The organism is Sphaerotilus hippei (assembly GCF_003201595.1).
In the GTDB taxonomy this organism is placed as follows: Bacteria; Pseudomonadota; Gammaproteobacteria; order Burkholderiales; family Burkholderiaceae_C; genus Sphaerotilus; species Sphaerotilus hippei.
On sequence record NZ_QJJS01000003.1, the window covers coordinates 1 to 104,978 of the forward strand.

Below are 104,978 nucleotides of genomic sequence, written 5' to 3' on the forward strand. Positions count from 1 at the left end.
AGCGCAGTTTCGGCTGGCTGTCGCGGTTTCGTCGGCTCAGCCGCGATTTCGAGCGCTTGCCTCAGGTGCTGGCCAGTTTGCATTTCGTGGTCTTCGCCATCCTCATGCTCCCCAAGGCCGCAGCGGTGCTGGCTTCGGGGGGAAGTTCATAACACGCTCTAGAGGCTTGTGGGGCCGGCGTGGGTGATGTCGGTGCATGGCAGCGATGTCCGCCGCGCATGGCCGGGCCTCAGGTCGGCGTCTGCTCCGGGCACCAGGGCTCCCGCAGGCGGGCGTCGAGCCGGTCGATCAGGATGGCCCAGTCCGCGTCCCGCGCGAGCTCGCTGCGCAGGAAGGCGCGCTGGGTGTCGCTCCAGAAGGGCGCCTCCTCGAGCAGGATGCTCTCGTCGAGCGGCGAATGCGCGGCCAGGAAGGACTCGATCGAGCGGCTGTCGTCGTCCAGGCCCAGCTGGGCGAACAGCTCGACCACGGTGTGTTGGGGTGTGTTCATCATGATGAACATGGTGCGCGCGCCGCCGCGGGCGGGCTGTCGGTGCGCGCCGGCATCGCCTGTCGGTCCTGTCCTACCCGGGGCGGGCTCAGTCGCCGTGCGCGCCCGTGTCCACGTCGGGGGCATCGCCGATGGCCTGCCGGGTCAGCGCGGCCTCCTCGAGCACCCAGCGCGTGAAGGCCTCGACCTCGGGCCGCCGTGATCCGCCGGCCAGCGGCACCAGCCAGTAGCACCAGGTCGACCAGCGTCGCCCGGCCGCACCGAAGGGCTCGATCAGGTCGCCCCGTTCGAGCACGTCGTGCACCATCGCCAGCCTGGCCAGCGCCACCCCCTGGCCGGCGATGGCCGCCTGGGTCTGCTGGTGGGTGTAGTTCATCGTGATGCGCCGCCGCGGGGTCAGCTGCTCCAGCCCCAGCGGGGCCAGCCAGGCGGTCCAGGCCTGGGCCGCCGCGGCCACGCTGCCGTCGTCCATCTCGACCAGCGTGTGGCCGCTCAGGTCGCCGGGCTGCTGCAGCGGCGGGGCGTCGCCGCGGGCGATGGCCTCGGCCAGCCGCACGCCGATCACCGGCGTGAGCAGGTCGCCGAACAGGCGCACCGCGCCGGGGGGCGCATGTTCCGGACGGCAGCCGCGCAGCGCGAGGTCGAGTTCCTCGTCGTCGACCTCGATCAGCCGGTCGGTGGCCGACAGCCGGATGTCGGCCCCGGGGTGGTCACGCTCGAAGTCGGGCAGGCGCGGCATCAGCCACAGCGTCGCGAAGGACGGGAAGGTGGTCACGCTCACCGAGGCCCGGCTGCGGCTCAGCCGGATCTGGCGCACCGCGCTGTCGATCTTGCCCAGCGAGGGCTCGACCGCCCGCAGCAGCGAGCGCCCGGCCTGCGTGAGCTCGACCTTGCGGGTGCCGCGCTGGAACAGCGCCGCGCCGAGTTCCTCCTCGAGCGCCTTGATCTGGCGGCTGACGGCGGGCTGGGTGAGGTGCATCTCCTCGGCCGCGGCGCTGAAGCTCAGCAGGCGCGCGACCGCCTCGAAGCTGCGCAGGACATCCAGGGAGAGCGGGCGCTGTCTCAGCATATTCATGACGAGCGATTATGAATGAGCGCCGCCGATCTCATTGGATCCGTTCGGCGATCCGCTGCAAGATCAAGCCATCGATCCCAGGATCGGCAACAGGAGATTCATGATGGAAATGCATCTGACGAGCGCCCGGGGCTGGCGCGTGGAACACGACGGCGAACTGCGGATCCTGGGGGCCTGTGCCTGGGTGACCCGGGCCGGCGATGCCGAGGACCACGTGATGGCCCCGGGAGCGGTGCTGCCGGTGCGGCGCGGCCAGTGGCTGACGCTCGAGCCGTGGCGGCCGGGCCAGGTGGTGCGGGCGCGGCTGCTGCCGCGCGGCACCCGCCCTCAGTGGCTGCGGCGTGCCGGCCGGGCGGTCCTGGCCGCGGTGGCCGGAGGCCTGGCGACGGGCCTGCTGGTCCTGGCCCGCAGGGCGGCTTCCATCGCCCGGCGCGCCCAGGGGCCCATCTGCACCGGTGAGTCCATGGCCTCGTCGGGCGCGCTGAAGTAGCTCATCACCGCCTGCCGGCCGCCGGCACGGGTGTACTCGAAGGGGCTGCAGCCGGCCTGCACGAACAGCTCCCGCGTGATCGGGTCGGCCTTCAGGAACAGCCGGTCCGACACGATCAGCGCGACGAACAGCTCGTCCGCATAAAGGCCCCAGCCGCCGAACATGCGGCGCGCCCGCACGCTGCCCAGCGGGGCGAGCAGCTCCTGGCACCAGGCGACGAAGTCCTTGGACATGCGGTTTCTCCTTGCCTCGGGCCCGCCAGTGTAGGCCGGCCGGTGGCGCTGCCCGGCGCGCGGAAAAAAGGCCGGCCCCGATCCGGGGCCGGCCTGTGCAGAGGGCGTGAGCCGGGCTCAGCGCGCGTTCGGCGCCGCCTCGTGCGCGGCCGAGGGCAGGGACTGGCCGACGGCGGCCAGGGCCTGCTCGAGCGACTGTTCCTGGCCCTCGGGCATCGGCACGCCGCCGATCAGCGCGTCATCGAGCTTCTCGGTGTCGAGCTGGCCGCACCACTTGGCCACCACCAGCGTGGCCACGCCGTTGCCGATCAGGTTGGTCAGCGCACGCGCCTCGCTCATGAAACGGTCGATGCCCAGGATCAGCGCCAGGCCGGCCACCGGCACGCCACCGACGGCCGACAGCGTGGCCGCCAGCACGATGAAGCCCGAGCCGGTCACGCCGGCCGCGCCCTTGGAGGTCAGCAGCAGCACGGCCAGCAGCGTCAGCTGCTGGGTCAGCGTCATCGGGGTGTCGGTGGCCTGGGCGATGAAGACCGCGGCCATCGTCAGGTAGATCGAGGTGCCGTCCAGGTTGAACGAATAACCCGTCGGGATCACCAGGCCCACCACCGACTTCTCGGCGCCGGCGTGTTCCATCTTGCGCATCATGCGCGGCAGCACCGACTCGCTCGACGAGGTGCCCAGCACGATCAGCAGCTCTTCCTTGATGAACTTGATGAAGCGGATGATCGAGAAGCCGTGCACCCGGGCGATGCCGCCCAGCACCACCAGGATGAAGATCAGGCAGGTGCCGTAGAACGCACCCATCAGCTGGGCCAGCTGCATCAGCGTGCCCACGCCGTACTTGCCGATGGTGAAGGCCATCGCGCCGAAGGCGCCGATCGGGGCGACCTTCATGATCGCGCCGACGATGGCGAACAGCACGTGCGACAGCTTGTCGATGAAGGTGAAGACCATGTTGTGCTTGCCGCCGAACTTCTGCAGCGCGAAGCCGAACATGACCGAGAACAGCAGCACCTGCAGGATGTCACCCTTGGCGAAGGCGTCCACCACGCTGCTGGGGATGACGGCGAGCAGGAAGTCGACCGTGCCCTTCATCTTGCCCGGCTCGACGTAGGCGGCGATGCCCTTGGTGTCGAGCGCGGAGACGTCCACGTGCATGCCCGCACCCGGCTGCAGCAGGTTGACCACCAGCAGGCCGATCAGCAGCGCCACGGTCGAGACCACCTCGAAGTACAGCAGCGCCAGGCCGCCGGTCTTGCCGACCTTCTTCATGTTCTCCATGCCGGCGATGCCCAGCACGACGGTGCAGAAGATGATCGGCGCGATGATCATCTTGATCAGCTTGATGAAGCCGTCGCCCAGCGGCTTCATCTGCGTGCCCAGCTCGGGCATGAAGTGGCCCAGGCCGATGCCGATGGCGATGGCCACCAGCACCTGCACGTACAGGGACTTGTAGATCGGCTGGGAGGTGGAGCGCCCAGTGCTCTGGGCTGTGATGGAGGCGGTCATGGATACAGGGTTTTCATTGACAGGGTTTACACCAGTCTATGAGCCGATCCACGACTTGCACTTGTGGGCTCTACGTAGCGGAATTCACGGACAGCCCGGCCAGATCCACCCCATCCCGGGCCAGCAGCCGCTCCAGCGCGGGCAGCAGCGGCCCCAGCCGCTCCTCGAGCGTCTCGCGCACCGTGTCGACCATGACCTGGGTGCTGCGCTCGATCTCCACGTTCAGCGCCGCCCCGGCGGCCTGGGCGCCGAAGGTGGTCTGGCGCAGCGTCTCGGGGATCAGCCAGACCTCGAACCAGCCGGCGCGGCGGTCGGCCTCGGCCACCGTCAGGCTGGCGCCGTTGATCGCGATGTAGCCCTTGGCGAACACGTAGCGCATCCAGGGCGCAGGCACGCCGATGCGCAGCACGTGGTTGTTCTCCGGCTGGCGCACCTCGAGCACGGTGGCCTGGAAGTCGACATGGCCCGACAGCGGGTGGCCGCCGATCTCGACCCCGTCGCGCGCGGCGCGCTCGACGTTGAGGCGGCTGCCGACCTGCAGCGCGCCCAGCGTGGTCAGGTTCAGGCTCTGCTGCATCACGTCGAACAGCGCCCGCTGCGGGCCGTCGTGCGCGGTGACGGTCAGGCACACGCCGTCGCAGGCGACGCTTGCGCCGATCTCCTGGCCGTCGATGAAACCGGGCGGGAACTCGAGCGTGAAGCTGCGCAGACCGGGCCGGTCGGTGAGGGCCACGACGGTGGCGACGGCTTGGACGATGCCTGTGAACATGGTGCGGAACGGAGCAAGGGGGAGGGCCGACGGCCGCACCGGCCTGGAGCCGGTGGTGGACGCGGGAAGGTGCCGGCGAGCTTAGCAGCGCCGCGCCGGCCGCGTCTGCGCTGGGTCAGGCGCGGTGGCGCGGCGATGTCCGGGGGCGCGAGGCCGGTGAAGGACGCTGGTGCAGGACGCCGGTGCGTGGCTCAGGGGAATGGCGCAGGGGAGGGCTCGGGGGCCCGGGCGGCTGTGCGAAGCTGTCGGGATGGCTGAACCTTTCAAGTTGCTGATCAACGAGGCCGTGGTCACGGCGCTGGCCCACCACCTGCAGCGGGTGGCTGGTACCGGCGCCTTCGATGCGGCCGCCTTCCGTCACCGGGCGCTCGACGGGCTGGACACGCTCGAGCTCAAGGCACGCGCGGGCCATGTCGCCTCGGCACTCGAGGCGCATCTGCCGGCCGACTTCGACCGGGCCGCCGGCTGGCTGGAGGCGACGCTGGGTGAGGTCATCCCGCCCGATCTGCAGGTGCTGCCCCCGCGTGACCTGGCGCAGGGCATGGGCGGCTGGGGCCTGTGGCCGATGACCGAGTTCGTCGCGCGGCGCGGGCTGGCCGATCCGGAGCGGGCCCTGCAGGCGCTGCATGCGATGACCCGGCGTTTCACCGCCGAGTGGGCGGTGCGGCCTTTCCTGCTCGAGCACCCGGCGCTGACCCTGGCCACCTTCGAGCGCTGGTGCCGCGACCCGAGCGCCCATGTGCGCCGGCTGGTCAGCGAGGGCAGCCGGCCGCGCCTGCCGTGGGGCGTGCAGCTCAGGCCGCTGATCGCCGATCCGGCGCCGACGCTGTCCCTGCTGGCGGCGCTGCAGGATGATCCGAGCGCCTATGTGCGGCGCTCGGTGGCCAATCACCTCAACGACATCGCCAAGGACCATCCCGAGGTGGTCGTGCAGTGGCTGGAGCGCCATCTGGAGTCGGCCTGCGATGATCGGCGCGTGCTGCTGCGCCACGCCAGCCGCACGCTGATCAAGCAGGGCCACGCCCGGGCGCTGGCCTGCTGGGGGCTGGGCCGGGCGTTCGAGGGGCGGGTGGCCTTCGCCGTGTCGCCCGCGCGCATCGTGCTGGGCGAGGCGGTGGGGCTCGAGTTGCAGCTGCAGTCGCTGGCCCGCCAGCCCCAGGCGCTGGAGGTCGACTACGTGGTCCACCACGTCGGGGCGGGCGGCCGGGCTCGGCCCAAGGTGTTCAAGGGCTGGAAGCTGACGCTCGCCCCCGGCGAGGCGCGCACGCTGAGCCGCCGCCACGTGATGCGTCCGGTGACGACCCGGCGCTACTACCCCGGCGAGCACCGGGTCGAGCTGCAGGTCAACGGCCAGCGCTGCGGCGAGGCGGCCTTCGAGCTGTGCTGCGGCCCGGGCTGAGTCCGACGGGCCTCAGAGCCGGTCGGCCCAGGCCTGGGCATCGAAGCCCACGCTGAAGCGGCCGTCCGGCCAGGCCACCACCGGGCGCTTGATGACGCTGGCCTGCTCCAGCATCAGCGCCCGGGCGCTGGCGGCGTCGACGATGCCCGCCTTCACGCCGTCGTCGAGCCGGCGCCAGGTCGTGCCCTGGCGGTTGAGCAGTCGCTCCCAGCCCAGGGCCTCGATCCAGCGGTCCAGCGCCTCGGCCGGCACGCCCTGCTTGCGCAAGTCGTGGAACCGGCTGGGCACGCCCTGGGCGTCCAGCCAGGCGCGGGCTTTCCTGACGGTGTCGCAGTTGGGGATGCCGTGCACGGTGGTGGTGTTCATCGGGGATGCGTTCTGGAGTGGGAAGGCTGGTGCCGGCTCACGGTCGGCTCACTGCCGGGCGGTGCGCACATTGGCCGGCACCATCTCCGGGTGGCTGCTGCGCCAGGGGTTGATGTCGAGCCCGCCGCGGCGGGTGTAGCGCGCGTAGACCATCAGCCGCACCGGGTGGCAGCGCGCCATGATGTCGGTGTAGATGCGCTCCACGCACTGCTCGTGGAACTCGTTGTGGTTGCGAAAGCTCACCAGGTAGCGCAGCAGGCCGGCGTGGTCGATCGGCGCGCCGCTGTAGCGGATCTGCACGCTGCCCCAGTCGGGCTGGCCGGTGACCAGGCAGTTGCTCTTGAGCAGGCGCGAGTGCAGCGTCTCCTCGGTGTCGGCCTGGCTGGTGTCCACGCCGAGCAGGCCGGGGTCCGGCTCGTACTGGTCGCAGTCGAGGTCGAGCCGGTCCAGGCTGGTGCCCTCGAGCTCGATCACCCGCTGGGCCTCGAACTGCTCGGGCAGCACCAGCCGCACGCCCACCCGCAGTCCGCAGGCCGCGCTCAGGTCGGCCACCAGCCGGTCGCGCACCACGTCGGCCGACTCGAAGCGGCTCATGTTGAAGCTGTTGAGGTAGAGCTTGAAGGACTTGCTCTCGATGATGGCCGGGGACTCGCAGGGCACGGTGATCGTGGCCAGCGCGATCTGCGGCTTGCCGCGCGGGTTCAGCCAGGACAGCTCGTAGGCCGTCCACAGATCGCAGCCGAGGAAGGGCAGCGTGCCGCCCAGGCCGAGCTCTGCCCGCTTGGTGTCCCGGGTGATGGGGAACAGCAGGCTCGGGTCGTACTGGTCGCGGTAGGCGGCCACCTGGCCCAGCGGCGAGGCGCTGGCGTCTTCGGCCGGCGCCGCTTGGGCGGGAGCAACGGGGGCCACGCGGGCTGGGGTCGTGTCGGGAGAGGTCGTCATGCGGTGGTTTCCGGGTCGGCCGTGATCCTAACGCCAGTGCCGACGCCCGTGCCGGGCGGGCCGGCCTGCAGCCCCTGTTCCAGCAGCCAGCGCACGAGGATGTACTCGTCGCCGTGGGTGACGATCACCCGGCCGGCGCCGCTGGCCCGGATGGCTGCCTGCAGCCCGGGCCAGTCGGCGTGGTTGCTCAGCACGAAACCCCGCGACGTGCCCGCCCGCTGGCGGGCACCCCGCACCCGGGTCCAGCCGCTGGCGAAGGCGGTGTCGATCTCGGGCGCCGCGGCGCGCCAGCGGCTGCCGTCGGCCGTCGGCGGGGCGATGATCAAGGCGCCGCGCCGGTCCGGGCCGCCCAGCAGGTCGTCGATCGACCGGGTGGGCGGCAGCACGACGCCGTGGTGGCGGTAGACCCGGTTGATCGCCTCGACGGCCGGGTGCACGCCGATCGGGCCGATCGACGCATCGATCCCGCCCAGCAGTTGCTGGGCCTTGCCCAGGCTGTAGGCCTGCAGCAGGCTGGTGCGGCCTTCGGCGGCGTTCAGGCGCCACCAGTGGTTGATCTGCTCGAACACCCGGGCGGCGGCGGGCCAGCGGTAGATCGGCAGCGCGAAGGTGGATTCGGTGATGAAGCAGTCGCAGCGCACCGGCTCGAAGGGCGCGCAGCTGGCGTTGTCGGCGTGGTGCTGCCGGTGGTGCTCGGCCGAGCCCGGCCGGGTGTCACCGCGCAGGTAGTAGTCGCCCGAGGCCACCCAGACCCGGCCCGCATGCGCCAGCCGCACCTGGGCCGAGCCGAGCACGTGGCCGGCCGGGTGCAGGCTGACCCGCACGCCATGGTGCTCGACCGACTCGCCCGGGCCCAGCGCCTGCACCGTCACCGGTCCCAGCCGCTCGCGCAGCAGATCGGCGGTGGCCGCGGTCGCGAGGTAGTGGCGGTGGCCGCCGCGGGCGTGGTCGGCATGGGCGTGGGTGATCACGGCCCGCTCCACCCGGCGCAGCGGATCGATGTGGAAATCGCCCGCCGGGCAGTAGAGGCCTTCGGGTCGGCGCACCACCAGATCGTCCTGCATGCGCCGATGCTAGCCAGTGCGGCGGCGCTCGTGTCGAAGCGGGCCTTTTTGCACGTCGACTTCACCGCGACGCCCCAGGGGAGAGCAGGGCGCGCCCTATACTGAGGCCCTGTGGATCGTGTGCGCGGCAAGCGTCAAAGGTGTGAGCATGGGTAGCAAGTTGAAGGTCGCGGGCTGGCTGGCCCTCGGAGCGGTCGCCGGCGCGTTGACGACGATGCAGCTGCAGGCCACCGCACGCAGCTCCATGTCGCCGCTGCCGATCGAGGAGATGCAGCAGATGGCCGCGGTGTTCGACCTGGTCAAGCGCTCCTACGTCGAGCCGGTCGACGAGAAGAAGCTCATCCGTGACGCGATCGGCGGCATGGTGTCCGGGCTGGATCCGCACTCGGTCTACTTCGAGGGCCAGGCCTACAAGGAATTCCGCGAAGGCATCAGCGGCAAGTTCACCGGCGTGGGCATCCAGATCGAGATGGAGGACGGCCTGGTCAAGGTGGTCTCGCCGATCGAGGGCTCGCCGGCCTTCCGTGCCGGCATCGCCTCGGGTGACCTGATCACGCGCATCGATGACGCGGCGGTCAAGGGCCTGACGATGGACCAGGCCGTCAAGCGCATGCGCGGCCCCAGCGGCACCAAGGTCATGCTGACCGTGTTCCGCAAGAGCGAGAACCGCAGCTTCCCGGTCTCCATCCTGCGCGAGGAGATCAAGAACAAGAGCGTGCGCTCCAAGGTGGTCGAGCCCGGTTATGCCTGGATCCGCATCAACCAGTTCCAGGAGCCGACGCTGCGCGACTTCTCCGAGCAGCTCAAGGACATCTTCAAGCAGGAGCCCGGCCTGAAGGGGCTGGTGCTCGATCTGCGCACCGATCCGGGCGGCCTGCTCGACACCGCCGTCGGCGTGTCGGCCGCCTTCCTGCCGCGTGACGTCGTCGTGGTCAGCACCAACGGCCAGGTGGCCGAGGCGCGCAGCACGCTGAAGGCCTCGCCGACCTACTACTCGCGTGACGGCAGCGACCTGCTGGCGGGCCTGCCGGCGCTGGTCAAGTCGGTGCCGGTGGTGGTGCTGGTCAACGAGAGTTCGGCCTCGGCCAGCGAGATCGTCGCCGGCGCGCTGAAGGACCACAAGCGCGCGGTCATCATGGGCTCGCAGACCTTCGGCAAGGGCTCGGTGCAGAGCGAGATCAACCGCCTGCCGCTGCCCAACACCTCGCTGAAGATCACGACGGCACGTTATTACACGCCGTCGGGCCAGTCCATCCAGGCCAAGGGCATCGTGCCCGACGTGCTGGTCGACGAGACCGCCGAAGGCAGCCCGTTCGCCGCACTGCGCATGCGCGAGGCCGACCTCGATCGCCACCTCACCGCCTCCGGCGAGGCCGACAAGAAGGATGCCGCCCGCGAGAAGGCGCGCGAGGAGGCCCTGCGCAAGCTGGAAGAGGCCAACGCGAAGAACAAGGATGCCAAGCCGCCGCGCCTGCCCGAGTTCGGTTCGCCCGAGGACTTCCAGCTGCAGCAGGCGCTCAACCGCTTGAAGGGCAAGCCGGTCCTGGTCTCCAAGACCCAGACCGAGCGCAAGGTCGACGAACCCAAGGCCAACTGATCTTGTCCGGCGGGATGACCGACGGGCAGCTGCTGCGCTACAGCCGCCACATCCTGCTCGACGCGGTGGGCATCGAAGGCCAGGATCGGCTGCTCGCCGCGCACGCGCTGGTGATCGGTGCCGGCGGGCTGGGCTCTCCGGCGCTGCTCTACCTGGCCAGCGCCGGGGTCGGCCACCTCACGGTGGTGGACCACGACACCGTCGACCTGACCAATCTGCAGCGCCAGATCGTGCACCAGGAAGACCGGGTCGGCGAGCTCAAGGCCGTCTCGGCGGCGCGCACGCTGCAGGCGCTGAACTCGGAGATCCGCATCGACGTGGTCAGCGAGCGGGCCGACGCGTCGCTGCTCGACCGCCTGGTGCAGGCCGCCGACATCGTGCTCGACTGCAGCGACAACTACCCGACCCGCCAGGCGGTGAACGCCGCCTGCGTGCGCTGGCGCCGTCCGCTGGTCTCGGCGGCGGCCATCGGCCTGGATGGCCAGATCTCGGTGTGGGACACGCGCGAGCCGGACCAGCCCTGTTATGCCTGCGTCTTCCCGCCCGCCGATGCGGTCGACGAGGTGCGCTGCGCGACGATGGGGGTGCTGGCGCCGCTGGTGGGCATGATGGGCAGCCTGCAGGCGCTGGAGGCCATCAAGCTGCTGGCACGCACCGGCTCCAGCCTGGCCGGGCGCCTGCTGATGGTCAGCGGCCTGACGCTGGACTTCGACCAGATCCGCGTGGCGCGGGACCCCGCCTGTCCCGTCTGCGGCGCACGACACACGAACGACGCCCGCCCGTCACCCTGACGGTTCAGCGGCCATGATCCGGCGGTATGCTGGATGCCATGGACAAACCCTCTGAACTCGTCGCTCGCAATTTCCCCACTGCCGAGGAAGAAGCCCTGGCGCTGACGCCTCCGTCGCGTTACGGGGGTCCCGAAAGTGCCTACCGCCTGGCCTTCACCGACGAAGCCTTCCTGCTTCGCGAGGAGCTGCGGCCGGTGCGCATGCAGCTCGAGCTGCTCAAGCCCGAGATGGTGCAGCGCGAGCTGCACATCGAGTCCACCATCGTCATCTTCGGCAGTGCGCGCATCCTGTCCGAGGAGCAGGCCCGTGCCGCGCTGCTGGCCGCGGGCGATGATGCCGTCGCGCTCAAGCGTGCGCAGTCCCAGCTGGCGATGAGCCGCTACTACGAGGAGGCGCGCCGCTTCTCGTCGCTGGTCACGCAGCGCTCGCCGGGGCTGGAGTACCCGATCCACGTGGTCACCGGCGGCGGCCCGGGCATCATGGAGGCGGGCAACCGCGGGGCCCACGAGGTGGGGGGGCGCAGCATCGGCCTGAACATCGTGCTGCCCCACGAGCAGGAGCCCAACCCCTACATCACGCCGGAGCTGTGTTTCCAGTTCCACTACTTCGCGCTGCGCAAGATGCACTTCCTGATGCGTGCCATCGCGCTGGTGTGCTTCCCGGGCGGCTTCGGCACGCTCGACGAGCTCTTCGAGGTGCTGACCCTGGTGCAGACCAAGAAGGTGCGCCACCGTCCGGTGCTGCTGTTCGGGCGTGCCTTCTGGGAGAAGCTGGTCAACTTCGACCACCTGGTCGAGTCCGGCATGATCGGCGCGCAGGACATGGAGCTGATCCACTTCGTCGAGTCGGCCGAGGAGGCCTGGGACGTGATCGTGCGCCTGTACGGACTGATGCCCACCGACAGCGGCATGGGCGAGCTGTCGGTCGATGTCTGAGGCACTGGAGGTCCATGCCATGAGCCTGTCCCGCCCCCTCAGCCTGATCGGCGTGCCCACCGACATCGGCGCCAGCGTGCGGGGGGCTTCGATGGGCCCCGAGGCGCTGCGCGTGGCGCAGTTGCAGGCCCGCCTCGAGGCCCATGGCCTGACGGTGCATGACCTCGGCAACCTGCCCGGGCCGGCCAATCCATGGCTGCCCCCGCGTGACGGCTACCGCCACCTCGACGAGGTGGTGCAGTGGAACCGCTCGGTGCATGACGCCGTGTTCGAGGCGTTGCAGCGGGGCCATCTGCCGGTCATGCTGGGCGGCGACCACTGCCTGGCGATCGGCTCGATCAGTGCGGTGGCGCGCCATTGCCGCGAGCAGGGCAAGCGCCTGCGGGTGCTGTGGCTGGATGCGCATGCCGACTTCAACACCAGCGCCATCACCCCCAGCGGCAACGTGCACGGCATGCCGGTGGCCTGCCTGTGCGGCCACGGCCCGGCCGGGCTGACGACCCTCGGGGGTGTCGTGCCGGCCATCTCGCCCAAGGTCGTGCGCCAGATCGGCATCCGCAGCGTCGACCCCGGCGAGAAGCGCTTCGTGCACGAGCAGGACCTCGAGGTCTTCGACATGCGCTACATCGACGAGAGCGGCATGCGCCACACGATGGAGCTGGCGCTGGCCACGCTCGACGAGAACACCCACCTGCACGTGAGCTTCGACGTCGACTTCCTCGACCCCGACATCGCCCCGGGCGTGGGCACGACGGTGCCCGGCGGGCCGACCTACCGCGAAGCGCAGCTCTGCATGGAGATGATCGCCGACACGGGGCGGCTGGCCTCGCTCGACGTGGTCGAGCTCAACCCGGCGCTGGACCTGCGCAACCGCACCGCGGAGCTGGCGGTCGACCTGATCGAGAGCCTGTTCGGCAAGAGCACGCTGATGCGCAAGTGAGCAGGCTGCAAGGGTTCCGGTCGATCTGATTTACAATTAGAAACAACATGGAATACCCTCCTTGCGCCGGATGGCATGAGCCCTGACCGTCTTCCCGTGAACGTCACCTGGAGTGAGCTGCCGGCTCCTGCCGAACTGGAGCGTCGCTGGCGGGGGCTGGAGTGCAAGGCCGACGCCAGCTTCTTCATCACCTGGGCATGGATCGGCCTGTGGCTGGAGCGACTGCCCGAGGGCGTCCGGCCACGCCTGTTGCAGGCCTGCCTCGGCGATCGGGTGGTCGGCCTGGCGGTGGTCGTCAGGGGCCCGGTGCGCCGCCGTGCCGGACTGCCGATCTGCGAGACCTGGCATCTGCACGCCACCGGCCAGCCATCGCTGGATTCGCTGACGATCGAGCACAACGATTTCCTGATCGATCGCGACGGTGGCGACGAGGTGCGTGGCGCGATGCTGGCTCACTGGGTGAGCCAAGCGGGTGCCTCTGCCGAATTTTCCCTGCCCGGCGTGTCGCCCGCGGTCTGGCACGGCGAGCTGCACCGGTTCGCCGCACGGGGCCTGTGCCGCGAAGATCATCTGCGCCCGTCCTACACGACCGACCTGCGTGTGCTCCGGGATCAGGGGCTCGATGCACTGTCGCTGCCCAGCAACCGCACGCGCACCCAGATCCGGCGCAGCATCAAGGAGTACGCGACGCTCGGCGATGTCACGCTCGACGAGCCGGCCAGCCTGGAGCAGGCGCTGCAGTGGCTGGACGCGCTGGCCGAACTGCACCAGTCCCACTGGACCTCGCGGGGGCAGCCGGGCGCGTTCTCGAATCCGTTCTTCCTCGGCTTCCACCGCGAGATGATGCGCCGCTGCTGGGCCGACGGCACGGCCGAGGTGCTGCGGGTGCGTGCCGGCCCGCATGCGCTGTCCTACCTCTACAGCTTCGTGCACCGGGGTCGGGTGCTGCATTACCAGGCGGGTCTAGAGTACGGTCTCATCGGCAAGCTGGCCAAGCCGGGGCTGGTCTCGCACGTGATCGCCTCGCGCCACCACATCGCCAAGGGACGCGACATCTACGACTACATGGTGGGTGACTCGCGCTACAAGGATGTGCTGTGCAACCGGCCGGAGCAGCTGCAGTGGACCTGCCTGCGCACCCGGTCCTGGCGCCTGCGGGCCGAAAGCACCTTGCGGCGCTGGCGTGACGCCTGCCGCCGCCGCGTGGCGCCCGTCGCGGCAGCCGCAGAGCCGGCCGACGAATCCTGAGCGCCCGCCGGATCAGGCGATGCCGCGACGCTTGCGGCCGAGCCGCATCGCCTGGACCAGCCAGGTCGGGGTCAGCACCTTGAACAGGATGCGCAGCACCGCCTCCGACATGTGGCCATGCCGGATCACGCAGCGGGCCAGCAGCTTGAGCGCCTCGGTGCGCTCGGTCTGGGCGCGTGCATCGGCCGACCACAGGCAGTAGTCGGCCAGTTCCCGGCTGAAGCGGTGGTGCTCACGCATGTAGAACGCCGGATTGCGGTGGCAGATGCGTTCGGCCACATGCAGGATGTCGGCCATCGAGCGGGCCCGGTGGCGCGCCGACGACATCTGCTGAGGCGACAGGCGGTAGTTCAGCAGCGGCCATTCGATGTAGCCGAACTGGCCCACCCGCGAGGCGCGGCTGAGCCAGTCCCAGTCGCACATGGTGCGCGCCTGCTCGTCGAAGTTGCCGGCCAGGCGCAGCAGGCTGCGACGGAACATCACGGTCGGTGGATGGACGAAGTTGCCGTGGGCCAGTGCCTCGAAGACATCCCCGCGGCAGGTCGCCAGCGTCGTCGGCCAGGTCGTTCCGGCCGGCGGGGCCTCACCCCAGTCGGGCTGCATGCTCTCGTGGCAGGGGTAGAGGCTGCGCACGCCCCGGGGGGACTGGCCGATCGTGCTGTAGTAGGCCGCGGCATGCGACGGGCTGACCGGTCCGCTGGCATTGAAGGCGCTGAAGTCGCTGGAGCACAGCACCACGTCCTGGTGCTCGTGCAGGTACTGCACCTGCACGGCCAGGCGGTGCGGGTGACAGAGGTCGTCGGCATCCATCAGCGCGATGAATTCGCCCCGGGCGGCCTCGATGCCGGTCTTGCGCGCGCCCGCCAGGCCGTGGTTGGGCTGGTGGATGGCGCGCACGCGGTCACCGTAACGGGCCAGCACCTCGGCGGTGTCGTCGGTCGAGCCATCGTCGACGACGATGATCTCGGTCGCGGGCCAGGATTGCAGCAGCAGCGCGTCGAGCGTCTCGGCGAGGGTCGAGGCGGCATTGAAGGCCGGAATGACGACGCTGACCAGGGAAGAGGCGTTGGAGCTCATGGATGGCAGGCGATCAGGTGGCACACGCGGCGCCGCGGAAACGACCCATACGCCACATGCGGGCGACGGTGCGGATGGCATCGGGCTCGTTCACGACAAAACGGGGCAGCTGGTGGCGGTCCGACTGCGAGGTGGCCACGCCCACGGCCGTCGACACCGCCACCTCGTAGCCTGCCGACGCCACCAGGGCCGCATGATGGCGGGTGTAGTCCTGGTCAGGCTTGCCGTTCGGATAGGCGAAGGTGCACGGGCGCTGATCGGTGATCGTGGTCAGCTCGTCCCGGTTGGTGATGATCTCGTGCGCGGCATCCTCGGGGTCGAGCGAGGCCAGGATGGGGTGATTGACGGTGTGGCCACCGATGTCGACTCCTTGCCGAGCCAGCGACCGCACCTGTTCCCGCGTCATCATCACCGTGTCCGGCAGTGCGCCGTCGGCCATGTGGATCAACTGGTCGCACAGCGTGTCGCGGCGTGCCGTCGACAGGTATTTCAGCGCATGGGTCAGCTTGCGGATCAGCACGCGCCGGCTGGCGAGGTCCGACAGCTCGAACGGACCGATGCCGAAGGCCGACAGCTCGTGGCGGCCGGTGGGCAGGCGCCGCACCGCCTCGATGACCGTGTCGTTGAACATCCGGCCACGATCGAGGAAGCCGGTGGCGACGAAGATCGAGGCGGGCATGCCGGCGCGGCGCAGCATCGGCCAGGCGATGTCGTGGTTGTCCCGGTAGCCGTCGTCGAAGGTGATGCAGGCCGCGGCCCGTGGCAGCGTGCCGTCGCGCAGCCGGATCGCCGCTTCATGCAGCGGCAGCACGGTGAAATGGTCGCCCAGTGCCTTCAGCTGCATGGCCAGCTGGCGTGCGTCAGGCACCTGGGGCTGCAACGGATCGGGCTGCTCCAGGATCCGGTGGTACATCAGGATGGGCAGTGCGCACTCGGCCTGACGGTACTGGGTGTTGACAAGCCAACTGAGCAAGGGACGAGCAACGCTGTACATGAAGGGGGGCATCAAGTCGGCTCGCAGCCTTGACGGAGGGTCCGGAGACGCAGCGGCGTCAGTGGATGTGGCGATGATGTCCCGGACATGGATGATCGATCGTACGATAGATCAAGACAGGATACTTTTCGTTGCAGGAACTCCAGGCACAAAAAAAGCGGCCGAAGCCGCTTTTTTCATGGATCGCACCACAGCCGCCAAGCGGCCGGGATCGGGTCGATCAGCGTGCGCGCTCGGGGCGCGGACGGCCACCGGCCGACGGGTGGGCGCTGCGCGGGCGGTCGCCGAAGGCCGGACGCGAAGGGGCGCCGAAGCCGCCGGGCTGGTGGCCCGGACGGGGGCCGCGGTGGCCTTCCGGACGGAAGCCGGCAGGTGCGTCACCACGCGAATCGCGGCGATCGCCTTCGTAGCCACGCGGACCGCCACGGCCGCCAGGAGCCGCACGGCGACCCGGATGGCCCATGTCACGGCGCGGGCCGCTGCGCATGCTCATGTCGGGAGCGGGACGCTCCGGCTCCAGGCCTTCCAGCACCGTGACCGGGATGGCTTGCGTCGTGAACTGCTGGATGCGGCGGATCATCGACACGTCGCGGCGCTCGGCCAGCGTGACGGCCTTGCCCGAGCGACCGGCACGGCCGGTGCGGCCGATGCGGTGCACGTAGTCCTCGGCCTTCATCGGCAGGCCGAAGTTGATCACGTGGCTGATCGTCGGCACGTCGATGCCGCGGGCGGCCACGTCGGTGGCGACCAGGATGCGCAGCTCGCCGCGGCGCAGGGCCATCAGCGTGCGGGTGCGGCGGCCTTGCGGCATGCCGCCGTGCAGCGGGGCCACGGCATGGCCGAGGTCGTACAGGTGGGCGGCCAGTTCGTCGGCGTCACGCTGCGTGCTGGTGAAGACCACCGCCTGCTGCATGTCACGTTCGGTCAGCAGGCGCTCCAGCAGGGCGGCCTTGTGATCCAGGCTGTCGGCCCACAGCAGCTGCTGCTCGATGTTGTCGTGCGTGTCGGTGTGGCTGGTGATCTCGATGCGCAGCGCGTCGTCGCGCAGGATCTGGTCGGCCAGTCGGCCGACCTGGCCGGCGAAGGTGGCGCTGACCATCACGGTCTGGCGCGATTCGGGCAGCGCGGCGGCGATGCGCTCGATGTCCTCGATGAAGCCCATGTCCAGCATGCGGTCGGCTTCGTCGAGGATCAGCATCTCGACCTGGCTCAGGTTGGCCTTGCCGCTCTCGAGGTGATCGATCAGGCGACCCGGGGTGGCGATCAGCATGTCGAGCTGGCCACGCAGGGCCTGCAGCTGGGCGCCGTAGGGCACGCCACCCACGACGGTCGCGACCTTCAGGCCGGTGACGTGGTTGCCGTAGGTCGAGGCGGCCTTGGAGACCTGCAGCGCCAGTTCACGGGTCGGTGCCAGCACGAGGATGCGCGGGCCGCTGACCGCGCCCTTGGGGCGGCGCTTGGTGGGGTCCTGGCGGGCGGCCAGCACACGTTGCAGGGCCGGCAGCACGAAGGCCGCCGTCTTGCCGCTGCCCGTGTTCGAGCAGACGCGCAGGTCCTGGCCTTCGAGGGCCGGGGGAATGGTCTGGGCCTGGACTTCCGTGGGGTTCTCGTAACCGGAGTCGGTCAGGGATTTCAGGAGGACTTCGTGCAGGCCGAGGGTTTCAAACGTCATGGTGTATGTGCTCTGTTGGCCGTCGTCGCGACGATCGGCCGGGTGGAGTGCCCCGTCGCCGAATGGCAACGAGAACAAGGCGGGCAAGCCACCACAGCGCGTCATCCGTCACGCGCAATGTCGGCAAGAAGGCGTCCATGCGCCTGGGGAATCAGCCCACCGGGGTCGAACAGCATCGCCGCCGACCGCGCCTGCATGCCCACCCCGGCAGGAGAACTGCCAGGCGCTGGAGGATGAGGGAAAACGGGAAGGCCAGAGGGGATGTACGGAACTATGCGGCGAACCGTAGCTCAGCGCAGCCGCCAATTATAGGGTATTTCCGTGTGGACGGTCCAGCACGATCTGGGTTTCCGCATCAGAGTCCGTTCCTTCACGAAAAAAAGGCCACCCAGGGGGATGGGTGGCCGTGCGGCGTCCGTCGCCAGCGTGGCGACGGGGTGGCGCTGGAGGATCTTCAGGCCTGCGTGACCCGGTGGATCTGGGTCGAGGCCGGGGCCGGCCAGCCGGCTTCCTTGCCGACCCGGGCGATCGCCTCGTTGGTGTCGAAATAGACCTGCCAGTAGTGGTCGGTGTGGGTGTAGGGGCGCACCGAGATCACCGGGCCTTCGAGCTTGAAGTCCAGCAGGTTGACTTCCGGGGCCGGGCTGGTCGCCACGTTCGGGATCTGGGCGATGGCCGCCTTCAGTCGCACGATCGCGTCGAGCGGGTCGACGCTGCCGGCCAGCTGGGCCGTGCGTTCGACGCGGCGCACCGGCATGTGCGAGTAGTTCTGGATCGTGTCGCCGAACACCTTGCCGTTGCCCACCAGCGTGTAGACGTTGTCGGGCGTCAGCAGCGTGGTGGCGAACAGGCCGAGTTCGGTCACCGTGCCGGTGATGCCGCCGACGCTGACGAAGTCACCGACCTTGAACGGCCGCAGCACCAGCATGAAGGCGCCTGCCGCGAAGTTGCCGAGCATGCCGCTCCAGGCCGCGCCGATCGCCACGCCCGCGCCGGCCAGCATGGCGGCGAACGAGGTGGTCTGGATGCCGAAGTAACCCAGGATGCCCAGCACCAGCGTGATGTTGAGCGCGATGGCGACGATCGAGCCCAGGTACTTCGTCAGGGTCGGGTCGACCTGGTTGCGGTTCATGGCCGCCTGCATCAGCGTGACGACCTTGCCGATCAGCCAGCGGCCGACGATCCAGAAGATGATCGCGGCCCCGACCTTGATGAGCAGTTCGATGGCCGTGGTGCTCAGAAACGTGTTGATGGTCTGCATGTCCATGGACAGATTCCTCCTGTAAATGTGTGATCCCCCGGATGGGCATTAGAACGCAAAAACATGAAAAATCGCACACTCCAAGGGGTCTTTGCGGGCGTGTGGCCGTGTACACAATTTCCGATCCGGGCTCCGGATGTCAATACAGTGTGTGATTTGCCGAATCGGGAGTGATGATGTCCGCCCGCTGCGCCGATACTCGTGCATTGGTATGAACTTGCTGTGTCCATGACCGCTGAACTTCCTGCGCTGCTGACTGCGCTGCTCCTGTCTTTGCTTGTCCTGGTGGGCGTCGCGTCGGCCGCGGTGCTGACGGCGCGGCTCTCGCTGGCTGGGCGACGCCACGGCCTGTTCGAGTGGATGACCGCCAGCGTGCTGGCGGTGGGCAGCCTGGCCTGCCTCGTCGCGCTGACCCGCCTGACCTCGACCGATCAGCAGGTGCTGGTCGGGCTGGCCGGGCATGGGCTGTTTGCCGGTGCGACGGCGGTCTGGTCCATGGGCCTGCATCGCAGCGCCCGGGGCGTGGGCTGGGCCGGCGCCGAGTGGTGGCTGGTCGCAGCCGTGCTGCTGGCCCTGCCGGTGCTGACGCTGGGCCCCGTCGACGCCGGGGTGCGCGCCTTGCTGCTGGCGGCCTGTGATGTGGTGCTGCTGATCCCGGGCCTGTGGGTGCTGTGGCGCCCGGTCGAGAATGCCGCGCAGGCGCTCGGCTCCGCCCGCCTGCTGCTGCCGCTGATCATGCTGATGCGGCTGGCCCCTGCCGCCCTGGCGCTGCAGACCGTCGTGCCCCTGTCCTCCGGCTGGCCGGGTCCGGTCGATCCCGTGGTCGCGGCCCTGACGCTGGTGGCGCTGGTCACGGCCATGGGCTGGTCGCTGCTGCTGGCGCGCCTCGACCTGGCGACCCGCCGCATCAAGGACACCGCCAGCCACGACTCGCTCACCGGCTGCCTCAACCGCAGCACGGCCGACGCGCTGCTCGAGCATCAGCTGCTGCTGGCTCGCCGCAGCCGCGAGTCGGTGGCGCTGGTGCTGATCGACATCGACGGGTTTTCGGTCGTCAACCGCCGCCATGGCCGCCGTGTCGGCGATCTGGTGCTGCAGACCTTTGCCGAGGTGGTGCGCAGCCGCCTGCGTTCCTCCGACGTGTTCTGCCGCCTGGGCGGGGAGGAGTTCGCGATGGTGCTGCCCGCCACCGACGCGCCGGGTGCTCGCCGCCTGGCCGAGGACGTGCGTGCGGCGGTGCTGGCCATGGAGGTGATCACGCCCGGGGCGACCGTGCAGATCAGCATCTCCGCCGGCCTGGCGATCGCCGCGCCGGACGCCTCCACCTCGCTCGAGCGCCTCTACGAGCGGGCGGAAGACGCCCTGCGCCGGGCCAAGCAGTACGGCAGCAACCGGGTCGAGCAGGCGTCGGTGGAGATGGTGCTCGTCAGCGGCTGAGGCCGCGGGCGCAGGGCGCTCAGGCCGCGTCGCCGGAGGTTTCCCGGCTCACCACGATGCGCTGGCCGAGGGCCTCGACGACCTGGCCCGGCCGGATCTTGCACGAGCGGCGCTGCTCGACGAGCCCGTCCACCCGCACGCCGCCGTCCTGGATCAGCACCTTGGCCGCTCCGCCGCTGTGCACGACGCTGGTGGCCTTCAGCAGCGCATCGAGGGCCAGGAAATCGGTGTGCAGGGCGAAGGTGGTGGTGGTCACGGGTTCAGGCTCTCGAGCAACGGGCGCGCAGTGTGCCACGCCGGTCGGCCCTGTGCGCCGGCTTCCGTGCCGGCTGCGCCCAGGTTCAGTCCTCGGACTCCATCAGGGCGGTGTCGGCCCACAGGCTCTCCTGCGCCTGCGGTTCGGGCGGCAGGGGGTCGGCCAGCGTGCCGACCGTGCGACCGCTGTCGGTGGCGATCACCTCGCCGTGCAGCACCACGCCCTGGGCGATGCTGACCACCGGTGCGCTGATCCGCACGGGCTGGTCCGGGGTGCCCAGCGTGCAGCCCGGGCCGATGTGGATGGCGCTGCCGGCGTGCATCGATCCGCCGATCCGGCTGCCCGCGGCCAGCTGCAGCGTGCGGCCGCAGTGCAGGTCACCGAGCACCAGGGCGCCGGCCGCGATCTGCAGGTCCCCGTCGGCCCGCACGGCGCCCAGGCAGCGGCTGCCGGCGCCGATGCCCAGGTCGCCCCGGACCTCGAGTTCACCCTGCCAGGCGTGCAGCGGCGGGATGTCCAGCGAACCCGCGACCAGCAGCCGCTGCCCGGCCTGCGACGCCTGCCAGGGGGCGGCGGGCAGGTCCAGCCACCAGGGGCCGACCAGCGTGCCCAGGCGCCGGACCTCGGGGTCCGCCGCCTGCAGGCCATCGGCGGGGGCGGGCGGGCGACCGGGCAGCGCACGCGGGGGCATCCGCCGGGATCCCGACCAGACCTCGCCCAGCACGACGGCACCCGGATCGATGTCCACCCGGGGGGCCCGCACCGTGATCGGCGGGTCACCGCGACCGATCACGCAGCCTTCGGCGATGTGCACCGCCGTCTCCGAGATCAGGTGACCCGACACCCGGCACCCCGGCGCCAGGAAGATCTCGCCGGCGGCCAGCACGTTGCCGTGCACGACCGTGCCGGCCTTCAGCGTCAGCTCGCCCCGCGCGCGCAGGTGGCCATGCACCTCGCTGCCCTCGCCGAGCGACAGGTCCGCGCGGCCGAACAGGCTGCCCTGCCAGGACCGCAGCGGCGCGAAGCGGGCCGATCGCCAGGCGTCGCCGCGCCGGGCCACCGGGTCCCAGCTGACGCCTTCCTGCTCGTCGGGCGCCACCACCGCGCCGGCCAGTGCCGTGCCGGCCGGCCACCAGTCGCCGGTGAAACGCAGCACCGGGGCGCTGAGGTGGTGGAACTCCACCCCCGCGGCCACGAGCATGGCGTGGTCGGCGCTGACCGTGCCCCACAGCCGTGCGCCCCCTTCGATGTCGACCTGCCCGGCATGTCCCCAGGTGTGCAGGTGGCAGCGCCGTGCCAGGTGCAGGCGCGAGCCGGCCATCAGCGCGTGGTAGAGCCCGCCCGGCGCGGTCACGATCTGTCCGTGGGCGAGCACCTCGCCGTTGAAGCGCATCGCGTGGGGCAGGTGGCAGTCTCCCTGCACCCGCCACAGGCGCCGGGTCAGGCCCGAACGGCGTTCGGCCTCCCGCAGGGGCCAGGGCTGGTGCAGCGTCTCCGCCGTGAGGTCGACCACCGCCTGGCCGCCCAGGTGACGCTCGCCACGCTGCAGCGCCTGATCCAGGGTGTCGCGGAAGTGACGCGCCCGCGGCGCCGGCTCCTGCGGGACCGGCGTGGTGCCGGCGGGTGTCGACGGCGCGACCGGCCACGCCGCCCGGGCCGGGCCGGGCGGCACGCCGCCCCGACGGGCCTGGCGCAGCAGCACGCTCAGGATCAGCAGCCCCGCCAGGCACAGGGCCAGCGTGGTGAGCTCGGGGTTCACGCCCGGGTCGCCGGGCGGGCCGGGTGCGGTCGATTCATGGAGGGGTCCCTGCGGCGAAAAGAAACAAGTTGTTTCAAGTCTATAGCAGATGTCCCAATTGCGAGCAGATCGTGAATTGCTGCACGACTTGATCGGTTCGGGTGCGCGGGCACGAGAGCCGGGTGGCCTGTCGCGCGGGGTGGCGAGCGGTGATGGCGCGGGCTCATCAAACCGACATCCTGTTGTGTCAGGCTGGTGACTTCTTCAAGGAGTCCGTTATCCATGAGTGACGACATGCACGCCCGGGTCGACGAGGCGCTGATGCGCCGCCTGCGCGAGGAGGCCATCGACAGCTACGACGAGGAGCTCGAGCAGGAGGTCGACGACCTGATCGCCGACGGCGACGCCGCCCGCACGCCCCAGGCGCGCGAAGACCGCAAGATGTATTTCCGTGAGCTGTTCCGCCTGCAGGGCGAACTGGTCAAGCTGCAGGACTGGGTGCAGCACACCCGCCATCGGGTGGTGGTGATCTTCGAGGGGCGGGATGCGGCGGGCAAGGGGGGGGCCATCAAGCGCATCACCCAGCGGCTCAATCCGCGGGTCTGCCGGGTGGCGGCGCTGCCCGCGCCCAACGACCGCGAGCGCACGCAGTGGTATTTCCAGCGTTATGTCGCCCACCTGCCGGCGGCTGGCGAGATGGTGCTGTTCGATCGCAGCTGGTACAACCGCGCCGGGGTCGAGCGGGTCATGGGCTTCTGCGACGACGAGGAGTACGAGGAGTTCTTCCGCTCGGTGCCCGAGTTCGAGAAGATGCTCGTGCGCAGCGGCATCCAGCTGGTCAAGTACTGGTTCTCGATCACCGACGAGGAGCAGAGCGTGCGCTTTCTCAGCCGGGTCCACGATCCGCTCAAGCAGTGGAAGCTCAGCCCGATGGACCTCGAGAGCCGCCGCCGCTGGGAGGACTACACCAGCGCCAAGGAGGTGATGTTCGACCGCACCCACATCCCCGAGGCGCCGTGGTGGGTGGTGCAGGCGGTCGACAAGAAGCGGGCGCGCCTGAACTGCATCCACCACCTGCTCAGCCAGATGCCCTATGTCGAGGTCGAGCACCCGCCGGTGATCCTGCCGCCGCGGGTCCGCCACGACGACTACATGCGCAACCCGGTGGCCCCGGAGCTGTTCGTGCCCGAGATCTACTGAACCTCGGACCCGCCGACGCGGGGATGCTGTCGGCCCGCTCAGCGGGCCGACAGCGAGATGTCGCCATACCAGGTGTTGACCGGCTCGCCCAGGTCGTCGCTGTCGGTCAGCACCCCCACGCTGGTGACGCGGCCCGGGTGTTCGCCGAACGCGCGCCGGTAGTCGGCCTCGAGGTCGCGCTCATAGTGCAGCCATTCGCCGCAGCGCCCCGGGCCGCTCTCGACCACCAGGTAGCGGATGCGCTGCGTGCGGGCGTAGGACACCAGCGCCTCGCTCGGCTGGTGGCGGTCCCACACGTACATCAGCGTGGCGTAGGGCAGGATCTGGCCGGTGAACAGCTCCACCTGCTCGTAGAAGATCTGGTCGCGCAGGCTCAGCCGCTGCAGGTCGCCGTCGAAGGCGACGACGATGCGGGCGGGGCAGTCGTCGAGGTCTCCGTCGCCGACGTCGGCCCGGGCGGGCACATGGTCGGTGCACCAGCTGAAGCGCAGCTGCGTGCGTTCCCGCGTGTCGAGGTCGACCGGGCAGCGCAGGCCGGTGGCACCGCGGTCGGCCTGCGCGCGCAGGACCGTGCGCCCGTGCACATGGGCGGTGCCGTAGTCGGTCCAGGGCTTGTCGCGGCGCAGGCGGTAGGGCATCCAGCCCGCCGGCAGGCCACCATCGGCCACCGATGCCGAGAAGGGGGCGATGTCGTGGCCGGGCCGTCGGGGCGAGGCACCGAGCAGGCGGCTGTGTCCGACGTCGGGGGTGGCGGGCGGGGTGGCCGAGGTGGAGGGTGGCGTGCCCCGGCTGGCGCAGCCCGGCAGGGCGGTGGCTGCGGCGCCGGCCAGCAGGCCGAGGCAGTGTCGACGGGTGAGGGGCTGATCGTTCATGGCAGCGGCAAGTTAGCGCCGGCCCGTGACAGGGCGGCGACGCTCGGGTACGGCCCTTGCACTTGTCACCTGCCGTTCACGGCGGACTCACGGCGTGCGACTACGATGCGCCGCAGTCCGGGCGGAGCCGATCCCCGGCCCGTCCTTGCCTTCGCCTCCTCCTCTTCCTGAAAAGCCCGCATGCCCAAGTCGTCGTCTCTGCACCTTTCCCTTCCGCTGATCTGGGATCACGCCCCCGGCTTCCGCCTGAGCGGCCCGGCCTCGTTCCGGCTCGACGGTGACCACCTGCACCTGCAGGCGCAGGTCGCCAGCGCGGTGGGCCTGCGTCAGGGCGGTGGCCCGCTGATCCTGCAGCTGTGGGCGCTGGACGAGGCGACGCCGGCCGTGGTCAAGGTGGCGGAACTGGTGGACGGGCAGCTGATGGTGGATGCGACCGGCGGCCTCGAGCTGTCGGGCTGGACCGTCGCCCATCCACCGGCCGGTCCGGCCGTCTGGCGCCTGGTGCTGGTCCTGTGCACGCCGGCCTCCGGCGGGTCGGGCCTCACAGGCCTGGATGCGCTGGCCTTCGAGGCCCCGTACCCGTGGATCCAGCCCCGGTTGGCCGGCGCCGTCGCATGGCGGTCCCGGTCGGGTGGTGAGCCTGGCGAGGGGACCCTCCACGTCGAGGCCATCGACAACCCGCGTGACGCCGGCTCCGTCAGCGGCGACCTGGCGCTCGAGCTGTGGCGCCTGAGCGGGGCGTTCGACGGCGGCGCGTTCACCGGCATGTGCCTGTCCACCTGGCCGCTGGGCACGCTGGACGGGGCGGGCCGCATCGTCCCCGCGCCGCTGGACGTGACCCTGAGCGAGCAGCCCGGCCGGCCGTGCCTGATGCTGCGGGAGTGGACCCCGCTGGGCTGGCTGGCGCGTGACTACCGATGGCTCGACGACGCGCTGTGGTCCGTCCAGGTCCCCGCCGAAGAGGCGCTCGTCGAGCCTGCACCGTCGGAACCGGAACCGGAACCGGAACCGGAACCGGAACCGGAACCCGCACCCGCACCCGCACCCGCACCAGCACCAGCACCAGCACCCGCACCCGCACCCGCACCCGCACCAGCACCAGCACCAGCACCAGCACCAGCACCAGCACCAGCGGCGGCCGCGGCGGTGCCGGCATCGCCTGCAGAGGTCCGGGTCAGCGTCAACCGCGGCAGCGTCGAGCAGCTCAGTGCCGTCAAGGGGCTGGGGGCAGCGGTGGCCCGGGCGATCGTCGCCGGGCGGCCCCATGCGCAGCTGGACGATCTGCTGGCCGTGCGTGGCATCGGGCCGAAGCTGCTGGAGCGCTTTCGTCCGTTCCTGACGCTCTGACACGCGGATTCCGCTAGGCTAGCGGGTTGCGCCGTTGCCGGCCTGCTCCGCCGGGGCGGGCGCACGGCGCCCATCCAGCAAGGGAGCCAGGCGGGTGCTGCGGTTTTTTGAACGACTGGTCGATCCTTATCCGGCACGCCTGCCGGATCCCCCGCCGGCGGGGCTGGCCGCTTTCCTGTGGTCCTGCTCCGACGGGGTGAGGCCGTTCGTGCTGATCATGACGATCTGCACGGCCCTGACCGGTGCCTTCGAGGCGGTGCTGTTCGGCGTGCTGGGCAACATCGTCGACTGGCTGGGCGAGACCCCGCGTGACCAGCTCTGGGAGCGCCGGCGCTGGGAGCTGCTGGGGCTGGTGGCGCTGCTGCTCTTCAGCCCGGTGGTGGTGGCGCTGCAGACCCTGCTCAAGCACCAGACGCTGGCCGGCAATTTCCCGATGCGCCTGCGCTGGAACTTCCACCGCCTGATGCTCGACCAGAGCATGAGCTTCTACCAGGACGAGTTTGCCGGCCGGGTGGCCGCCAAGGTGATGCAGACCGCGCTGGCCGTGCGCGACGCGGTGCTGATCCTCACCGACATCCTGGTGTTCGTGATGATCTACTTCGTCACGATGACCCTGGTGGCCGGGCGCCTGGACCGCTGGCTGCTGCTGCCCTTCCTGGGCTGGTTCGTCTGTTACCTGGGCGTGCTGTGCTTCTTCGTGCCGCGCCTGGGCAAGGTGTCGAAGGCGCAGGCCGACGCCCGTTCTCTGATGTCGGGGCGCATCACCGACGCCTACACCAACATCGCCACCGTCAAGCTGTTCTCGCATGCGCAGCGCGAGGCCTCCTATGCCCGCTCGGCGATGCAGGAGTTCATGCAGACCGTGCACGGGCAGATGCGCCTGGTCAGCGGCTTCGAGGTCGCCAACCACCTGCTCAACATGCTGCTGGTGCTGGCCACGGGCGGGGCCACGCTGCTGCTGTGGAGCCGCGGCGAGGTCGGCATCGGCGCGGTCGCCGCCTCGACCGCGATGGCCCTGCGCCTGAACGGCATCTCGCACTGGGTGATGTGGGAGATGGCGATGCTCTTCGAGCACGTGGGCACGGTGCAGGACGGCATCGGCACGCTGTCGCGGCCGCACACGGTGGTCGACGCGCCCCAGGCGCGGCCGCTGCAGGTGGGCCGGGGCGAGATCCGCTTCGAGAACGTCACCTTCGGCTACGGCGGCGAGCGCGCCGTCATCGACCGGCTCGACCTGCACATCCGCCCCGGCGAGAAGATCGGCCTGGTGGGGCGCTCCGGTGCGGGCAAGTCCACCATCGTCAACCTGCTGCTGCGTTTCCACGACGTCGCGTCGGGCCGGGTGCTGATCGACGGCCAGGACGTCTCCCTCGTCACCCAGGACAGCCTGCGCTCGCAGGTGGGCATGGTCACGCAGGACACCTCGCTGCTGCACCGCTCGGTGCGCGACAACATCCTCTACGGTCGCCCCGACGCCGGCGACCAGCAGATGGAGTCCGCCGCCCGGCGGGCCGAGGCACATGACTTCATCCAGGGGCTGAGCGATCCGGGCGGGCGCACCGGCTACGACGCCCATGTCGGCGAGCGTGGCGTCAAGCTGTCGGGCGGGCAGCGCCAGCGGGTGGCGATCGCCCGGGTGATGCTCAAGGATGCGCCGATCCTGCTGCTCGACGAGGCCACCAGCGCGCTCGACAGCGAGGTCGAGGCGGCCATCCAGTCCAGCCTCGACCGCCTGATGGAGGGCAAGACCGTGGTGGCCATCGCCCACCGGCTGTCGACCATCGCCGCGATGGACCGGCTGGTCGTGCTCGACCGGGGCCGCATCGTCGAGGAGGGCGACCACGCCAGCCTGCTGGCCCGCGGCGGGCTCTACGCGCGCCTGTGGGCGCACCAGAGCGGCGGTTTCCTGGTGGAAGACGCCGACGGTTCGTGAGACACGTCCGTTTTGCGGTCCGGCATCGGATCTGAGGCGTCCGCCCGGCCGCGCTTTGCCGTGAAGCTGCGATCCGGGCATTAAACTCGTTTCTTTTCGAGTGATCGTCGACCCATGCCAGCCATCACTGCGGGGAATGCCCCCGGGATCTTCGAGCTCAAGAGTGCCACCTGGTCCCTGCTGGCGGTGCACTTGCGGACCGCGGACCCCGCTGCGCTGGAGCTGGAGCTGGAGCGGCGGTTTTCGCAGACGCCCGATCTGTTCTCGCACGAGGCCGTGCTGCTCGATCTGTCAGCGCTGACGGAGCCCGAGCAGACCATCGACTGGGCGCGATGCCTGGAGTTGCTGCGGCGCTACAAGATGCTGCCGGTGGCCGCCCGCAGCGGCACGCCCGCCCAGATGGACGCCGCGGCCCTGGCCGGCCTGGCGCTGTGCAGCGAGGAGGTGAGCGTCAGTGCCCGCGCGAGCGTGGAGCCCGCGGGCGACACCGGGGTGCTGGAGGTGATCCGCGAGGTGGCGGTCGCCGGCGACATGCTGGTGGTCGACAAGCCCCTGCGCTCGGGTCAACAGGTCTATGCCCGGGGTGGTGATCTGGTGGTTCTGGCGCAGGTCAACCACGGTGCCGAGGTGATTGCCGACGGCAGCGTGCACGTGTATGCGCCCTTGCGGGGCAAGGCGATCGCCGGAGCCCGGGGCAATATTTCGGCACGCATCTTTTCCACCTGCATGGAACCCGAGCTGATATCGATTGCGGGCATCTACCGGACCACCGAGAATCCTCTGCCTGCTGATGTGCTGGGAAGTCCTGCACAGATTCGTCTGGACGGTGAAAAGCTGGTCGTGGAACGCCTGAAACTCTGATACACAGGCAGCTGAAAGGATTTTTGAAGATGGCAAAGATCGTCGTGGTGACTTCCGGCAAGGGTGGGGTGGGCAAGACCACCACGAGTGCCAGCTTCGCGTCGGGGCTGGCCCTGCGCGGCCACAAGACCGTCGTGATCGATTTTGACGTGGGTCTGCGCAATCTCGACCTCATCATGGGTTGCGAGCGCCGGGTGGTCTATGACCTGATCAACGTGATCCAGAACGAGGTCAACCTCAATCAAGCCTTGATCAAGGACAAGCTCTGCGAGCACCTGCACGTGCTGGCCGCGTCCCAGACCCGCGACAAGGAGGCCCTGAACAAGGAAGGGGTCGGCCGGGTCTTCGATGAACTCAAGGCGATGGGATTCGAATACATCGTCTGTGATTCGCCCGCGGGTATCGAGACCGGTGCGCTGATGGCCATGCATTTTGCCGACGAGGCGCTGGTGGTGACCAATCCCGAGGTGTCGTCGGTGCGGGACTCCGACCGCATCCTCGGCATGCTCAGCTCCAAGACGCGTCGTGCGATCGAGGGCGCCGAGCCGGTCAAGGAGCACCTGCTGATCACCCGCTACAACGCCAACCGCGTCGAAGGCGGGCACATGCTTTCGCTCGAGGACATCCACGAGATCCTGCGCATCCCGTTGATCGGGGTCATCCCGGAGTCCGACGTCGTGCTGCAGGCGTCCAACCAGGGCTCGCCGGTGATCCACAGCCAGGGCACCGACGTGTCCGAGGCCTACAAGGACCTGGTCGCGCGTTTTCTCGGAGAAGAGCGTCCCATGCGTTTCATCGAAGTGGTCAAGCCGGGCTTTTTCAAGCGGCTGTTCGGCGGGAGGTGAACGATGGGTTTCCTGTCTTTCCTGGTCGGAGAAAAACAGACCTCCGCCCGTGTCGCCAAGGAGCGGCTGCAGATCATCCTCGCCCACGAGCGGGGTTCGGATTCGCGCGGTCCGGAATATCTTCCGGCCCTGCAGCGCGAATTGCTGGCGGTGATCTCGAAATACGTCTCGATCAACCCGAACGATATCCGGGTGCACCTCGAGCGTCAGGAGAACCTCGAGGTGCTGGAGGTCAAGATCGAGTTGCCCGAGGCGCCTCGCTGAGGCGCCCGGCCGGCGCGGTGCTCAGACCGCGCGTTCGTTGAGCGTGAAGCTGGCGCCATCGTGCTGCGCCAGCGCCGAGACCAGGAAGGGCAGCTCCTTCCTCAGCGTCTGGGCCAGCGTGTAGGGCGCGTTGATCACGAACATGCCGCTGCCGGCCAGCCCGAAGCCTTGTGCATCGACCTGCTGAACGCTCAGCCGTGCATGCACCCAGCTGCCCGGGGCCAGCGTCTCCAGGCGCTTGCAGAACTGGGCGGCCTCGTGGCGGCTGACCTGCGGATACCAGATCATGATGACCGCCTGCGAGAAACGGCTCAGCGCGTCCTTCACCGCGGCGACGGTCTTGGCGTAGTCGGTGATCAGCTCGTAGGACGGATCCATCAGGATGGCCGCGCGCCGCGACGGCGGCGGCAGCTGGCTGCGCAGCGAGGCAAAACCGTCGGCCTTGAACACCATGGTGCCGCGCGAGCCGCTCCAGTTGCCGTCCAGCAGCCGGTGGTCGGTCGGGTGCAGCTCGTAGAGCCGGTGCTCGTCGTGCGGGCGCAGCAGCATGCGCGAGAGCTGCGGCGAGCCCGGGTAGTGGGTCAGCGTGGTCGCGCCCGGCGCCTGGCACTTGCGCACCAGCTGCAGGTAGTCGGAGGTGGCGGGCGGCAGGTCGCGCCGGCCCCAGAGCCGGGCGATGCCCTGCTCGTACTCGCCGGTCTTCTGCGCTTCCGGTGCGGTCAGGATGTAGGAGCCGGCGCCCGCATGGGTGTCGATCAGCCGGTAAGGCTTGTCCTTGGCCGCCATGTGGCGCAGCACCTGCACCAGCACCAGATGCTTGAGGACATCGGCATGGTTGCCGGCGTGGAAGGCGTGTCGATAAGCCAGCATGGGGACTCTCTGTGCACGGGACGGCAGGCGTCCGGCGCGCGTTGGGAAAGGGCGCCAATGTAATGCAAAGTGCGGCCCGGGCGTTCAGAGCACCCGGCCGATCAGCACCACCAGGTAGACCAGGCTGCCCAGGCCCAGGTTGACGAGCACCAGGCGGCGGATGCGCGCGAGCTCGTCGGCCGCCCGGGGCCAGTCGCCGCGATCGACGGCGGCACGCAGCAGCGGGAACATCACCAACCGCAGGCGCACGAAGATGGCGATCATCAGGCCGGCGATCGCCAGCATCGTGTCGAGGCCCCAGTGCAGCTGGGCCCCCTGGCCCCGCAGGTGCAGCAGCGCCAGCCCGCTGAAGACCAGCGCCGCGATGGCCACGGTCACGCCGCGGAAGAAGCGCTCGAGCGCGCCCGCCATGAAGGGCAGGCGCAGCGGGGGCGCCAGCGTGCGGGCGGCGGCAGGGCGCACGACCGTGTGCATGACCGCCATGCCGCCGACCCAGTAGGTGGCGGCCAGCAGGTGGATGCTCAGGGCGATCGCGTGGGAAACAAGCATGGGGGTCGTGCCGAGTCGGTGAAGCCGGCAGTGTCGCAGCAAGGGCGGTGCCGGTGCGGTCGATGGTGCCCGGGGTCGATGCCGTCGCCACAGATGCGGGTGGAATGCCGTGCGTTTCAGGGCAAGGGCGGCCGGGCATCGGCGCACAGTGCAGCCATGGATGTCTCGCCGTGCAGGAGGTTCCACACCATGCCATCGCTGTCGACTTGCGCTGTCGCGCAGGCTTACCAGATCCGCTTCCAGTCCCTGTTCCACACCGGCCGGGCCGTCAGCTTCCCGTGTGACGGGCAGGGGCGGGTGCTGCTGGAGGCGCTGTCGGAGCGGGCCCGCCAGAACTACGAACGGGCCTGCGCCGGCATCGGCTCCGAGTACACGATGCCCACCGTGGTTCCGGGCGACCTGCACTGAGCCCGCCAGGCGCCGCCAGCCCGGCAGGTGCCCCCAGGAAGTGCCGGTCATGGTCGGTGAGCGACAATACCCGGTTGTGCGTTTGAACGGGCGCCGCCTGCACCATGACAGTTTCCCAGCTTTGCGCGCCGGTCGCGAGCCCAGCCACCAAGACCCTGACCAGCTACCGGCCCTTCTGGGCCAAGCGTTTCGGGGTGGCCCCCTTCCTGCCGATGAGCCGCGCCGAGATGGACCGCCTCGGCTGGGACAGCTGCGACATCATCGTGGTCACGGGGGATGCCTACGTCGACCATCCGAGCTTCGGCATGGCGGTGATCGGCCGCACGCTGGAGGCCCAGGGCTTCCGGGTCGGCATCATCGCCCAGCCCGACTGGAACTCGCCCGACGCCTTCCGGGCGCTCGGCAAGCCCAACCTGTTCTTCGGCGTCGCCGCCGGGAACATGGATTCGATGATCAACCGCTACACCGCGGACCGCAAGATCCGCAGCGACGACGCCTACACGCCCGGCAACGTCGGCGGCAAGCGGCCCGACCGCGCCACGCTGGTCTACACCCAGCGCTGCCGCGAGGCCTACAAGGACGTGCCGGTGGTGATCGGCGGCATCGAGGCCTCGCTGCGCCGCATCGCCCACTACGACTACTGGCAGGACAAGGTGCGCCGCTCGGTGCTGATCGACAGCAAGGCCGACCTGCTGATCTACGGCAATGCCGAACGCGCGATCATCGAGGTCGCCCACCGCCTGGCGCAGAAGAAGCCGATCGAGAGCATCACCGACGTGCGTGGCACGGCCTTCATGCGCCACCCGGACGATCCGGCACTGGCCGGCTGGTTCGAGGTCGACTCCACCGAGGTCGACCGCCCCGGCACGGTCGATGCGCTGATCAGTCCCTACCAGACCATCGACGAGACCGCCGCCGAGCAGGGCGGCGCCTGTGCCGTGGCGGCCGACGCCGAGCCCCAGGGCGGCGTGGCCGACGACGGCAGCAAGCCGATCATGATCGTGCGCCAGCGCCTGGAGAAGACCGGCAGCCGCGCGCTCGCCACGCCGCGTGACCACACGGTGGTGCGCCTGCCGGCCTACGAGCAGGTCCGGAGCGATCCGGTGCTCTACGCCCATGCCAACCGGGTGCTGCACCTGGAGACCAATCCGGGCAACGCCCGCGCGCTGGTGCAGCGCCACGGCGAAGGCCACACCGCGCGTGACGTCTGGATCAACCCGCCGCCCATCCCGCTGGCCATGGCGGAGATGGACCATGTGTTCGATCTGCCCTACGCCCGTGCGCCGCATCCGGCGTATGCCGACGAGAGCGGCGGCCATGACGGCGCCACCAAGATCCCGGCCTGGGAGATGATCCGCTTCTCGGTCAACATCATGCGTGGCTGCTTCGGCGGCTGCACCTTCTGCTCGATCACCGAGCACGAGGGCCGCATCATCCAGAGCCGCTCCGAGGATTCGGTGATCCGCGAGATCGAGGAGATCCGTGACAAGGTCAAGGGCTTCACCGGCGTGGTCAGCGACCTGGGCGGCCCGACCGCCAACATGTACCGCATCGGTTGCAAGAGCCCGCAGATCGAGGCGGCGTGCCGCAAGCCGAGCTGCGTCTACCCGGACGTTTGCTCCAACCTGAACACCGACCACGGCCCGCTGATCCGGATGTACCGGCGCGCCCGGGCCCTCAAGGGCGTCAAGAAGATCCTGATCGGCTCGGGCCTGCGCTACGACCTGGCCATCAAGTCGCCGGAGTACATCCGCGAGCTGGTGACCCACCACGTCGGCGGCTACCTGAAGATCGCGCCCGAGCACACCGAAGGCGGGCCGCTGTCGAAGATGATGAAGCCCGGCATCGGCACCTACGACCGCTTCAAGCAGCTGTTCGAGAAGTTCAGCGAGGAAGCCGGCAAGAAGCAGTACCTGATCCCGTACTTCATCGCCGCCCATCCGGGCACCAGCGACGAGGACATGATGAACCTCGCGCTCTGGCTCAAGCGCAACGGTTTCCGGGCCGACCAGGTCCAGACCTTCTACCCCAGCCCGATGGCCACGGCCACGGCCATGTACCACTCCGGGCGCAATCCGCTCAAGGGCATCTCGCGGGATCCCGCCCGCGGCGAGACCGTCGACATCGTGCGGGGCGAGCGCCGCCGCCGCCTGCATAAGGCCTTCCTGCGCTACCACGACGCCAACAACTGGCCGCTGCTGCGCGAGGCGCTGCAGGCGATGGGCCGGGCCGACCTGATCGGCAACGGCAAGCACCACCTGATCCCGACCTACCAGCCGATGACCGACGGCAGCTACAGCAGTGCGCGCCGCAAGAACTCGACGCCGACGCCCGGGCGCATCCTGACGCAGCACACCGGCCTGCCGCCACGCGTCACCGGATCACCGGCCCGACCGGCCGTCAAGCCGAAGGCCGCCTCACCGGTGCGAGCCCCCTCGCCGGTGCCCAAGGCCCGCAAGCCGCGCTGATCGAAGCATGGTCCTCCGCATGAAATGCGGAGACAATCGCCACCCCTCGTGATTTTCTTTCCCCGCTTTCATGTCCGCACATCAGGTTCGTCCCGCCACCCTTCGTGATGCCAAGGCCATCGCCGAGATCCATGTCGCCGCTTCGCGTGCAGCCCTGCAAGGCATCCTGCCGGACGATCACCTGAACAGCCTGTCGGTCGAGAAGCGCCAGGCCTTCTGGCGCGAGGCCATCGACCTGTGCGAGCCGCAGGTGTGGGTGGCCAGCGCCAACGGCCAGATCCTGGGTTTCGTCGGCTACGACCGCTCGCGCGACGAGCGCACGCCGCCGACCACCGGCGAGCTCTGGGCCATCTACGCCGCGCCGGCCCACTGGTCGACCGGCGTCGGCCTGGCGCTGTGGGATGCCGCCCGCGACGGCCTGATCGAGGAGGGCTGCACCAAGGCCACGCTGTGGCTGCCGCTGCGCAACGAGCGTGCGCTGCGTTTCCATGAGCTGGCCGGTTTCAAGCGCGAGATGAAGTCGGCCCGCACCACCGTGGTGGGTGGCACGAAGATCGAGGAGATCCGCCTCCAGCGCAGCCTGGTCTGACACACGACCGCCACTGAACGACGAAGGGCGCCCCGCGGGGCGCCCTTCGTTCTTGTGCCGGGAGCCGTCCACCGGAGCGGCTGAGGCGCCCCGGAGTCGACCCGCGAGCGCTCAGTGCACCGGCGTCGTCGGCTGGATGCCGGCGATCAGCCACTGGCTGGCGCCGTTCGGCTGCACCAGGTGCCAGATCTCGTCGAAGGCCTCGGCCGGCTGGCCGACCACCTCGCGGATCATGCCGTGGTAGCGCACGCTGACCACCAGGCGCTCGGCTTCCTGGTCGAAGTTCAGGATCGCGGCCTGCACATGCTCGACGTCGGTCTGCTGGGGCAGGCCGTTGCGGTCCTGCAGGTCCATGCGGATCGAGGCGAACAGCTCGGGCGTCGTGAAGGTGCGCAGGTCGTTCAGGTCGGCGCTGTCGTTGGCGGCCTGCATGCGGATGAAGATCATGCGGGCGATGCGCTCGAAGCCTTCGACATCAAAGCCGGCCGGCACCGAGGCTGGGCGCGCGGCGGTGGCGGTGCCCGGCCGGGCAAAGCTGTCCGCTGCCGACATGAAGCCTGACGGCGTGCCGCTGGTGGCGTTCTGGCGAGCCATCACGTTCGGCTCGGTGGCCGGCGACGGCCAGGCCACCCGCGCACCACCGGCTGCTCCGGTCGATGCGCCGGCAGCAGCGCCTGCGAACGCGGGGCTGGCCCCGCCGGCCGCGGCCGACTTGCCCTTGCCGAAACGCCGCATCAGGAAGCCGATGGCCAGCACGGCCACGCCGGCCAGCAGCACCATCATCAGGATGTTGGCGAAGGCCTCGCCCAGGCCCAGATGGCTCATCAGCGCGGCCAGACCCAGGCCCGCGGCCAGGCCGGCGATCGGGCCGAGCCAGGAGCGTTTGCCGGCGGCGGCGGCCGTGCCGGCGCCCGCTGCGGCGGCCCCGGCGTTCTGCACCGGCGCCTGCTGGCCCGGGGTGGCGCCGAAGGACTTGCCCGGGGCGGCGTCGGGCTGCTGGGCCGGCATCTGGCGCTGCATGCCGGCCGGCCGGCCGCTGCCCAGGCGCTTGGCCATCACGTCGGCCGGCACGCTGGCGGTGAACACCGCTGCCATCAGGACCGCCAACCACATTCGCTTCATGTCTCTTTCCTTTTTCAAGTCCATGCAAGGATCTGCATTTCCAGGGCGGATGCCCGGGCCCTGTCCAGGCGCATCATCGGGATGCGCCGGCTCCAGGGTCGACGCATCATGCATCGCTTGCCAATGACATGAGGTCGAGATGGGAAAGAACAAGGGTGATCGGTCCGGCGAGACCCGCATGCCTCGCCGCATCTACGAAGCGCAGCTGGAGGTCCTGCAGCTGGAGCTGAACCGCCTGGTCCGCTGGGTCCAGCACCGGGGTCAGCGCGTGGTGGTGCTGTTCGAGGGCCGTGATACCGCGGGCAAGGGCGGGGTGATCAACACGATCGCGCAGACGCTGAACCCGCGCCAGTGCCAGATCGTCGCGCTGCCCCGGCCGACCGAGGCCGAGACCACCCAGTGGTATTTCCAGCGTCATGTCGCTCATCTGCCGGCCGCCGGCCACCTGGCCCTGTTCGACCGCAGCTGGTACAACCGGGCCGGTGTGGAGCATGTCATGGGCTATTGCACCCCGCGCCAGTACGAACGTTTCCTCGAGCAGGCACCGCAGTTCGAGCGCATGCTGGTCGACGACGGCATCCTGCTGTTCAAGTACTGGCTGACGGTCGACCAGCAGGAGCAGGAGCGCCGCATCGCCGAGCGGCGCGACGATCCGCTCAAGCGCTGGAAGCTCTCGCCGATCGACCTGAAGGCGCGCGAGCGCTACCACGACTACGGCCGGGCCCGCGACACGATGCTCGCCTGCACCCACACCGACTGGGCCCCGTGGACGCTGGTCGACTTCAACGACCAGCGGCTGGGCCGGCTGACGCTGATCCGCCACCTGCTCGACCGCATGCCTGACTGCGAGGTTCCGGCGCCGCCGCTCGAGCTGCCCCCGCTGGGGCATCCGCCCGAGGTCGAGCGCTTCGACGGACCCGTGGCGCCGATCCCGCCGCTGGCCTGGTCCGGCGATTGAGCCGCGCGCGCGGCGCCTGTCAGAACGGCGCGGCCAGCAAGGGGCCCCGGGCCCGCTCGGCCAGCCGCTCCAGGCCACGCCACAGCGGCGCCCGCGCGAGGCTGCGCTCGGGTGCCCACAAGGCGGTGCATTCCAGCACCGGCCGGCTGCCCCTCAGGCGCTTGAAGTGGCCGGTGCCCGAGCTGTAGTTGAACAGGCCGCCGTGCTGCCGGGCCGCTTCGAACAGGTGCACGCACAGCTGGCGGTACAGCCCCAGGTCACGCGGCTGGGCCAGGTCGTGGCCCACCATCGGCACCGTCATCACGCCGTGGCGGGTGTGCACGGCGGCGAAGGCGAGCAGCCGATCGTCGTCGGCGGCGTGCAGCCCCAGCCATGCCAGCTGGCCGTGGGCGTCGGCGGTGTCCAGCCACTGGCGGGTGTACTGGGGATTGAGCGGGTTGTGCCGCTCGAGGTAGACCTGCCGGTACAGCTCGAGCACGGTGTCGTGCCGGCCGTCGGGCAGACGCGATGTCCAGCGCGCGGCCAGACCCTTGCGGCGGATCAGCCGCAGGTCTTCGCGGTGTGCGCTGTGCGCCTGCCACGGCGCCTGCCCGCCGTCGTAGTGGTGCATCACCCGGGCGGGCCAGAGCACGCCCCCGGTGTCCCGCACGGCCTGAGCCAGATCGGGCTGGCGGTCGGGTTCGATGTTGCGCAGGGCCAGCACCGAGCCCGGCCAGCGCCCGCGGGCGGTGTCGATGACCGCGGGCAGCGCCGCCGCGAGATCAGGCGCATGCAGCGTGGTGGACCAGCCGGTCCCGCCGAGCACGATCGCCTCGGGCAGGCGCCAGCGCCGCGCGAGCCATCCGGCCAGGTCCAGACCCCGCGCGGCCCAGCGGCGCCGGGCTTCGGGCACGTGATGCAGCTCGTCCCCGGGGTAGACGCACCAGCCGACGTACGGGCTCTGCACATAGGTGGTCCGCGCCAGTGCCTTCGCCGCCTCGGCATCACCGGGCGGGCGCTGCGGCGGCACATAGGCCAGCAGCTCCCCGGTGCGGTCCAGCAGTTCCCAGTGGCCGGGCAGGTTGTGCATCCATCGTGGCCCCGGCGCGCCGCACAGCGCCGCGCGCCAGGCCCGGTCCTGCCCGCCGGTGAGCCCCGGCAGGTCCGGGGCGCCGGCTGCGGTCGAGCCGGGCGCCGTCAGCGCCGCCGCCATGCGTGGAAGCCGCCGTAGATGCCCGACCGATCCCGGGCCAGCCAGGCCCGGCCGCCTTCGGGGTCGCCCACCCAGCGCTCGCCCACCCACGCGGGCAGGCCCGGTGCGGGCAGGTCCTGCCCGGCGGTGCGGAAGATGACGCGGGCCCGGGCCGATGCGGTGCGGTCGATCTCGCGCCACAGGCCGTCGAGCTCGCGGGCGCTCATCCAGTCCTGGGCGTCGAGCAGCACGTAGGCGTCGAAGTGCTGGTCCGGGCGCTGCGACAGCACCTGCCGGAAGTTGCCCAGCTCGGTGTGCACCCGCGCGATCTGCTGCTTCAGCGTGTCCCAGTGGGCCGATTGCAGGTAGAGCGGCCAGCCGCGGGTGTCCGTGCTGCGGTAGGCGCGCCCGTAGGCCTGCTGGGCCCAGGGGTTGAGCTGCCAGTCGACGAGGGTGGCGATGCGGCGGGCACGCTCGCACAGCACGGCCGCCATGCGGCCCGGATCCTGGTCGCACAGCGCCAGGTACTGGCGCGGCGGGATGCCCAGGCTGTAGAGCAGCGTGCGGCTGCGGCACAGCGCCACCACCCAGGGGCGGGCGAACAGCGGCGCGACGGTGCGGTCGAACCACTGCGCCTGTTCCTCGACGCCACGGCAGTCGAACAGCCCCGTCAGGTCGATGCCCTGCAGCCGGCACAGGCGGTGCAGCAGGCCGATGAAACGCCCCAGCACGCCTTCGCGGTAGAACCCGCGGCTGAACATCTCGATGCGGGCGTGGCCCAGGCGGGTCCGGTCCCAGTAGTCGCGGGTCGTGTCGTCGAGCGCCGGGCGCAGGTGGCGCTGGTAGATCTGCAGCAGCTCCAGGCCCTGGGCCTCGCCGAAGAAGCGGTGGAAGTCGTCGAAGCGGTCCAGCGCCTTGACCCCGGCGATCTTCAGCCGGGTCAGCGCGATGTGGTGCGGGTTGATGTCCAGCGCCAGCACCGCCGCCGGGCGGGCGCTGAGGTAGTTCAGCACGTTGCAGCCGGCCGAGGCGATGGTGACGATGCGCGACTGCGCATCCAGCCCCAGCGCCTCGATGTCCTGCTGCGGGTCCTCCCAGATCTGGGTGTAGACCAGCCGGTCGAACCAGCGGGCGAAGAAGCGGTCGGCCAGGCTGGCCTGGTGGCCCTCGTGGTCATGCACGGTGTGGGCGATCAGTCCGGTGCCGGTGCGGCTCAGGACGCTGCTGTTGATGTCGTCGGACGGGGGCGCCACGGTCTCTCCTCGGGTGCAAACGCCCGTCCAGCTTATGAAGCCGGCGTCACAGTGCCATGACACGACGGCGTCGTTTGCGTGACCGGGGTGATCCGGCACTGGCCTTGTGTTCCACTTCGGCCTGCCCTTTCCAACCCACAGGAGTTCTCCGATGGCCGCAGCCAGCCTGCTTGCCCTGCTCGACGACATCACCACGGTGCTGGACGACGTGGCCGCGATGACCAAGGTCGCCGCCCGCAAGACCGCCGGGGTGCTCGGAGATGACCTGGCGCTCAATGCCCAGCAGGTCACCGGCGTGAGCGCCGAGCGTGAGTTGCCGGTGGTCTGGGCCGTCGCCAAGGGCTCGCTGCGCAACAAGGTGGTCCTGGTGCCGGCGGCGCTGGCCATCAGCCTGCTGCTGCCGGCGGCCATCACGGTGCTGCTGATGCTCGGGGGCGCCTTCCTGTGCTTCGAGGGCGTCGAGAAGCTGGCCCACCGCTACGTTCCGGACGATCCGGCCGCGGACGCGTCCCATGCCCGGGCGCTGCATCAGGCGGTGGCCGACCCGCAGGTCGATCTGCTCGCGCTGGAGCGCGAGAAGATCCAGGGCGCGATCCGCACCGATTTCATCCTGTCGGCCGAGATCATCACGATCACGCTGGGCACCGTGTCCGGGGTGGCCTGGCCGACCCAGCTGGCGGTGCTGGCCGGCGTGGCGCTGGTGATGACGGTGGGGGTCTATGGCCTGGTGGCCGGCATCGTCAAGCTCGATGACGCCGGGCTGGCGCTGGGCCGGGCGACCGGGGACGGGGGCTGGAGCCGGTTCCAGCGTGGCCTGGGCCGGCTGCTGCTGCGTTCGGCGCCGGTGCTCATGCGCGGGCTGGCGGTCGCGGGAACGGTGGCGATGTTCCTGGTCGGCGGCGGCATCCTGGCGCACGGATGGCCCTGGCTGCACCATCAGGTGCTCGGCCTGCAGGAGACGATGGCGGGGCTGCCGGCGCTCGGCGGCATGCTGGCACCACTGGTGCCGGTGGCGGCCGACCTGCTGACCGGTGTGGTCGCGGGCACGCTGGTGCTGCTGGCGGTTCGACTGGCGGGGCGCTGGCGCCGCGCTTGAGCGATCAGGCGATCAGGTGACCGAGCGCCTGGGGCCCGTAGACCCTCAGGCCGATCAGGTGCCGGCGCTCCTTGTGCAGGGCCTGGACGTCGGCGGGAGGCGAACGGCACCAGACCACGAAGGCGCAATACTCGACATGCTGGAGTCCACGCTGGGATTCCAGCAGGACCGCCTCCCCCGGGGTCAGGGCCTGATCGAGCATCACGCTGATGCCGCGAGCCGACACGTCGCGCACCGCATGCACCGGGTACTGTCGTTCCCGGTTCTTCACGTAGAGCGCGTTCCTGGGCGGTGCATCGATCGCGCGGCGCTGTTCATCGCGCAGTTCCACCAGACAGGCGGGTCCGTTTTGAGCAGCATAAGCCATGGCCACATCCTCATGAGATTGCCATTTCGAGCATAGACTTGATACGTCCGGGTTCCCCTGTTTCCTTGACGTTTGACGATCCGGATCTTCCCTTGTATGACTGTTCTGCTGGCGCCCATGGAAGGGCTGATGGATGCGACCCTGCGCGAGGTGCTGACCCGCATCGGCGGTGTCGATCGCTGCGTCTCCGAATTCATCCGGGTGAGCGACAGCCTGCTGCCCGACCGGGTGTTCCTGCGCCTGGTGCCCGAGCTGCTGCAGCGAGGCTGCACCGCCACCGGCGTGCCGGTGCGCCCGCAGCTGCTGGGCAGCGACCCGGTCTGCCTGGCCGAGAACGCGGCTCGCCTGGCGGCGCTGTCGCCGGCGGGCATCGACCTGAATTTCGGCTGTCCGGCCAAGGTGGTCAACCGCCACGGTGGCGGGGCGGCGCTGCTGGCCGAGCCTGAGCTGCTGCACCGAATCGTGTCGGCCGTGCGTCGGGCGGTGCCGGCCGATCTGCCGGTATCGGCCAAGATGCGCCTCGGGCTCGAGGACGATCACCTGGCGGTCGACTGCGCCCGGGCCCTGGTCGACGGCGGTGCGGCCGAGCTGGTCGTGCATGCCCGCACCAAGGCCCAGGGTTATCGCCCGCCGGCCTACTGGGATCGCATCCGCCCGCTGCGCGAGGCCGTGCGGGTGCCCATCGTGGCCAATGGCGAGATCTGGACCGTGGCCGATGCCGTGCGCTGCCGGGCCGAGAGTGGCTGCGAGGACCTGATGCTGGGCCGCGGCGCGGTGGCCGATCCGGGCCTGCCGCTGGCGCTGGCGCTGCACGACGCCGACCAGCCCGGGGCGTCTGCGCTGGACTGGGCCGCGCTGCAGCCGCTGCTGCGGCTCTTCTGGCAGCTCGTCGGCGAGCGCATGGAGCACCGGCACCGGGCGGGCCGCCTCAAGCAGTGGCTCTACCTGCTGCGGCGGCGCCACCCCGAGGCGCAGGACGCCTATGACCGGATACGCACCGTCACCGATCTGACCGAGATCGGCCGGCTGATGTTCGAGTCACCGGCCGCGCCGCTCGCCTGCTGAAGCCCGCGGCGCGGTGTGCCCGGGCGACGTTCAGCGCCCGGACGGCCAGCGCAGCGCGCCGGTGGCCATGCCGGTGCCCATCAGCACGACGGCTCCGCCGACGAGCATGTCGGCGGTCACCGGCTCGCCCAGCAGCATCGCCCCCCAGACCGTGGCGAACAGCGGCACCAGGAAGGTGACGGTGACCGTGCGTGCGGCGCCGATGCGCCCGATCAGCCGGAAATACAGCTGGTAGGCCAGCGCCGTGCAGCCCACGCCCAGCGCGATGGCGCAGAGCCACTGCAGCGAGCTGAGCGGGCCCTCGGGCCAGAACCACCAGGCCAGCGGCGCCAGCGCCAGCGCGGCCACCAGCTGCGAGCCGGCGGCATTGGCCAGCGCGGTCACCCCGCCCAGGCAGCGCCGCGTGTGGTTGGCCGAAAACCCGTAGCTCAGCGCGGCCGACAGGCTGGCCAGCAGCGCCCAGCCGGTGCCCCCGGGCTTGAAGTCGGCCTTGTCGGCCGCCAGCAGGCTGACGCCGGCCAGGCCGATCGCCAGACCGGTCGCCCGCCAGCGCCCCAGCGGTTCACGCAGCCACAGCGTGGCGATCAGGGCGGCGAAGATCGGCGTGGTCGCGTTGAGGATGGCGGCCAGCCCGGCCGTGACCGACAGCGTTGCCCAGGCGATCAGCATGAAGGGGATGGCCGAGTTGAACAGCCCCATCACCACCATCGCGCCGGCGTGGCGGCGCAGGTCCGCCAGGCCGCCCCGCATCGCCAGCAGCGGCACCAGGCAGAGCGCGGCGATGGCCACGCGCAGCCACATCAGCGGGGCGACCCCGAAGGCGGGCACGGCATAACGCATGAACAGGAAGGACGCGCCCCACAGCGCGGCCAGCAGCAGCAGATCGACCAGGTCCCGGGTCTTCACGAGGCGGCCTCCACCGACGCGGCGTCGAACGGTCGCCGGATGCCCTGTTCGAAGTCGAGCAGCCAGGCCTTGCGTGCCAGTCCGCCGGCGTAACCCGTCAGCGCGCCGCTGGCGGCCACGAGGCGGTGGCAGGGCACCAGCAGCGACAGCGGGTTGCGGCCGGTGGCCGCACCGACCGCGCGGGACGCCGATGGCCGTCCGACCTGGGCCGCGGCGGCGCCGTAACCCAGCGTCCGGCCATGGCCGACCTGGCGGATCGTCTGCCACACGGCCTGCTGGAACGGCGTGCCCCGGGGGGCCAGCGGCAGGTCGAAGTCGTGGCGCCGCCCGCCGAACCAGTCGTCCAGCTGCGCGCGCGCGCTCACCAGCAGGGGGTGGTCCTCGTCATGGATCCAGTCCGGCGACGGGCCACCGAAGTGTTTCTGGCCGGCGAACCACGCACCGCACAGGCCGGCGGTCGTGGCGGCGAGCACCATCGGCCCCAGCGGCGTGCCGGCGTGGCCCCAGTGCGGGATGGACCGGGCGACGGGCGCGGAGGTGATGGAGGAAGAGGAGGGCGGGGTGCGGGGCATGTCCAGGGTCCGGATCGATCCGCGAGCGGTCGGTCGCAGGGGGCGGCAAGGGGGACGCTGTCATGCCGACACGATCGGTGCCGGCGGATTCAGCGTGAAGAGGGGGGCGGCAGGGGCTCGTCCCGGGACAGCACGCAGCGCTGCGCCTCGCAGTGCACGGCCGGCTCGGGCCGCACCTGGCAGATCGACACCCGGCCCAGGCGGTGGTCCTCGTCCCGCACGGCCCGGGCGTGGCGGGCGGCCAGCGACTTCAGCCGGGCCGCGTGGCTGGCCTCGGTCGACCAGGCTCGCCAGTCCTGCGGGCCGCCGCAGGCGAGGCCGCCGATCGGCAGCGTGCGACAGGCCGCGTCGCGGCTGCAGCGGGCATCGCCGATCTCGGTCTCGATGGCCTGCAGCCACTGCGCCGGGGTGCCGGCGCTGCCATGGGCGCCGACGCCCAGCAGGGCCAGCGCCAGGCCGGCGATGCCGGCCCGTGCCCGTGTCGTGGCGGGGCTGCCGTGGGTCAGGGCGCGCTTCATGGCGGGGTGGTGGTGCCGCTGTCGGTGGCGGCAGGCGGGGCTTCGTCGCCCGGGTCGGTCCGCACCGCCTCGACCGACAGGTGCAGCAGCACCTCGTCGGCGACCAGGCCGGCGGCCAGCGTCATGCCGAAGGCCGAGCGGGACAGCCGGGCCTCCAGGTCGCCACCGCAGACTTCGCGTCGAAACAGCAGGTTGAAGCCGCAGTGCCAGCGTCGGGTGGTCAGCGTCAGCGGCTGGCTGCGGCCGCGCAGCGTGATCTCGCCGCGGATCTCCACCGGACGCTCGCCCTCGAAGCGGGCCTGCCGGGCGACGAACCAGGCTTGGGGATGGTTCTGCACGTCGAGCAGCGTGCTGCCGCGCAGCATGCGGTCGAGCGCGGGCACGCCGGTGCTGACCGACGCCACGTCGACGCTGATGCCGACCTCCAGGGCCTGCTGCCGGGCGTCGAAGCGAGCCGTGCCGTCGAGCCGGTCGAAACGGCCCCGCAGCGTGGAGGTGCCCATGTGCAGCACCTCCCAGTGGATGGCGGTGTGAGCGGGGTCGAGCCGGTAGGCCGTCGGCGCCTGGGCGTGCGCCGACGGGCCACCGCCCGCCAGGGCGGCGGCGAGCAGCGCCCACGCGGCACGCCCGGCGAGGGCCGCAGGGCGTGGCCGCGCCGTGCCGGTCATGCTGCCGCCACGCCGGCCGGGGGCCTACTTGGCCCAGCCATCCTTGAGGCCGGTGATCTTGTTGAACACCGGCCGGCCCGGCACATGGTCGAGGCGGTCGGCGACGAAGTAGCCGAAACGCTCGAACTGGAACTTCGCGTCCGGCTCGGCCTGGGCGAGCGAGGGCTCGACGTAGGCGGTGATCGTGCGCATGCTCGCCGGGTTCAGGCTGGCCTTGAAGTCCTTGCCGCCCGCGTCCGGCTGCGCGTCGGTGAACAGGCGGTCGTAGAGGCGCACCTCCGCCGCCACGCCGTCCGCCACGCTGACCCAGGTGATCGCGGCCTTGACCTTGACGCTGTCCGCACCCGGCGTGCCGCTCTTGGTGTCGGGCACGACCCGGGCCAGCACCTCGGCGACCCGGCCGTCCGCGTCACGGGTGCAGCCGGTGCACTCGATCACGTAGCCGCCCTTCAGGCGCACCTTGTTGCCGGGGAAGAGGCGCTTGTAGCCCTTGGGCGGCACTTCCTCGAAGTCCTCGCGCTCGATCCAGACCTCGCGGCCGATGACGAACTGGCGGGCGGGCGGGGCCGGCCGGTCCTCGGGCGGGTGGGGCAGCGCCGGCAGCGAGCAGGGCTCCAGGTGGCCGTCGCCCATGACCTCGTCCCAGTTGGTCAGCACCAGCCGGACCGGGTCGAGCACGGCCATGCCGCGGTGGGCCTTGTGCTCGAGGTCGTCGCGCAGCGCGATGTCCAGCGTCGAGTAGTCGATCCAGCTGTCGGCCTTGGTCACGCCGATGCGCTCGGCGAAGAGCTGGATGCTCTCGGGCGTGTAGCCGCGACGGCGCAGGCCGACGATGGTGGGCATGCGCGGGTCGTCCCAGCCGCCGACGTGGCCTTCGTTGACCAGTTGCGCGAGCTTGCGCTTGCTGGTGATCACGTAGGTCAGGTTCAGGCGGGCGAACTCGTACTGGCGCGGCGGCGGGGCCTGGAGCAGGCCGGCCTCGGTCAGGCGCTCCAGCAGCCAGTCGTAGAACGGGCGCTGGTCCTCGAACTCGAGCGTGCAGATCGAGTGGGTGATCTGCTCCAGCGCGTCCTCGATCGGGTGCGCGAAGGTGTACATCGGGTAGATGCACCAGGTGTCGCCCGTGTTGTGGTGGGTGGCGCGGCGGATGCGGTAGATGGCCGGGTCGCGCAGGTTGATGTTGGGCGCGGCCATGTCGATCTTCGCGCGCAGCACCATCGAGCCGTCCGGATGCTTGCCGTCGCGCATCTCGCGAAAACGCGCCAGGTTGTCGTCGGGCGTGCGGGCGCGGAACGGGCTGTCGGTGCCGGGGGTGGAGAAGTCACCCCTGTTGGCACGCATCTGCTCGGGCGTCTGCTCGTCGACGTAGGCGTGGCCGTGCGTGATCAGCGCCTCGGCCGCGCGGTACATGAAGTCGAAGTAGTTGCTGGCGTGGTAGAGGTGGCTCTCGGCCTTTCCACCGAACGACGAGTCCCAGCCGAAGCCCAGCCACTGCACCGCATCGAGGATGGAGTCGACGTACTCCTTTTCTTCCTTTTCAGGATTGGTGTCGTCGAAACGCATGTGGCAGACGCCGCCGTAGTCGCGCGCCAGCCCGAAGTTCAGGCAGATGCTCTTGGCGTGGCCGACGTGCAGATAACCGTTGGGCTCGGGCGGAAAACGGGTGCGGATGCGCGCCGGGTCGGGCTCGCCGGCCTCGTGGTGGGCGGCGTCGCCGGGGGTGCCGGCCCAGCGGCGGCTCGCGTAGGTGCCTTGATCGAGGTCGCGCTCGATGATGGCCCGCAGGAAGTTGCTGACCTTGTGCTCGGCGGGCGCCGAGGGCTTGTTGTTGTCGCTCATGGCGAAGAATTGTAGCCAGCGGGCTTTCCCGAGCGGGCCGGCGTGATGCGTGCGCGCCGCCGATCAATCCGCACGGAGGTCTGGGTGGTGTCGGCCGGGTTCGTGGATCGTGAACAATTCGACACCTCCTGATACTGGCGCTACGCTGTGGGCCCGATTCGCTGCGTCTTGCGCCCGGGCGCAGGGGATCCCTGGATCATTTGCTGTTACATGTCGCGGCGATCATGGGGCGGGCCTCACCCGGTGCCGGTGGTACGCGTCATCCCCTTGAAGCCGTGCAGGATTGGACAGACCCAAGGGCTAATCCGGAGCGGCCTAGTACATCCGTGTCGTTACGAAGATGCAAAATACGTATGCATCAAGCGGACAGGGGAGTCGACATGCGCAGTTCTGGCGGTTCGTTCACGTCACCGGGCCAGGGGCTGGGTGGCATCGAGTTCATCAAGGGACCAGGGTCCGGCTGGAAGGGCGGTGCCATGACGCAGAGCGACAGTTTTCGTGTTTCCGGCTTTCCGGCAGCTGGTCCCGCGACGCTGAGTCCGGAGGGCGCACGGCTGATGCAGAGCATCCCGATCTCGGTGCGCCCGCTGATCACGGCCAAGCGCCATGCCCACATCATCAACCGCATGGCCCTGCTGTGGCAGGACCCGAAGGCGCTGCGGGCGTATTTCGACGAGCTGATGGTCAGTTCCCGGCCCGGTCGCCGGGGGTTCGCCATCGAGGTGCTCGACGAGCTGCTCGGGCTGCAGAACGCGCTGCAGGAGCGCCAGCGCATCTGAGCGCCGCGCCGCCCGCCAGGCTTCAGCGGTGCGGCCGGTGGCACGAACGGTCGCGGCCGCCCGTGCCCTGCGGGTGTCGTCAGGCCATCTTCACGGCCGTGCCGCTGACGGCCACCATCATCATCCCGTTGGTCTCGCCGAGCACCTCGTAGTCGAAGTCGATGCCGACGATGCCGTCGGCACCCAGCTCGCGGGCGGCGGCCATCATGTCCTCCAGCGCCGCGTCGCGTGCTCCCGACAGGGCCCGCTCGTAGCCGCCGGCCCGGCCGCCGACGACGTCACGCACCGACGAGAACAGGTCGCGGAAGATGTTCGCGCCGATGATCGCCTCGCCGTTGACCACGCCGAGGAACTTCTCGACCCGTGCGCCTTCGCCATTCGGCACGACCGTGGCCAGAAAGAATCCGTCGTCCTTCTTCGAGAACCATCCCATGTCCAGCTCCTGTTCCTGTTCCTGTTGATCCGGGGTGTGCGGGGGCCGACGATAACGCGCCGGCGGTGCTCAGACCCAGCCCTGGCGCCATTTCGACGGATCACGCAGCTCGCGCCAGTCGATCCGCCGGCTCGCCTTCGAGTGCACCGCCTCGATCTCGACCTGCTCGAGCGCCTGGCCTGGCAGCTCGGGCACGATCACCTTCGACACCAGGAAGTGTTTCTGGCGGGCGACCGGTGCCACCGCGGTCCATTTGGTCAGCAGCAGCTTCTTGGGGTGCAGCGGGTTCATGGGCGCCAGCTTAGCGGGCACGAACCGGACGGCTCGGCGTGGGGGCATGGCGGCATCGGCCCGGGCGCATCAGCCGCTCAGCAGCTTGTGCACCAGCTCGGCCGTGGTCGCTGCCTCGTACTTGCGCATCAGGCGGGCCCGGTAGACGTCGACGGTGCGCGGGCTGATCTGCAGGCGCTTGCCGACCTGCTTGCTGGTCAGGCCCTCGATGAGCAGGGCGGCGATCTCGCGCTCGCGCGGGGTCAGCTCGGCCTTGACCTGGCGGTGGGCCGACAGGTCCTCGAAGGCCCAGATGCCCGAGGCGTGCGGATGGGCCGGGTCCAGCGCCCGGCCCGAGACGTGGCACCAGAACAGCTCGCCACCGCCCACACGCTTCATGACACGTTCGTCGGCGTAGCGGCCGTGGCCGTCCAGGCTGGCGACGATGCGCTCGCCGGTGCGGCGGAACTCGTCGGTGCTGGGGTAGAGCACCTCGAAGCTCTGGCCGATGAGCTGGTCGCGGCTGGCACGGAAGACCGCCAGCACCTGCTGGTTGCAGTCGATGATGGTGCGTTGGCGCGACAGCACCAGGCCGATGGGGGCCAGGTCGAAGGCGGTGCGGTAGTGGGCCGGATCCGGCGCCGAGGCGGGATCGGTCAGCGGCTGGGCGGGGATGGCGTCGGGGGCGGGCATGGCGATCGCTGGGCTCTGCTTCGGTTCGTGGACCCGGGAGGGTGGCGGCCTCGAGGGGTCGGCCTTAGTCAATTTTACGTAGCTCCTACGTAAGGCATTACGTAGTACGCTTGCCCGACTTGATCTGGAGGCAAGCATGAACAAGGTTTATCCCAGCGCCGCCGCGGCACTGGACGGCATCGTCAAGGACGGCCAGCTGATGGCCGTCGGTGGTTTTGGCCTGTGCGGCATCCCCGAGGCGCTGATCGACGCGCTGCAGGCCAGCGGCGTGAAGGACCTGACGGTCATCTCCAACAATGCGGGGGTCGACGGCTTCGGCCTGGGCAAGCTGCTGCAGACGCGGCAGATCCGCAAGATGATCTCCAGCTACGTGGGCGAGAACAAGGAGTTCGAGCGCCAGTACCTGTCGGGCGAGCTGGAGCTGGAGTTCACCCCGCAGGGCACGCTGGCCGAGAAGCTGCGTGCCGGTGGCGCCGGCATCCCCGCCTTCTTCACCCGCACCGGCGTGGGCACGATCGTGGCCGAGGGCAAGGAGCTGCGCGAGTTCGACGGCCACACCTACGTGATGGAGCGTGCGCTGACCCCCGAGGTCTCGCTGGTGAAGGCCTGGATGGCCGACCGCAGCGGCAACCTGGTGTTCCGCCGCACGGCCCGCAACTTCAACCCCAATGTGGCGATGGCCGGCAAGCTCACCGTGGTCGAGGTCGAGAAGATCGTCGAGACCGGCGAGATCGATCCGGACCAGGTGCACCTGGCGGGCATCTTCGTGCACCGCATCGTGCTCAACGAGACGCCGGAAAAGCGCATCGAACAACGCACCGTGCGTGCAAAGGCCTGAGGAGAACACCACCATGGCATGGACCCGCGATGAAATGGCCGCCCGCGCAGCCAAGGAACTGTCCGACGGCTTCTACGTGAACCTGGGCATCGGCCTGCCCACGCTGGTGGCCAACCACGTGCCCGAGGGCATGGAGGTCTGGCTGCAGAGCGAGAACGGCCTGCTGGGCATCGGCCCCTTCCCGACCGAGGATGCGGTCGACGCCGACCTGATCAACGCCGGCAAGCAGACCGTGACCACGCTGCCGGGCTCGTCGATCTTCTCCAGCGCCGACAGCTTCGGCATGATCCGCGGCGGCAAGATCAACCTGGCCATCCTGGGCGCGATGCAGGTCAGCGAGAAGGGCGACCTGGCCAACTGGATGATCCCGGGCAAGATGGTCAAGGGCATGGGCGGCGCGATGGACCTGGTCGCCGGCGTGCGCAGCGTCGTCGTGCTGATGGAGCATGTGGCGACCAAGAAGGACGGCACGGTCGACCTGAAGATCCTGCCCGAGTGCACCCTGCCGCTGACCGGCCTGGGTGTGGTCGACCGCATCATCACCGACCTGGCGGTGCTCGACGTGACCCCGCACGGGCTCAAGCTGGTCGAGCTGGCCCCGGGCGTGAGCCGCGAGGAAGTGCAGGCCAAGACCGGTGTGCCGCTGCAGTGAAGTGAGCCGGCGCCGGTGGCGCGCGTGAAGAAGTCTCGAACAGGGCCTGCGGGCCCTGTCTCTTTTCTGGCGCTTGTGTGGCGAGATGTTTCGCACCGGCGCCGCCGCACGAGGCAGCCCGCCTCAGGCTCGCACGAGCCTCGGAACACCGCTTACTTTTGCCCACTTTACGGGCTCGAAGTCGCTTCCGGAATCGACACAATGCGGATACCGAACAATGTGTACTTGTACAGATTCAAGTGCCGTTCTCCTGGCGCAGCCGTATCCGCATGTCCAAGACTCCACCCCGGAAACTCGCTTTCCTCTCGATGGCCACGGCCCTGGCCTTGTTGTCCGCCTGTGGCGGCGGTGGTGACGAGGCCGCCGAGGCGTCGGCCGCCACCGCGGCCGGCACCGACACCGCGGCAGCGGCCACGACCGATGGCACGACCACCACCACCGAGGCCCGCACGGCCCAGGCGCTGGCCGTCAGCACGCCGACGCTGACGGTGCGGGCCCGCGCGACGCTCTACGGCGGCGTGGGGCCGATCATGGTGGTGCGCATCAACGGCGTGCAGATCGGCAGCGTCGAGGTGCGCAGCACCACGACGGCCAGCTACTCGTTCTCGGCCGCCACGCTGGTCGGCGGGGCGAAGGTCGAGGTGGTGTTCACCAACGACCAGTACAACGCCAGCACCGGCGAGGACCGCAACCTCTACATCGAGCAGCTGAGCGACGGCACCTCCACCGTGCTGCCCACCGCCACCGGTGCGGTGGTGGACTGGGGCAGCGGTGCCGAGGCCTTCGACAACGTGCTGGTCTGGCCGGGGCGCACCGACCTCACGTCCGCCGGCGCGCTGCGCCTGACCTGGCCGGTGACCACGACCGCGTCGACCGCGGCCACCGTGCTGGCCCAGCGGGCCGAGGCCTCGCGTTTCCTGATGCAGGCCACCTTCGGGCCGACCCCGGGCGACATCGACACCGTGCTGGCCAAGGGCCAGTCCGGCTGGATCGATGCCCAGCTGGCACTGCCGGTGACGGACCATTACGTGCCCTACGTCGACCTGTCCTACAGCCTGGGTCCCGACTACCGGGCCGGTGGCTCCAAGCGCGATGGGTACCGGGTGTCGACCGCCTTCTGGTCGGCGGCCCGCTCGGCGCCGGACCAGTTGCGCCGGCGCACCGCGTTCGCGCTGCACCAGATCCTGATGGCGTCGATGAACGATTCGACGGTGGCCTACAACGACCGGGCCTATGCCCACTACCTCGACGGGCTGAACCGGCATGCGCTGGGCAACTTCCGGGCGCTGCTCGAGGAGGTGGCGCTCAGCCCGGCGATGGGCCTCTACCTGTCGCACCTGCGCAACCGCAAGGAGGACACCAGCACCGGTCGCCTGCCCGACGAGAACTTCGCCCGCGAGGTGATGCAGCTCTTCACCATCGGCCTCTACGAGCTCAACAGCGACGGCAGCTACAAGCGCGACAGCGCGGGCAAGCCCATCGAGACCTACGGCAACGCCGACGTGATGGCGATGGCCAAGGTGTTCACCGGCTTCAGCTGGGGTTTCCCGGACAGCCAGCTCACCGAAGCCAACTTCCTCTGGGGTGGGCCCGACTACACCCAGGCGGTCGACCAGCGGCTCGACGTGCAGCGCATGAAGGCCTATCCGGGCCAGCACTCCACCGCGCAGAAGACGCTGTTCGCGGGCAAGTCGTGGGCCGTCACCCTGCCGGCCGGCGCGACCGCGGCCAACGACCTGCGCATCGCGCTGGACACGCTGTTCAACCACCCCAACGTCGGTCCGTTCATCGGCCGCCAGCTGATCCAGCGCCTGGTGACCAGCCAGCCCAGCGCGGCCTATGTCGGCCGGGTGGCCGCGGTGTTCGCCAACAACGGCAAGGGCGTGCGCGGGGACCTCGCGGCGGTGGTGCGGGCCATCCTGACCGATGCCGAGGCGCGGGGCACGCCCACGGCCACCTCCGGCAAGCTGCGCGAGCCGGTGCTGCGGGTGGCGCACTGGATGCGGGCGTTCGAGTCGACCTCCGTCAGCAACACCTTCACCTTCAGCTGGGACGTGATGCCCACCGGGCAGATGGCGCTCTACGCGCCCTCGGTCTTCGGCTACTTCCGTCCGGGCTACGTGCCGCCCAACACCGCCTTCTCGACCAGCGGCATGACGGTGCCCGAGTTCCAGATCGTCAACGAGGCCACCGCGGCGAGCTGGGTCAACCTGGCCGAGAACATGGCCTGGTACGGCCTGGGCTGGGTCAACAACCGCCAGGAGATCTCCTCGGCCTACGCCGAGCAGGTGCGCCTGCTGAACGCGGGGGACACCGCCGGTTTCCTCGACAGCCTCGACGTGATGCTGATGGGCGGGCGCATGAGCACGTCCCTGCGCCAGGCCATCACCGACGCCATGGCCACCGTCTGGGTGACCGGCAGCGGCTCGGCGCTGGCCCGCACCCGCATGGCGGTCTTCATCGTCATGGCCTCCCCTGAATACCTCGTGCAACGCTGACGCCATGACCACTTCGCGACGACACTTCCTTCGCACCGCCTCCGGCCTGGCTGCCGCGGTCGGTCCGCTCCACACCCACCTGGCCTCGCCGTTCGCGCTCAGCCTCGCGGGGCTGGGGGCGATGGCCTCCCAGAGCGCCTCGGCGGCCGACACCAGCGGCTACCGCGCCCTGGTCTGCCTGTTCATGAACGGCGGCAACGATGCCCACAACTGGGTGGTGCCCATCGACGCCACGGGCCATGCCCAGTACACGGCCGTGCGCCGCGAGCTGGCCTGGCCGCTGGCCCGGCTGCAGGGCATCACCAGCACGACCCAGGGCTCGGGCCGCAGCTTCGGCATGCCGCAGGAGCTGGCGCCGCTGCGCAGCTGGTACGAGGCGGGGCGGGCGGCGGTGCTGGCCAACGTCGGCCCGCTGGTGCGGCCGATCACCAAGGCCGAATACCTGGCCGGCACGGCCCTGCCCAGCAAGCTCTTCTCGCACAACGACCAGCAGTCGACCTGGCAGTCGCTGTCGCCCGAAGGGGCGCTGTCGGGCTGGGGCGGACGCATGGGCGACCTGCTGATGTCGGCCAACTCGCAGCCGGTGTTCACCGCGGTGTCCTCGGCCGGCAATGCGGTGTTCCTGTCGGGCAACAGCGTGACGCAGTACCAGGTCAGCGTCGACGGCCCGGTGGGCGTCAACCACCTCACCCGCGGCTGGGGGCTGGAGTCGAACTCGGCGTCGCCCGTGCTGCGCACGGTGCTGCAGACCTCCGGCAGCAACGTGTTCCAGTCCGAGTACGCCCGGGTCATGCGGCGATCGCTCGAGACGGCCGCGACGCTGCGCACCGCGCTGTCGTCCACCGCGGTGCCCGCGCTGCCGACCTCGGCCATCGCCCTGCCGTCGGGCGGCACGCTGAACCTGAGCCAGGACGACCTCGCCCGCCAGTTGCGCATCGTCGCGCAGATGATCGGCGCCGGCCCCGCCATGGGCATGCGCCGCCAGGTCTTCATGGTGTCGATCGGCGGCTTCGACACCCATGCCTTCCAGTGGCGTGACCAGCCGCTGCTGATGTCGCGCGTGGCCCATTCGGTCGACTGGTTCCTGCGCACGCTGCAGGGCATCGGCCTGTTCGACAACACCCTGCTGTTCACCGCCAGCGACTTCGGCCGCACGCTGACGAGCAACGGCGCGGGCAGCGACCACGGCTGGGGCTCGCATCACTTCGTCGCCGGCGGGGCGGTGCGTGGCCGCACGATCTACGGCAGCTTCCCGGTCACGGCGCTGGGCACGGCCACCGACGCCGGCTCCGGGCGCCTGCTGCCGACCACCTCGGTGACCCAGTACGCCGCGACGATGGGGCGCTGGATGGGCCTGACGTCGTCCGAGCTGGCGACGGTGCTGCCCGACCTGGGCAACTACTCGAACACCGCCCTCGGTTTTGTGTGACGGTTGTCGGACGACGGGTTACCGAGGGGTTTCACCAGGGAGCGGGCCGACGCCAGAGCGAAGACGCAAGATCGGCGGGCTGAAACCGTTGTCACCACGGTTCATCGTCCGTGCAGACCCGGATGGACGCGCGGGCCTTGCGACGAAGCAGGGTCCGGGCCGGCCGTTGCGGGCGTCCCGCGGCGACACTGATCCGGCCCGGCGGGCCGGGAGAACCCTTGAAATGGGATCGATCCGGCCGGGCGCGCCGGTGGCACGGAACTGGCCCCTGAGGGTTCAGCCTGCAACAGCAGGTGTTCGACCGAACCCATCAGAAGGAGACCTTCCATGCAACCGACGATCCTCGCCCGCGCCGCCGCCCTGTGCCTGCTGGCTGCTGCCGGCAGCAGCCACGCCGTCAGCTTCACCCAGGGCGACATGACCCTGGACATCAATGGCACGATCAACGGCTTCTACCTGAACCGGGACGTCACCACCACCGTCAAGGCCACCGGCGCCCAGACCAGGACGCAGGACAGCGCCGTCGGCAACGGCCTGCTGCCGGGCTGGATCAACTTCGTGGCCACCACCAAGGTGGATGAGCAGGACATCAAGGCGCACATCAGCTTCGCCCCGGGCCTGAACAACAACTCCACCATCGTCGGCCTGCCCAATGCGGCCACGCCCGGCAATGGCAATCCCTACAGCCAGATCGACACGCGCAACGTCTACTTCCAGTTCGGCAACGCCAGCTGGGGCCGCCTGAAGTTCGGCCGTGACATCGGCCTGTTCGGCCAGAACGTCATCCTGTCGGACATGACGCTGCTGGGCGTGGGTGGCACGACCGGAGCCAACATCCCGTTCAACACCACCTTCGGCATGATCGGCCACGGCTACATGTACACCGGCTTCCAGCCGCAGATCACCTACTCGACGCCGGACCTGGGTGGCCTCTCGGCGGCCGCCGGCATCTTCCAGCCGAGCAAGTTCGCCGGGGATTCCACCAAGAGCCCGGGTTTCCAGGCCAAGGTCGACTACGACTTCAAGGGGGCGGCCAACGGCAAGGTCTGGGCCGGGCTGGTCAGCCAGAACACCCACTGCTCGAACTCGCCCTGCAGCACGCCGGCCTTCAACGCCCGCGGCTTCGAGCTGGGGGCCAAGGCCGGCGTCGGGGATTTCGAGGCGCTGGCCTACGGCTTCACCGGCAAGGGCCTGGGCCTGTCGACCGTCGGGGCCCAGTTCTTCGGCGGCAGCGACGGCGCCGGCAACCGCACCGAGTCCAAGGGTTATTTCCTGCAAGGCACCTACAGGATGGGGGCGACCAAGCTCGGCCTGAACCTGGGCCAGAACAAGGACAAGGGCGGCGTGCTGGGGGCGGGCAACGAGCGCAAGAACACGGCCTACACCGCCGGCGTCTACCACGCGCTCAACAAGTACATCACCCTGGTGGGCGAGTACAACAACGAGAAGGTCACCGACAGCACGACCGAGACCAGGTCGCGCACGCTGTCGCTGGGTGGCATCGTCTTCTTCTGATCCCGGTCACGCCGGGGCACGGGCCCGGCCCGTGAAGTGACGGCGGCGTGTGCGGGGTGGGCCGCACGCGCCGTCTTCCTTTCGGGCCCGGGACCGTCGGGCCGTCAACCGGCCTCGGCAGGCGCCTGATGGCCACCCGGGCGGGCCGGATCGCCGTGGCGCTGCCAGCGGCCGTCGGCCGCCAGCAGCTCGTGGGGCAGGAACTGCGACTTGTAGGCCATCTTGCGGCTCTGGTCGATCCAGTAGCCCAGGTAGACGTGGGGCAGCCGCAGCTCGCGCGCCTGCTCGATCTGCCACAGCACGTTGTAGGTGCCGTAGCTGGCCTCGTCGTCGGGCTCGTAGAAGGTGTAGACCGCCGACAGGCCGTCGTCGAGCACGTCGAGGATGGAGACCATCTTCAGCACGTCGCGGCCATCGGGCTGGCGCTGGCGGAACTCCACCAGCCGCGAGTTGACCCGGCTCTGCAGCAGGAACTGGGTGTACTGGTCGATCGAATCCTGGTCCATGCCGCCGCCCGAGTGGCGCTGCATCTGGTAGCGCAGGTAGAGCGCGTAGTGCTCGTCGACGAAACCCAGCCGCATGACCCGGGCCTCGAGCCCCTGGTGGGCCTTCCAGGCGCGGCGCTGGCTGCGCCGGGGCTGGAAGTCGGCCACGGGGATGCGCAGCGGCACACAGGCCCGGCAGCCGTCGCAGTAGGGCCGGTAGGTGAACAGGCCGCTGCGGCGGAACCCCGCGGCCACCAGCTCCGAGTAGGTGTCGGCGTGGATCAGGTGCGAGGGCGTGGCCACCTGGGAGCGCGCCTGCCGCCCGCCCAGGTAGCTGCAGGGGTAGGGCGCGGTGGCATAGAACTGCAGCTGCGCGAGTGGAAGATCCTTCGGGTAGGTCACGGTACGGCGGTCCCTCGTGCCGGGCGCACGCTCCATCGGCGTCGGCCCCGGTGCACCGTCATCATAGGGTCACCGGCGCCTCAGCGGGCGTCGAGCCCCGGCGGCGGGGCGTTGGTGGCCACCCAGTAGACCCCCAGGGCCGCCACGGTCCGGGCGAAGTCGTCGAAGTCGAGCGGCTTGCGCACATAGCTGTTGGCGCCGTTGCGGTAGCTGCCCAGGCGGTCGATCTCCTCGTCCGACGAGGTCAGGATCACCACCGGCAGCAGGCGGGTCTGCTCGCGTGCACGCAGCTCGGCCAGCACCTCGACGCCCGACAACCGGGGCAGGCCGATGTCCAGCAGCACGACCGTGGGCAGCAGCGGCCCTTCCCGGTCGGCGTATTCGCCCTGGCGAAACAGGTAGTCGAGCGCCTGCTGCCCGTCGCGCACGACGTCGATGCGGTCGACCACGTCGGCCCGGCGCAGCGCCCGCAGCGTCAGCTTCTCGTCCTGGGGATTGTCCTCAACCAGCAGGATGGTCTTCATGGTCGTCGGCCCCGGGTGCAGGCACCGGGGCGGGAGTGAGGGTGAACATGAACCGTGCGCCCCGGCCGGGTTCACCCCGGGCCTGCAGGTCGCCGCCGTGGCGGCGCACGATGCGGTAGACCGTGGCCAGGCCGATGCCCAGACCGGGAAACTCGTCGATGCGGTGCAGTCGCTGGAAGGGCTTGCCCAGGCGCTGGGCGTATTTCATGTCGAAGCCGCTGCCATTGTCCTCGATGGCGATCCAGTCGCGCCCGTCCTGCCGCAGGCCTTGCACATGCAGCCGTGCCGGCGTGGAGCGGGCGGTGTATTTCCAGGCATTGCCCAGCAGGTTGCGCATCAGCGCGTCGAGCATGCGGCGGTCGCCGCACTGCGACAGGCCCGGGTCGATCTGCCACTGCACCTGCCGCCCGGGCTCGGTGCGCTGCAGCTCCTCGAGCAGCCGCGTCGCCATCTGCGAGACGTCGACCTCGTCGTGGCGCAGGTCGCCGCGGGTGATGCGCGAGAGCGCCAGCAGCCCGTCGATCAGCTCGGCCATGCGCTGGCTGGCCAGGATGATCTGCTGCAGGTCGTCACGCCCCTCGTCATCGAGGCGTGGTCCCTGGTCCTCGATCAGCGACCTCGAGAAGCCGCTCATCGCCCGCAGCGGGGCGCGCAGGTCGTGCGAGACCGCGTAGGCGAAGCTGTCGAGCTCGGCGTTGGCCGCGGTGAGCTCGGCCGTGCGGGCCTGCACCCGTTCCTCGAGCGCGGCGTTGAGCGCGCGCACCGCGTCCTCCGCCTCCCGCAGTTCGGTGACGTCCTGCAGCGCCGCCTCGAGCCGGACCACCCGGCCCCGCTCCTGCACCGGCAGGCCCTGCATGCGCACGCTGCGGGTGGTGCCATCGCCACGCTGCAGCGTCAGGATCAGGTCCCAGGCCTCCTGCTGTCCGAAGCCCCGCTCGATCGCGGCCGTCAGCGCGCTGCGCGAGGCCGGGTCGTAGGCCAGCAGCGCCTCGTCGGCGGGCAGGGCGCTGCGCCCCGGCTGGCCATGGATGCGCGCGGTCTCCTCGGTCCACGTGACCTGGCGCGGCTCACGTTCGCAGGCCCAGCCGCCCACGTGCGCCAGCGCGCTGGTGCGCTCGAGCAGGCGGTGCAGCGCCAGCAGGTCCCGTTCGATCAGGCGCTGCACCGTCACGTCGCGCATCACCACATGGTGGGCCCGCTGGCCGCGGTCGAAGAAGGCCGACACCGTCACCTCCACCTCGCGGGCCTCGCCGTCCAGGCGCCGCAGCGTGTGCAGGCCCGGGCGGACCCGCGTGCCGGTGACGGGGCCGTCGCCGGATCCGTCCAGCGCCTCGGGCGGATGCAACGTGTGCACGGGCCGGCCGATCAGCGCCCGCGCCTCACCGGCGCCGAACAGGGCCGCACAGGCGCGGTTGGCCAGCACGACGCGGCCGTCCTGGTGCACGCAGACCGCGTCGGGCGATTCCTCGAACAGCGCCAGGTAGCGCTGCGCCATCTCCTCGCGCTGCTGCATCTGGTCGCGGGTGCGTTCGTGCAGCTGGTGCAGGGCGCTGGTCAGCTGGCCCAGCTCGTCCGGGCGCTGCGGGCCGGGGTCGGCGGACCGCTGGCCGGGCGTGTCGTTCTGGAGCTGCCGCGCGGTGCGGGCCAGCGCCACGATCGGGCGGCTCAGCCGTCCGGCCAGCCACCAGCTCAGCACCGCGAACATCAGCGCCCAGCCCAGGCCGAGCGCCAGCACGCGCTGCTGCAGTTCGGTCGCGTGCAGGCGCACCCCTCGTGCATCCTGGCGCAGCAGCAGCGTCCAGTCCGGCAGGTCGACCCGCTCCAGCACCGGTCCGGCCCGGTTCAGGTGCAGGCCCACCGACACATGCTCGCTCCCGTCGGGCCAGGCCAGCGTGACCGAGGCGGGCCGGTCGATCACCTCGTCCAGCTCGGGCATCACCAGCCGCTGGCCATTGAGCGGCGGCGGGCCGATCCAGACCTGTCCCAGGGCATCGGTCACCACCAGATCGGCGGCGGCGGTCTGGGTGTCGGCGCCGAGCATGGCCTTGCTGTCGGCCTCGATCAGCTCCCAGCCCAGATGGGCGATCAGCACCGCGCCGGGCTGGCCGTTGCTGTCGTAGACCGGGATCGCCAGATCGAGCAGCCGGGGCAGGCCCCCCTCGGGATGAGGCGGCAGCTGGTAGCGCAGCGAGTCCGACAGGTAGACATTGCCGATGACGGGCTGCCGCCGCGCGAGCTGGAACCAGGGGCGAGCGGAAAAGTCGACCAGGCGCTGCAGCTCGCCGGTCGAGACCCGCACCTGCCCGTCCTGGTCGACCAGGCCCAGCCAGACGAAGCCCGACTGCGACAGCTTGAGCTGCTCCAGCGCCACGCGGATGTCGAGGTCGCTGAGCGTGCCGTCCACCCAGCCGGGCAGCGAGGTGGCCCGCTCCATCTCCTGCAGGTGGCCGACCAGCCTGAGGGCCAGCGAGCGCTGCATCTGCTGGAGCTGCAGGCGCGCGATCTGGCCGACCCGCATCTCCAGCTGCTGCATCTCGAAGCGGAACACCGCGGTCGCCGCGGCCACCGCCAGCAGCACGCCGGTCAGCCCGAAGACGAGGGCAAAACGCGCCCGCACATTGCGGCGCGGATCCCACAGCGACAGCAGCTTGCCCAGGGTCGACTCCATCATGGTCCGTCCATCGGACCATTGTCGACAGCGGGCCCGGGGCCTGCCACTCGGGATAGATCCCCAGCGACAGCGGGCCGGAAATGCGCTGCAAGAAAGTACAGGGTCCGGCGCACGCCCGGGGGCCGCGCGTCAGGCCAGCGTGTCCCACCAGCGGGGCGACAGCACGAAACGCTGCGGCCCGGGCTGCGGCGTCACCGCCTGCAGATGGGCCTCGAAGGCCTCGCGCGGGACCGGTGCCGCGCCCATCGACGCCAGGTGGCGGGTCTGCTGCTGGCAGTCGATCCAGGGGATGTGCTGCTCGCGGCACCAGGCCACCAGCGCCGCCAGCGCGATCTTGGAGGCGTCGGTGCGGTGCGCGAACATCGACTCGCCGAAGAACATGCGGCCGATGCACACGCCGTAGAGGCCGCCCACCAGCTCGCCGTCGATGCGCGTCTCGATGCCGTGCACCCCGCCCAGGGCGGCCCAGCGCATGTAGGCCCGCTGCATCGCGGGCACGATCCAGGTGCCGGACTGGCCCTCGCGGGGCGTGCCGGCGCAGGCGCGGATCACGGCGGGGGTGTCGCGGTCCATGACCACCTCGCAGCCGGGGGTGGCCATGAAGCGCTGCACCACCTTGCGCAGCGAGCGGTGGTAGCGGAAGTCGGCGGTGGCCAGCACCATGCGCGGCGACGTGCTCCACCAGAGGATGGGGTCGTCGTCGCCGAACCACGGGAAGATGCCGTGGCGATAGGCCTGGTCCAGCCGCGCCGGGCTCAGGCAGCCGCCGGCGGCCAGCAGGCCGGCCGCGCCGCTGTCCTCGCCCAGCGCCTGCGACGTGGGCGGGAACGGGGCGAGGGGATCGTGGTCGGGCAGCCAGGGCAGCATGGCGAACCCGGCCGGATCAGCGCAGCTGCAGGTCGTCGTTGCCGAACTCGATGCCCAGCGGCTCGATCAGCAGGCGCTTCGGGCCGGCCTCGACCACGCCGGCGTTCCAGGCGGCGATGCCCTGGGCACGGGCGATCTCGACCGTGCGCTCGGCGTCCTCGGCCTGGACGAAGATCGCGAAGCCCGCGCCCATGTTCAGCGTCGAATAGGCCTCGCGGTCGTCCTGCCGGGCGTGCTGCTGCATGAAGGCCAGCACCGGCGTGACCGGCGGCACGGTGTGGATGCGGTAGGTCAGCTCGGCCGGGTGGCGCAGCAGCTTGCGCCAGCCGTGGCCGGTGATGTTGGCGCAGTAGCGCGGCGCGATGCCGGCCTTCCACAGCGCCTCGGTGACCGGCGAATACAGCACGGTCGGGGCCAGCAGCGCCTCGCCGTAGCTCAGGCCGGGCCGGACCTCGGTCAGGTAGCCCTGCGGCAGGCGCTCGACCAGCTTGCGCGCCAGGCTCAGGCCGTTGGCGTGGATGCCGCTCGATTCCAGCAGGACGATGGCGTCGCCGGCGCCGAGCTGGTCACCGACCGACAGTCGCTCCTTCGGGTTGATCAGGCCGGTGCAGGAGGCGGCCAGGTCGATGCGGCCGGCCTCGACGATGCCCGCCAGTGCCGGGGTCTCGCCGCCGCCCCAGGCGACGTTGCAGACCTCGCAGGCCTTCTTCCAGCCGGCCACCAGGGCCTGGGCACGGGCGTTGTCGCCGAACCAGTCGGAGCCGCCGGCGGCCCAGTAGGCCTGCACCACCAGCGGCGTGGCGCCGACGGTGATCAGGTCGTTGACCGCCATCGCGATCGTGTCCTGGGCGATGCCGTCGTAGTAGCTGCGGCCCGTCAGCGTGGCCATCTCGTCGGCCACCAGGGTCTTGGTGCCCAGGCACTCGACGATGGAGGCGATGTAGAACGGGCCGACGTCGACGACGTAGGCGGATTCGCCGCGCGAGGCGGCGACTTCGGTGAAACCGTGGCCGGCCAGCTGCGTCGCGGTCGACGCGGCGGCACGCTGGGCCGAGATCTTCAGCGGGTCGATGAGGTCGTAGTTCACCCCGGCCTGCTCGTAGCTGAGCGTGCCCGGGTCGGTGGATTCGTGAGGTGCGGCGGGATTCATGGGGCTGGATTATCGGGCACCCTAGAATCGCGCCCCATGTCATACGTCGTTCTGGCCCGTAAATATCGCCCGCGCAGCTTCGCCGAGATGGTGGGGCAGGAGCATGTCGTGCAGGCGTTGAGCAATGCGCTCACCCGTGGACGGCTGCACCACGCCTACCTGTTCACCGGCACCCGCGGGGTGGGCAAGACCACGGTCTCGCGCATCCTGGCCAAGAGCCTGAACTGCACCGGCCCCGACGGGCAGGGGGGCATCACGGCCCATCCCTGCGGCGTCTGCCCGGCCTGCCGCGACATCGATTCCGGTCGTCACGTCGACTACGTCGAGCTCGACGCGGCCTCCAACCGCGGGGTCGACGAGATCAGCCAGCTGCTCGACCAGGCGGTCTACAAGCCGGTGGTCGGGCGCTTCAAGGTCTACCTGATCGACGAGGTGCACATGCTCTCGACGACGGCCTTCAACGCGATGCTCAAGACGCTCGAGGAGCCGCCCGAGTACCTGAAGTTCGTGCTGGCCACCACCGATCCGCAGAAGGTGCCGGTCACGGTGCTCAGCCGCTGCCTGCAGTTCAACCTGAGGCCGATGGCGCCGGAGACGGTCGAGTCGCACCTGGCCACCGTGCTGACGGCCGAGCAGGTGCCGTCCGAGCCGGCCGCGCTGCGCCTGCTGGCGCGCGCGGCCCGCGGCTCCATGCGCGACGCGCTGTCGCTGACCGACCAGGCCATCGCGTTTGCCGGCGGGCAGCTGGCCGAGGCCCCGGTGCGCCAGATGCTCGGGGCCGTCGACCGCGGCCACGTGGTCCGGCTGGTCGAGGCGCTGGCCGCCAGCGACGGGGCCGCCATGGTCGAGGTGGTGAACCAGCTGCGTGGCCTGGGGCTGTCGGCCACCGGTTTCCTGGAGGAGCTGCTGGCGCTGGCGCAGCAGATGGCGGTGGTGCAGGCCGTGCCGGCGGCGCTGGATGCGGCCGATCCGGAGGCGCCGGTCGTGCAGCGCCTGTCGGGCCTGCTGCCCGCCGACGAGATCCAGCTGCTCTACAGCATCGCGCTGCACGGCCGCACCGAGGTGGGCCTGGCGCCCGACGAGTACAGCGGCCTGGTGATGGTGCTGCTGCGCCTGCTGGCCTTCCGACCGACCGGCGGCGGCGCAGGTCCGTCACCGGCCCCGGGCCGCGGACCGGCGACCGGCGCGACCTCGGGCACCGCCCCGACGGCAGCTGCCGTGACGGCCGTGTCGCCCGCCCCGACGGCCGCAGCCGTCCAGACTCGGGTCCAGGCACCCGCACCCGCACCCGCACCCGCACCCGCACCCGCACCCGCACCCGCACCCGCACCCGCACCCGCACCGGTGCAGGCGGCCGCGCCGGTGTCCGCCGTCGCCCCCGAGCCGCCGCGGCTCCCCGCCGAGCCTGCCCGATCCCTGTCCGGGTCACCGAACGCACCGGTCCGGTCTTCTGCTGCGGTCCAGGAGGCCGCTCCGGCCGGTGCCTCACGCCGGCCGGAGCGGCCGGCGGTTGCCCCGTCGCCCGTGGCGCCCGCCGTGGTGTCGCGTGCTGCGGCGCCGTCGCGCGAGTCGCTGTCCGAGCCGCCGCCCTGGCTCGACATCCCGCCCGAGGACATGAACGCCGGTGCCGGCAGCGCCGCTCCGCCCTGGGACGAGCCGTCCCCGGCGGCCGCGCCCGTGAAGACCGTGCCGGCCCCGCTGTCCGGGCTGGATCCGGAAGGGGTCGCCCGGGCCGCCCAGGCGCTGATGGCCGATGCCGCGGCGGCCATGGACCGCGCACTGGGTGAGCCGCCCCGCTCGGCGCCGCGCCGGCTGGCCGAGCCGTCCGCTCCTGCTCCTGCTCCTGCTCCTGCTCCTGCTCCTGCTCCTGCTCCTGCTCCTGCTCCTGCCGCCCGCCAGGTCATTCCCCACGCGGCCCGCCCGGCCGATGTGGCCGCCGCCGCGACCGCCTTGAACGTGGTGCCGCCGGCCGCCGATGCGATGATGCAGCGCTGGATGATGGTGGCCGAGCAGCTGTTCGCACGCGGGGTGCTGGCCGGCATGGTGCGCGAGCTGGCCTGGCAGGCCCAGTGCGTGGCCGTGGAGGCGGCCGAAGGGGGTGAACGCTGGGTGCTGCGGGTCGAACGTGAATCGCTGCGCCAGCCCAGCCACCGCGACCGCCTGCAGGCGGCGCTGGGGGATCTGCTGGGGCATGCGGTGCGCATCGAGATCCAGGCCGCGGCGGTCACCGACAGCGCGGCCCGTCGTGACATCGCCGCCAAGGCCCGTGCCCAGGCCGAGGCCGAGGCCTTCATCCTCGAGGACCCCGTCGTCCAGCAGCTGCTGGCGCAATACCCGACCGCCCGGGTCGTGCCCGGGTCGATCCGGCCACGCTGACCCGGCCGGCGCCCGGGGCGCCGATCTTTTTCTCCCATTGCTGTCGTTGAAAGGACAAACCCATGCTCAAAGGACAACTCGCCGGCCTGATGAAACAGGCGCAGGCCATGCAGGACAACCTCAAGAAGGCCCAGGATGAACTGGGCCTGATCGAGGTGGAAGGCCAGTCCGGCGCCGGTCTGGTCAAGGTCGTCATGACCTGCAAGCACGACGTCAAGCGCATCACCATCGACCCGAGCCTGCTGGCCGACGACAAGGACATGCTCGAGGACCTGGTGGCCGCGGCCTTCAACGACGGCGTGCGCCGTGCCGAGGCACTGAGCCAGGAGAAGATGGGCAAGCTGACCGCCGGCATGCCGATGCCCCCGGGCATGAAGTTCCCGTTCTGACCGGTCCGGTCCTGGACGTCCGCCTGCCATGAGCCTGCCTGACGAACACCCGCCGGGTCTGATGGCCGCGCTGATGGACGGTCTGCGCCGCCTGCCCGGCGTGGGCGCCAAGTCGGCGCAGCGCATGGCCTACCACCTGCTGCAGCACGACCGCGAGGGGGCGCTGCAGCTGGGCCGGGCGCTGGAGGCGGCGGTCATGGGCATGCGCCATTGCGAGCGCTGCCACACCTTCACCGAGGCCGCGGTCTGCTCGACCTGCCTCGATGCGGCCCGCGACCCGCGCCTGCTCTGCGTGGTCGAGTCGCCGGCCGACCAGGCCGCGCTCGAGCGCACCGGCAGCTACCGCGGCCTGTACTTCGTGCTGATGGGCAAGCTGAGCCCGCTCGACGGCATCGGGGCGTCCGACATCGGCCTGCCCCTGCTGATCGAGCGGGCATCGGACCCCGCGCTGCGCGAGGTCATCATCGCGACCAACTTCACCGCCGAAGGCGAGGTGACGGCCCACGTCATCGGCGAGACGCTGCGCAGCCGCGGCCTGCGCGTCACGCGGCTGGCCCGTGGCGTGCCGATCGGCAGCGAGCTGGAGTACGTGGACCTGGGCACGATCGCCCATGCACTGAGCGACCGGCGCTGAAACCCGGGGGGCCGGCACCGCGGTGCCGGCCGGAGTTCAGCGGGCCTGCGCGACCCGGGCCGTGGCCACGCGGACCGGCTTGGCCGGCGTGCTCCTGGCCGAGGCGGTCGCCTTGTTCTTGTCCTTGCCGGCCTTCAGGGCCACGCTGACCGCGCCGCGGCGCTTGTCGCCCTTATCGGCTTTTTCCGCCTTGGCCGAGCGCTTGCGCTCGCTCTTCGAGCCGATGCGGCCGGCCGGGCGATCGTCGTCGCGCTCGGCCGCGGTCGGGCGACCGACCTTGGTGGCCTTGGCCGGCTGGAACATCACCAGGCTCTGGCCCGAGCTCAGGCGGCTGCCCAGGCTCATGCGGTTCCACTCGGCCAGCTGGTTCGCGCCGACGCGGTAGCGCCGGGCCAGGCTGGCCATCGTGTCGCCCTTGCGGGCCTTGATGGCGACCCGCTTGAGCGGGGGCAGGTCCGGGGCCAGCGCCATCTGCGCGTTGTCGGCCACATGCTCGGGCACGTCCTGCTCGCGGTGCGCGCTGCGCGGCACCAGCAGGGTCGAGCCGGACTTGACCAGCATCTTGGGCGGCACGCGGTTGATCTCGCGCAGCGCGGCCTCGCTCATGCCCACGGTGCGTGCGGCGTCGGCCGGTCGCATGGTGCTGGGCACGACCCAGGCCGTCCAGCTGGCCAGCGTGCCGCGGTGCTGCTTCAGGCGCGAGACGAAGGCGCTGGCGTTGTCGTAGGGCAGCAGCACCTGGGGCGTGCCGGCCGCCAGGATCACCGGCTTGTTCATCTGCGGGTTCAGCGTCTTGAACTCGTCGAGCGAGATGCCGGCCAGCCGGGCGGCGAGGTCGACGTCGATGTCCCGCTCGATGGGTACGCTGACGAAGTAGGGGTGGTTCTGCAGCGGCGGCAGGTTCAGGCCGAACTCGGCCGGGCGCGAGACGATGTTCTTGACCGCCAGCAGCTTGGGCACGTAGTTGCGCGTCTCCGCCGGCATGCTCAGGCTGAGGTAGTCGGTGGGCAGGCCGGCGCGCTGGTTGCGCGCGATCGCCTTGCCGACGTTGCCCTCTCCCCAGTTGTAGGCTGCCAGCGCCAGATGCCAGTCGCCGAACTGCCGGTGCAGCCGCGCCAGGTAGTCGAGTGCCGCGCGGGTGGAGGCCAGCACGTCGCGGCGGTCGTCGCGGAAGATGTTCTGCTTGAGGTCGAAGTCACGCCCGGTCATCGGCATGAACTGCCACATGCCCGAGGCCTTGGCCGAGGACATCGCCCCCGGGTTGAAGGCGCTCTCGATGAAGGGCAGCAGCGCCAGTTCGGTCGGCATGCGGCGCTTCTGGACCTCCTCGACGATGTGGAAGAGGTAGAGCGAGCCGCGGGTGGTCATGCGCTGCACGTAGTCCGGGCGGTTGGCGTACCAGTTCTCGTGGTCACCCACCAGCGGGCTGTCGATGTCGGTCATGCCAAAACCGCCGCGCACCCGGTGCCACAGGTCCTCGCGGGCCTTCTGGTCGTCGAAGCGGATCTCTTCCTTCGGCTCGAGCGGGTCGGTCACGACCAGGGTCTCGATCGGTGCGGCCACCGCGGCGGGCACGCCGGTCGCGACCGCACCCGGCGTCGAGGCCACCGCCTCGGCATCGCCCATCTCGGGCCGGCCGGCCGGCGCGGCGGCGACCGGATCCGCCGCGGCCTGTCCGGCGTGGGCCACGGTGGTCAGCGCCGGCGGTGCCTCGAGTTCGGCGAACGTCGACGGCGTCGAGGCGCAGCCGGTCAGCGTCAGCACCAGGATGCCCAGGGCGGCGGTGATCGGACGCAGGCGCGCGGGCGGGGCAGAGCGGAGGGCGGACGTCATCGGTGGCTGTTCTTCCATGAACGTAGCGCGGCAAAGACCGAAAGGCGATCGGGTGGGCAGCCCGAATGGGCGACCACGGATCGCATCACGGCGGCGTCATCGCAGCGCAGGAACGGATTGATCTGCCGCTCCACCTCGAGGGTGGAAGGCAGCGTGGGGAGCAACTGGCCGCGCTGTGCGATGCACCGTTGCTCATGGGCGGCCAGGGCCGCGTTGGCAGGATCGACCTCGCGGGCGAACCGGAGATTGGACAGAGTGTACTCATGTGCGCAGCACACCTGGGTATTCCCCGGCAGTGCGCTCAGGCGATCGAGCGAGTCCTGCATCTGCCGCGGCGTGCCCTCGAACAGCCGGCCGCAGCCGGCGGAGAACAGCGTATCGCCGCAGAACAGCACCGGAGCCGTCTGGCCGGCGAGCGTCACGGCCTCGCAGACATAGGCGACGTGATGGGCGGTATGGCCGGGGACCTCCAGCACCTGCCACTCCAGGCCGAGCAGCGACAGGCGATCGCCTTCGCCCACCCGCGTGCAGTCGAAGGGCAGCACCTCTCGGGCCGGCCCCCAGACCGGCGCGCCGGTCCGCTGCCGCAACTCCGCCACGCCCCCGGTGTGATCGGCGTGGTGGTGGGTCACTAGAATGGCGTCGAGCTTCAGCGAAGCCGCGGCGAGTGCCTCCAGCACGGGCGCGGCCTCGCCCGGGTCGATCACGATGGCCCGACGGCCGTCATGGAGCAACCAGAGGTAATTGTCGGCAAAGGCGGGCAGTGCGCAGAGATTCATGGCGAACGATCGATCGATTATAGGGATTGACAACTGGCTGCTATCGGCCAGCGGACGCTATCTGCTGGCGTGGGAGCAGGCCCAGATCGACCGCATCGTGGCCGACATCTTCGGCTTCCATGCGATCCAGGTCGGCTGGCCCGCGCTCCAGGGGCTGCGCTCGAGCCGGATGGGCCACCGCTGGCTGCTCTGCGATGCCGAGCAGGCCGGCTGGGCGGTGCCCGAGGGCGCGACGACGCTGCCCAGCGTGCTGGCCGACTTCGAGGCCCTGCCATTTCCGGCCCAGAGCCTGGATCTGGTGGTGCTGCCGCACACCCTCGAGATCGCCAGGGATCCGCACCATACCCTGCGGGAGGTCGAGCGGGTGCTGCGGCCCGAAGGGCGCCTGGTGGTGCTCGGCTACAACCCGGCCAGCCTGATGGGCGCCGGCTGCCTGGCGCGCCGGGCGCTGGCTCGGCTGGGCCCGATGCCCGCCCTGTGCCCGCTGCCGCCCCAGGCCGAGCTGATCGGCTGGCGCCGCCTGCGTGACTGGCTGCGCCTGCTGGGCCTGGAGATCGAGGCCGGCGGCCATGGCTGCCATCGCCCGCCCTGGCTGTCCGAGCGCTGGCTGCAGCGCACCGAATGGCTCGACGGGGCCGGCCAGCGCTGGTGGCCGGTGCTGGGCTCGACCTACTGCATGGTGGCCATCAAGCGGGTGCGTGGCATGCGCCTGCTCGGTCCGGCATGGCAGCCGCGCCGCCGGCCGGCCGCGCAGCCGGCCATGGTGGCGCGCCACGTCGGGCCGGATCGCCGCGCCCGCTGAGATTGTGCGACCTGACGGGTCGCTCCCTTTTTTCCACCCGCTTCCACTTCTTCGATCCCACGATGGACCTTGGCATGACCGATTCTTCTCCCGCCGCAGCCCCTGCGCCGTCCGTGACCCGTCCGAAGGTCGTCATCTACACCGACGGGGCCTGCAAGGGCAATCCCGGCCCGGGCGGCTGGGGCGTCTGGCTGCGCAGCGGCGAGCACAGCAAGGAGCTGTGGGGCGGCGAGTCCGCCACCACCAACAACCGCATGGAGATGACCGCGGTGATCGAGGCGCTGGCCAGCCTGAAGCGCAACTGCGACATCGTGCTCTACACCGACAGCGAGTACGTCAAGAACGGCATCACCACCTGGATCCACGGCTGGAAGGCACGCGGCTGGAAGACCGCGGCCCGCCAGCCGGTCAAGAACGTCGAGCTGTGGCAGCGCATGGATGCGCTCGCGCAGCTGCACCGCATCGACTGGCGCTGGGTCAAGGGCCACGCCGGTGATCCCGGCAACGAGAAGGCCGACGAGCTGGCCAACCGCGGCGTCGAGCAAGCGCTCGGCCGGCGCTGAGGCTTGGCCGGACGGGCCGCCGGTCAGCCGAAGGACGGCGTCGCGGCCCCCGAGGGGTCGGTGCGCAGGTGATCGTGCCAGGCCGTGAGGCGCCGCCTCAGGGCCCGGTCCAGCGGGATCAACGCCGCGGCCACGGCGACCGAGCCCAGCGCGGTGACCGCCGTCTGCGCGACCGGGCCCAGGCCCGCCACGCCCGGGATCTCGTACATCAGGCGATAGACCGGGAAGTGCACCACGTACAGCGGGTAGGACAGCTCGCCCAGCCGCGTGCAGGCCGCCCGCATCGGCCCCTGTTCGATGGCCAGCGTGCTGGCGGCCCAGATCGCCAGCGGAGCGACGACCAGGGAGACCGCGAGCGCGATGGCGCCGCTCTTGGTCATGAACGACAGGAACATCAGGCCCACCAGCCCGAGCGCCAGCCCGCGTGGCGGCGTGCCCAGGCGCCGGCCATGCCGGCAGATCAGCACGCCCATGAAAAATCCGGCCGTCACCCGCGGAAAACCGTAGATGAAATTCGCCTGGCCCCACCCCGGATTGACCTCCATGATGGCCAGCGTGCAGCCGATGAAGAGCGCCAGCGTCGCGGCGGTGAAGGCCACGAGATTGAGCCGCTTCCAGTGCGCCATGCACAGGAAGAACACCACGTTGACGAACAGCTCGAAGAACAGCGACCACGCCGGGCCGTTCAGCGGGAATATCTCGCCGCTGATGCCGGTATCGCCGAAAGGCCAGAAGGAACTGTTGAAATAAGGCAGCAGCAGCATGCCCAGCATCGCGGCATTCATCATCTCGACCGGATTGATGGTGCCGGGTCGGGTATTGACGTAGAGCACCGCCGCGAGCATGCCCAGCACCAGCCCGCACAGGTAGAGCGGGCCCAGGCGGATCAGGCGCTGGATGAAGAAGTGGCCGATGCCCATGCCTTGCCGGATCTTGCCGTCGTAGCTGTGGCAGATGACCAGGCCCGACAGGATGAAGAACAGGTCGACCGAGATCCAGGCCGCGCCGATCCAGTGGTGGCCGTTGAGCTGGCTGAAATGGAAGACCACCACCGCGATGGCGGCCAGGCCGCGGATGCCGTCCAGGAAATCGTATCGCTGCTTGCTGCGGGGGGGCGACGCCATGCGCTCGTTCATTTCGGTATCGGTCGATCGGCCGTATCGGCCAGGCACAGGAAAACCCGGTGGGAGTGCCTTGATGATAATTTGGGCAGGGTATTTTCCGGTTTCAGATCGGTGCTCCGGCTTCGTCGTCTTGCAGGGCGTGGCCGCGGGGGGCGGCGGACGTGACAGCATGAAAACGCGAAAATCCGTCATCTGGCGTGGGCATAATCGATCGCTTCGCGACTCCAGCCATCCTCGCCATGCCGCTCGACGTCACGATCCTTGAACAACTGGCCTGGCCCGTCACGGTGATGGCCGCCTGGCTGGCCGGTGAGCTCGGCCACCGCTGGACCGGCCTGCCGCGCATCAGCCTCTACGGCCTGGTCGGCTTCCTGCTCGCCTCGCCGCAGGTGGGCGTGCTGCCCGCCCGGCACAGCGACGTGATGCTGCTGCTGGCCGACATCGCCTTCGGGCTGATCCTGTTCGAGCTGGGCTACCGCATCAACCTGCGCTGGCTGCGCTGCAACCCGTGGATCGCGGTGATGGGGCTGGTCGAGTCGCTGATCACCTTCATCGCGGTGGCCGCACTGGCGCTGTGGTGGGGGCAGCCCGCGACCACGGCGCTGCTGCTGGCGGCGCTGGCGATGTCGACCTCGCCGGCGGCGGTGCTGCGGGTGGTCAACGAACAGCGCTGCACCGGCCAGGTGACCGAGCGGGTGATGCACCTGTCGGCGCTCAACTGCGTGCTGTCGGTGCTGGTGTTCAAGGTCATCGTCGGCTGGGTGGTGCTCGAGACCTCGGGCAACGTCTGGCAGGCGCTGTCGAGCAGCGTGCTGGTGCTGGTGCTGTCGGCCGGGCTGGGCGCGCTGGCCGGGCTGGCGATGCCCTGGGTGCTGCGGGCCTCGGACCGCAGCCGTCCCGACGCCACGGTGGTCTTCGCGATCATGGTCGTGCTGCTGGTGGCCGTGGTGCATGCGCTGCGCCTGTCGCCGGTGCTGGCCACGCTGACCTTCGGCCTGCTGGCCCGCCACCGCAGGCTGGTGCTCAGCCAGGCGCAACGCAACTTCGGCCCGCTCGGCGACCTGCTGGCCATCGTGCTGTTCGTGTTCATCGCCGCGACGCTGGAGTGGTCCAAGGTGGCCGCCGGCCTGGGCCTGGGGCTGGCGCTGGTGCTCGTGCGGGCCTGCACCAAGACGCTGGGCGTGGCGGCGTTCTCGCGGGTCAGCGGCGTGTCCTGGCGCAAGGGCCTGCTGAGCGGCCTGGCGATGACACCGATCTCGGTCTTCGTCATCCTGGTGCTCGAGCAGACCCGTTTCCTGGGCGTGGACCTGGTCGACCAGCTCGCGCCGCTGGGGGCGGCGACGCTGCTGCTGGACATCTTCGGGCCGGTGCTGACGCAGCGTGCCCTGGTCTGGGCCGGAGAGGCCCACCCCGAGGAGGGCCGCTGAGATGCCGCTGGAAACCTTCAAGGCCTCCCGGCCGCTGACCCTCGGCGTCGAGCTGGAGCTGCAGCTGGTCAGCCTGAGCGACTTCGACCTGGTCGCGGCGAGCCAGGACATGCTGGCGCTGCTCGGCCGCGCGCCGTTCCCCGGCACGGTCACGCCCGAGATCACCGAGAGCATGATCGAGATCGCCACCGACGTGCACACCCGCCACGACGAGCTGCTCGCCCAGCTCGTGCGGGTGCGCGATGCCCTGGTGGCCGCCGGTGACCGGCTCAACATCGGCCTGTGCGGCGGCGGCACCCATCCGTTCCAGCGCTGGACCGAGCGGCGCATCTACCCCAAGCCGCGCTTCAAGGAGGTCTCGACGCTCTACGGCTACCTGGCGCGCCAGTTCACCATCTTCGGCCAGCATGTGCACGTGGGCTGCGAGAGCGGGGACGACGCGATGTTCCTGCTGCATGCGCTCAACCGCTACGTGCCGCACTTCATCGCGCTGTCGGCGTCGTCGCCGTACGTGCAGGGGCAGGACACGCTGTTCCAGTCGGCCCGGCTGAACTCGGTGTTCGCTTTCCCGCTCAGCGGCCGGGCGCCGTTCCTGCTGAGCTGGCAGGACTTCGAGGAGCGTTATTTCGCCAAGATGGAGCACACCGGCGTGGTGCGCAGCATGAAGGACTTCTACTGGGACATCCGCCCCAAGCCGGAGTTCGGCACCATCGAGCTGCGGGTCTGCGACACGCCGCTGGCGGTCGACCGCGCCGCCGCGCTGGCGGCCTACCTGCAGGCGCTGTGCCGCCACCTGCTGCAGCGCCGCGAGCCCGATCCGCAGGAGGACGACTACCTCGTCTACAACTACAACCGCTTCCAGGCCTGCCGCTTCGGCCTCGACGGCGTGGCGGTGCATCCCCGCAGCTACGAGCCGCTGCCGCTGCGCGAGGACATCCTTCAGACCTTGCAGGCACTGCGGCCGCACTTCACCGCGCTGGGCAGCGAGGCGGGCATGGAGCACCTGGTGCGCGGCCTGCAGGAAGGCGGGGACGCCGCCTGGCTGCGGACCCAGCAGGACCGGCGTGGCAGCGTCGAGGGGGTCGTCGATGCGGCGCTGGAGCGTTTTCGCGCCCCGGTCGTTGCGTCCGCCTGAGCGCCGTCAGAACTCGACCACGTCGACCGTCACGCCGCGGGTGGCCAGGCTCCAGCGCGCGCGCGTGGCCTCGTCGCGGCTGGTGAACGGCCACCACACGGCGTGGCAACTGCCGTCGCGTCCGGTCATCAGCTCGGTGCGGCTGGGCGGGTCGGTCGGGCCGTGGCGCTGCTGGGCCACCTGCATGCGCTCGAACAGCTCCTTGCAGCGTGCGGTGGTGTGCGGGCCGCGGCTGACCAGCGCGTAGTAGCCCGGGGGGGGCGGGTCGACCCGGGGGGCGCTGGCCGGGGCCGCCGAGGCCGCCGGCATGGGGCCGGACGCCGCGGTGCGACCCTCGACGGCCGCGGAGGCGGCTTCGGCCGTCCCGTCGGGGACGCCGCTGGCGGCCGGGCTGGTCGGCTCGGCGCTGGCCGCTGTCGCCACTTTGTCCACTTCCGCAGCGCTGGCCGCACGGGCGGCCGAGGCGGCGACCGAGGCCGCTGGCGCCGCTGCATGGGCGGCCGCGCCCCCTGTGGCACCGGGCCACCAGCGCCAGGCGGCCGCCGGCAGCAGGATCAGCAGCAGCGCGAGGCCGGCGGCCGCGGCGATGCGCCGACGGCTCAGCCGGCGCCGGCCCAGCACGACGGGCCGGCCGCCGCCGGCGGGGGCGATGAGCAGGCGCTGGCGGTCCTCGCCGGAAGCGCCCGTGCGCACGATGGCCGCGGTCAGCAGGTGCAGCCAGACCGTTTCGGTGCCGTCGCCGCCGCCGGGGGGGGGCTCGACCGCCACTTCCCGGCAGGGCCAGTCGGCCTCGCCGGGCGGCTCGGTGCTGCCGTGCCGGGCGGCCCAGCGGGCCACCTGGGCCGGTGACCAGGGGGCGATGAAATCTTCGGTGAAGGCCGGCTGCAGCCGGTCCGCCCCGGCCTCGGTGTCCGCCGTGATGCCGCCGAGCCGCGGCGGCAGGCGCGAGCGCAGCGCCCGGATGGCCGAGCGCCAGGCCTGGCGCAGCGCGTGCAGCCGGCCCGGCGACGAGGCGGTGGGGGCGGCCGCTGCCTCGGTCACCTCGGTCACTCCGGTGGTGGCCTGCTGCTGCGCCGGGTCGGCGCCGCCGACCCGGCGGAACGGCAGCCTGACGGTGCCGATGGCCCCGATCTGGTTGAGCTGCAGGCGTTCGGCCAGCGGCAGGCGGTGCTGCCAGGACAGCACCTGCGTGGCGACTTCCTTCAGGCGCGACGCGTCCATGCGGGCCTCAGCCGAGGGCCGGTGGAATCCAGCCGGCCAGCCACGCGGCCAGGGCCGGGCGCGGCAGCGGGCGGGCGATCAGGTAGCCCTGGCCCAGGTCGCAGCCCAGGGCCTGCAGGGCCCGCCACTGCTCCAGGGTCTCGATGCCTTCGGCCAGCACCTTCAGGTGCAGGTCGTGGCCCAGGCCGATGGTGCGTCGCACGATCGCGTCGGCGCTGGCGCTGCTGCCCAGGCCCTGGACGAACTGGCGGTCGATCTTCAGCTCGGTGAACGGCAGCTTCTGCAGCTGCTCCATCGACGAATAACCGACGCCGAAGTCGTCGATCGCCAGGTGGATGCCCTTGAGCCGCAGGCGCGTGAGGATGTCCAGCGCGGTGATGGGTTCACCCGACAGCGAGGTCTCGGTGAGCTCGAAGGCGATGTGCCGCGCCGGAATGCGCAGCTCGGCCAGCCGCTGCATCACCCGGTCGGGAAACGAGACCTCGGTCAGCGCCTCGGGCGGCAGGTTGATGGAGACGGTGGGCAGCGCCATGCCCTGCCGGAAACATTCGGCGCAGTCGTGCAGCGTGGCCTGCAGCACCGCTTCGGTCAGCTCCAGCGCCAGGCCCTCGGATTCGGCCATGCGGATGAAGGCGTCGGGGTAGAGCAGGCCGTGGTCCGGATGCTGCCAGCGCACCAGCGCCTCGATGCCGGTCACCGCCCCGTCGCTCAGGCGCACCTGGGGCTGGTAGTGCATCACCAGCTGGCCGCGCGCCATGCCCTCGCGCAGCGCCTGGGCGCTGAGCTGCGGCCGGGCGGGTGCGCGTGCCACCGGGCTCGCGCGCTCGTCCAGGCCCGGCAGGCAGCGCTTGAGCAGCGCCATCAGCTCGGGGACCCGCAGCGGCTTGGCCAGGTGGCCGACCATGTTCAGGCCCTCGGCCTCGCCGAGCCGGTGGGCCGTCTCGAGCACGCGGGCATCGAAGCCGCTGATCAGCACGATGCCGGCCCGGGTGCCGAGCGCGGCGAGCTCCCGCAGCACCTCGATGCCGTCGCGATCGGGCATCGACAGGTCCAGCACGATGATCGACAGCTCGGGCACATGGAAGGACTGCAGCGTGGCCGCGTCGGTGGTGGTCTGCACGTCGTAGCCGGCGTGCCGGGCGATCTCGCCGATCAGCTCGCACATGGTCGGCTCGTCATCGATCACCAGCAGCTTGCGTCGCGGCGTGGAGGAGCTGGATGTCATCGTGGTGCAGGCGTGGTCGGTGGCAGGGACCATGCGCCCCGGGGATCCGGGCCGCAAGTTCCAGCATCATCGCCTGACTGACCGTTTCCGGTCGGTCCAATTGCGGCCTGACCCCATGCGTCATCCGCGTATCGCGGCGGGGGCGCGACGGCGGCCCGGCTCAGCGGGCTGCGGCACCGAGCCGGCCGAGCTGGCGCAGCCAGTCCGCACGGGCCGACTCGTCGAGGGACTCGACCGATCCGATCAGCGTCTCGTGCACCGGGGCGATGCCGACGAAACCCAGGATGTTGCGCTCCAGGGCGCGCACGCTGTGTGCCCGGAAGTACCAGCGGTAGACCAGCGCGGGCATGCCCATCGTGACCACCACCCGCGCCGAGCGGCCGCTCAGCAGCTTGTGCCCCATCGGATGGGCGGCGGCGTCGGCATCGTCCGGGCGGCCCAGCGCGAAGCCCGGCCGCGCCACCTGCTCCAGGAACGCCTTGACCAGGGCCGGCATGTCGCCCAGCCACAGCGGGAAGAACAGCACCAGGTGCTGCGCCCACAGGATGGCCTGCTGCGCCGGCAGCAGGCCTGCCGGCACGGGCTCGTCCTGCCACTGCGCCTGGCTGCGCAGCAGCGGGAAATCCAGCTCGCCGATCGTCACGGTGCGCACCTCGTGGCCGGCGCCACGGGCCCCGTCGGCGTAGGCCTGTGCCAGCGCATGGCCCAGGTGCGGCCGGCTGAGGTCGGGGTGACCTTGCAGGATCAGGATGCGGCTCATGGTCGACCTCACCGGACGGGCAGGAAGTCCCGATCCTGCTCCGACCGCCAGCCGCCCCGCTTGAGAGGGGTCAAGCGATGGCGGCGTGGTGGCCCGTCGGGACCTTCAGCTGACGATGTAGGCCGCCGCGCCGGTGGCGATCAGCTCGCCGCCGTCGTTGTGCAGCTTCATCAGCGTCGAGGCGACCCGTCCGCCCAGCCGGGTGATCTCGGCGCTGGCGATGAAATGCCGCCCCAGGCCCTGGCGCAGGTAGTCGACCCGCAGGTCGATGGTGCCCACGCGTGCGAAGCGATGCAGCACCTGGGGGGTGCTCTCGTCGGCGTGGCGTTCGGCGATCGCCAGCACCAGCGCGTTGCCCGCGGTCGCGTCGAGCACGGCGGAGATCACGCCCCCGTGCAGCCGGCCGTGCAGATAGTGGCCCACCAGGTCGGGGCGCATGTCAAAGCGCATGCTGAAGCGCGCCGGGTCCATCGAGACGACCTTCAGCCCCAGCACCTGGTTGAAGCAGATGCGCTGCTCGAACAGCTCGGTCAGCGAGGCCTCGAGGCGGGCCTGTTCTTCGGCGCTGCGGCGCGGGGCATCGGAGCTGTGGGGCATGCGGAGGGGTCCGGGCTGCGGTGGTGCGGCCCATCGTAGCCCAGCCGCGGCCCCGCCGCTGTCGCCTGGGCGTCGCGGTCCGGTGGCTGCGCTATCGTTCGGGCATGCAAGCCCCTCCGTCCCCGCCTGGGTCCGCCAGTGCCGCTGCCGAGCCGCGTCTGCCGCTGCTGGATGCGCTGCGTGGACTGGCCATGCTGTGGATGACCGCCTTCCACCTGGCCTTCGACCTGAACCACTTCGGCCTGATGCCACCGCAGCGTTTCCTGGACGATGCGTTCTGGACCGGCCAGCGCGTGGCGATCCTGTCGATCTTCCTGTTCTGCGCCGGGGCCGGCCAGGCGGTGGCACAGGCTCAGTCGGTGAGCTGGCCCCGCTTCTGGCGTCGCTGGCGCCTGCTGCTGGGTGCCGCGGTGCTGGTCAGTGCCGGGTCGGCGCTGATGTTCCCGCAGCGCTGGATCAGCTCCGGCGTGCTGCACGGCCTGCTGCTGATGGTGCTGGGCGCCCGCCTGCTCGCGCCGGCCTGCCGGGGCCGGCGCGGTGACCTGCTGCTGCCGCTGCTGGCGCTGACGGCGTTCGTGCTGCCGCTGCTGTGGTCCTCGCCGTGGTTCGACAGCCGCTGGACCTGGTGGATCGGCCTGGGCACGCACAAGCCGCCCACCGAGGACCATGTGCCGCTGCTGCCGTGGTCCGGCGTGCTGCTGCTCGGGCTGTGGGCGGGGCGCCTGGTGCTGCGCCGGCGGACCGAAGGGGAGATGGCCGCCGGCTCGCCCGGACCTGTCACCCGGCCGGTGCGCGCACTGGCCTGGCTCGGACGCCATTCGCTGGGCTACTACCTGCTGCACCAGCCGGTGCTGATCGCGGCGCTGACGGCCTGGACGGCGCTGGCCTGAGGCTGCATGCGGACGTGAAAAAGGGCGCCGCGGCGCCCTGGATGCGGATGGCCCGCAGGCTCACTCGCTGAACTTGTAGTCGGTGCGGGCCTTGGCCTTCAGGTCGTCGCGGAACTTGGCCAGCTTCTGCTGCTGCAGGCGCTGCGCCAGCTGCGGCTTGACTTCCTCGAACGACGGGAACTGCGCCTCGCGCACGTCCTCGAGCAGGATGACGTGGAAGCCGAACTGGCTCTTGACCGGCGTCTCGGTGAACTTGCCCTTCTCGAGCTGGGTCATGGCCTGGGAGAACTCGGGCACGTAGTTGCCCGGGGCCGCCCAGTCGAGGTCACCACCGTTCTGGGCCGAGCCCGGATCCTTGGATGCCTTCCTGGCCAGGTCCTCGAACTTGGCGCCGGCCTTCAGCTGCGCGACCAGGTCCTTGGCCTCTTCTTCCTTCTCGACCAGGATGTGGCGGGCGCGGAATTCCTTCTCGCCGGCCTGGCCACGGGCCTTGTCGTACTCGGCACGGGCTTCGGCGTCGCTGACCGCGGCGGTCTTCTGGTAGTCGTTGAACAGCTCGCGGATCAGGATGCTCTGGCGCGCGATGTCCATCTGCACCTTGTACTCGGGGCTGCGCTGCAGGCCGCGGCGTTCGGCTTCCTGCAGGAAGATCTCGCGCAGCACCAGCTCGTCCTTGATCTGGCGCTCGAGTTCCGGCGTGCGCGGCTGGCCGCCTTGTTTGGTGACCTGCTCGACGAACGATTCGAAGCGGGCCTTGGGCACGGCCTTGCCGTTGACGATGGCGATGTTCTGAGCCGAGGCGAGCGCCGGCAGCAAGGCGGCTGCAAGGGCGACAGCGGACACGGCGATCGAGAGCTTCTTCATGGACGGTGGAACCTGTTCAGGGGATGGGACAGCCTCACCCCGGTGATCGGCAGGCCGGGCGGCCCGCAGCGGGGGGCGAGTTCGGGTCGGAGATCCCGGGTGGCGCGTGCAGGTCCTTGTGCGACCGGCCGCTCACTCGGCCTCAGCGACGATGGCCAGCGCGTGGATACCGCGTGGCATCAGGCCATTCAAGGCATGATACACGAGGCGATGACGGGCCACGCGGGTGGTTCCGGCGAAGCGCGCGCTGGTGATCGTGACCCTGAAATGGCTGCCTTCGGCCGCTCCGGCGTGGCCGGCGTGCAGGTGGCTCTCGTTGTCGACCACGAGCTTGTCGGGCTGCAGTGCCGCGCGCAGCACCGCGTCGATGTCGGCGGCCGTGACGGGTCCGTCGCTGGAGGGGGCAGGGGCAGCGGTCATCGTCTCACTCCTTGTCGGTCTCGAGGTGGCGGGTCAGGTAGAAGCCCTGGGCGACCATGAACACCAGCATCAGTCCCATGCCACCGAAGGCCTTGAAGCTGACCCAGGTGCTGGTGTCGTAGTGGTAGGCCACCCAGAGGTTCAGGCCGCCCATGAAGGCGAAGAACAGCACCCAGGCCTGGTTGAGCCGCTTCCAGGCGAAGGCCGGCAGCCTGACCTGCTCGCCCATCAGCACCTGCAGCAGGTTCTTGCCCGCCAGCCACGGGCTCAGCGCGAAGGCGGCCGACATCACCCAGTACAGCACGCTGGGTTTCCACTTGATGAAGGTGTCGCTGTGGAAGTAGATGGTCGCGCCGCCCAGCACCGTGACCAGCGCCAGGCTGACCCACAGCATGGTGTCGACCTTCTGGCGGCGCAGCTTGAGGTAGATCACCTGGCCGAGCGTGGCCAGGATGACCACGACCGTGGCCAGCAGCACCGGGGCTTCCTTGGGGCCGACGGCCCCGCCGGCGACCAGGAAGCCGAACCAGTCGGTGGCGAGCGTGGCCGCTTCGTCGGCGCGTTTTTCCGCGGCGTTGAAGGTCAGGAAGAACAGGACGATCGGCAGGAAGTCGAGCAGCAGCTTCATCGATTCGGAAGGGCAGGGTGCCGGCAGCGGCGGGACCGGAGGCAGGCCTCAGGCGTCAGGGGCGAAGTCTAGCGAAGCCGAGTTGATGCAATACCGCTCGCCCGTGGGGGCCGGGCCGTCGTCGAAGACATGGCCGAGGTGGGCGTCGCAGTGGCGGCAGCGCACCTCCACGCGCACCATGCCGTGGCTGCGGTCGACCACGCGCTGGAGGCGCCCGGCGTCGGCCGGTGCGCTGTAGCTCGGCCAGCCGCAGCCGGCGTCGAACTTGGTGTCGGCGGTGAACAGGGTCGTGCCGCAGCACACGCAGGTGTAGCGGCCTTCGGCCCAGTGGTCCCAGTACTTGCCGGTGAAGGCCCGTTCGGTGGCGGCCTGGCGGGTCACCGCGTACTGGATCGGGTCGAGCCGGTCGCGCCATGCCTGGTCGCTGACGGCGGCGGGGTCGAGGAGGACGGTCGGGTCGGGACGGGTCATGGCGGTCTCCAGGGGTTCAGGACGAGCAGGAGATCTCGAGTCCGCTCGCCCAGTCGGGCGGCAGGCCGGCGTCGGCCTCGTGCTCGGGCTGTTCGTCGAAGGGATGCTGCAGAAGCCGGTGCAGGCGCTGCACCTCGCTGAAATCGCCGGCCTGCGCCTGGCGGATGGCCTGTTCGGCCAGGTGATTGCGCAGCACGTACTTCGGGTTGACCGCAAGCAGGCGCGCGCGCCGTGCGGCGGCGTCGCCGGCATCGAGCGCGAGCCGGTCCCGGTAGCGCTGCGCCCAGGCCTGCCAGGCGTCGCGGTCGACGAACAGGTCGGCCAGCGCGGCATCGGCCGTGGCCGACGCCCCGAAGTCGCTCAGGCGGCGGAAGAACAGCGTGTAGTCGACCCGCTCGCCGGCCAGCAGGCGCAGCGCGTCGTTGATCAACTCGCCGTCCTCGTCCCGGTGGTCCTGCAGGCCGAACTTGTCGGCCATGCGGGCGGCCAGCGCGACGGGGAAGCGGTCCCGGTAGTGGCCGACCGCCTCGGCCAGCGTCTCGCCGCCATCGCCCACCAGCGGCAGCAGCGCCTGGGCCAGCGCGTGCAGGTTCCAGTAGGCCACCTGCGGCTGGCGGGCGTAGGCGTAGCGGCCGCGGTCGTCGGAGTGGTTGCAGATGTGGCCGGGGTCGAAGCCGTCGAGGAAGCCGAACGGACCGTAGTCGATCGTCAGCCCCAGCATCGACATGTTGTCGGTGTTCATCACCCCGTGGCAGAAGCCGACCGCCTGCCAGTCGGCCAGCAGGTCGGCGGTGCGCCGCGACACCTCGGCCAGCATCGCGGCCACCGGCACGGGCGCGTCCAGGCACTGCGGGTAGTGGTGCTGCAGCACGAAGTCGGCCAGCGTGCGCAGCGCCTCGTGCTGGCCGTGGTGGCAGAAGTGCTCGAAGTGGCCGAAGCGCAGGAAGCTCGGCGCCATGCGGGTGACGACGGCTGCAGTCTCCATCCGCTCGCGCATCACCGGCAGGTCGGAGGCGGTCAGTGCCAGTGCCCGCGTGGTCGGGATGCCCAGGCCGTGCATCGCCTCGGAGCACAGGAACTCGCGCACCGACGAGCGCAGCACCGCCCGGCCATCGCCCCGGCGTGAATACGGGGTCGGCCCGCTGCCCTTGAGCTGCAGCTCCTGCGGCCCGGCCGCGCTGTCGATCTCGCCCAGCAGCAGCGCGCGGCCGTCACCGAGCTGGCCGGCCCAGACGCCGAACTGGTGGCCGCCGTAGACCGTGGCCATCGGGGCCATGCCGGGCCAGCGGCCGGTGCCGCTGAGCACGGCCAGCGTGTCGGGGTGCTCGCTCCAGTCGGCTGGCCAGCCCAGCGAGGCCGCCAGCCCGTCGCTGCGCGCCACCCAGCGAGCGCCCGGCAGGCCGAGTGCGGCCTGGGGCGTGCCGAAGCGCTCGCCCAGCGCCGCGTAGCGGTTCAGCCACGACAGGCGCGCGGGGTCGAATCCTGCGGTCTGCAGGGCCGGGTCGAAAGAGGGCGCATTCATGCCGCGCAGTGTAGTGAGCACCCCGCTGCACTGCGCGCCAGGGGGATTGGCCCCGTGGGCCACCGGGTGGCCGGTGGCTCAGTGCGGCGCGAGCCTGAAGCGTGACAGGGCCTCGGCCAGGCGAGCGGCCTGCTGGCGCAGGCTCTCGGCGGCGGCGGCGGTCTGCTCGACCAGGGCCGCGTTCTGCTGCGTGTTCTGGTCGAGCTGGTGGACCACCCGGTTGATCTCGCCCACCCCGTCGCGCTGCTGGCCGCTGGTCAGCGAGATGTCGCCCACCAGATCCGTGACCTTGCGCACCTGCCGGACCACGTCCTCGATGGTGCTGCCGGCCTGGTCGACCATCTGCACGCCGGTCTCGACCTGCTCGACGCTGCTGGTGATCAGGGTCTTGATCTCGCGGGCGGCGTTGGCGCTGCGCTGGGCGAGGTTGCGGACCTCGCCGGCGACGACCGCGAAGCCGCGGCCCTGCTCGCCGGCGCGGGCGGCTTCCACCGCGGCGTTGAGCGCCAGGATGTTGGTCTGGAAGGCGATGCCGTCGATCACGCCGATGATCTCGGCGATGTGGCGGCTCGAGGCCTGGATGCCGTTCATCGTGCTGACGATGCGCGCGACCGCCTGGCCGCCCTGCGTGGCGGCGCTCGAGGCCGCCTGCGCCAGCTGGGCGGCCAGCGTCGCATGTTCGGTGCTCTGGTGCACGGTGCCGGTCAGCTCGTGCAGCGCCGCGGCGGTCTTCTGCAGCTCGGCGGCCTGGTTCTCGGTGCGCGCGGACAGGTCCATGTTGCCGCTGGCGATCTCGGTCGAGGCGCTGGCGATGGCCAGGCTGCTCTGGCGGAAGTCGTGCACCAGCGTGGCCAGCGCCTGGCTCATGTCCCCGAGCGCGGCCAGCATGTCGCCGATCTCGTCATGGCTGCCGCGCTGCAGCGCCAGGCTCAGGTCGCCACCGGCGACGGCACGGGCCAGGTCCCGGGCCTGTTCGACCGGGGCCGAGATGCGCCGCGCCACCAGCAGCGCGATGGCCATGCCCGAGGCGATGGCCAGCAACGCGGCCCCCAGCACCAGCTGGCGACCCAGCAGGCGCTGCGCGTCCGCGGCCTGATGCACCCGCTCGGCGGCTTCGCCGGTGCGGGCCGACAGCTGCTGCACCTGCTGGCGCAGCTGGGTGAACAGCTTCTCGTGGCCGCCGCTCATCTTGCGCACGGCGATCGTGCCCATCGAGTCGCGCGAGATCGGCAGGATGCCTTCGTCGAACTCCGCCCGGTAGGCCTTCCAGCGCTGGGCGAACTCGTTCATGGCCGAGGCCTCGTCCCGGGCCAGCGAGGCTTCCGAGGCGGTCGTGTCCATCAGGCTCACCACCTCGGCCATGCGTGCTTCCATCGGCTTCTGCTCGTCCGGGCCGAGCGCGCTGATGTGCGCGAACTCGAGCGTGCGGTATTCCTGCAGCAGCTCGTCCATGCGTGCGGCCGACAGCTGCTGCGGCATGCTGGTGCTGAACAGCTCCAGCACATGGTCGTTGAGGCGCTCGAACGACCAGAGCGCGACCCCGGAGACCCCGGCCACCGAGGTCAGCACCACGGCGAAGCTCAGGATCAGTCGATTCCGGATGGACAGGTGGTTCAACCAGGCGGGCATGGGTGGATTTCCTTGACGGCCGCGTGATCGCGGCATGCAGACCCTGGCAGTGTGGGCGGGCAGCGCCCGGTGCGAAGCCCGCAGAAGGAGGCGGGATGCCCGTCATTTGCGCTTCAGCTCCTGGGCCTGTCCACCGCCTGCGCGAGCCGGCGCCACCCGGCGCGGGCGGGCTGCGGGCCGATCCGGTCGGCGGACAAGGCAAACTCGCGCCGTGGACCAGATCGTCATCACCCTGCTCAACGGACTCAGCGCCGGCCTGCTGCTGTTCATGCTCAGCGCCGGGCTCACCCTCATCTTCAGCATGATGGGCGTGCTCAACTTCGCCCATGCCAGCTTCTACATGCTGGGCGCCTACCTGGGCTGGCAGCTGGGCGGGCTGACCGGTTTCTGGCCGGCGCTGCTGCTCGCGCCGCTGCTGACCGGGCTGCTGGGCGCGCTGTTCGAGCAGCAGGTGCTGCGCCGCCTGCAGGGCCGGGGCCACCTGCCCGAGCTGCTGGTTACCTTCGGCCTGTCCTACCTGGTGCTGGAGGTGGTGCAGCTGGTCTGGGGCCGGGCCGCGGTGCCGTTCGAGCCGCCGGCCGAGCTGCAGGGCACGGCCTTCACGCTGGTGCATTCGGTGCACGACGGGCTGTCGCTGGTGCGCGGCGTGGCGCCTGCGGCGCTCTGCGCGGGCGATGCCGACGGGCTGGTCCGCTGTTCGCGCTTTCCGCTGACGCGGACCTTCATCATGGCCGTGGCGCTGCTGATGCTGGCCGCGCTGTGGCTGCTGCTGCGGCTCACCCGCATCGGGCTGGTGATCCAGGCGGCGCTGACCCATGCGCCGATGGTCGAGGCGCTGGGCCACGACCTGCAGCGGGTGCGCCGGCTGGTGTTCGGCTGCGGCTGCGCGCTGGCCGGGCTGGCCGGGGTGATCGGTGGCATCACCTTCGTGACCGAGCCGGCGATGGCCTCGACGGTGGGCTCGATCGTCTTCGTCGTCGTCGTCACCGGCGGCCTGGGCTCGCTGGGTGGGGCGCTCGCCGGCTCGCTGCTGGTGGGCCTGCTGCAGACGCTGCCGCTGGCGGTCGACGGTTCGCTGGCCACGCTGCTGCAGCGCCTGGGGGTCGAGACCGGTCCGCAGACGCCGCTGTGGCCGCTGCTGCGACTGAGCCTGGCGCAGGCCGCGCCGGTGCTGCCCTACCTGCTGCTGGTGGCGGTGCTGGCCTGGCGCCCGCGCGGCCTGTTCGGTGGTCCGGAGCGCTGACGCATGGGGGTCCGCTTCAGGTCGCTGGCCCTCGGCTGGGGGGCGCTGGTGCTGGCGCTGGTGGCCGCGCCACTGGTCTGGTCGGGCGGTTTCGCCCACGCGCTGCTGGCGCAGATGGGCATCGCCGTCATCGTCTGCCTGTCCTACCACCTGCTGCTGGGCGAAGGCGGCATGTACAGCTTCGGCCATGCGGTCTACAGCGGGCTGGGTGCCTATGCGGCGATGCAGGCGTTGCGCCACCTGACGGGCGAGGGCGGGCTGCCGGTCAGCCTGGTGCCGCTGGCCGGCGGGCTGGCGGCCCTGCTGGTGGCCGTGCCGCTAGGCTACCTCAGCACGCTGAAGTCGGGCACCGCCTTCGCGATGATCACGCTCGGCCTGGGTGAGCTGGTGGCCGCGCTGGTGCCGATGCTGCCGGACTGGTTCGGCGGCGAGGAGGGGCTGTCGGGCAACCGCGTGGTCGGCGCGCCGGTGCTGGGCATCAGCTTCGGGCCGTCCATCGAGCTGTGCTACCTGATCTTCGCCTACGCCGTCGTCAGTGCCGCCCTGATGCGCGCCTACACGCGCACGCCGGCGGGGCTGCTGCTCAACGCCGTGCGCGACCGGCCCGAACGTGTCGCCTTCCTGGGCTACGGCGTGCACCGGGTGCGCCATGCGGCCTTCCTGGTGTCGGCCTTCTTCGCCGGCGTCGCCGGTGGGCTGGCGGCGCTGCAGTTCGAGATCGTCACCGCCGAGGTGGTGGGCGCGCAGCGCTCCGGGGCCTACCTGCTGTTCGTCTTCCTGGGCGGCACAGGCCATGTGCTCGGGCCGGTGCTGGGCGCGGTGCTGATGGTGCTGGCGCTGGTGCTGCTGTCGGCGCTGACGCCGGCCTGGCTGCTCTACCTCGGCCTGGCCTTCGTCCTGATGGTGATGCAGGCCCCCGGCGGGCTGATCGGTCTGCTGGGTGACTGGGTGCGCCGCCTGCGGGCGCCCGACGGCCGTGCGCTGCGGCCCGCGGCGCTGGCGGTGCTGCTCGGCGCGCTGCTCACGCTGGCGGCGGCCGTCACGCTGGTCGAGCTGCTCTACCACCGCCTGCAGCAGGCCGACCTCGGCGTGCCGCTGCGCCTGGCGGGCGTGCCGCTGGACAGCACCCGGCCGCTGCCCTGGGTGGTGGCGACGGGCCTGCTGGTCACGGCCGCGCTCGTGACCCGCTGGCGCTGGTCGCGCCTGCGGCCGCGCTGGCATGCCGCGCCGGCGGAGGAATCGCCATGAGCCGGCCCGATCCGCACGGCGCCGATCCACGCTGGGCGCTGGCGCTGCAGGGCGTGAGCCGGCGCTTCGGCGCGACCGAGGTGCTGCGCGGGGTCGACCTGCGGGTGCGCCCCGGCGAGCGCGTGGCGGTGATCGGTCCCAACGGGGCGGGCAAGTCGACGCTGTTCCACGTCATCTCCGGGCAGTTCGCGCCGAGCGCGGGCGAGATCCGCTTGCAGGGCCGGCGCATCGACGGCCTGGCGCCGCACCGCATCCACCGGCTCGGCCTGGCGCGCAGCTTCCAGGTCAGCCAGCTCTTCCCGAGCCTGAGCGTGTTCGACAACCTGCGCTGCGCGGTGCTGTGGCGCCAGGGGGTGGGGCAGGTGGCCTGGCGTTTCCTGTCGGGCATGACGGCGGTGACGCGACGCGCCGACGAGCTGCTGGCGCAGATCGGCCTGGCGCACCGGCGCGACCTGCCGGCCCGCCAGCTCACCTATGCCGAGCAGCGCTCGCTGGAGATCGGGCTGGCCATCGCCGGCGAGCCCCCGGTCGTGCTGCTCGACGAGCCCACCGCCGGCATGAGTCGCAGCGAGACCGATCGCTGCGTGGCGCTGATCCGCCGGGTCACCGCCGGGCGCACGCTGCTGGTGGTCGAGCACGACATGAGCGTGGTCTTCCAGCTGGCCGACCGCATCGCGGTGCTGGTGGCCGGCGAGCTGATCGCCTTCGACACGCCCGAGCGGGTGCGTGCCGACGAGCGGGTGCGCCAGGCCTACCTCGGCACGCCCGCCGGGAGCCCACCATGCTGACGGTGCGTCAGCTGCACGCCGGTCACGGCCTGAGCCGGGTGCTGCACGGCGTGGACTTCGAGGTCGCCCCGGGCGAGATCGTCAGCCTGCTGGGCCGCAACGGTTCGGGCCGCTCGACCACGCTCCAGGCCCTGATGGGCCTGCTGCCGGCACAGGGCTCGGTGCGCTGGGCCGGCCGCGAGCTGCTCGGCCTGCGGCCCTTCGAGATCGCCCGGGCCGGCCTCGGCTACGTGCCCGAGCAGCGCGACATCTTCGCGCGCCTGACGGTCGAGCAGAACCTGCTGCTGGGCGAGCAGCCGGGGCGGCCCCGGCGGCGCCCGCCGCGCTGGACGATGGCCTCGCTCTACGCGCTGTTCCCGGCGCTGCTGCAGCGCCGCCACACCGCCGCGGGCGTGCTCTCCGGCGGGGAGCAGCAGATGCTGGCGCTGGCGCGCACGCTGATGGGCGATCCGGACGTGATGCTGGTGGACGAGCCGACCGAAGGCCTGGCGCCGCGGGTGGTCGACCAGGTGGCCGCGGCGCTGTCGACGCTGCGCGAGCGGGGCGTGGCCGTGCTGCTGGTCGAGCAGAAGCTGACGCTGGCGCTGGACCTCGCCGATCGCTGCCTGCTGATGGGCCACGGGCGCATCGTCTACAGCGGCAGCAGCGCCGCGCTGAGGGCCGACGCCGCCCTGCGGCGAGAATGGCTGGAAGTCTGAGCCCGCGCTCGCGTTAAGCTGGCGGGCTGTCTCTTTCCCAGTTTCTCTCCCTGTTTTCCGGACGCAACGTGATGACCCTGAAATTCCTCGACCGCTGGAGCTGGAAACTGCTCTTCATCGGCATCCCGCTGTTGGGCCTGGGCTGGGTGCTGGGTCGTTATGACGCGGTGCTGGGCACCGTGTCCAAGGTCGTCGGCGTGCTGGCGGTGATCGTGGGCGTGCTGATGATCGTGTGGCGCTCGCGCCTGCCCGACGACGGCCAGGTCCACCAGAGCCCGCGCATCGGCGCCGGCCCGTCGGACCGGCGCTGAGCCATGATCCGTCACATCGTGATGTGGGGCCTGAAGGACCCGGCGCAGACCGTCCGCTTCCGCGAGCTGCTCGAGAGCTGCCGCGGCCTGGTGCCGGGCATGGTCGAGTTCGACGTCGGCAGCCGGGCGACGCCGCTGCCCGACGGCCTGGAGGCGAGCTGCGAGGTGGTGCTGGTGTCGACCTTCGACAGCCTGGCCGCGCTGCAGGCCTACCAGGACCACCCGACCCACCGGGCCGTGGGCGCGCAGCTCGGGCCGATGCGCTCGAGCCGCCAGGTGATGGACTACGAGTTCTGAGCGGCGCGGCGCGATGCAGTTTCCCGTGCACATCCCCTTCGTCGAGCACCTCGGCTTCGAGCTGGTGCGCTTCGAGGCCGGCCAGGCCGAGATCCACCTCGACCTGCGCCCCGAGCTGCTCAACTCCTTCCAGGTCGCCCACGGCGGCGTGCTGATGACGCTGCTCGACGTGGTGATGGCCCATGCCGCACGCAGCAGCGCCCGCGACGAGCACGGGGGCGGGCCGGGGGTCGTCACCGTCGAGCTCAAGACCAGCTTCATGCGCCCGGGCGAGGGCCGGCTGGTGGCCACCGGCGCCCTGCTGCACCGCACGGCCACGCTGGCCTTCACCGAAGGCCGCCTCTGCACCGCCGAGGGGCTGCTGTGTGCCCACGCCACCGCGACCTTCAAGTTCGTGCGCCGCCTGCCGGCCCAGGGCCGCGAGCTCAAGCCGCTGCAGCGCCGCCTCGACGGGCCGGGTTCGGACTGAGGGGCGGCACGCCCCCGGGCGGGCGCGGCGTCAGGCCGCGGCCCGACGGCCCTCCAGCGTGCGCCGCAGCCGCAGCGACAGCGGCTGCTCGACCAGGCGATGCACCAGCACGGCCAGCAGCCCGACGGCGGTGGTCGTCAGCAGCGCGGCCGGCACCAGGTCCAGCCCGATCCGGTTCAGTCCCTCGATGGCCAGGTAGCCGATGTTCTGGTGCAGCAGGTAGACCGGATAGGTCAGCAGGCCGGCCCAGCGGGTCAGCCGGCTGGCCCGCAGCTGCCAGCGGTCGAGCGCGATGGCGATGAACAGCACGAAGAAGCCGCTCAGCAGCGCCAGGCCGATCCACGGGTCGTGGGCGTGTCCGGCCGGGCCCGGGGCGTCGGTGTCGGCGCGCCAGGCGAACAGCAGCGCCAGGATCCAGCAGGCCGCGTAGAGCAGCCAGCGGTCGAGGCTCGGGCCTTCGCGGCGGATCTGGCAGGCCAGCATGCCCGCGCCGAACAGCGGCGCCCAGTGCACCGCCAGCCAGAACTCCAGCGGCCAGACCGGCCGCAGCAGGTCGACGATCGACAGCAGCAGCCAGCCGCCCACCAGCCACTCCACCCGCTGCATCAGCCCCAGGGCCAGCGCGATCACCACCAGCAGGTAGAACTGCAGCTCCACCGCCAGCGACCAGTAGGCGCCGTCGACGAAGTCGACGCCGAAGTACTGCGGCACCATCGTCAGGTTGAGCAGCAGCGTCGAGCCCTCGACGGTGAAGCGGCCGTCGTGGGCCAGCCAGGCGGTGGCGGCCGTCAGCGGCGCGGCCACCCACAGGGCCGGGTAGAGCCGGGCCACCCGCGAGGCCACGAACTGCCGCACCGTGCGGTGGCGGGCCGACAGGCTGATGACGAAGCCGCTGATCATGAAGAACAGCGACACCCCCATGTCGCCGTAACGGGCGATGGCCTCCAGCCAGGCGGGGGCGTGCGGCGTGATCCAGTCGGCGCTCTGGCCGCGCCAGAAGAAGTGGAAGCCGACCACCGACAGGCAGGCCAGGCCGCGCAACAGATCGATCTCGTCCCAGCGCTGCGGGGCAGCCATGTCGACTCCTGAGGGGCAAAAAGGACGCCGAAGTGTAATTGAAAGTTACATTTTCGGCGCCGATCGCCGGCGGCACCCGACGTGCCGCCCGGGGCGGCAGCCCCCGTCCAGGGGGCTGTGGCACACTGCGCGCCTCCCAGAAACGGCACCCAAGGCGCGTGGAAAAGATCCTTCTTCAGATTGCGGCGGAGCTCAAGGTCCGCCCGGCCCAGGTCAACGCGGCGGTCACGCTGCTCGATGGAGGCGCCACGGTGCCGTTCATCGCCCGCTACCGCAAGGAGGCCACCGACGGCCTGGACGACATCCAGCTGCGTGAGCTGGAATCGCGCCTGAGCTACCTGCGCGAGCTCGAGAGCCGCCGCGCCGCCGTGCTCAAGAGCATCGAGGAGCAGGGCAAGCTCACGCCCGAGCTGCGCGCGGCCATCGAGGCCGCGCCGACCAAGCAGGAGCTCGAGGACCTCTACCTGCCGTACAAGGTCAAGCGCCGCACCAAGGGCATGATCGCCCGCGAGGCCGGCCTGGAGCCGCTGGCCGATGCGCTGTTCGCCGATCCGACGCTCGACCCGCGTGCCCAGGCCGACGCGTTCGTCGCCGCGTACGCCGGTGGCGCCCAGGCGCTGGCCGAGGCCGGTTTCGCCGATGCGCTGGCGGTGCTCGACGGGGTGCGCGACCTGCTGAGCGAGCGCTGGGCCGAAGACGCCACGCTGGTCAAGGGCCTGCGCGAGTGGCTGTGGGACGAGGGCCTGTTCAAGTCCAGGCTGATGGATGGCAAGGACGAGAACCACCCGGACGTGGCCAAGTTCCGCGACTATTTCGACTACGACGAGCCGATCCACCGCGTGCCATCCCACCGCGCGCTGGCGGTGTTCCGTGGCCGCACCCAGGAGATCCTGGACGCCAAGCTGGTGCTGGCCGAGGACGTCGTGCCCGGGCAACCCGGCCTCGCGGAAGGCAGGATCGCCATCCACCTGCGCTGGAGCCACGCCAACCGGCCCGGCGACGCGCTGATCCGCAAGTGCGTGGCCTGGACCTGGAAGGTCAAGCTCAGCCTGAGCCTGGAGCGCGACCTGTTCACGCGGCTGCGCGAGGACGCCGAAGGCGTCGCCATCAAGGTCTTCAGCGAGAACCTGCGCGACCTGCTGCTGGCCGCGCCGGCCGGCAAGCGTGTGGTGATGGGACTGGACCCCGGCATCCGCACCGGCGTCAAGGTGGCGGTGGTCAGCGACACTGGCAAGGTGCTCGACACGTCCACCGTCTACCCGCACGAGCCGCGGCGCGACTGGGAAGGCTCGCTGCACACGCTGGCCAAGCTGTGCGCCACGCATGGCGTCAACCTGATCGCCATCGGCAACGGCACCGCCAGCCGCGAGACCGACAAGCTGGCCGCCGACCTGATCAAGCGCCTGCAGCAGATCGCGCCCGACACGCAGATCGACAAGGTCGTGGTCAGCGAGGCCGGCGCGTCGGTCTATTCGGCCAGCGAGTTCGCGAGCAAGGAGCTGCCGGACCTGGACGTCAGCCTGCGCGGCGCGGTCTCGATCGCGCGGCGCCTGCAGGATCCGCTGGCCGAGCTGGTCAAGATCGACCCCAAGAGCATCGGCGTGGGCCAGTACCAGCACGATGTCAACCAGGGCGAGCTCGCCCGCACGCTGGGCACGGTGGTCGAGGACTGCGTCAACTCGGTGGGCGTGGACCTGAACACCGCCTCGGCGCCGCTGCTGTCGCGCGTGTCGGGGCTGAGCGGCACGGTGGCGGCGAGCATCGTGCGCTGGCGGGACGCCAACGGCGCGTTCCGCAACCGCAAGCAGCTGCTCGACGTGGCGGGGCTCGGCCCCAAGACCTTCGAGCAGGCGGCCGGTTTCCTGCGCATCCGCGGGGGCGACAACCCGCTGGACCTCACCGGCGTGCACCCCGAGACCTACCCGGTGGTCGAGCAGATGATCGCCACCACCGGCCGGCCGGTGGCCGAGCTGATGGGCCGCAGCGACGTGCTGAAGACGCTCAAGCCCGAGCTGTACGCGACCGGGAAGTTCGGCGCCATCACGGTCAAGGACATCCTGGTCGAGCTGGAGAAACCCGGCCGCGACCCGCGCCCGGACTTCAAGGTGGCGCGTTTCAACGACGGCGTCGAGGACATCAAGGACCTGAGCGAAGGCATGGTGCTCGAGGGCACGGTCAGCAACGTCGCGCAGTTCGGCGCCTTCGTCGACCTGGGCGTGCACCAGGACGGGCTGGTGCACGTCAGCCAGCTGAGCAACAAGTTCGTCACCGACGCCCGCGAGGTCGTCAAGACCGGCGACATCGTCAAGGTGCGCGTGCTCGAGGTCGACCTGGCGCGCAAGCGCATCTCGCTGACGATGAAGCTTGACGCACCGGCTCCGGCCAAGGGCGCGTCCAGGGCCGACAACAGCTACCGGCCGGCCGCGAAGGGGGAGCGGTCCGCGCCGCCGTCCCGCGCGGCGGCCTCGCCGGCCGCGGGGGGCGCGATGGCCGCGGCCTTCGCCAAGCTCCAGGGCAAGCGCTAGCCGGGTGGCGGGCCGATCGGCCGCCGGTGGCGGCTGATCGGTCACGACTTGTGTCAGGTCATCACGGCGCCGGGGTGCGGGCTTAGAGTCGGGATCCTGTCCCACGCACCGAGGAGCCTTCCATGCGTCTTTCATTCCTGATGCTGACCGCCGGCCTGCTGACCCTGTCGGGCTGCGGGGCCTTCGGTCCCCGCGGCGAGCATGGTGCCGGTCCCGGTCCGGGCCACATGATGTCGATGGCGCATGCCCGCCTCGCGCCGACGCAGGGCCAGTCCGCCGCCGGCGAGGTGATGTTCCATCAGCATGGCGACCACGTGATGGTGCACGCCCGCCTCACCGGCCTGAAACCCGGTGCGGAACATGGTTTCCACGTGCACGAGAAGGGCGACTGTTCCGCCCCCGACGGCAGCAGCGCCGGCGGGCACCACAACCCGGCGGCCAAGGCCCATGGCCCGCAGGATGCGGATCACCATGCCGGTGACCTGCCCAACCTGAAGGCCGATCCGAACGGGGTGGTGGACCAGAAGTTCATGGTGCACGGGGTCGCGCTGAGCGGTGCCGACAGCCTGGTCGGCCGCGGCCTGATCGTGCATGCCGGGCCGGACGACTACCGCACCCAGCCGACCGGCAACTCCGGCGCGCGCATCGCCTGCGGCGTGATCACGTCCCACTGAGTCCCCGTCCGGGGTCGCTTGCCGCCGCTGGCCCCTTGGCGTTCGCCCGGGGTGATGGCTGCGGGTTGCCACGGGTGGCTGGCCGGTGCGGATCTCAGCCCGGCCCGTGCCACAGCAGGGCGGTGATCGACAGCGCCACGGCCACGGCCGTGGCCAGCCACAGCACCCGGCTCCGGTTGGCCTCGATGCGGCGCACCAGCTGCTCGTTCTGCTCGGCCAGCGCCTTGATCAGCGCCGACGAGGCCTGCAGCTGCTCCTGCAGCTGGGTGCAGTGCGCCTCCACCGCGGCCAGGCGCTGCGCCAGACGGGCCTGCTGCGGGTCATCCGCCGGCAGCGTCGTGCGGTCCGCGGTGGTCGCCGCGTCCGGTCCCTTCCTGCCGATCAGCTCCCAGAGCCTGCGGGCCCCTTCGGCCATCTTCGGGGCGTTGCTGACCACGTCAGCCCAGGGAACGCTCTGCAGCACGGTCAGCCAGCCGATGGCCATGGGATCCTCTTCGTCGGTGCGCCCGGGATCGGGCGCCTGGACCGCATTCTGAGGCCTGCTCGATCAGAACAGCTCGATCCGGGCGGCGGCCGGTGCGCTGAAGCCGTGGTCGTCCTCGCGGCTCGCGCCGGCCGGTGCAGCGGGCGCGCCGGCGCCCGTGTAGGGCTTGCGGCCGAGGGTCTCGTGGTGGGCGACGCGCTGCTCGTGCATCACGTAGCTGTCGGTCCAGCGGTCCATCAGGTCGCGCAGCTGCTGCGGTGGCGGCGGGGCGTTCTGGCCGACCAGCGCGTAGAGCGCGGCCGCATGCTCCGACAGGCTGGTCAGCGCCACCTCCACCTGTTCGAGCAGCTGCCGGTTGACGTCCTGGAACTGCATCTGCCCCAGCGCGGTGACGATGTCGGTGGTGACCGTGTCCATGCCGCTCTGCATGTCGCTGGACAGGTCGACCAGATAGGGCACGACCTTCGACAGCTTCTCGCTCATCTGGCCGACCAGCTCGGTCAGCTCGACCAGCTTGTCCGCCCCCTCGTCGGAGTCGATGCGGTTGGCCGCCACCAGCTCGCTGTCGATGGCCTGGGCCACGGCGCTGATGCCGTCGGTGATCTGGTGGGCCGCGTCGTTGGTCTGGGCCGACAGGCGCCGGACCTCGGCGGCGACCACCTTGAAGCCCGCGCCCTCGGGGCCGGCCCGGGCCGCCTCGATCGAGGCGTTGATCGCCAGCAGATTGGTCTGGCGGGAGATGTCCAGGATCAGCGAGGCCAGCGGCGTCAGCTGGCGCACCTGGTGCACCACGGCCGAGATGCGCTCCTGGTTCTGCCGGCGGGCGTCGAGGAACTGCGCCCGCGTGGTGGCCAGGCTCTCGAGCGCCGCGCTGTTGCGGTTCGCATCGGTCAGCGAGTCGCTCGACAGGTCCTGAGAGTGGCTCACCGCATGCACCACCTCCTGGTGCAGCGAATTGCTCAGCTGGTAGACGTTGTCGAGCCGGCCGACCACGTCGAGCACCGCGGCCTCGGAGTTGCGGATCGTCACGCTGACCTGCTTGCGCAGGATCGTGAAGCACTGCTCCAGCATCGCCAGCTCCTGCGTCAGCAGCTCGGGCACGTCCTCCTGGCGGATCCGCCGCCCGAAGCGCACCTGGATCGCCAGCAAGGCGAAGACCAGCCCCGCGATGAAACTGCCCGCCATGTCCGTGCCCCAGAACCCGGGCATCGCCAGATGCAGCAGCCCGGCCAGCGCGGCCCCGGCCGCCACCACCGCGGCCCGGTGCTTCAGCCGGGGCGACAGCGCCTGCCGCAGTGCCGTCAGGTTCAGCCGGCCCGGCAAGGTGGCGACAGTACCGTCGGGCAAGGGTTCTTTCGGGTCCATGGCAGGCTCCTTCATGCGCCAGGAAGCACTTGCTTGATCACCTTCACCAGATCAGGGCCGCCCAGCGGCTTGACCAGCCAGCCGGTGGCGCCGAGTTTCTTGGCCTCGTCGCGCTTGCCCTGCTGGCTCTCGGTGGTCAGCGCGAGGATGGGCGTGAAGCGCAGCAGCTGGCGGGCGTTGCGGATCAGCTCCAGGCCGTCCATGTGCGGCATGTTGATGTCGGTGATGATCAGGTCGGGCTTCAGGCCGGTCTTGAGCCGCTCCAGCGCCTGGCGGCCATCGCTGGCCGTCTCGACCTTGAAGCCCGAGATCTGCAGGCTGCTCTTGAGGCTCATCAGCATCGTGGCCGAGTCGTCGACTATGAAAACGGTTTTCATCGGGGTTCCTGTGGTGGAAAAACGGGGGGCGTCAGCTGTCGGCCCGGCTCAGCGGGCCCACTTGAGCAGCTGGCCGGCAATCTCGTGGCAAGGCAGCACCACACCGGCGCCGCCCCGCTCGATCAGCTCCATGGGCATGCCGAACACCACGGCCGTCTCGCTCGATTCGGCGATCGTGCGTCCGCCGGCGCGGTGCAGTTCGGTCATGGCGCGGGCGCCGTCGTAGCCCATGCCGGTGAGCTGCACGCCGATCAGGCGGTTGGGGGCGAGCACCTTCATCGCGCTGTCGACCAGCATGTCCACGCTGGGGTGCCAGAGGTGTTCGGGGGACTCGGGACGCAGCGTGACGACCAGGCGGCCCAGCCGCTCGGCGACGATGACGTCGTGTCCGCCGCGGCCGATGTAGGCATGGCCACGCTCGAGCGGCATGGTCTCGCTGACCTCGCGCACCGTCAGCGCGCACTGCTGGTTCAGTCGTTCGGCGAAGGCCGAGGTGAAGTTGCCCGGCATGTGCTGGGCCACCACGATCGGCCACGGGAAGCTGGCCGGCAGCGGCGGCAGGATGTCCTCGAGGGTGCGCGGCCCGCCGGTGGACACGCCGATCAGCACCACCTGGGTCAGCGCGCCGGCCAGGCGTGCCGGTGCCGGCTGCAGGCGCTCCTGCCGTGCGTCGTTGCCCGCGCGCAGCGCGGCCGACGACGGCGCCAGCGGCTGCCGCTCCGGCGCTTGCGCCAGGGCCCGGGACAGCCGGGCCGGTTTCATGCGAGCCCGCCGCGCGCCCTGGATCTTGTCGAGCAGCTGGGTGCGGATCTCGTCGATCGACAGCGAGATCGTGCCCCCGGGTTTGGCGATGAAGTCCACCGCGCCCAGCGCGAGCGCCTCCATCGTGGCCAGCGCGCCCCGGGCGGTCAGCGACGAGACCATGATCACCGGCGTGGGCCGCGCGGCCATGATCAGCGACAGCGCGGTCAGGCCGTCCATCTCGGGCATGTTGATGTCGAGCGTGACGACGTCGGGCTGTTCGGCCAGCAGGATCTCGACGGCTTCCTTCCCGTTTCGCGCGGTCACGACCTCGTGGCCCGCATCCCGCAGCAGCTGGGTCAGCAGACGACGCATCAGCGCCGAATCGTCGACCACCATCACCTTGCACGTGCCCATGTGTCTGTTCCTGGATCGTCAGCACGGGGCCCGGACGGCCGGGCCCCTGTCTTCAGGGTTTCATCGGCCGTGCGGCCGTGAACTTGAATCGCCGTCAGCGGCCCGGCGGCTGCAGCGCCAGGGCCAGCCAGGGGTCCGCCGGTGGCTTGACCAGCCGCGGACGCAGGGCCAGCAGCACCTGCAGCACGGCGGCGTGCAGGTGTTCACACTTGGCCAGGTTCACGGCCGGCCGGGCGTGGGCCTGCAGCCAGTGCTGCAGGGTCTCGGCGTCTTCGGCGCCGACCTGGCCTTCCAGTGCCGCGCAGGTCTTGAGGTAGCGGATGCCCATCAGATCAGCTCCTTGGGGTTGAGGACCATCAGCACGCTGCCATCGCCCATCAGCGCCGTGCCGGCAAAACCGGTCAGGCCCGCGAGCACGCCCTCGAGCGGCTTGAGGATGATGTCGGTGGCGCCATGGAAGTCGTCGACCATCAGGCCGACGTTCTCGCCCAGCAGGCGCACGACCAGCACGGCGAACTCCCCGTCGTCGTTGCGCCGTGGCGGCTCGGTCAACGAGAGCATCTGGTTGAGCGGGCGCAGCGGCACGATGCGGCTGCGCAGCACCGTGGTGGCCGCCTGCTTGAAGCGGTGGATGTCGTCGGCATGCACCCGCACCGTCTCGACGATCATGTCCATCGGCACGCCGAAGCGCCGTCCGGCGGTCTCGATGATCATCACGTTGGTGACCGCCATCGACAGCGGCAGCGACAGCCGCAGCGTCGAGCCTTCGCCGCTGACGCTGGTCAGGCTGACCTGGCCGTTGAGGTTCTCGATCGCCGAGCGCACCACGTCCATGCCCACGCCGCGCCCGGACAGGTCGGAGATCGTGTCGGTGGTGGAGAAACCCGGCAGGAAGACCAGCTGCACCGCATCCTGCTCGCTCAGCGTCGCGGCCTTGTCGGCCGGGATCAGGCCACGCTCCACGGCCTTGGCGCGCACCCGCTGGGTGTTCACGCCGGCCCCGTCGTCGGCGATCTCGATGACCACGCGGTCGGACTCCTGGTGGGCGCGGATGCGGATCGTGCCCAGCGCCGGCTTGCCGGCGGCGCGGCGCTGTTCGGGCCGCTCGATGCCATGGTCCAGGCTGTTGCGCACGATGTGGATCAGCGGGTCGGCCAGCGCCTCGATGACGTTCTTGTCGGCCTCGGTGTCCTCGCCCTCGATCAGCAGCTGCACCTCCTTGCCGAGCTTGCGCGAGATGTCTCGCACCAGGCGCGAGAAGCGCTGGAACACCACGCCCACGGGCATCATGCGCACCTGCATGATGGCGTGCTGCATGTCCTCGGCGATGCGGTTGATGACCGCGTACTGGGCCTTGATCTCGCGCGCGAGCTCGCGCTGGTTGAACACGTTCTCCGCCCGCGTGGCCAGGTAGGGCAGGGCGTTCTTGGCCACCACCATCTCGCCGATCAGGTCCATCAGGCGGTCGATCTTCTCCTGGTTGACCTTGAGCACCTTGCCGTGGCGTTCCGCGGTCGGGTCCTCGATGCGGCGGGTGGTCTCGCTGCGAGGCGCGTCGGCGGCCACCGCTTCCGGCTCGCCCTGCGGTCCGTGCTGCTGCATGAAGGCCAGCAGCGCCGGCCCGCCCGCATCGGCCGGCAGCGCGGCCAGCGCTTCCAGCGCCGCGGTCTGTCCGCTGATGCCCAGCAGCGCCTGCACCGCCTGGCGGGCCGCGGCGGCCGTGCCCGGTGGCAGCGTCGGGCGTGACAGCAGCGCGATCTGGTCGTTCCACAGCTGCTGGGTGCGCTGCTTGAGCAGCTCGCCCAGCCGAGGGTCGGCGGCCGGCGCGGCCCGCTCGGCCTCGGCCGGTGCGGCGGGTGCCTGCGCGGCGGGCGGCACGGTGCTGTCCCACAGCTCGATCTGCTCGGGCACGTAGCGGAAGTGCTCCTGCAGGTAGGCCGCTGGAGCGCTGCTCAGCAGCAGCAGGTCGAGGTTGCAGCGGTAGCAGTCGAGCTCGGCCGGATCGGGCCAGGGCGTGCCGGCGGCCACGTCCAGGTGCAGCAGGCCGGGGGCCAGCTGGGCCAGGCGCCACGGATCCTCGCCCTTGAAGAAACATTCGGGCTCCGGCAGGTAGCGCAGCGCCACCGCACCAGGATGGGCTGCCAGCAGGTCGGGCGGCAGCCGGCTCAGCCAGTCGGGCGGTGCGGCCGCCGCCGGTGCCGTGGCGGTGATCGGTGCGGCCACCGGCTCGGTCGCCGGGGGTTCGGTGGTGGTGCCAGGTCCGGCGGCGGGCTCGGCATCGACACGGTCGAGGTGCTCGCGGATCGATCGGGCCAGCGCCTGCGAGCGTTCGTCGAAGGACGCGTCGATCTCGCCGCTGGCCTCGATCTGGTCGATCATCAGCGCCGTGAAGTCCATGGCGTCGAGCAGCGTGTCGGCCATCCGGGTACCGTAGGGCAGGGTCTTGTTGCGCACGCGGTCGAGCAGGTCCTCGCCGGCGTGCACCACCCGCTCGAGCGGCTTGAACTCGAACAGCCCGCAGTTGCCCTTGAGGGTGTGCACCTGTCGGAACAGGTCGTTGAGCAGCGCCGTGTCGGTGGGGCTCTGCTCCACCTCCAGCAGGCGCTGGCCGATCTGCTCCAGGCACTCGCGCGCCTCCAGGACAAACTGTTCCAGCAGTTCCGTCTGTTTCATGTGCCGGCTCCTTGGGCAGCCGCCCGCGTCGCTGCTTCCAGGTCGCCCAGCAGCAGGGCGGCGGTCAGCACCAGTTCGGCGGGACGGGCGGGCTTGATGAGGTAGGTGTTGGCGCCGGCCTCGTAGGCGGTGGCGGCGTCCTGGGATTGCGCCTCGGTCGAGACCATCATCACCGGCGTCTGCCGCACCTGGGGCAGGCGGCGCAGCTCGCGCACGAAGCTGTAGCCGTCCATCTTGGGCATGTTGATGTCGCAGACGTAGAGGTCGAACGGCGCGTCGAGGGGCTGGCGCGCCACCTTCTCCAGCGCCTCCAGGCCGTTGATGGCCTCCTCGACCTGCCAGCCGGCGTCGCTGAGGATCTTGCGGTGGTACATGCGGACGGTGGCCGCATCATCGATGATCAGGATGTTCCTGGGGGTAGTCACAGTCCGCTCTCCTCGAGAGGCTTCTGGTAGACCATGGCGTCGGCGAAGCGCCGCACCTGGTAGAGCGACGAGATGCGGCTCATCGACTCCGAATGTCCGAGGCAGACGAAGCCGCCCGGGTGGAGTGCATCGAACATGGCTTCGGCGGCCACCCGGCGACTGAGGTCGTCGAAGTAGATCAGCAGGTTGCGGCAGAAGATGATGTCGATGTCGCGGAAGCGCCGGGTCTCGACCGCCTCCGCCAGGTTGACGTGGCTGAACTCGACCGACTCGACCAGCTCGCGCTGGATCTTCCACTCGTGCTCGTTGAGCCGGGTGAAGTACTTCTCGAGGTAGGCCTTGGGCAGGTTGGAGACCGAGCGCTGGGAGTAGACGCCCCGGCGGGCCGCGTTCAGCACGTTGGTGTCGATGTCCGAGGACAGGATCTCGACCTCGTAGTCCTCGATCTGCGCCCAGCGTTCGAGCAGGTAGATCGCGATCGAATACGGCTCCTCGCCGGTCGACGACGGCACGGACCAGATGCGGATGCGCCCGCCCGGCCGCTTGCGCCGCGCCACTTCGCTCATCATGTCCTTGACCAGGCAGTCGAACTGGTAGCTCTCGCGGAAGAAGTAGGTCTCGTTGACCGTCATCAGGTTGACGAGCTGCTGCAGCTCCTCGCCCTTGGCCTCGAAGCGCAGCGCGATGAAGTAGCTGCGGAAGTTCTCGCTGCCGGTGGCCTCGATGCGCTCGACCAGGCGCTTGTCGACGAAGTAGCGCTTGTTGTCATCGAAGTGGATGCCGGTCTTGCGGTAGAAGAACTCCCTGAACTTCAGGAAGTCCGCATCGCTGATCGTGATCGGCTTGACCGCGGCGGCTCTCATGTCGACTCGATTCGTGTCCGGGCGATGTCGATCGCGAAGGTGGTGAATGGATCGTCGGAAAAGCGGCTGCGTGCGGCCGCCAGCGGCGCCAGGTGCATGGAGGTGCCGACCTCGGTGATCACCTCGATCGCCGCGCCCACCACGTTGATGGCGGTCTCGGCCTGCAGCACCTGCTGCAGCCAGTGGCCCACCCGGGCATGGCGCAGCTCGCCCAGCAGGTTGACGGTGAAGATGCGCACGTCGGCGTCCGTGTCCTGGAGCAGCTGGTCGATGCGCGACCCCACCACGTCGGGCAGGTGGGCCAGGCTCTCGATCGCGCCGTTGCGCAGATTGGCGTCCTCGCTGCGCAGCAGCGGCAGCAGCGCGTCGACCGCAGCGGCACCGCCGAGGGTGCACAGGCTCGTGAACAGAGCCTCCCGCACGCTGCCGTCGATCTCGCGGGTGAGTGCCGCGCCCAGGGCCGTGACGGCCTCCGGGCACTGGGCGAGGTCACGCGCGGCCCAGCGCCGCACGCTGCTGTCGGCGTCCTGCAGCTGGGCCATCAGGCCCTGGGTGTCGCGGACATAGTCCCGCTCGGTGACCGGATGCAGCACCGCTGCGTCCTTGGCTTTCTTGAGTCCCATGGCTGACCTTGGTTGGATCGGGGAACCCCGGGCGGCCGCGGCACGGCCGTCCCGGGTGTCGGGTCAGGCGGCCTGGCGCAGGCCGGGTTCGGCCCGTCCGGTGCCGGTCTCGGCCTCGCTGGTGTCGCCGCCCTGCGTCCAGCCCTGGATCGACTGGACCTCGCGCGACTGCAGCAGGTGGTCCGGATCGATCAGCATCACCAGGCGCTGGTCGTGGTCCAGCTTGGCGACCTGGCTGATCAGGCGACCCTGCTCGACCGAGAGGTCCGGTGCCGGATCGATCTGCTGGCGCGGGATGCGCAGCACCTCGGCCACCGAGTCGACGATGAAACCGGTGCGAACGCCGTTGAGCAGGTAGACCATGATGCGCTGGCGGTCGTTGCGCTCGATGCCGGCCATGCCCAGGCGGGTGCGCTGGTCGATCACCGGCAGCACGGTGCCGCGCAGGTTGATCACGCCTTCGACGAAACGCGGCGTGCGGGGCACCCGGGTCAGCGTCTCGGGCACGCGCACGATCTCCTGCACGCTCATGATCGGCACGCCGAACTCCTCGGCCCCCAGGCGGAAGATGACCACCTGGGTGTCGTCGTCGTCCCGGCTGGACTCGCGCTCGCCATTCGATCGGCTGGTGTTCATGTCGTCGTCCTCGCTCAGCGTCAGGTCCCGGTCCCGGGCCTGCTCCAGCGCGTCCCGCACCTCGCTCATGCCCAGCAGCTGCCGGGTATCGATGATCGAGACCAGACGCTTGCCGTCCTCGAGCCGGCAGATGCCGGCGAATTCCTGCAGCGCGCTGTCGCGGGCCAGCAGGGCGGGCATCGGTTCGGCCAGGGCCCTGGGCACGCTCAGCACTTCCTTGACCGAGTCGGTGACCAGACCGACCTGGGAGCCACCGGGCAGGGCGATCACCACGATGCGGTGCTGTTCCTGTGCGTGCAGGACCGGCAGCCCGAACATCGAGCGCAGGCTCACCAGCGGCAGCAGGCGCTGGCGCAGCGAGATCACGCCCAGCACGTGGCCGGCGGTGTTGGGCAGCGCGGTGATGCGCTCGGGCAGCTGCACGATCTCGTGCACATGGGCGATGTCCACGGCGTACTCCTGCTCGGCCACCGCGAAGGACACCAGCCGCAGCTCCTCGCTGCCGGCGTGGTCCTCGTCGTCGTCCGCGCCGTCGGCCGTGCCGTGCACCTCGCCCATCTCGAGGCGACGGCTGTCGCCGCGCTGCGCCACCTGGCTGAACTCCTGCTCGATCAGGCGGGCGAAGTCCAGCACGAGCAGCAGGCGCTGGTCGTTGCGGTCCTGGTCCTGCCGGATCACGCCGGTGATGAAGTCCGCCGCGACGACGCTGCTGATGCTCGAGGCCGGCTCGATCTGGCCCGGCTCGACGCTGACCACGCTGGCCACGCGGTCCACCACGAAGCCCAGCGGCTGGCCGAGGTTGATGACCACCGCCCGGGTGGCGTCGTCGTTGTCGCGGGCCTCGCAGCCGAACAGCCGGCGCAGGTTGATCAGCGGCAGCACCCGGCCGCGCAGGTTGGCCAGCCCGTCGAGGGTGTCGGGCGCCAGCGGCAGCTGGGCCACCACCGGGACGCGGATGATCTCCTGCACCGGGCCCATCGGCACGGCGAACATCTCGCCGGCCAGCGCGAAGGTCACGAACTGGTTGTCCTGGCCCGCGAGCTCGTCGTCCGCCGCGTCACCGACCGTGTCTGTGGAATGGTCGCTCATCGCGATCCTCCTGATGAGGGTTGAGTCGCCCGGGTTCAGGCACTTTGAAGCTCATCGGCCAGCGAGGCGATCTCTTCGATGGCGGCGGCCAGTTCGTCGGCGCCCTGGGATTGCTGCTTGGCGGCGGCGGCGGCCTGTTCGGCCGACTTCTCCGCCTGCTCCGACGCCGCGGAGATCTGCTCCACGCCCGTCTTCACCTGGCTCAGCGCGGTGACGATCTCCTGCGAGGCGGCCATCGCTTCGCGGTTGCCCTTCTCGATGTCGGCGATGTCACGCTCCATCGTCACCAGCGCCGTGGTGATGGACTTGGACTTCTCCACTTCGCTGGTCGCGCTGGCGGCGATCTCGATCAGGTCGCGGCCGACCATGCCGATCTGGTCCTGGATCGACTTCACCATGTCCTTGATGCGGTCGGCGTTTTCGGCCGAGTCGTGCGCCAGGTTGCGGATGTCGGTGGCCACGACGACGAAGCCCTTGCCGTATTCGCCCGCGCGGGCGGCTTCGATCGAGCCGTTGACGGCCAGCATGTTGGTCTGGATCGAGACCTGGGTGATGGCGTCGACGATCTTGTCGATCTTGCGGCTGACCAGCTCCAGCTCCTTGATCTGCACCAGGCTGTTGCGGGTCGAGTCCACCGCGCCCGACACGCTGCGCAGCAGCCCGTCGATGTGGGTCTTGTTGTCCGACATCAGCGACTGGATGGCCTGCGCCCGCTCGCGGGCGTTGCCGGCACGCTCCTCGGCCAGCTGGGCGCCGGTCTCGATCTGCGTCACGGCCGCGGCCGATTCGGTCGCCGCCGATGCCTGGCTCTGGGCGCCCTTGCGGATCTGCTCGAGCGCCACCATGATCTGGCTGGCCGAGCGGTTGATCTCCTGCACCGCCGAGGAAAGCTCCTCGGCCGAGCTGGCCACGTCCTCGGCGCTCTTGGCGATGTCGGTGGAGTTCTTCAGCTCGTCGGCCAGCTCCGACAGGTTGCCGGCAGTCTGCTCGCACTCGGCCAGCGCCGAGGTCTGCTCGCCCACGGTCTTGGTCGCCTCCTCGCAGGCCGACGACTGCTCGCTGGCGGCCGCGGCGATCTGCTCCGAGCCCTTGATGGCCTGGGTGGCGGCCACCGTGCTCTGCTGGGCGGCCGAGGCGATCTCGATCGCGCCGGCGACGATGCTGGCGGCGTCCTCGCGGATCTGGCCCAGTTGCTGCAGGATGACGGAGCTCTTCTCGACTTCGGCCTGCACCGAGGTGGATGCGTCGTTGATGCCCGCGGCGATCACCTTGACCTCGCCCTGGATCTGGCCGACCAGGTCCTGGATCTGCTTGGCGCTCTTCTCGGAGGTTTCCGCCAGCGTGCGCACCTCGTCGGCGACGACGGCGAATCCCTTGCCGTGCTTGCCGGCCCGGGCGGCCTCGATGGCCGCGTTCAGGGCCAGCAGGTTGGTCTGGTCCGCGATGCGGGCCACGGCCTTGACGATGTCACCGATGTTGGCCGCCTGGCGCTCGAGCTCGCCGACCATCTTCACCGATTCGCTCTGGCGCTGCGCGGCGACGCCGACGTTGGTGATCGTCGAGCGCACTTCCGAGTCGATGCGGGCGACCAGTTGCTGGCCGGCCTCGGCCTTCTGCTGGGCCTGGGTCACCAGGGCCAGCTGGCGGTTGATCGCACCGGTCACCTGGTTGATCGCCGCCAGCGATTCCTGGGCTGCACCGGCGGCCTCCTCGGCGCCGGCCGAGATCTGGTCGGTGGCGCGCTTGAGTTCTTCCACGGCGGAAGCCGCCTCGTTGATGCCGCTGGACAGCTCGTTGGACGCCGCGGCCACACGCTCGGCCGCCTGCTGCTGCTTGGCCATCGTGCGCGCCTTGCGGCGCTGGGCGTCCGCCTCGCGCGCGACGTTCTTCGGGATGCCGCTCGCGGTGGCGAACAGGGCAGTGGGCGTTTCCTTGGGCGCGCTGCCCACTTTGCGGACGAGGGACATCAGTGACTCCTGTGGTGTCTGGACACATGGCCGGAGCGAAGCGGTTGCTCCTCCTGCCGATCCCTGCGTCACCAGGTCAGACGGGCGTCTGCCCGCCGTGCCTGGAGACTCCAGCAACAGCCGCTTCAAGCATCACGGACCTGCCACTGCGCAAGGGAATGGTCTATTCGACCGGTTTTCAACCCGCTGCAATCCGTCGAACAGGCGGGTCGCGCCCGTGCAGATGTCGATCTGCGACCGACGGGAGCATTCTTCGCGGTCCGGATTTGATCTTCATTAAAATAGACTAACCGCATAGCAGTAAATAAACTGCAGGAAAGTCTTGAAAGCAGGGGGCGCCAGATCCGGAAAATCCTCCCGGACGCGGCGTCAAGCCGCTTCAACTCCGTGGCTGCAAGGATTCGGGGGCTTCCCGCAGCGGCAGATCCGCTCGCCGCGAGCATCGCGCGAGGATGCGTCCCTTGGCCTGAGCGATCGGTCGCTCCATCAGGTGCATCGACAGCGAGGCCAGCAGTGCCGAACCGATCAGCGTCATGAAGAAGTTCGTGGTCGCCAGATGTTCGTGGATCCAGCCGGTCCGCTCCAGCAGGTGGCGATTGAATTCGATCAGCGGAAAGTGCACGACATAGAGCGCATACGAAATCTGGCCGGCATATCGCAAGGGACGGATCTCCAGCCAGCGCACGAGGCGAGTGTCCTGGCTGTTGGCGATGGCCCACAGGAAAGCCGAATAGAGCACGACCATCCCCAGGGTCATGGAGGCGGAATCGAGAGGAAGATAACGGCTCCACGTCCCGTTCTCGGCATTGGGCAGGATGGCGGTGGCGATGATCACCACCACCATCATCCCGATGACGATGTCGCGCGTGCGCGGCGAAAGCTCAGCCCAGGCCGGTCGCTGGCCGATGGTGCTGACCAGGCAGCCGCCGAGGATGTAGGCGAAACCGGCCATCGGCATGGTGTAGGGCGTGATGTCGTCGACCGCCCAGGCGCTCAGCAGGTAGTGGCCCAGCGCGCACGCGGCCAGCGTGCACATCAGCACGCGCCGGTGATGGCGCAGCGGCGCGATCAGCAAGGCCAGACCAAAAAGCACGTAGAACTGCTGCTCGACTGCCAGGCTCCAGACGTGGCTGAACGGCCCCCACTGCTTGCTGACCAGTCCGATGTGGAAATTCTGCAGGTAGGCCAAGTACCAGCCCGCGTGCGCGATCAGGTCCTGGTGGAGGCCCAGCCCCCAGCCCAGCGACAGCATCACCGCCAGCGCCAGGTAATAGACCGGAAAGATCCGCAGCGCCCGGCCCAGCCAGAATCTCTTCAACTCCGCCATCACGCTCGTCTGCCGGGCCTCGATCTGCATGCGGCTCTTGCGCAGCAGCCCCATGATCAGGAAACCGCTCAGCACGAAGAAGGTGTAGACCGCCGCATCCCCGATGTACGTGCCCGTCAGCGCCGTGTGGTGCACGATC

The 104,978-nt window shown here is 70.5% G+C and carries 102 protein-coding genes and 3 pseudogenes; 44 read left to right on the top strand and 61 right to left on the bottom strand.

What is annotated here, in order from left to right:
- Positions 1-152: pseudogene (locus C7444_RS03715) on the top strand (IS5/IS1182 family transposase); the annotation flags it as partial.
- Positions 153-229: 77 nt separating this feature from the next.
- Here the strand turns inward: C7444_RS03715 and C7444_RS03720 are convergent.
- Complete coding sequence (locus tag C7444_RS03720) at positions 230-490, bottom strand: DUF2789 domain-containing protein (protein ID WP_110399783.1); 261 nt, start codon at positions 488-490, stop codon at positions 230-232.
- Between the two features lie 88 nt (positions 491-578).
- Positions 579-1,565 (bottom strand): LysR family transcriptional regulator, encoded by a 987-nt coding sequence (locus tag C7444_RS03725; protein WP_110399493.1) that lies wholly within the window; start codon positions 1,563-1,565, stop codon positions 579-581.
- A gap of 109 nt (positions 1,566-1,674) precedes the next feature.
- Between C7444_RS03725 and C7444_RS20950 the strand changes: the two are divergent.
- Positions 1,675-1,833, top strand: a pseudogene (locus C7444_RS20950) (DUF2917 domain-containing protein); the annotation flags it as partial.
- Between the two features lie 59 nt (positions 1,834-1,892).
- Here the strand turns inward: C7444_RS20950 and C7444_RS03735 are convergent.
- The 3 genes from C7444_RS03735 to C7444_RS03745 all read right to left on the bottom strand — a co-directional run bounded on the left by C7444_RS03735 (position 1,893) and on the right by C7444_RS03745 (position 4,569).
- Positions 1,893-2,288, bottom strand: coding sequence for a TfoX/Sxy family protein (locus C7444_RS03735; protein WP_110399495.1), 396 nt, complete (start codon positions 2,286-2,288; stop codon positions 1,893-1,895).
- Between the two features lie 117 nt (positions 2,289-2,405).
- Complete coding sequence (locus C7444_RS03740) at positions 2,406-3,800, bottom strand: dicarboxylate/amino acid:cation symporter (RefSeq protein ID WP_110399496.1); 1,395 nt, start codon at positions 3,798-3,800, stop codon at positions 2,406-2,408.
- A 70-nt stretch (positions 3,801-3,870) separates the two neighbouring features.
- Positions 3,871-4,569, bottom strand: a complete 699-nt coding sequence (locus C7444_RS03745) for a riboflavin synthase subunit alpha (protein ID WP_110399497.1) — start codon at positions 4,567-4,569, stop codon at positions 3,871-3,873.
- Between the two features lie 250 nt (positions 4,570-4,819).
- Between C7444_RS03745 and C7444_RS03750 the strand changes: the two genes are divergently transcribed.
- A complete protein-coding gene (locus C7444_RS03750; protein ID WP_110399498.1) occupies positions 4,820-5,968 on the top strand; it encodes a DNA alkylation repair protein in 1,149 nt (382 codons plus the stop codon).
- 12 nt (positions 5,969-5,980) lie between these two features.
- Here C7444_RS03750 and C7444_RS03755 read toward each other — a convergent pair whose 3' ends face one another.
- Genes C7444_RS03755 through C7444_RS03765 form a run of 3 tightly spaced genes read right to left on the bottom strand, consistent with a single transcriptional unit; the run spans position 5,981 to position 8,340 of the window.
- Entirely contained in the window at positions 5,981-6,334 is a 354-nt protein-coding gene (locus C7444_RS03755; RefSeq protein WP_110399499.1) for an ArsC family reductase, read from the bottom strand.
- Between the two features lie 48 nt (positions 6,335-6,382).
- Positions 6,383-7,276, bottom strand: a complete 894-nt coding sequence (gene queF, locus C7444_RS03760; protein WP_110399500.1) for an NADPH-dependent 7-cyano-7-deazaguanine reductase QueF — start codon at positions 7,274-7,276, stop codon at positions 6,383-6,385.
- Positions 7,273-8,340 (bottom strand): ligase-associated DNA damage response exonuclease, encoded by a 1,068-nt coding sequence (locus C7444_RS03765; protein WP_110399501.1) that lies wholly within the window; start codon positions 8,338-8,340, stop codon positions 7,273-7,275. The genes queF and C7444_RS03765 overlap by 4 nt, the downstream gene beginning before the upstream one ends.
- Before the next feature lie 148 nt (positions 8,341-8,488).
- Between C7444_RS03765 and C7444_RS03770 the strand changes: the two genes are divergently transcribed.
- The 5 genes from C7444_RS03770 (at position 8,489) to C7444_RS03790 (ending at position 13,851) form a co-directional block, all read left to right on the top strand.
- Positions 8,489-9,937, top strand: a complete 1,449-nt coding sequence (locus C7444_RS03770; RefSeq protein WP_110399502.1) for a S41 family peptidase — start codon at positions 8,489-8,491, stop codon at positions 9,935-9,937.
- A 14-nt stretch (positions 9,938-9,951) separates the two neighbouring features.
- Positions 9,952-10,728: a HesA/MoeB/ThiF family protein gene (locus C7444_RS03775; RefSeq protein ID WP_110399503.1), complete on the top strand. Its 777-nt coding sequence runs from the start codon at positions 9,952-9,954 to the stop codon at positions 10,726-10,728.
- A gap of 38 nt (positions 10,729-10,766) precedes the next feature.
- Positions 10,767-11,663 (top strand): LOG family protein, encoded by an 897-nt coding sequence (locus C7444_RS03780; protein ID WP_110399784.1) that lies wholly within the window; start codon positions 10,767-10,769, stop codon positions 11,661-11,663.
- 19 nt (positions 11,664-11,682) lie between these two features.
- Entirely contained in the window at positions 11,683-12,603 is a 921-nt protein-coding gene (gene rocF / locus C7444_RS03785) for an arginase (RefSeq protein ID WP_110399504.1), read from the top strand.
- Positions 12,604-12,699: 96 nt separating this feature from the next.
- Positions 12,700-13,851 carry a GNAT family N-acetyltransferase gene (locus tag C7444_RS03790; protein WP_170130618.1) on the top strand — a complete coding sequence of 384 codons (1,152 nt, stop codon included), beginning with the start codon at positions 12,700-12,702 and terminating at the stop codon, positions 13,849-13,851.
- A 12-nt stretch (positions 13,852-13,863) separates the two neighbouring features.
- On the opposite strand, the gene C7444_RS03795 is transcribed toward C7444_RS03790, so the two are convergent.
- The 4 genes from C7444_RS03795 to C7444_RS03810 all read right to left on the bottom strand — a co-directional run bounded on the left by C7444_RS03795 (position 13,864) and on the right by C7444_RS03810 (position 18,861).
- Complete coding sequence (locus C7444_RS03795; protein ID WP_170130619.1) at positions 13,864-14,928, bottom strand: glycosyltransferase family 2 protein; 1,065 nt, start codon at positions 14,926-14,928, stop codon at positions 13,864-13,866.
- 13 nt (positions 14,929-14,941) lie between these two features.
- Entirely contained in the window at positions 14,942-15,901 is a 960-nt protein-coding gene (locus tag C7444_RS03800) for a polysaccharide deacetylase family protein (protein WP_170130620.1), read from the bottom strand.
- Between the two features lie 241 nt (positions 15,902-16,142).
- The gene (locus tag C7444_RS03805) at positions 16,143-17,594 is read right to left on the bottom strand and encodes a DEAD/DEAH box helicase (RefSeq protein ID WP_110399508.1); all 1,452 of its coding nucleotides are present in this window, start codon (positions 17,592-17,594) and stop codon (positions 16,143-16,145) included.
- Positions 17,595-18,048: 454 nt separating this feature from the next.
- On the bottom strand, positions 18,049-18,861 hold the full coding sequence (locus C7444_RS03810; protein WP_110399509.1) for a mechanosensitive ion channel family protein: 813 nt from the start codon (positions 18,859-18,861) through the stop codon (positions 18,049-18,051).
- A 222-nt stretch (positions 18,862-19,083) separates the two neighbouring features.
- On the opposite strand from C7444_RS03810, the gene C7444_RS03815 reads away from it, so the two are divergent.
- A complete protein-coding gene (locus C7444_RS03815) occupies positions 19,084-20,292 on the top strand; it encodes a GGDEF domain-containing protein (RefSeq protein ID WP_110399510.1) in 1,209 nt (402 codons plus the stop codon).
- Between the two features lie 19 nt (positions 20,293-20,311).
- Here C7444_RS03815 and C7444_RS03820 read toward each other — a convergent pair whose 3' ends face one another.
- Both C7444_RS03820 and C7444_RS03825 read right to left on the bottom strand, forming a co-directional pair.
- Positions 20,312-20,548, bottom strand: coding sequence for an RNA-binding S4 domain-containing protein (locus tag C7444_RS03820; protein ID WP_110399511.1), 237 nt, complete (start codon positions 20,546-20,548; stop codon positions 20,312-20,314).
- An 85-nt stretch (positions 20,549-20,633) separates the two neighbouring features.
- Complete coding sequence (locus C7444_RS03825; protein WP_110399512.1) at positions 20,634-22,307, bottom strand: bactofilin family protein; 1,674 nt, start codon at positions 22,305-22,307, stop codon at positions 20,634-20,636.
- A gap of 261 nt (positions 22,308-22,568) precedes the next feature.
- Here C7444_RS03825 and ppk2 (C7444_RS03830) point away from each other — a divergent pair, with 261 nt between their 5' ends.
- On the top strand, positions 22,569-23,486 hold the full coding sequence (gene ppk2, locus C7444_RS03830; RefSeq protein WP_245909400.1) for a polyphosphate kinase 2: 918 nt from the start codon (positions 22,569-22,571) through the stop codon (positions 23,484-23,486).
- Between the two features lie 38 nt (positions 23,487-23,524).
- On the opposite strand, the gene C7444_RS03835 is transcribed toward ppk2 (C7444_RS03830), so the two are convergent.
- Positions 23,525-24,358 carry a DUF3047 domain-containing protein gene (locus tag C7444_RS03835; protein WP_110399514.1) on the bottom strand — a complete coding sequence of 278 codons (834 nt, stop codon included), beginning with the start codon at positions 24,356-24,358 and terminating at the stop codon, positions 23,525-23,527.
- Between the two features lie 180 nt (positions 24,359-24,538).
- Between C7444_RS03835 and C7444_RS21015 the strand changes: the two genes are divergently transcribed.
- The 5 genes from C7444_RS21015 (at position 24,539) to minE (ending at position 29,608) form a co-directional block, all read left to right on the top strand.
- Positions 24,539-25,705: a ComEA family DNA-binding protein gene (locus C7444_RS21015; RefSeq protein ID WP_146219344.1), complete on the top strand. Its 1,167-nt coding sequence runs from the start codon at positions 24,539-24,541 to the stop codon at positions 25,703-25,705.
- A gap of 94 nt (positions 25,706-25,799) precedes the next feature.
- On the top strand, positions 25,800-27,638 hold the full coding sequence (locus tag C7444_RS03845) for an ABC transporter ATP-binding protein (protein ID WP_110399515.1): 1,839 nt from the start codon (positions 25,800-25,802) through the stop codon (positions 27,636-27,638).
- Positions 27,639-27,752: 114 nt separating this feature from the next.
- Positions 27,753-28,499: a septum site-determining protein MinC gene (gene minC, locus C7444_RS03850; RefSeq protein WP_110399516.1), complete on the top strand. Its 747-nt coding sequence runs from the start codon at positions 27,753-27,755 to the stop codon at positions 28,497-28,499.
- A gap of 29 nt (positions 28,500-28,528) precedes the next feature.
- Complete coding sequence (gene minD, locus C7444_RS03855) at positions 28,529-29,344, top strand: septum site-determining protein MinD (protein WP_110399517.1); 816 nt, start codon at positions 28,529-28,531, stop codon at positions 29,342-29,344.
- Between the two features lie 3 nt (positions 29,345-29,347).
- Positions 29,348-29,608, top strand: a complete 261-nt coding sequence (gene minE, locus C7444_RS03860) for a cell division topological specificity factor MinE (protein WP_110399518.1) — start codon at positions 29,348-29,350, stop codon at positions 29,606-29,608.
- Between the two features lie 21 nt (positions 29,609-29,629).
- Here the strand turns inward: minE and C7444_RS03865 are convergent, their stop codons facing one another.
- Together C7444_RS03865 and C7444_RS03870 are read right to left on the bottom strand one after the other, a co-directional pair.
- Entirely contained in the window at positions 29,630-30,478 is an 849-nt protein-coding gene (locus C7444_RS03865; protein ID WP_110399519.1) for a 23S rRNA (adenine(2030)-N(6))-methyltransferase RlmJ, read from the bottom strand.
- 84 nt (positions 30,479-30,562) lie between these two features.
- A complete protein-coding gene (locus C7444_RS03870) occupies positions 30,563-31,027 on the bottom strand; it encodes a CopD family protein (RefSeq protein WP_110399520.1) in 465 nt (154 codons plus the stop codon).
- A gap of 189 nt (positions 31,028-31,216) precedes the next feature.
- Here C7444_RS03870 and C7444_RS03875 point away from each other — a divergent pair, with 189 nt between their 5' ends.
- From C7444_RS03875 to C7444_RS03885, 3 genes are all read left to right on the top strand, one after another.
- Positions 31,217-31,435, top strand: coding sequence for a hypothetical protein (locus tag C7444_RS03875; RefSeq protein ID WP_110399521.1), 219 nt, complete (start codon positions 31,217-31,219; stop codon positions 31,433-31,435).
- Positions 31,436-31,539: 104 nt separating this feature from the next.
- The gene (locus C7444_RS03880) at positions 31,540-33,903 is read left to right on the top strand and encodes a YgiQ family radical SAM protein (protein WP_110399522.1); all 2,364 of its coding nucleotides are present in this window, start codon (positions 31,540-31,542) and stop codon (positions 33,901-33,903) included.
- 70 nt (positions 33,904-33,973) lie between these two features.
- On the top strand, positions 33,974-34,492 hold the full coding sequence (locus tag C7444_RS03885) for a GNAT family N-acetyltransferase (protein WP_110399523.1): 519 nt from the start codon (positions 33,974-33,976) through the stop codon (positions 34,490-34,492).
- A gap of 111 nt (positions 34,493-34,603) precedes the next feature.
- On the opposite strand, the gene C7444_RS03890 is transcribed toward C7444_RS03885, so the two are convergent.
- Positions 34,604-35,614, bottom strand: coding sequence for a Tim44 domain-containing protein (locus C7444_RS03890; protein ID WP_110399524.1), 1,011 nt, complete (start codon positions 35,612-35,614; stop codon positions 34,604-34,606).
- A gap of 139 nt (positions 35,615-35,753) precedes the next feature.
- On the opposite strand from C7444_RS03890, the gene ppk2 (C7444_RS03895) reads away from it, so the two are divergent.
- The gene (gene ppk2 / locus C7444_RS03895) at positions 35,754-36,572 is read left to right on the top strand and encodes a polyphosphate kinase 2 (RefSeq protein ID WP_110399525.1); all 819 of its coding nucleotides are present in this window, start codon (positions 35,754-35,756) and stop codon (positions 36,570-36,572) included.
- Positions 36,573-36,591: 19 nt separating this feature from the next.
- Here ppk2 (C7444_RS03895) and C7444_RS03900 read toward each other — a convergent pair whose 3' ends face one another.
- Positions 36,592-37,764, bottom strand: a complete 1,173-nt coding sequence (locus C7444_RS03900; protein WP_110399526.1) for a GNAT family N-acetyltransferase — start codon at positions 37,762-37,764, stop codon at positions 36,592-36,594.
- Positions 37,749-38,996: a BtaA family protein gene (locus tag C7444_RS03905; RefSeq protein WP_170130621.1), complete on the bottom strand. Its 1,248-nt coding sequence runs from the start codon at positions 38,994-38,996 to the stop codon at positions 37,749-37,751. Before C7444_RS03905 ends, C7444_RS03900 begins: the two co-directional genes overlap by 16 nt.
- A 151-nt stretch (positions 38,997-39,147) precedes the next feature.
- On the opposite strand from C7444_RS03905, the gene C7444_RS03910 reads away from it, so the two are divergent.
- The gene (locus C7444_RS03910; RefSeq protein WP_110399785.1) at positions 39,148-40,092 is read left to right on the top strand and encodes a DUF808 domain-containing protein; all 945 of its coding nucleotides are present in this window, start codon (positions 39,148-39,150) and stop codon (positions 40,090-40,092) included.
- Positions 40,093-40,096: 4 nt separating this feature from the next.
- Here the strand turns inward: C7444_RS03910 and C7444_RS03915 are convergent, their stop codons facing one another.
- A complete protein-coding gene (locus tag C7444_RS03915; protein ID WP_146219346.1) occupies positions 40,097-40,459 on the bottom strand; it encodes a PilZ domain-containing protein in 363 nt (120 codons plus the stop codon).
- 96 nt (positions 40,460-40,555) lie between these two features.
- On the opposite strand from C7444_RS03915, the gene C7444_RS03920 reads away from it, so the two are divergent.
- Complete coding sequence (locus C7444_RS03920) at positions 40,556-41,524, top strand: tRNA dihydrouridine synthase (protein WP_110399529.1); 969 nt, start codon at positions 40,556-40,558, stop codon at positions 41,522-41,524.
- 30 nt (positions 41,525-41,554) lie between these two features.
- Here the strand turns inward: C7444_RS03920 and C7444_RS03925 are convergent, their stop codons facing one another.
- The 5 genes from C7444_RS03925 to C7444_RS03945 form a co-directional block, all read right to left on the bottom strand.
- Positions 41,555-42,430 carry a DMT family transporter gene (locus C7444_RS03925; protein WP_110399530.1) on the bottom strand — a complete coding sequence of 292 codons (876 nt, stop codon included), beginning with the start codon at positions 42,428-42,430 and terminating at the stop codon, positions 41,555-41,557.
- Positions 42,427-43,002: a methylated-DNA--[protein]-cysteine S-methyltransferase gene (locus C7444_RS03930; protein ID WP_110399531.1), complete on the bottom strand. Its 576-nt coding sequence runs from the start codon at positions 43,000-43,002 to the stop codon at positions 42,427-42,429. The genes C7444_RS03925 and C7444_RS03930 overlap by 4 nt, the downstream gene beginning before the upstream one ends.
- Before the next feature lie 89 nt (positions 43,003-43,091).
- Complete coding sequence (locus tag C7444_RS03935; protein WP_110399532.1) at positions 43,092-43,520, bottom strand: hypothetical protein; 429 nt, start codon at positions 43,518-43,520, stop codon at positions 43,092-43,094.
- The gene (locus C7444_RS03940) at positions 43,517-44,188 is read right to left on the bottom strand and encodes a YceI family protein (protein ID WP_110399533.1); all 672 of its coding nucleotides are present in this window, start codon (positions 44,186-44,188) and stop codon (positions 43,517-43,519) included. The genes C7444_RS03935 and C7444_RS03940 overlap by 4 nt, the downstream gene beginning before the upstream one ends.
- 24 nt (positions 44,189-44,212) lie before the next feature.
- Positions 44,213-46,027, bottom strand: coding sequence for a glutamine--tRNA ligase/YqeY domain fusion protein (locus C7444_RS03945; protein ID WP_110399534.1), 1,815 nt, complete (start codon positions 46,025-46,027; stop codon positions 44,213-44,215).
- A 557-nt stretch (positions 46,028-46,584) separates the two neighbouring features.
- On the opposite strand from C7444_RS03945, the gene C7444_RS03950 reads away from it, so the two are divergent.
- Positions 46,585-46,806 carry a hypothetical protein gene (locus C7444_RS03950; protein WP_110399535.1) on the top strand — a complete coding sequence of 74 codons (222 nt, stop codon included), beginning with the start codon at positions 46,585-46,587 and terminating at the stop codon, positions 46,804-46,806.
- Between the two features lie 79 nt (positions 46,807-46,885).
- Here C7444_RS03950 and C7444_RS03955 read toward each other — a convergent pair whose 3' ends face one another.
- From C7444_RS03955 to C7444_RS03965, 3 genes are all read right to left on the bottom strand, one after another.
- Positions 46,886-47,239, bottom strand: a complete 354-nt coding sequence (locus tag C7444_RS03955) for a heavy metal-binding domain-containing protein (RefSeq protein ID WP_110399536.1) — start codon at positions 47,237-47,239, stop codon at positions 46,886-46,888.
- A gap of 69 nt (positions 47,240-47,308) precedes the next feature.
- Positions 47,309-47,530, bottom strand: coding sequence for a TIGR02450 family Trp-rich protein (locus tag C7444_RS03960; RefSeq protein ID WP_110399537.1), 222 nt, complete (start codon positions 47,528-47,530; stop codon positions 47,309-47,311).
- Between the two features lie 69 nt (positions 47,531-47,599).
- Complete coding sequence (locus C7444_RS03965) at positions 47,600-48,202, bottom strand: PAS and helix-turn-helix domain-containing protein (protein WP_110399538.1); 603 nt, start codon at positions 48,200-48,202, stop codon at positions 47,600-47,602.
- A 136-nt stretch (positions 48,203-48,338) separates the two neighbouring features.
- Between C7444_RS03965 and C7444_RS03970 the strand changes: the two genes are divergently transcribed.
- The 5 genes from C7444_RS03970 to C7444_RS03990 all read left to right on the top strand — a co-directional run bounded on the left by C7444_RS03970 (position 48,339) and on the right by C7444_RS03990 (position 55,134).
- Entirely contained in the window at positions 48,339-49,040 is a 702-nt protein-coding gene (locus tag C7444_RS03970) for a CoA transferase subunit A (protein ID WP_110399539.1), read from the top strand.
- A gap of 13 nt (positions 49,041-49,053) precedes the next feature.
- Positions 49,054-49,692 carry a CoA transferase subunit B gene (locus C7444_RS03975; protein WP_110399540.1) on the top strand — a complete coding sequence of 213 codons (639 nt, stop codon included), beginning with the start codon at positions 49,054-49,056 and terminating at the stop codon, positions 49,690-49,692.
- Between the two features lie 269 nt (positions 49,693-49,961).
- Positions 49,962-52,190 carry a DUF1800 family protein gene (locus C7444_RS03980; RefSeq protein ID WP_146219347.1) on the top strand — a complete coding sequence of 743 codons (2,229 nt, stop codon included), beginning with the start codon at positions 49,962-49,964 and terminating at the stop codon, positions 52,188-52,190.
- A 4-nt stretch (positions 52,191-52,194) separates the two neighbouring features.
- Complete coding sequence (locus C7444_RS03985; protein ID WP_110399542.1) at positions 52,195-53,619, top strand: DUF1501 domain-containing protein; 1,425 nt, start codon at positions 52,195-52,197, stop codon at positions 53,617-53,619.
- Positions 53,620-53,946: 327 nt separating this feature from the next.
- Positions 53,947-55,134: a porin gene (locus C7444_RS03990; RefSeq protein ID WP_110399543.1), complete on the top strand. Its 1,188-nt coding sequence runs from the start codon at positions 53,947-53,949 to the stop codon at positions 55,132-55,134.
- Positions 55,135-55,238: 104 nt separating this feature from the next.
- Here the strand turns inward: C7444_RS03990 and C7444_RS03995 are convergent, their stop codons facing one another.
- The 5 genes from C7444_RS03995 to C7444_RS04015 form a co-directional block, all read right to left on the bottom strand.
- Positions 55,239-56,021, bottom strand: coding sequence for an arginyltransferase (locus tag C7444_RS03995; protein ID WP_110399544.1), 783 nt, complete (start codon positions 56,019-56,021; stop codon positions 55,239-55,241).
- 80 nt (positions 56,022-56,101) lie between these two features.
- Positions 56,102-56,545: a response regulator gene (locus C7444_RS04000; protein ID WP_110399545.1), complete on the bottom strand. Its 444-nt coding sequence runs from the start codon at positions 56,543-56,545 to the stop codon at positions 56,102-56,104.
- Positions 56,523-59,216: an ATP-binding protein gene (locus C7444_RS04005; protein WP_110399546.1), complete on the bottom strand. Its 2,694-nt coding sequence runs from the start codon at positions 59,214-59,216 to the stop codon at positions 56,523-56,525. Before C7444_RS04005 ends, C7444_RS04000 begins: the two co-directional genes overlap by 23 nt.
- Positions 59,217-59,345: 129 nt before the next feature.
- Complete coding sequence (gene aat, locus C7444_RS04010; protein ID WP_110399547.1) at positions 59,346-60,083, bottom strand: leucyl/phenylalanyl-tRNA--protein transferase; 738 nt, start codon at positions 60,081-60,083, stop codon at positions 59,346-59,348.
- 16 nt (positions 60,084-60,099) lie between these two features.
- The gene (locus tag C7444_RS04015) at positions 60,100-61,233 is read right to left on the bottom strand and encodes an AIR synthase-related protein (RefSeq protein WP_110399548.1); all 1,134 of its coding nucleotides are present in this window, start codon (positions 61,231-61,233) and stop codon (positions 60,100-60,102) included.
- Positions 61,234-61,269: 36 nt separating this feature from the next.
- Between C7444_RS04015 and dnaX the strand changes: the two genes are divergently transcribed.
- The 3 genes from dnaX to recR all read left to right on the top strand — a co-directional run bounded on the left by dnaX (position 61,270) and on the right by recR (position 64,632).
- Positions 61,270-63,609, top strand: coding sequence for a DNA polymerase III subunit gamma/tau (dnaX, locus tag C7444_RS04020; protein WP_110399549.1), 2,340 nt, complete (start codon positions 61,270-61,272; stop codon positions 63,607-63,609).
- A 62-nt stretch (positions 63,610-63,671) separates the two neighbouring features.
- Complete coding sequence (locus C7444_RS04025; protein ID WP_110399550.1) at positions 63,672-63,998, top strand: YbaB/EbfC family nucleoid-associated protein; 327 nt, start codon at positions 63,672-63,674, stop codon at positions 63,996-63,998.
- Positions 63,999-64,026: 28 nt separating this feature from the next.
- Positions 64,027-64,632, top strand: coding sequence for a recombination mediator RecR (recR, locus tag C7444_RS04030; protein ID WP_245909401.1), 606 nt, complete (start codon positions 64,027-64,029; stop codon positions 64,630-64,632).
- A 36-nt stretch (positions 64,633-64,668) separates the two neighbouring features.
- On the opposite strand, the gene C7444_RS04035 is transcribed toward recR, so the two are convergent.
- Complete coding sequence (locus C7444_RS04035; RefSeq protein ID WP_110399552.1) at positions 64,669-66,465, bottom strand: transglycosylase SLT domain-containing protein; 1,797 nt, start codon at positions 66,463-66,465, stop codon at positions 64,669-64,671.
- Entirely contained in the window at positions 66,462-67,244 is a 783-nt protein-coding gene (gene gloB, locus C7444_RS04040; RefSeq protein ID WP_110399553.1) for a hydroxyacylglutathione hydrolase, read from the bottom strand. The genes C7444_RS04035 and gloB overlap by 4 nt, the downstream gene beginning before the upstream one ends.
- On the opposite strand from gloB, the gene C7444_RS04045 reads away from it, so the two are divergent.
- Both C7444_RS04045 and rnhA read left to right on the top strand, forming a co-directional pair.
- Entirely contained in the window at positions 67,243-68,046 is an 804-nt protein-coding gene (locus C7444_RS04045) for a class I SAM-dependent methyltransferase (RefSeq protein ID WP_110399554.1), read from the top strand. The two genes, gloB and C7444_RS04045, sit on opposite strands and share 2 nt — an antisense overlap.
- Positions 68,047-68,120: 74 nt before the next feature.
- The gene (rnhA, locus tag C7444_RS04050; protein ID WP_110399555.1) at positions 68,121-68,609 is read left to right on the top strand and encodes a ribonuclease HI; all 489 of its coding nucleotides are present in this window, start codon (positions 68,121-68,123) and stop codon (positions 68,607-68,609) included.
- A 23-nt stretch (positions 68,610-68,632) separates the two neighbouring features.
- Here rnhA and C7444_RS04055 read toward each other — a convergent pair whose 3' ends face one another.
- On the bottom strand, positions 68,633-69,733 hold the full coding sequence (locus tag C7444_RS04055) for an acyltransferase family protein (protein ID WP_170130622.1): 1,101 nt from the start codon (positions 69,731-69,733) through the stop codon (positions 68,633-68,635).
- Between the two features lie 239 nt (positions 69,734-69,972).
- On the opposite strand from C7444_RS04055, the gene C7444_RS04060 reads away from it, so the two are divergent.
- Together C7444_RS04060 and C7444_RS04065 are read left to right on the top strand one after the other, a co-directional pair.
- Positions 69,973-71,160 carry a cation:proton antiporter gene (locus C7444_RS04060; protein WP_110399557.1) on the top strand — a complete coding sequence of 396 codons (1,188 nt, stop codon included), beginning with the start codon at positions 69,973-69,975 and terminating at the stop codon, positions 71,158-71,160.
- Position 71,161: 1 nt separating this feature from the next.
- Entirely contained in the window at positions 71,162-72,295 is a 1,134-nt protein-coding gene (locus C7444_RS04065) for a YbdK family carboxylate-amine ligase (RefSeq protein WP_110399558.1), read from the top strand.
- Positions 72,296-72,301: 6 nt separating this feature from the next.
- Here C7444_RS04065 and C7444_RS04070 read toward each other — a convergent pair whose 3' ends face one another.
- From C7444_RS04070 to C7444_RS04085, 4 genes are all read right to left on the bottom strand, one after another.
- On the bottom strand, positions 72,302-73,516 hold the full coding sequence (locus C7444_RS04070; RefSeq protein ID WP_110399559.1) for a hypothetical protein: 1,215 nt from the start codon (positions 73,514-73,516) through the stop codon (positions 72,302-72,304).
- Positions 73,517-73,523: 7 nt separating this feature from the next.
- The gene (locus tag C7444_RS04075) at positions 73,524-74,774 is read right to left on the bottom strand and encodes an EAL domain-containing response regulator (RefSeq protein ID WP_110399560.1); all 1,251 of its coding nucleotides are present in this window, start codon (positions 74,772-74,774) and stop codon (positions 73,524-73,526) included.
- Between the two features lie 127 nt (positions 74,775-74,901).
- Positions 74,902-75,501 carry an NAD(P)H-dependent oxidoreductase gene (locus tag C7444_RS04080; protein ID WP_110399561.1) on the bottom strand — a complete coding sequence of 200 codons (600 nt, stop codon included), beginning with the start codon at positions 75,499-75,501 and terminating at the stop codon, positions 74,902-74,904.
- A 105-nt stretch (positions 75,502-75,606) separates the two neighbouring features.
- The gene (locus C7444_RS04085; protein ID WP_110399562.1) at positions 75,607-76,098 is read right to left on the bottom strand and encodes a thioesterase family protein; all 492 of its coding nucleotides are present in this window, start codon (positions 76,096-76,098) and stop codon (positions 75,607-75,609) included.
- 104 nt (positions 76,099-76,202) lie between these two features.
- Here C7444_RS04085 and C7444_RS04090 point away from each other — a divergent pair, with 104 nt between their 5' ends.
- On the top strand, positions 76,203-76,988 hold the full coding sequence (locus tag C7444_RS04090) for a heparan-alpha-glucosaminide N-acetyltransferase (protein WP_110399563.1): 786 nt from the start codon (positions 76,203-76,205) through the stop codon (positions 76,986-76,988).
- Between the two features lie 60 nt (positions 76,989-77,048).
- Here C7444_RS04090 and C7444_RS04095 read toward each other — a convergent pair whose 3' ends face one another.
- The 7 genes and pseudogenes from C7444_RS04095 to C7444_RS21025 all read right to left on the bottom strand — a co-directional run.
- Positions 77,049-77,852, bottom strand: coding sequence for a peptidylprolyl isomerase (locus C7444_RS04095; RefSeq protein WP_110399564.1), 804 nt, complete (start codon positions 77,850-77,852; stop codon positions 77,049-77,051).
- Positions 77,853-77,984: 132 nt separating this feature from the next.
- Positions 77,985-78,272, bottom strand: coding sequence for a BolA family protein (locus C7444_RS04100; RefSeq protein WP_110399565.1), 288 nt, complete (start codon positions 78,270-78,272; stop codon positions 77,985-77,987).
- A gap of 4 nt (positions 78,273-78,276) precedes the next feature.
- Entirely contained in the window at positions 78,277-78,900 is a 624-nt protein-coding gene (locus C7444_RS04105) for a septation protein A (RefSeq protein ID WP_110399566.1), read from the bottom strand.
- A gap of 48 nt (positions 78,901-78,948) precedes the next feature.
- Entirely contained in the window at positions 78,949-79,371 is a 423-nt protein-coding gene (gene msrB / locus C7444_RS04110; protein ID WP_110399567.1) for a peptide-methionine (R)-S-oxide reductase MsrB, read from the bottom strand.
- A gap of 16 nt (positions 79,372-79,387) precedes the next feature.
- Positions 79,388-80,893: a protein adenylyltransferase SelO gene (locus C7444_RS04115; protein WP_110399568.1), complete on the bottom strand. Its 1,506-nt coding sequence runs from the start codon at positions 80,891-80,893 to the stop codon at positions 79,388-79,390.
- A 78-nt stretch (positions 80,894-80,971) separates the two neighbouring features.
- The gene (locus C7444_RS21020; protein WP_445683275.1) at positions 80,972-81,781 is read right to left on the bottom strand and encodes a methyl-accepting chemotaxis protein; all 810 of its coding nucleotides are present in this window, start codon (positions 81,779-81,781) and stop codon (positions 80,972-80,974) included.
- Positions 81,758-82,558, bottom strand: a pseudogene (locus C7444_RS21025) (MCP four helix bundle domain-containing protein); the annotation flags it as partial. The gene C7444_RS21020 and the pseudogene C7444_RS21025, both read right to left, overlap by 24 nt.
- Before the next feature lie 232 nt (positions 82,559-82,790).
- Between C7444_RS21025 and C7444_RS04125 the strand changes: the two are divergent.
- From C7444_RS04125 to C7444_RS04155, 7 genes are all read left to right on the top strand, one after another.
- Positions 82,791-83,765 (top strand): branched-chain amino acid ABC transporter permease, encoded by a 975-nt coding sequence (locus tag C7444_RS04125; RefSeq protein ID WP_375136907.1) that lies wholly within the window; start codon positions 82,791-82,793, stop codon positions 83,763-83,765.
- Between the two features lie 3 nt (positions 83,766-83,768).
- Positions 83,769-85,013 (top strand): branched-chain amino acid ABC transporter permease, encoded by a 1,245-nt coding sequence (locus C7444_RS04130; RefSeq protein WP_110399571.1) that lies wholly within the window; start codon positions 83,769-83,771, stop codon positions 85,011-85,013.
- The gene (locus C7444_RS04135) at positions 85,010-85,801 is read left to right on the top strand and encodes an ABC transporter ATP-binding protein (protein ID WP_110399572.1); all 792 of its coding nucleotides are present in this window, start codon (positions 85,010-85,012) and stop codon (positions 85,799-85,801) included. The genes C7444_RS04130 and C7444_RS04135 overlap by 4 nt, the downstream gene beginning before the upstream one ends.
- Positions 85,795-86,499, top strand: a complete 705-nt coding sequence (locus C7444_RS04140; protein WP_110399573.1) for an ABC transporter ATP-binding protein — start codon at positions 85,795-85,797, stop codon at positions 86,497-86,499. Before C7444_RS04135 ends, C7444_RS04140 begins: the two co-directional genes overlap by 7 nt.
- Positions 86,500-86,570: 71 nt before the next feature.
- Positions 86,571-86,810 carry an HK97-gp10 family putative phage morphogenesis protein gene (locus tag C7444_RS04145; protein WP_110399574.1) on the top strand — a complete coding sequence of 80 codons (240 nt, stop codon included), beginning with the start codon at positions 86,571-86,573 and terminating at the stop codon, positions 86,808-86,810.
- Between the two features lie 3 nt (positions 86,811-86,813).
- Positions 86,814-87,107, top strand: a complete 294-nt coding sequence (locus C7444_RS04150; protein ID WP_110399575.1) for a Dabb family protein — start codon at positions 86,814-86,816, stop codon at positions 87,105-87,107.
- A 13-nt stretch (positions 87,108-87,120) separates the two neighbouring features.
- On the top strand, positions 87,121-87,576 hold the full coding sequence (locus tag C7444_RS04155) for a PaaI family thioesterase (RefSeq protein WP_110399576.1): 456 nt from the start codon (positions 87,121-87,123) through the stop codon (positions 87,574-87,576).
- Positions 87,577-87,606: 30 nt separating this feature from the next.
- Here C7444_RS04155 and C7444_RS04160 read toward each other — a convergent pair whose 3' ends face one another.
- Entirely contained in the window at positions 87,607-88,653 is a 1,047-nt protein-coding gene (locus tag C7444_RS04160) for an acyltransferase family protein (protein ID WP_110399577.1), read from the bottom strand.
- Positions 88,654-88,811: 158 nt separating this feature from the next.
- Between C7444_RS04160 and C7444_RS04165 the strand changes: the two genes are divergently transcribed.
- Complete coding sequence (locus C7444_RS04165) at positions 88,812-91,178, top strand: Tex family protein (protein ID WP_110399578.1); 2,367 nt, start codon at positions 88,812-88,814, stop codon at positions 91,176-91,178.
- Between the two features lie 122 nt (positions 91,179-91,300).
- Positions 91,301-91,852, top strand: a complete 552-nt coding sequence (locus tag C7444_RS04170) for a superoxide dismutase family protein (protein WP_245909403.1) — start codon at positions 91,301-91,303, stop codon at positions 91,850-91,852.
- Between the two features lie 94 nt (positions 91,853-91,946).
- Here C7444_RS04170 and C7444_RS04175 read toward each other — a convergent pair whose 3' ends face one another.
- From C7444_RS04175 to C7444_RS04230, 12 genes are all read right to left on the bottom strand, one after another.
- On the bottom strand, positions 91,947-92,336 hold the full coding sequence (locus tag C7444_RS04175; RefSeq protein ID WP_110399579.1) for a hypothetical protein: 390 nt from the start codon (positions 92,334-92,336) through the stop codon (positions 91,947-91,949).
- Positions 92,337-92,399: 63 nt separating this feature from the next.
- A complete protein-coding gene (locus tag C7444_RS04180; protein WP_170130624.1) occupies positions 92,400-93,701 on the bottom strand; it encodes a methyl-accepting chemotaxis protein in 1,302 nt (433 codons plus the stop codon).
- A gap of 11 nt (positions 93,702-93,712) precedes the next feature.
- Complete coding sequence (locus C7444_RS04185; protein WP_110399581.1) at positions 93,713-94,078, bottom strand: response regulator; 366 nt, start codon at positions 94,076-94,078, stop codon at positions 93,713-93,715.
- A 48-nt stretch (positions 94,079-94,126) separates the two neighbouring features.
- Positions 94,127-95,236 (bottom strand): protein-glutamate methylesterase/protein-glutamine glutaminase, encoded by a 1,110-nt coding sequence (locus tag C7444_RS04190; protein WP_110399582.1) that lies wholly within the window; start codon positions 95,234-95,236, stop codon positions 94,127-94,129.
- Between the two features lie 94 nt (positions 95,237-95,330).
- Complete coding sequence (locus C7444_RS04195) at positions 95,331-95,564, bottom strand: hypothetical protein (protein ID WP_110399583.1); 234 nt, start codon at positions 95,562-95,564, stop codon at positions 95,331-95,333.
- Positions 95,564-97,909, bottom strand: coding sequence for a chemotaxis protein CheA (locus C7444_RS04200; protein ID WP_110399584.1), 2,346 nt, complete (start codon positions 97,907-97,909; stop codon positions 95,564-95,566). Before C7444_RS04200 ends, C7444_RS04195 begins: the two co-directional genes overlap by 1 nt.
- Positions 97,906-98,334, bottom strand: coding sequence for a response regulator (locus tag C7444_RS04205; RefSeq protein WP_259372551.1), 429 nt, complete (start codon positions 98,332-98,334; stop codon positions 97,906-97,908). The genes C7444_RS04200 and C7444_RS04205 overlap by 4 nt, the downstream gene beginning before the upstream one ends.
- Positions 98,331-99,197, bottom strand: coding sequence for a CheR family methyltransferase (locus C7444_RS04210; RefSeq protein ID WP_110399586.1), 867 nt, complete (start codon positions 99,195-99,197; stop codon positions 98,331-98,333). The genes C7444_RS04205 and C7444_RS04210 overlap by 4 nt, the downstream gene beginning before the upstream one ends.
- A complete protein-coding gene (locus C7444_RS04215; protein WP_110399587.1) occupies positions 99,194-99,820 on the bottom strand; it encodes a HEAT repeat domain-containing protein in 627 nt (208 codons plus the stop codon). Before C7444_RS04215 ends, C7444_RS04210 begins: the two co-directional genes overlap by 4 nt.
- Before the next feature lie 63 nt (positions 99,821-99,883).
- Entirely contained in the window at positions 99,884-101,545 is a 1,662-nt protein-coding gene (locus C7444_RS04220) for a chemotaxis protein CheW (RefSeq protein ID WP_110399588.1), read from the bottom strand.
- A gap of 35 nt (positions 101,546-101,580) precedes the next feature.
- Positions 101,581-103,512 carry a methyl-accepting chemotaxis protein gene (locus C7444_RS04225; protein ID WP_110399589.1) on the bottom strand — a complete coding sequence of 644 codons (1,932 nt, stop codon included), beginning with the start codon at positions 103,510-103,512 and terminating at the stop codon, positions 101,581-101,583.
- A gap of 379 nt (positions 103,513-103,891) precedes the next feature.
- The coding region (locus C7444_RS04230; protein WP_146219348.1) for an acyltransferase family protein at positions 103,892-104,978 on the bottom strand (1,087 nt) is incomplete at its 5' end.

Bases quoted from the DNA above. Each gene is read 5' to 3' on its own strand.
- C7444_RS03720 (WP_110399783.1), bottom strand. From the start codon at position 490: ATGAACACACCCCAACACACCGTGGTCGAGCTGTTCGCCCAGCTGGGC.
- C7444_RS03725 (WP_110399493.1), bottom strand. From the start codon at position 1,565: ATGAATATGCTGAGACAGCGCCCGCTCTCCCTGGATGTCCTGCGCAGC.
- C7444_RS03735 (WP_110399495.1), bottom strand. From the start codon at position 2,288: ATGTCCAAGGACTTCGTCGCCTGGTGCCAGGAGCTGCTCGCCCCGCTG.
- C7444_RS03740 (WP_110399496.1), bottom strand. From the start codon at position 3,800: ATGACCGCCTCCATCACAGCCCAGAGCACTGGGCGCTCCACCTCCCAG.
- C7444_RS03745 (WP_110399497.1), bottom strand. From the start codon at position 4,569: ATGTTCACAGGCATCGTCCAAGCCGTCGCCACCGTCGTGGCCCTCACC.
- C7444_RS03750 (WP_110399498.1), top strand. From the start codon at position 4,820: ATGGCTGAACCTTTCAAGTTGCTGATCAACGAGGCCGTGGTCACGGCG.
- C7444_RS03755 (WP_110399499.1), bottom strand. From the start codon at position 6,334: ATGAACACCACCACCGTGCACGGCATCCCCAACTGCGACACCGTCAGG.
- queF (WP_110399500.1), bottom strand. From the start codon at position 7,276: ATGACGACCTCTCCCGACACGACCCCAGCCCGCGTGGCCCCCGTTGCT.
- C7444_RS03765 (WP_110399501.1), bottom strand. From the start codon at position 8,340: ATGCAGGACGATCTGGTGGTGCGCCGACCCGAAGGCCTCTACTGCCCG.
- C7444_RS03770 (WP_110399502.1), top strand. From the start codon at position 8,489: ATGGGTAGCAAGTTGAAGGTCGCGGGCTGGCTGGCCCTCGGAGCGGTC.
- C7444_RS03775 (WP_110399503.1), top strand. From the start codon at position 9,952: ATGACCGACGGGCAGCTGCTGCGCTACAGCCGCCACATCCTGCTCGAC.
- C7444_RS03780 (WP_110399784.1), top strand. From the start codon at position 10,767: ATGGACAAACCCTCTGAACTCGTCGCTCGCAATTTCCCCACTGCCGAG.
- rocF (WP_110399504.1), top strand. From the start codon at position 11,683: ATGAGCCTGTCCCGCCCCCTCAGCCTGATCGGCGTGCCCACCGACATC.
- C7444_RS03795 (WP_170130619.1), bottom strand. From the start codon at position 14,928: ATGAGCTCCAACGCCTCTTCCCTGGTCAGCGTCGTCATTCCGGCCTTC.
- C7444_RS03805 (WP_110399508.1), bottom strand. From the start codon at position 17,594: ATGACGTTTGAAACCCTCGGCCTGCACGAAGTCCTCCTGAAATCCCTG.
- C7444_RS03810 (WP_110399509.1), bottom strand. From the start codon at position 18,861: ATGGACATGCAGACCATCAACACGTTTCTGAGCACCACGGCCATCGAA.
- C7444_RS03815 (WP_110399510.1), top strand. From the start codon at position 19,084: ATGACCGCTGAACTTCCTGCGCTGCTGACTGCGCTGCTCCTGTCTTTG.
- ppk2 (WP_245909400.1), top strand. From the start codon at position 22,569: ATGAGTGACGACATGCACGCCCGGGTCGACGAGGCGCTGATGCGCCGC.
- C7444_RS03835 (WP_110399514.1), bottom strand. From the start codon at position 24,358: ATGAACGATCAGCCCCTCACCCGTCGACACTGCCTCGGCCTGCTGGCC.
- C7444_RS21015 (WP_146219344.1), top strand. From the start codon at position 24,539: ATGCCCAAGTCGTCGTCTCTGCACCTTTCCCTTCCGCTGATCTGGGAT.
- minC (WP_110399516.1), top strand. From the start codon at position 27,753: ATGCCAGCCATCACTGCGGGGAATGCCCCCGGGATCTTCGAGCTCAAG.
- minD (WP_110399517.1), top strand. From the start codon at position 28,529: ATGGCAAAGATCGTCGTGGTGACTTCCGGCAAGGGTGGGGTGGGCAAG.
- minE (WP_110399518.1), top strand. From the start codon at position 29,348: ATGGGTTTCCTGTCTTTCCTGGTCGGAGAAAAACAGACCTCCGCCCGT.
- C7444_RS03865 (WP_110399519.1), bottom strand. From the start codon at position 30,478: ATGCTGGCTTATCGACACGCCTTCCACGCCGGCAACCATGCCGATGTC.
- C7444_RS03870 (WP_110399520.1), bottom strand. From the start codon at position 31,027: ATGCTTGTTTCCCACGCGATCGCCCTGAGCATCCACCTGCTGGCCGCC.
- C7444_RS03875 (WP_110399521.1), top strand. From the start codon at position 31,217: ATGCCATCGCTGTCGACTTGCGCTGTCGCGCAGGCTTACCAGATCCGC.
- C7444_RS03880 (WP_110399522.1), top strand. From the start codon at position 31,540: ATGACAGTTTCCCAGCTTTGCGCGCCGGTCGCGAGCCCAGCCACCAAG.
- C7444_RS03885 (WP_110399523.1), top strand. From the start codon at position 33,974: ATGTCCGCACATCAGGTTCGTCCCGCCACCCTTCGTGATGCCAAGGCC.
- C7444_RS03890 (WP_110399524.1), bottom strand. From the start codon at position 35,614: ATGAAGCGAATGTGGTTGGCGGTCCTGATGGCAGCGGTGTTCACCGCC.
- ppk2 (WP_110399525.1), top strand. From the start codon at position 35,754: ATGGGAAAGAACAAGGGTGATCGGTCCGGCGAGACCCGCATGCCTCGC.
- C7444_RS03900 (WP_110399526.1), bottom strand. From the start codon at position 37,764: ATGGCGGCGGCGCTGACGGCGCCCGGCTCGACCGCAGCCGGCGCCCCG.
- C7444_RS03910 (WP_110399785.1), top strand. From the start codon at position 39,148: ATGGCCGCAGCCAGCCTGCTTGCCCTGCTCGACGACATCACCACGGTG.
- C7444_RS03915 (WP_146219346.1), bottom strand. From the start codon at position 40,459: ATGGCTTATGCTGCTCAAAACGGACCCGCCTGTCTGGTGGAACTGCGC.
- C7444_RS03920 (WP_110399529.1), top strand. From the start codon at position 40,556: ATGACTGTTCTGCTGGCGCCCATGGAAGGGCTGATGGATGCGACCCTG.
- C7444_RS03930 (WP_110399531.1), bottom strand. From the start codon at position 43,002: ATGCCCCGCACCCCGCCCTCCTCTTCCTCCATCACCTCCGCGCCCGTC.
- C7444_RS03935 (WP_110399532.1), bottom strand. From the start codon at position 43,520: ATGAAGCGCGCCCTGACCCACGGCAGCCCCGCCACGACACGGGCACGG.
- C7444_RS03940 (WP_110399533.1), bottom strand. From the start codon at position 44,188: ATGACCGGCACGGCGCGGCCACGCCCTGCGGCCCTCGCCGGGCGTGCC.
- C7444_RS03945 (WP_110399534.1), bottom strand. From the start codon at position 46,027: ATGAGCGACAACAACAAGCCCTCGGCGCCCGCCGAGCACAAGGTCAGC.
- C7444_RS03950 (WP_110399535.1), top strand. From the start codon at position 46,585: ATGCAGAGCATCCCGATCTCGGTGCGCCCGCTGATCACGGCCAAGCGC.
- C7444_RS03955 (WP_110399536.1), bottom strand. From the start codon at position 47,239: ATGGGATGGTTCTCGAAGAAGGACGACGGATTCTTTCTGGCCACGGTC.
- C7444_RS03960 (WP_110399537.1), bottom strand. From the start codon at position 47,530: ATGAACCCGCTGCACCCCAAGAAGCTGCTGCTGACCAAATGGACCGCG.
- C7444_RS03965 (WP_110399538.1), bottom strand. From the start codon at position 48,202: ATGCCCGCCCCCGACGCCATCCCCGCCCAGCCGCTGACCGATCCCGCC.
- C7444_RS03970 (WP_110399539.1), top strand. From the start codon at position 48,339: ATGAACAAGGTTTATCCCAGCGCCGCCGCGGCACTGGACGGCATCGTC.
- C7444_RS03975 (WP_110399540.1), top strand. From the start codon at position 49,054: ATGGCATGGACCCGCGATGAAATGGCCGCCCGCGCAGCCAAGGAACTG.
- C7444_RS03980 (WP_146219347.1), top strand. From the start codon at position 49,962: ATGTCCAAGACTCCACCCCGGAAACTCGCTTTCCTCTCGATGGCCACG.
- C7444_RS03985 (WP_110399542.1), top strand. From the start codon at position 52,195: ATGACCACTTCGCGACGACACTTCCTTCGCACCGCCTCCGGCCTGGCT.
- C7444_RS03990 (WP_110399543.1), top strand. From the start codon at position 53,947: ATGCAACCGACGATCCTCGCCCGCGCCGCCGCCCTGTGCCTGCTGGCT.
- C7444_RS04000 (WP_110399545.1), bottom strand. From the start codon at position 56,545: ATGAAGACCATCCTGCTGGTTGAGGACAATCCCCAGGACGAGAAGCTG.
- C7444_RS04005 (WP_110399546.1), bottom strand. From the start codon at position 59,216: ATGATGGAGTCGACCCTGGGCAAGCTGCTGTCGCTGTGGGATCCGCGC.
- aat (WP_110399547.1), bottom strand. From the start codon at position 60,083: ATGCTGCCCTGGCTGCCCGACCACGATCCCCTCGCCCCGTTCCCGCCC.
- C7444_RS04015 (WP_110399548.1), bottom strand. From the start codon at position 61,233: ATGAATCCCGCCGCACCTCACGAATCCACCGACCCGGGCACGCTCAGC.
- dnaX (WP_110399549.1), top strand. From the start codon at position 61,270: ATGTCATACGTCGTTCTGGCCCGTAAATATCGCCCGCGCAGCTTCGCC.
- C7444_RS04025 (WP_110399550.1), top strand. From the start codon at position 63,672: ATGCTCAAAGGACAACTCGCCGGCCTGATGAAACAGGCGCAGGCCATG.
- recR (WP_245909401.1), top strand. From the start codon at position 64,027: ATGAGCCTGCCTGACGAACACCCGCCGGGTCTGATGGCCGCGCTGATG.
- C7444_RS04035 (WP_110399552.1), bottom strand. From the start codon at position 66,465: ATGACGTCCGCCCTCCGCTCTGCCCCGCCCGCGCGCCTGCGTCCGATC.
- C7444_RS04045 (WP_110399554.1), top strand. From the start codon at position 67,243: ATGGCGAACGATCGATCGATTATAGGGATTGACAACTGGCTGCTATCG.
- gloB (WP_110399553.1), bottom strand. From the start codon at position 67,244: ATGAATCTCTGCGCACTGCCCGCCTTTGCCGACAATTACCTCTGGTTG.
- rnhA (WP_110399555.1), top strand. From the start codon at position 68,121: ATGACCGATTCTTCTCCCGCCGCAGCCCCTGCGCCGTCCGTGACCCGT.
- C7444_RS04055 (WP_170130622.1), bottom strand. From the start codon at position 69,733: ATGGCGTCGCCCCCCCGCAGCAAGCAGCGATACGATTTCCTGGACGGC.
- C7444_RS04060 (WP_110399557.1), top strand. From the start codon at position 69,973: ATGCCGCTCGACGTCACGATCCTTGAACAACTGGCCTGGCCCGTCACG.
- C7444_RS04065 (WP_110399558.1), top strand. From the start codon at position 71,162: ATGCCGCTGGAAACCTTCAAGGCCTCCCGGCCGCTGACCCTCGGCGTC.
- C7444_RS04070 (WP_110399559.1), bottom strand. From the start codon at position 73,516: ATGGACGCGTCGCGCCTGAAGGAAGTCGCCACGCAGGTGCTGTCCTGG.
- C7444_RS04075 (WP_110399560.1), bottom strand. From the start codon at position 74,774: ATGGTCCCTGCCACCGACCACGCCTGCACCACGATGACATCCAGCTCC.
- C7444_RS04080 (WP_110399561.1), bottom strand. From the start codon at position 75,501: ATGAGCCGCATCCTGATCCTGCAAGGTCACCCCGACCTCAGCCGGCCG.
- C7444_RS04085 (WP_110399562.1), bottom strand. From the start codon at position 76,098: ATGCCCCACAGCTCCGATGCCCCGCGCCGCAGCGCCGAAGAACAGGCC.
- C7444_RS04090 (WP_110399563.1), top strand. From the start codon at position 76,203: ATGCAAGCCCCTCCGTCCCCGCCTGGGTCCGCCAGTGCCGCTGCCGAG.
- C7444_RS04095 (WP_110399564.1), bottom strand. From the start codon at position 77,852: ATGAAGAAGCTCTCGATCGCCGTGTCCGCTGTCGCCCTTGCAGCCGCC.
- C7444_RS04100 (WP_110399565.1), bottom strand. From the start codon at position 78,272: ATGACCGCTGCCCCTGCCCCCTCCAGCGACGGACCCGTCACGGCCGCC.
- C7444_RS04105 (WP_110399566.1), bottom strand. From the start codon at position 78,900: ATGAAGCTGCTGCTCGACTTCCTGCCGATCGTCCTGTTCTTCCTGACC.
- msrB (WP_110399567.1), bottom strand. From the start codon at position 79,371: ATGACCCGTCCCGACCCGACCGTCCTCCTCGACCCCGCCGCCGTCAGC.
- C7444_RS04115 (WP_110399568.1), bottom strand. From the start codon at position 80,893: ATGAATGCGCCCTCTTTCGACCCGGCCCTGCAGACCGCAGGATTCGAC.
- C7444_RS21020 (WP_445683275.1), bottom strand. From the start codon at position 81,781: ATGCTGGCCGCGCTCGGGGACATGAGCCAGGCGCTGGCCACGCTGGTG.
- C7444_RS04125 (WP_375136907.1), top strand. From the start codon at position 82,791: ATGCTCAGCGCCGGGCTCACCCTCATCTTCAGCATGATGGGCGTGCTC.
- C7444_RS04130 (WP_110399571.1), top strand. From the start codon at position 83,769: ATGGGGGTCCGCTTCAGGTCGCTGGCCCTCGGCTGGGGGGCGCTGGTG.
- C7444_RS04135 (WP_110399572.1), top strand. From the start codon at position 85,010: ATGAGCCGGCCCGATCCGCACGGCGCCGATCCACGCTGGGCGCTGGCG.
- C7444_RS04140 (WP_110399573.1), top strand. From the start codon at position 85,795: ATGCTGACGGTGCGTCAGCTGCACGCCGGTCACGGCCTGAGCCGGGTG.
- C7444_RS04145 (WP_110399574.1), top strand. From the start codon at position 86,571: ATGACCCTGAAATTCCTCGACCGCTGGAGCTGGAAACTGCTCTTCATC.
- C7444_RS04150 (WP_110399575.1), top strand. From the start codon at position 86,814: ATGATCCGTCACATCGTGATGTGGGGCCTGAAGGACCCGGCGCAGACC.
- C7444_RS04155 (WP_110399576.1), top strand. From the start codon at position 87,121: ATGCAGTTTCCCGTGCACATCCCCTTCGTCGAGCACCTCGGCTTCGAG.
- C7444_RS04160 (WP_110399577.1), bottom strand. From the start codon at position 88,653: ATGGCTGCCCCGCAGCGCTGGGACGAGATCGATCTGTTGCGCGGCCTG.
- C7444_RS04170 (WP_245909403.1), top strand. From the start codon at position 91,301: ATGCGTCTTTCATTCCTGATGCTGACCGCCGGCCTGCTGACCCTGTCG.
- C7444_RS04175 (WP_110399579.1), bottom strand. From the start codon at position 92,336: ATGGCCATCGGCTGGCTGACCGTGCTGCAGAGCGTTCCCTGGGCTGAC.
- C7444_RS04180 (WP_170130624.1), bottom strand. From the start codon at position 93,701: ATGGACCCGAAAGAACCCTTGCCCGACGGTACTGTCGCCACCTTGCCG.
- C7444_RS04185 (WP_110399581.1), bottom strand. From the start codon at position 94,078: ATGAAAACCGTTTTCATAGTCGACGACTCGGCCACGATGCTGATGAGC.
- C7444_RS04190 (WP_110399582.1), bottom strand. From the start codon at position 95,236: ATGGGCACGTGCAAGGTGATGGTGGTCGACGATTCGGCGCTGATGCGT.
- C7444_RS04195 (WP_110399583.1), bottom strand. From the start codon at position 95,564: ATGGGCATCCGCTACCTCAAGACCTGCGCGGCACTGGAAGGCCAGGTC.
- C7444_RS04200 (WP_110399584.1), bottom strand. From the start codon at position 97,909: ATGAAACAGACGGAACTGCTGGAACAGTTTGTCCTGGAGGCGCGCGAG.
- C7444_RS04210 (WP_110399586.1), bottom strand. From the start codon at position 99,197: ATGAGAGCCGCCGCGGTCAAGCCGATCACGATCAGCGATGCGGACTTC.
- C7444_RS04215 (WP_110399587.1), bottom strand. From the start codon at position 99,820: ATGGGACTCAAGAAAGCCAAGGACGCAGCGGTGCTGCATCCGGTCACC.
- C7444_RS04220 (WP_110399588.1), bottom strand. From the start codon at position 101,545: ATGAGCGACCATTCCACAGACACGGTCGGTGACGCGGCGGACGACGAG.
- C7444_RS04225 (WP_110399589.1), bottom strand. From the start codon at position 103,512: ATGTCCCTCGTCCGCAAAGTGGGCAGCGCGCCCAAGGAAACGCCCACT.